Source organism: Morganella sp. GD04133 (assembly GCF_029835375.1).
In the GTDB taxonomy this organism is placed as follows: Bacteria; Pseudomonadota; Gammaproteobacteria; order Enterobacterales; family Enterobacteriaceae; genus Morganella; species Morganella morganii_B.
Genome location: NZ_JAODZS010000006.1, coordinates 1 through 115,343, shown reverse-complemented (window position 1 = coordinate 115,343; position 115,343 = coordinate 1). Strand labels below are relative to the sequence as shown.

At 51.6% G+C, this 115,343-nt stretch carries 98 protein-coding genes, 1 tRNA gene and 1 pseudogene; 49 read left to right on the top strand and 51 right to left on the bottom strand.

Annotated elements, in window-relative coordinates; all coding sequences use genetic code 11:
- Positions 1-58: 58 nt before the first annotated feature.
- From envZ to greB, 3 genes are read right to left on the bottom strand one after another with little or no spacing between them, the layout of a single operon-like run.
- The gene (gene envZ, locus N7387_RS04225) at positions 59-1,393 is read right to left on the bottom strand and encodes a two-component system sensor histidine kinase EnvZ (RefSeq protein WP_262859609.1); all 1,335 of its coding nucleotides are present in this window, start codon (positions 1,391-1,393) and stop codon (positions 59-61) included.
- Positions 1,390-2,109, bottom strand: coding sequence for a two-component system response regulator OmpR (gene ompR / locus N7387_RS04220; protein ID WP_025151548.1), 720 nt, complete (start codon positions 2,107-2,109; stop codon positions 1,390-1,392). Before ompR ends, envZ begins: the two co-directional genes overlap by 4 nt.
- A gap of 50 nt (positions 2,110-2,159) precedes the next feature.
- Positions 2,160-2,645: a transcription elongation factor GreB gene (gene greB / locus N7387_RS04215; RefSeq protein WP_262859610.1), complete on the bottom strand. Its 486-nt coding sequence runs from the start codon at positions 2,643-2,645 to the stop codon at positions 2,160-2,162.
- A gap of 185 nt (positions 2,646-2,830) precedes the next feature.
- On the opposite strand from greB, the gene N7387_RS04210 reads away from it, so the two are divergent.
- The 5 genes from N7387_RS04210 (at position 2,831) to N7387_RS04190 (ending at position 8,569) form a co-directional block, all read left to right on the top strand.
- Positions 2,831-5,161: a Tex family protein gene (locus tag N7387_RS04210; RefSeq protein ID WP_262859611.1), complete on the top strand. Its 2,331-nt coding sequence runs from the start codon at positions 2,831-2,833 to the stop codon at positions 5,159-5,161.
- A gap of 325 nt (positions 5,162-5,486) precedes the next feature.
- Entirely contained in the window at positions 5,487-5,714 is a 228-nt protein-coding gene (gene feoA / locus N7387_RS04205; RefSeq protein ID WP_025151551.1) for a ferrous iron transporter A, read from the top strand.
- Between the two features lie 84 nt (positions 5,715-5,798).
- Positions 5,799-8,117 carry a Fe(2+) transporter permease subunit FeoB gene (gene feoB, locus N7387_RS04200; protein WP_279797135.1) on the top strand — a complete coding sequence of 773 codons (2,319 nt, stop codon included), beginning with the start codon at positions 5,799-5,801 and terminating at the stop codon, positions 8,115-8,117.
- Between the two features lie 15 nt (positions 8,118-8,132).
- Positions 8,133-8,366 carry a FeoC-like transcriptional regulator gene (locus N7387_RS04195; RefSeq protein WP_262859613.1) on the top strand — a complete coding sequence of 78 codons (234 nt, stop codon included), beginning with the start codon at positions 8,133-8,135 and terminating at the stop codon, positions 8,364-8,366.
- Between the two features lie 74 nt (positions 8,367-8,440).
- Positions 8,441-8,569, top strand: coding sequence for a hypothetical protein (locus N7387_RS04190; protein WP_279797132.1), 129 nt, complete (start codon positions 8,441-8,443; stop codon positions 8,567-8,569).
- Between the two features lie 60 nt (positions 8,570-8,629).
- On the opposite strand, the gene bioH is transcribed toward N7387_RS04190, so the two are convergent.
- The gene (gene bioH / locus N7387_RS04185) at positions 8,630-9,403 is read right to left on the bottom strand and encodes a pimeloyl-ACP methyl ester esterase BioH (RefSeq protein ID WP_279797130.1); all 774 of its coding nucleotides are present in this window, start codon (positions 9,401-9,403) and stop codon (positions 8,630-8,632) included.
- A gap of 36 nt (positions 9,404-9,439) precedes the next feature.
- Here bioH and N7387_RS04180 point away from each other — a divergent pair, with 36 nt between their 5' ends.
- A complete protein-coding gene (locus N7387_RS04180; RefSeq protein ID WP_262883501.1) occupies positions 9,440-10,123 on the top strand; it encodes a double zinc ribbon domain-containing protein in 684 nt (227 codons plus the stop codon).
- A 61-nt stretch (positions 10,124-10,184) separates the two neighbouring features.
- Entirely contained in the window at positions 10,185-10,763 is a 579-nt protein-coding gene (gene nfuA, locus N7387_RS04175) for a Fe-S biogenesis protein NfuA (RefSeq protein ID WP_004237958.1), read from the top strand.
- Here the strand turns inward: nfuA and N7387_RS04170 are convergent.
- Entirely contained in the window at positions 10,757-10,897 is a 141-nt protein-coding gene (locus tag N7387_RS04170) for a hypothetical protein (RefSeq protein ID WP_279797127.1), read from the bottom strand. The two genes, nfuA and N7387_RS04170, sit on opposite strands and share 7 nt — an antisense overlap.
- 1 nt (position 10,898) lies before the next feature.
- Here N7387_RS04170 and glpE point away from each other — a divergent pair, with 1 nt between their 5' ends.
- The 9 genes from glpE (at position 10,899) to N7387_RS04125 (ending at position 24,023) form a co-directional block, all read left to right on the top strand.
- The gene (glpE, locus tag N7387_RS04165) at positions 10,899-11,225 is read left to right on the top strand and encodes a thiosulfate sulfurtransferase GlpE (protein WP_004237957.1); all 327 of its coding nucleotides are present in this window, start codon (positions 10,899-10,901) and stop codon (positions 11,223-11,225) included.
- 14 nt (positions 11,226-11,239) lie between these two features.
- Positions 11,240-12,073, top strand: a complete 834-nt coding sequence (gene glpG, locus N7387_RS04160) for a rhomboid family intramembrane serine protease GlpG (protein ID WP_262859619.1) — start codon at positions 11,240-11,242, stop codon at positions 12,071-12,073.
- A gap of 84 nt (positions 12,074-12,157) precedes the next feature.
- Positions 12,158-12,916, top strand: a complete 759-nt coding sequence (locus N7387_RS04155) for a DeoR/GlpR family transcriptional regulator (protein WP_274371029.1) — start codon at positions 12,158-12,160, stop codon at positions 12,914-12,916.
- 214 nt (positions 12,917-13,130) lie between these two features.
- The gene (glpD, locus tag N7387_RS04150) at positions 13,131-14,618 is read left to right on the top strand and encodes a glycerol-3-phosphate dehydrogenase (protein WP_279797121.1); all 1,488 of its coding nucleotides are present in this window, start codon (positions 13,131-13,133) and stop codon (positions 14,616-14,618) included.
- A gap of 757 nt (positions 14,619-15,375) precedes the next feature.
- Positions 15,376-15,894, top strand: coding sequence for an Hcp family type VI secretion system effector (locus N7387_RS04145; RefSeq protein ID WP_262859621.1), 519 nt, complete (start codon positions 15,376-15,378; stop codon positions 15,892-15,894).
- A 108-nt stretch (positions 15,895-16,002) separates the two neighbouring features.
- Complete coding sequence (gene tssI, locus N7387_RS04140) at positions 16,003-18,180, top strand: type VI secretion system tip protein TssI/VgrG (protein ID WP_279797118.1); 2,178 nt, start codon at positions 16,003-16,005, stop codon at positions 18,178-18,180.
- Between the two features lie 9 nt (positions 18,181-18,189).
- Positions 18,190-18,612, top strand: coding sequence for a DUF1795 domain-containing protein (locus N7387_RS04135; protein WP_262862818.1), 423 nt, complete (start codon positions 18,190-18,192; stop codon positions 18,610-18,612).
- Positions 18,613-18,642: 30 nt separating this feature from the next.
- Positions 18,643-23,397 (top strand): RHS repeat-associated core domain-containing protein, encoded by a 4,755-nt coding sequence (locus N7387_RS04130; protein WP_279797114.1) that lies wholly within the window; start codon positions 18,643-18,645, stop codon positions 23,395-23,397.
- 11 nt (positions 23,398-23,408) lie between these two features.
- Entirely contained in the window at positions 23,409-24,023 is a 615-nt protein-coding gene (locus N7387_RS04125; RefSeq protein ID WP_262864154.1) for a YwqG family protein, read from the top strand.
- Between the two features lie 114 nt (positions 24,024-24,137).
- Here the strand turns inward: N7387_RS04125 and N7387_RS04120 are convergent, their stop codons facing one another.
- Positions 24,138-24,272 carry a hypothetical protein gene (locus N7387_RS04120; RefSeq protein WP_279797160.1) on the bottom strand — a complete coding sequence of 45 codons (135 nt, stop codon included), beginning with the start codon at positions 24,270-24,272 and terminating at the stop codon, positions 24,138-24,140.
- Here N7387_RS04120 and N7387_RS04115 point away from each other — a divergent pair.
- Positions 24,241-24,519: a hypothetical protein gene (locus N7387_RS04115; protein WP_279797112.1), complete on the top strand. Its 279-nt coding sequence runs from the start codon at positions 24,241-24,243 to the stop codon at positions 24,517-24,519. The two genes, N7387_RS04120 and N7387_RS04115, sit on opposite strands and share 32 nt — an antisense overlap.
- A 190-nt stretch (positions 24,520-24,709) precedes the next feature.
- Here the strand turns inward: N7387_RS04115 and N7387_RS04110 are convergent, their stop codons facing one another.
- A complete protein-coding gene (locus N7387_RS04110) occupies positions 24,710-26,140 on the bottom strand; it encodes a DUF4026 domain-containing protein (protein WP_262861540.1) in 1,431 nt (476 codons plus the stop codon).
- A gap of 346 nt (positions 26,141-26,486) precedes the next feature.
- Here N7387_RS04110 and N7387_RS04105 point away from each other — a divergent pair, with 346 nt between their 5' ends.
- On the top strand, positions 26,487-27,398 hold the full coding sequence (locus N7387_RS04105) for a 3-methyladenine DNA glycosylase 2 (RefSeq protein ID WP_279797109.1): 912 nt from the start codon (positions 26,487-26,489) through the stop codon (positions 27,396-27,398).
- 43 nt (positions 27,399-27,441) lie between these two features.
- Here the strand turns inward: N7387_RS04105 and poxB are convergent, their stop codons facing one another.
- A complete protein-coding gene (gene poxB / locus N7387_RS04100; RefSeq protein WP_279797107.1) occupies positions 27,442-29,163 on the bottom strand; it encodes a ubiquinone-dependent pyruvate dehydrogenase in 1,722 nt (573 codons plus the stop codon).
- A gap of 675 nt (positions 29,164-29,838) precedes the next feature.
- Between poxB and N7387_RS04095 the strand changes: the two genes are divergently transcribed.
- Positions 29,839-31,017 (top strand): M20 family metallopeptidase, encoded by a 1,179-nt coding sequence (locus N7387_RS04095; protein ID WP_262861543.1) that lies wholly within the window; start codon positions 29,839-29,841, stop codon positions 31,015-31,017.
- Positions 31,018-31,093: 76 nt separating this feature from the next.
- On the opposite strand, the gene N7387_RS04090 is transcribed toward N7387_RS04095, so the two are convergent.
- Positions 31,094-32,071, bottom strand: coding sequence for a LysR substrate-binding domain-containing protein (locus N7387_RS04090; RefSeq protein ID WP_025151566.1), 978 nt, complete (start codon positions 32,069-32,071; stop codon positions 31,094-31,096).
- 210 nt (positions 32,072-32,281) lie between these two features.
- Positions 32,282-32,593, bottom strand: coding sequence for a helix-turn-helix transcriptional regulator (locus N7387_RS04085; protein WP_262861544.1), 312 nt, complete (start codon positions 32,591-32,593; stop codon positions 32,282-32,284).
- Positions 32,594-33,824: 1,231 nt separating this feature from the next.
- On the opposite strand from N7387_RS04085, the gene proP reads away from it, so the two are divergent.
- Together proP and phrB are read left to right on the top strand one after the other, a co-directional pair.
- Positions 33,825-35,327 (top strand): glycine betaine/L-proline transporter ProP, encoded by a 1,503-nt coding sequence (gene proP / locus N7387_RS04080; protein WP_262883706.1) that lies wholly within the window; start codon positions 33,825-33,827, stop codon positions 35,325-35,327.
- Between the two features lie 64 nt (positions 35,328-35,391).
- Positions 35,392-36,831: a deoxyribodipyrimidine photo-lyase gene (gene phrB, locus N7387_RS04075; RefSeq protein WP_279797105.1), complete on the top strand. Its 1,440-nt coding sequence runs from the start codon at positions 35,392-35,394 to the stop codon at positions 36,829-36,831.
- Here the strand turns inward: phrB and N7387_RS04070 are convergent.
- Entirely contained in the window at positions 36,828-38,474 is a 1,647-nt protein-coding gene (locus N7387_RS04070; RefSeq protein WP_279797102.1) for a sigma 54-interacting transcriptional regulator, read from the bottom strand. The two genes, phrB and N7387_RS04070, sit on opposite strands and share 4 nt — an antisense overlap.
- A gap of 704 nt (positions 38,475-39,178) precedes the next feature.
- Here N7387_RS04070 and megL point away from each other — a divergent pair.
- The 3 genes from megL to N7387_RS04055 all read left to right on the top strand — a co-directional run bounded on the left by megL (position 39,179) and on the right by N7387_RS04055 (position 42,751).
- Positions 39,179-40,375 carry a methionine gamma-lyase gene (megL, locus tag N7387_RS04065; RefSeq protein ID WP_262883709.1) on the top strand — a complete coding sequence of 399 codons (1,197 nt, stop codon included), beginning with the start codon at positions 39,179-39,181 and terminating at the stop codon, positions 40,373-40,375.
- Positions 40,376-40,617: 242 nt separating this feature from the next.
- Positions 40,618-41,901, top strand: coding sequence for an amino acid permease (locus N7387_RS04060; protein WP_262861548.1), 1,284 nt, complete (start codon positions 40,618-40,620; stop codon positions 41,899-41,901).
- Between the two features lie 445 nt (positions 41,902-42,346).
- On the top strand, positions 42,347-42,751 hold the full coding sequence (locus N7387_RS04055; protein ID WP_279797098.1) for a hypothetical protein: 405 nt from the start codon (positions 42,347-42,349) through the stop codon (positions 42,749-42,751).
- Positions 42,752-43,067: 316 nt separating this feature from the next.
- On the opposite strand, the gene N7387_RS04050 is transcribed toward N7387_RS04055, so the two are convergent.
- Positions 43,068-43,568: a hypothetical protein gene (locus N7387_RS04050; protein ID WP_279797096.1), complete on the bottom strand. Its 501-nt coding sequence runs from the start codon at positions 43,566-43,568 to the stop codon at positions 43,068-43,070.
- Between the two features lie 64 nt (positions 43,569-43,632).
- Here N7387_RS04050 and N7387_RS04045 point away from each other — a divergent pair, with 64 nt between their 5' ends.
- On the top strand, positions 43,633-44,370 hold the full coding sequence (locus N7387_RS04045) for a hypothetical protein (RefSeq protein WP_279797094.1): 738 nt from the start codon (positions 43,633-43,635) through the stop codon (positions 44,368-44,370).
- A 25-nt stretch (positions 44,371-44,395) separates the two neighbouring features.
- Here the strand turns inward: N7387_RS04045 and N7387_RS04040 are convergent, their stop codons facing one another.
- The gene (locus tag N7387_RS04040) at positions 44,396-44,869 is read right to left on the bottom strand and encodes an Hcp family type VI secretion system effector (RefSeq protein ID WP_279797092.1); all 474 of its coding nucleotides are present in this window, start codon (positions 44,867-44,869) and stop codon (positions 44,396-44,398) included.
- Positions 44,870-44,874: 5 nt separating this feature from the next.
- The gene (gene tssD / locus N7387_RS04035) at positions 44,875-45,282 is read right to left on the bottom strand and encodes a type VI secretion system tube protein TssD (protein ID WP_279797090.1); all 408 of its coding nucleotides are present in this window, start codon (positions 45,280-45,282) and stop codon (positions 44,875-44,877) included.
- Positions 45,283-45,442: 160 nt separating this feature from the next.
- Between tssD and N7387_RS04030 the strand changes: the two are divergent.
- Positions 45,443-45,598, top strand: a pseudogene (locus tag N7387_RS04030) (autotransporter outer membrane beta-barrel domain-containing protein); the annotation flags it as partial.
- A gap of 158 nt (positions 45,599-45,756) precedes the next feature.
- Here the strand turns inward: N7387_RS04030 and N7387_RS04025 are convergent.
- From N7387_RS04025 to uxuA, 12 genes are all read right to left on the bottom strand, one after another.
- On the bottom strand, positions 45,757-46,089 hold the full coding sequence (locus N7387_RS04025) for a helix-turn-helix transcriptional regulator (protein WP_279797088.1): 333 nt from the start codon (positions 46,087-46,089) through the stop codon (positions 45,757-45,759).
- Positions 46,090-46,646: 557 nt separating this feature from the next.
- On the bottom strand, positions 46,647-47,828 hold the full coding sequence (locus N7387_RS04020; RefSeq protein WP_279797086.1) for an acetyl-CoA C-acetyltransferase: 1,182 nt from the start codon (positions 47,826-47,828) through the stop codon (positions 46,647-46,649).
- Positions 47,829-47,855: 27 nt separating this feature from the next.
- Positions 47,856-49,178: a TIGR00366 family protein gene (locus N7387_RS04015; protein ID WP_046895044.1), complete on the bottom strand. Its 1,323-nt coding sequence runs from the start codon at positions 49,176-49,178 to the stop codon at positions 47,856-47,858.
- Positions 49,175-49,840, bottom strand: coding sequence for a 3-oxoacid CoA-transferase subunit B (locus N7387_RS04010; RefSeq protein ID WP_262860870.1), 666 nt, complete (start codon positions 49,838-49,840; stop codon positions 49,175-49,177). Before N7387_RS04010 ends, N7387_RS04015 begins: the two co-directional genes overlap by 4 nt.
- A 10-nt stretch (positions 49,841-49,850) precedes the next feature.
- Entirely contained in the window at positions 49,851-50,501 is a 651-nt protein-coding gene (gene atoD / locus N7387_RS04005; RefSeq protein ID WP_279797085.1) for an acetate CoA-transferase subunit alpha, read from the bottom strand.
- Positions 50,502-50,796: 295 nt separating this feature from the next.
- On the bottom strand, positions 50,797-52,182 hold the full coding sequence (atoC, locus tag N7387_RS04000) for an acetoacetate metabolism transcriptional regulator AtoC (RefSeq protein ID WP_262860872.1): 1,386 nt from the start codon (positions 52,180-52,182) through the stop codon (positions 50,797-50,799).
- A complete protein-coding gene (atoS, locus tag N7387_RS03995) occupies positions 52,169-53,989 on the bottom strand; it encodes a two-component system sensor histidine kinase AtoS (protein ID WP_279797158.1) in 1,821 nt (606 codons plus the stop codon). Before atoS ends, atoC begins: the two co-directional genes overlap by 14 nt.
- Before the next feature lie 196 nt (positions 53,990-54,185).
- Positions 54,186-54,821, bottom strand: a complete 636-nt coding sequence (locus N7387_RS03990) for a bifunctional 4-hydroxy-2-oxoglutarate aldolase/2-dehydro-3-deoxy-phosphogluconate aldolase (protein WP_004237933.1) — start codon at positions 54,819-54,821, stop codon at positions 54,186-54,188.
- A 20-nt stretch (positions 54,822-54,841) separates the two neighbouring features.
- Positions 54,842-55,804: a sugar kinase gene (locus N7387_RS03985; protein ID WP_279797083.1), complete on the bottom strand. Its 963-nt coding sequence runs from the start codon at positions 55,802-55,804 to the stop codon at positions 54,842-54,844.
- Positions 55,804-57,225, bottom strand: a complete 1,422-nt coding sequence (gene uxaC / locus N7387_RS03980; RefSeq protein WP_279797082.1) for a glucuronate isomerase — start codon at positions 57,223-57,225, stop codon at positions 55,804-55,806. The genes N7387_RS03985 and uxaC overlap by 1 nt, the downstream gene beginning before the upstream one ends.
- Positions 57,226-57,238: 13 nt before the next feature.
- Entirely contained in the window at positions 57,239-58,705 is a 1,467-nt protein-coding gene (locus N7387_RS03975; protein ID WP_279797081.1) for a fructuronate reductase, read from the bottom strand.
- 67 nt (positions 58,706-58,772) lie between these two features.
- Entirely contained in the window at positions 58,773-59,957 is a 1,185-nt protein-coding gene (gene uxuA / locus N7387_RS03970) for a mannonate dehydratase (protein ID WP_279797080.1), read from the bottom strand.
- Positions 59,958-60,296: 339 nt separating this feature from the next.
- Between uxuA and N7387_RS03965 the strand changes: the two genes are divergently transcribed.
- The 9 genes from N7387_RS03965 (at position 60,297) to N7387_RS03925 (ending at position 72,126) form a co-directional block, all read left to right on the top strand.
- Positions 60,297-61,595, top strand: a complete 1,299-nt coding sequence (locus tag N7387_RS03965) for an MFS transporter (protein ID WP_025151583.1) — start codon at positions 60,297-60,299, stop codon at positions 61,593-61,595.
- 173 nt (positions 61,596-61,768) lie between these two features.
- Positions 61,769-62,533 (top strand): FCD domain-containing protein, encoded by a 765-nt coding sequence (locus N7387_RS03960; protein ID WP_279797077.1) that lies wholly within the window; start codon positions 61,769-61,771, stop codon positions 62,531-62,533.
- Positions 62,534-62,828: 295 nt separating this feature from the next.
- A complete protein-coding gene (locus N7387_RS03955; protein ID WP_279797075.1) occupies positions 62,829-63,974 on the top strand; it encodes an aminotransferase class I/II-fold pyridoxal phosphate-dependent enzyme in 1,146 nt (381 codons plus the stop codon).
- A gap of 37 nt (positions 63,975-64,011) precedes the next feature.
- Positions 64,012-65,457, top strand: coding sequence for a Na+/H+ antiporter NhaC family protein (locus tag N7387_RS03950; protein ID WP_262860879.1), 1,446 nt, complete (start codon positions 64,012-64,014; stop codon positions 65,455-65,457).
- Between the two features lie 30 nt (positions 65,458-65,487).
- The gene (locus tag N7387_RS03945; protein WP_279797072.1) at positions 65,488-66,507 is read left to right on the top strand and encodes a D-cysteine desulfhydrase; all 1,020 of its coding nucleotides are present in this window, start codon (positions 65,488-65,490) and stop codon (positions 66,505-66,507) included.
- Positions 66,508-67,260: 753 nt separating this feature from the next.
- Positions 67,261-67,779 carry a fimbrial protein gene (locus tag N7387_RS03940; RefSeq protein WP_279797070.1) on the top strand — a complete coding sequence of 173 codons (519 nt, stop codon included), beginning with the start codon at positions 67,261-67,263 and terminating at the stop codon, positions 67,777-67,779.
- A 61-nt stretch (positions 67,780-67,840) separates the two neighbouring features.
- Positions 67,841-68,524, top strand: coding sequence for a molecular chaperone (locus N7387_RS03935; RefSeq protein WP_279797068.1), 684 nt, complete (start codon positions 67,841-67,843; stop codon positions 68,522-68,524).
- Between the two features lie 15 nt (positions 68,525-68,539).
- Positions 68,540-71,062 carry a fimbrial biogenesis outer membrane usher protein gene (locus N7387_RS03930; RefSeq protein ID WP_279797067.1) on the top strand — a complete coding sequence of 841 codons (2,523 nt, stop codon included), beginning with the start codon at positions 68,540-68,542 and terminating at the stop codon, positions 71,060-71,062.
- 11 nt (positions 71,063-71,073) lie between these two features.
- Entirely contained in the window at positions 71,074-72,126 is a 1,053-nt protein-coding gene (locus N7387_RS03925; protein WP_279797066.1) for a fimbrial protein, read from the top strand.
- Between the two features lie 40 nt (positions 72,127-72,166).
- On the opposite strand, the gene N7387_RS03920 is transcribed toward N7387_RS03925, so the two are convergent.
- The 4 genes from N7387_RS03920 to acs all read right to left on the bottom strand — a co-directional run bounded on the left by N7387_RS03920 (position 72,167) and on the right by acs (position 76,860).
- A complete protein-coding gene (locus N7387_RS03920) occupies positions 72,167-72,745 on the bottom strand; it encodes a hypothetical protein (RefSeq protein ID WP_279797064.1) in 579 nt (192 codons plus the stop codon).
- A 122-nt stretch (positions 72,746-72,867) separates the two neighbouring features.
- Positions 72,868-74,523, bottom strand: a complete 1,656-nt coding sequence (locus N7387_RS03915) for a cation acetate symporter (RefSeq protein ID WP_262882734.1) — start codon at positions 74,521-74,523, stop codon at positions 72,868-72,870.
- Complete coding sequence (locus tag N7387_RS03910; RefSeq protein WP_004237915.1) at positions 74,520-74,831, bottom strand: DUF485 domain-containing protein; 312 nt, start codon at positions 74,829-74,831, stop codon at positions 74,520-74,522. The genes N7387_RS03915 and N7387_RS03910 overlap by 4 nt, the downstream gene beginning before the upstream one ends.
- Positions 74,832-74,904: 73 nt before the next feature.
- On the bottom strand, positions 74,905-76,860 hold the full coding sequence (gene acs / locus N7387_RS03905) for an acetate--CoA ligase (protein WP_279797061.1): 1,956 nt from the start codon (positions 76,858-76,860) through the stop codon (positions 74,905-74,907).
- 369 nt (positions 76,861-77,229) lie between these two features.
- On the opposite strand from acs, the gene sodA reads away from it, so the two are divergent.
- The 3 genes from sodA to N7387_RS03890 all read left to right on the top strand — a co-directional run bounded on the left by sodA (position 77,230) and on the right by N7387_RS03890 (position 79,040).
- Entirely contained in the window at positions 77,230-77,850 is a 621-nt protein-coding gene (gene sodA / locus N7387_RS03900) for a superoxide dismutase [Mn] (protein ID WP_004237912.1), read from the top strand.
- A gap of 88 nt (positions 77,851-77,938) precedes the next feature.
- Entirely contained in the window at positions 77,939-78,622 is a 684-nt protein-coding gene (gene yiiM / locus N7387_RS03895; RefSeq protein ID WP_262882736.1) for a 6-hydroxyaminopurine reductase, read from the top strand.
- Positions 78,623-78,749: 127 nt separating this feature from the next.
- Positions 78,750-79,040 (top strand): hypothetical protein, encoded by a 291-nt coding sequence (locus N7387_RS03890; protein WP_072872377.1) that lies wholly within the window; start codon positions 78,750-78,752, stop codon positions 79,038-79,040.
- A 67-nt stretch (positions 79,041-79,107) separates the two neighbouring features.
- Here N7387_RS03890 and dmsD read toward each other — a convergent pair whose 3' ends face one another.
- The 4 genes from dmsD to dmsA are packed head-to-tail and all read right to left on the bottom strand — an operon-like array spanning position 79,108 to position 83,697.
- The gene (gene dmsD, locus N7387_RS03885; protein WP_279797056.1) at positions 79,108-79,719 is read right to left on the bottom strand and encodes a Tat proofreading chaperone DmsD; all 612 of its coding nucleotides are present in this window, start codon (positions 79,717-79,719) and stop codon (positions 79,108-79,110) included.
- 33 nt (positions 79,720-79,752) lie between these two features.
- Positions 79,753-80,613 carry a DmsC/YnfH family molybdoenzyme membrane anchor subunit gene (locus N7387_RS03880; RefSeq protein ID WP_279797054.1) on the bottom strand — a complete coding sequence of 287 codons (861 nt, stop codon included), beginning with the start codon at positions 80,611-80,613 and terminating at the stop codon, positions 79,753-79,755.
- 1 nt (position 80,614) lies between these two features.
- A complete protein-coding gene (locus tag N7387_RS03875; protein ID WP_262882739.1) occupies positions 80,615-81,232 on the bottom strand; it encodes a DMSO/selenate family reductase complex B subunit in 618 nt (205 codons plus the stop codon).
- An 11-nt stretch (positions 81,233-81,243) separates the two neighbouring features.
- Positions 81,244-83,697, bottom strand: coding sequence for a dimethylsulfoxide reductase subunit A (gene dmsA, locus N7387_RS03870; RefSeq protein WP_279797049.1), 2,454 nt, complete (start codon positions 83,695-83,697; stop codon positions 81,244-81,246).
- Positions 83,698-84,047: 350 nt separating this feature from the next.
- Here dmsA and N7387_RS03865 point away from each other — a divergent pair, with 350 nt between their 5' ends.
- On the top strand, positions 84,048-84,893 hold the full coding sequence (locus tag N7387_RS03865; RefSeq protein ID WP_279797048.1) for a 4Fe-4S binding protein: 846 nt from the start codon (positions 84,048-84,050) through the stop codon (positions 84,891-84,893).
- A 55-nt stretch (positions 84,894-84,948) separates the two neighbouring features.
- Here the strand turns inward: N7387_RS03865 and trpS are convergent, their stop codons facing one another.
- The 11 genes from trpS to N7387_RS03810 form a co-directional block, all read right to left on the bottom strand.
- Positions 84,949-85,977, bottom strand: a complete 1,029-nt coding sequence (trpS, locus tag N7387_RS03860) for a tryptophan--tRNA ligase (RefSeq protein ID WP_219697545.1) — start codon at positions 85,975-85,977, stop codon at positions 84,949-84,951.
- 2 nt (positions 85,978-85,979) lie between these two features.
- A complete protein-coding gene (locus tag N7387_RS03855) occupies positions 85,980-86,699 on the bottom strand; it encodes a phosphoglycolate phosphatase (protein WP_279797044.1) in 720 nt (239 codons plus the stop codon).
- Positions 86,696-87,370 carry a ribulose-phosphate 3-epimerase gene (rpe, locus tag N7387_RS03850; protein WP_262860894.1) on the bottom strand — a complete coding sequence of 225 codons (675 nt, stop codon included), beginning with the start codon at positions 87,368-87,370 and terminating at the stop codon, positions 86,696-86,698. Before rpe ends, N7387_RS03855 begins: the two co-directional genes overlap by 4 nt.
- Before the next feature lie 40 nt (positions 87,371-87,410).
- Entirely contained in the window at positions 87,411-88,229 is an 819-nt protein-coding gene (gene dam, locus N7387_RS03845) for an adenine-specific DNA-methyltransferase (protein ID WP_025151607.1), read from the bottom strand.
- 90 nt (positions 88,230-88,319) lie between these two features.
- On the bottom strand, positions 88,320-89,267 hold the full coding sequence (locus N7387_RS03840; protein WP_279797042.1) for an SPOR domain-containing protein: 948 nt from the start codon (positions 89,265-89,267) through the stop codon (positions 88,320-88,322).
- A 145-nt stretch (positions 89,268-89,412) separates the two neighbouring features.
- Positions 89,413-90,495 carry a 3-dehydroquinate synthase gene (gene aroB / locus N7387_RS03835; protein ID WP_274371094.1) on the bottom strand — a complete coding sequence of 361 codons (1,083 nt, stop codon included), beginning with the start codon at positions 90,493-90,495 and terminating at the stop codon, positions 89,413-89,415.
- A gap of 31 nt (positions 90,496-90,526) precedes the next feature.
- Positions 90,527-91,051, bottom strand: coding sequence for a shikimate kinase AroK (aroK, locus tag N7387_RS03830; RefSeq protein ID WP_004237896.1), 525 nt, complete (start codon positions 91,049-91,051; stop codon positions 90,527-90,529).
- A 515-nt stretch (positions 91,052-91,566) separates the two neighbouring features.
- Positions 91,567-92,628, bottom strand: a complete 1,062-nt coding sequence (locus tag N7387_RS03825) for a secretin N-terminal domain-containing protein (RefSeq protein ID WP_279797040.1) — start codon at positions 92,626-92,628, stop codon at positions 91,567-91,569.
- Positions 92,615-93,130, bottom strand: coding sequence for a hypothetical protein (locus tag N7387_RS03820; RefSeq protein ID WP_279797039.1), 516 nt, complete (start codon positions 93,128-93,130; stop codon positions 92,615-92,617). The genes N7387_RS03825 and N7387_RS03820 overlap by 14 nt, the downstream gene beginning before the upstream one ends.
- Positions 93,127-93,687, bottom strand: coding sequence for a hypothetical protein (locus N7387_RS03815; RefSeq protein ID WP_279797037.1), 561 nt, complete (start codon positions 93,685-93,687; stop codon positions 93,127-93,129). The genes N7387_RS03820 and N7387_RS03815 overlap by 4 nt, the downstream gene beginning before the upstream one ends.
- Complete coding sequence (locus tag N7387_RS03810) at positions 93,684-94,493, bottom strand: hypothetical protein (RefSeq protein ID WP_279797035.1); 810 nt, start codon at positions 94,491-94,493, stop codon at positions 93,684-93,686. The genes N7387_RS03815 and N7387_RS03810 overlap by 4 nt, the downstream gene beginning before the upstream one ends.
- 151 nt (positions 94,494-94,644) lie before the next feature.
- Here N7387_RS03810 and mrcA point away from each other — a divergent pair, with 151 nt between their 5' ends.
- Positions 94,645-97,170, top strand: coding sequence for a peptidoglycan glycosyltransferase/peptidoglycan DD-transpeptidase MrcA (mrcA, locus tag N7387_RS03805; RefSeq protein ID WP_274371089.1), 2,526 nt, complete (start codon positions 94,645-94,647; stop codon positions 97,168-97,170).
- A gap of 121 nt (positions 97,171-97,291) precedes the next feature.
- Here the strand turns inward: mrcA and nudE are convergent, their stop codons facing one another.
- The gene (gene nudE, locus N7387_RS03800) at positions 97,292-97,846 is read right to left on the bottom strand and encodes an ADP compounds hydrolase NudE (protein WP_262861093.1); all 555 of its coding nucleotides are present in this window, start codon (positions 97,844-97,846) and stop codon (positions 97,292-97,294) included.
- Positions 97,847-98,187: 341 nt separating this feature from the next.
- Between nudE and N7387_RS03795 the strand changes: the two genes are divergently transcribed.
- The 4 genes from N7387_RS03795 to pckA all read left to right on the top strand — a co-directional run bounded on the left by N7387_RS03795 (position 98,188) and on the right by pckA (position 103,494).
- On the top strand, positions 98,188-100,311 hold the full coding sequence (locus tag N7387_RS03795) for an IgaA/UmoB family intracellular growth attenuator (protein WP_279797030.1): 2,124 nt from the start codon (positions 98,188-98,190) through the stop codon (positions 100,309-100,311).
- A gap of 28 nt (positions 100,312-100,339) precedes the next feature.
- Positions 100,340-100,756 carry a ribosome-associated heat shock protein Hsp15 gene (gene hslR / locus N7387_RS03790; RefSeq protein WP_004238575.1) on the top strand — a complete coding sequence of 139 codons (417 nt, stop codon included), beginning with the start codon at positions 100,340-100,342 and terminating at the stop codon, positions 100,754-100,756.
- 25 nt (positions 100,757-100,781) lie between these two features.
- Positions 100,782-101,672 carry an Hsp33 family molecular chaperone HslO gene (hslO, locus tag N7387_RS03785; RefSeq protein ID WP_279797026.1) on the top strand — a complete coding sequence of 297 codons (891 nt, stop codon included), beginning with the start codon at positions 100,782-100,784 and terminating at the stop codon, positions 101,670-101,672.
- Between the two features lie 202 nt (positions 101,673-101,874).
- Positions 101,875-103,494 (top strand): phosphoenolpyruvate carboxykinase (ATP), encoded by a 1,620-nt coding sequence (gene pckA / locus N7387_RS03780; protein WP_279797024.1) that lies wholly within the window; start codon positions 101,875-101,877, stop codon positions 103,492-103,494.
- Positions 103,495-103,562: 68 nt separating this feature from the next.
- Here the strand turns inward: pckA and N7387_RS03775 are convergent, their stop codons facing one another.
- Both N7387_RS03775 and N7387_RS03770 read right to left on the bottom strand, forming a co-directional pair.
- On the bottom strand, positions 103,563-104,261 hold the full coding sequence (locus N7387_RS03775; RefSeq protein ID WP_279797023.1) for a pirin family protein: 699 nt from the start codon (positions 104,259-104,261) through the stop codon (positions 103,563-103,565).
- A 701-nt stretch (positions 104,262-104,962) separates the two neighbouring features.
- Positions 104,963-106,165: an NAD(P)/FAD-dependent oxidoreductase gene (locus N7387_RS03770; RefSeq protein WP_108655823.1), complete on the bottom strand. Its 1,203-nt coding sequence runs from the start codon at positions 106,163-106,165 to the stop codon at positions 104,963-104,965.
- A gap of 253 nt (positions 106,166-106,418) precedes the next feature.
- Here N7387_RS03770 and pitA point away from each other — a divergent pair, with 253 nt between their 5' ends.
- The gene (gene pitA / locus N7387_RS03765) at positions 106,419-107,909 is read left to right on the top strand and encodes an inorganic phosphate transporter PitA (protein ID WP_025154892.1); all 1,491 of its coding nucleotides are present in this window, start codon (positions 106,419-106,421) and stop codon (positions 107,907-107,909) included.
- A gap of 73 nt (positions 107,910-107,982) precedes the next feature.
- Here pitA and uspB read toward each other — a convergent pair whose 3' ends face one another.
- Positions 107,983-108,318: a universal stress protein UspB gene (gene uspB, locus N7387_RS03760; protein WP_025154893.1), complete on the bottom strand. Its 336-nt coding sequence runs from the start codon at positions 108,316-108,318 to the stop codon at positions 107,983-107,985.
- Positions 108,319-108,666: 348 nt separating this feature from the next.
- Between uspB and uspA the strand changes: the two genes are divergently transcribed.
- Together uspA and gdhA are read left to right on the top strand one after the other, a co-directional pair.
- A complete protein-coding gene (gene uspA, locus N7387_RS03755; protein ID WP_004904570.1) occupies positions 108,667-109,104 on the top strand; it encodes a universal stress protein UspA in 438 nt (145 codons plus the stop codon).
- A 367-nt stretch (positions 109,105-109,471) separates the two neighbouring features.
- Positions 109,472-110,812: an NADP-specific glutamate dehydrogenase gene (gene gdhA, locus N7387_RS03750; RefSeq protein ID WP_262861100.1), complete on the top strand. Its 1,341-nt coding sequence runs from the start codon at positions 109,472-109,474 to the stop codon at positions 110,810-110,812.
- A 123-nt stretch (positions 110,813-110,935) separates the two neighbouring features.
- On the opposite strand, the gene rsmJ is transcribed toward gdhA, so the two are convergent.
- Positions 110,936-111,694 carry a 16S rRNA (guanine(1516)-N(2))-methyltransferase RsmJ gene (gene rsmJ / locus N7387_RS03745; protein ID WP_279797014.1) on the bottom strand — a complete coding sequence of 253 codons (759 nt, stop codon included), beginning with the start codon at positions 111,692-111,694 and terminating at the stop codon, positions 110,936-110,938.
- A 3-nt stretch (positions 111,695-111,697) separates the two neighbouring features.
- Positions 111,698-113,746 carry an oligopeptidase A gene (gene prlC, locus N7387_RS03740; protein WP_046895319.1) on the bottom strand — a complete coding sequence of 683 codons (2,049 nt, stop codon included), beginning with the start codon at positions 113,744-113,746 and terminating at the stop codon, positions 111,698-111,700.
- Between the two features lie 241 nt (positions 113,747-113,987).
- On the opposite strand from prlC, the gene N7387_RS03735 reads away from it, so the two are divergent.
- Together N7387_RS03735 and N7387_RS03730 are read left to right on the top strand one after the other, a co-directional pair.
- Positions 113,988-114,082, top strand: a tRNA-Sec gene (locus N7387_RS03735).
- A 164-nt stretch (positions 114,083-114,246) separates the two neighbouring features.
- The coding region (locus N7387_RS03730) for an integrase arm-type DNA-binding domain-containing protein (RefSeq protein ID WP_279797012.1) at positions 114,247-115,343 on the top strand (1,097 nt) is incomplete at its 3' end.

Below are 115,343 nucleotides of genomic sequence, written 5' to 3'. Positions count from 1 at the left end.
GATGTCCTGCGGGGAATTATGACAGCCATATGACGATGACATGCGGCTGTCATAATTATTAATCGTCTCTGTCATCCGGCAGCGGCAGCATCACGCGGATACGGAACCCGCCGCGCTGACTGCGGCCGACCTCGATTTTACCGTCATGCGCATCCACAATCCGGCGCAGAATCGCCAGCCCCAGCCCGGTGCCTTTATTACTGCGCGCTTTTTCACCCTGCACAAACGGCTGGAACAGGTCCGGAATATCCGCCTCATCAATACCGTTGCCGTCATCTTCCACCTGAAACCAGGCGAAATGCCCGTCTTCGCCGCTGCTGACACGGATCCAGCCGTTACCGTAGCGGGTGGCATTGACCAGCATGTTGCCCAGTGCACGTTTAATCGCAATCGGGTTACCGGTGAGATAAACCGGTGCCTGAATAACATCATTCTGAAGTGTGACATCCGAGTGGATGTGCGCTTCAATCACCTCATTGAGGACAGATGTCAGTTCCAGATGCACCATCTCCATCTCACGGCCGGTGCGCAGATACGCCATAAACTGTTCAATGATGCCGTCACACTCTTCAATATCATTGTTGATGGATTCCGCCAGATAGTCATCGTCCGGGTTCATCATTTCTGTTGCCAGGCGGATTCGGGTCAGCGGTGTACGTAAATCATGGCTGACACCAGCCATCAGCACAGTGCGATCCTGCTCCAGCGTTTTGATATCCCTGGACATCTGGTTAAACGAACGGATAACCGAACGCACTTCTGCCGCCCCGGCTTCCCGTACCGGAACCAGCGGGCCGCCGGTACCGATTTGCCGGGCTGCGGATTCCAGCTCGGTCAGCGGACGGTTCTGATAGCGGATAAACACCCAGACCCCGGCAAAGACAATCAGCAGAAAAGCAAAAATATAACGGAAGATCGGGGAGAACTGATCCTGACCGATTTCGGTCAGCGGCACTCTCACCCAGACATCCGGGGCGATATAGGAGTTCAGCCACAGCACGGGATAATCGCGGCCGACTTCCAGCCGGACATCCGCATAACCTTCCAGATAATGACTCATCTGTTTACTGAGGGACTCAAAATGACGCGCCCAGCGCAATCCGCCCTCATCGGCTGTTTTTTCGGTAAAAAAGGTAATCCCCAGCTCTTCATAAATTTTCTTACGCAGCGCCGGCGAAACACGCACTGCGGTTCCGTCCTTCAGCACCATCTCTTCACTCATCAGTGTGCGTACTTCATAGGCCAGCACCCGGTTAAACTGCTGCAGGCTGGGCATGACAATAAAGTTCACAACGGCCAGATAACTTGTTGTTATGGTTGCAAACAACAGGAAAATGACCAGAAATAACGAGCGTGAAAAGGTGCTCCTCGGCGAGAACCGCAGCCGCTTCATGCCTTGTTGCCGTCCGGAACGAAGACGTAACCCAGTCCCCAGACGGTCTGGATATAACGCGGATGTGTCGGATCTTCCTCAATCATGCGGCGCAGACGGGAAATCTGCACGTCGATTGAACGTTCCATTGCGCTGTACTCACGACCGCGTGCCAGACTCATCAGCTTATCGCGGGACAGCGGTTCACGCGGGTGAGACACCAGCACTTTCAGCACCGCGAACTCACCGCTGGTCAGCGGCATATTTTCATCTTCGTGGAACATCTCACGGGTGCCGAGGTTCAGTCTGAATTTACCGAACTGAATCACCGCATCATCCTGAGACGGCGCACCCGGCAGTTCATTCGCCTGACGGCGCAGCACCGCGCGGATACGTGCCAGCAGTTCACGCGGGTTAAACGGCTTCGGAATATAATCATCCGCACCGATTTCCAGCCCGACAATGCGATCCACTTCTTCCCCTTTCGCCGTCACCATAATGATCGGAATCGGGTTATTCTGACTTCTCAGACGGCGGCAGATAGACAGCCCGTCCTCGCCCGGTAACATCAGATCCAGGACAATAAGATGAATTGATTCACGCGTCAGCAGGCGATCCATTTGTTCCGCATTCGCGGCGGTACGGACCTGGAAACCCTGCTCACTCAGATAGCGCTCAAGCAGCGCACGCAGACGCATGTCATCATCAACGACAAGGACCTTATAACTTTCCTGCATGTTTGACTCCCGGGTTCATTTTTTCATGCAACTCTTCAGATTAATGGTGCCTACTCAGCAATCGGATGATAGCGGATAGACAAAATGACATAATTCACTTCACCGTTAGGTGTTATTACCATTACTTCATCATCCGCCTGTTTTCCGATTAATGCCCGGGCCACAGGGGAATCGACTGAAATCCATTTCTTTGCCGGGGAAAACTCATCAGGTCCGACGATGCGAAAAGTCTGAATTTCTTCATCGTCATTTTCCAGTTCCACCCACGCCCCGAAAAATACTTTTCCTTCCTGGCGGGGATCCGGCTCAACTATCTTTACGTCATCCAGACGTTTTGAAAGAAACCGGACACGCCGGTCTATTTCACGCAGACGTTTCTTCCCGTATATATACTCGGCATTTTCCGAGCGATCTCCCTGTGCAGCGGCTTCTGACACTGCCTGAGTGACCTGAGGACGCTCTGTTTTCCAGAGATATTTTAACTCCTGATCCAGCGCATCCCACCCTTCACGGGTAATCAGGTTACTTTTTGCCATATGTTACCTAAACAAAAAATAAATTATTTAAATAAATTGTAATACTAAATGCATTTTCCGGAAGATAACAGCTATGAATAATTCATTTATATTACTTTATCCCGGCTGGTAATTCCCGTTTTGAACACGTATAACTGTCCCCTGAAATTTTTTTACATCAATTTATCGCAGCCGGAAAGAATATCATGATGAATGAATCTCTGAGCCAGATTATTGCCGGTGAACTGAAGGCGCAAACCCGCCAGGTCACCGCCGCGATTACCCTGCTGGATGAGGGAAATACGGTCCCTTTTATCGCCCGCTACCGGAAAGAAGTCACCGGCGGCCTGGATGATACTCAGCTGCGTCAGCTGGAAACCCGCCTCAGCTACCTGCGCGAACTGAACGACCGCCGTCAGACCATCCTCAAATCCATTGAGGATCAGGGCAAACTGACCCCGGAACTGGCGGGGGCGATTAACGGCACGCTCAGCAAAACGGAGCTGGAAGACCTCTACCTGCCTTACAAACCCAAGCGCCGCACACGCGGACAGATTGCGGCGGAAGCCGGTCTGGAACCGCTGGCAGACACGCTGTGGCAGGACCCGTCACAGGATCCGGAAACCCTCGCCGCCACCTATACTGACAGCGAAAAAGGGGTTGCCGACACCAAAGCCGCCCTCGACGGTGCCCGCTATATCCTGATGGAACGTTTTGCGGAAGATGCCGGTCTGCTGGGGAAAGTCCGTGATTATCTGTGGCGTAATGCGCACCTGGTTTCCGTTGTGGTCAGCGGCAAAGAAGCCGAAGGCGCAAAATTCAGTGATTATTTCGATCACCATGAACCGATTGCCAATGTCCCGTCACACCGTGCTCTGGCCATGTTCCGCGGTCGCAATGAAGGCATTCTGCAACTCTCCCTCAATGCTGATCCGCAGTGTGAGGAGCCGCCGAAAGAGAGCTATTGTGAAGAATTAATCCGCGATTATCTCGGCGTCCGCTTTAACAATGCCCCGGCGGACAGCTGGCGCAAAGCGGTGGTGAGCTGGACATGGCGGGTCAAGGTGCTGCTGCACCTGGAAACTGAGCTGATGGCTGCGCTGCGTGAAAAAGCGGAAGATGAAGCTATCAATGTCTTCGCCCGCAACCTCAGTGATTTGCTGATGGCGGCACCAGCCGGGATGCGCGCCACCATGGGACTGGATCCGGGTCTGCGGACCGGGGTGAAAGTCGCGGTGGTGGATGCCACCGGTAAAGTGCTGGCGACGGATACTATTTATCCGCACACCGGTCAGACCGCCAAAGCAGCGGCATCCGTTGCGGCACTCTGCCTGAAATACCATGTTGAACTGGTGGCGATCGGTAACGGAACGGCGTCCCGCGAAACCGAACGTTTCTTTGCCGATGTGCAGAAACAGTTCCCGGATATCAAAGCCCAGAAAGTGATTGTCAGCGAAGCCGGTGCTTCGGTTTATTCTGCGTCAGAACTGGCGGCGGCAGAGTTTCCGGATCTGGATGTCTCGCTGCGCGGTGCCGTTTCTATCGCCCGCCGGTTACAGGATCCGCTGGCCGAACTGGTGAAAATCGACCCGAAATCCATCGGTGTCGGCCAGTATCAGCATGATGTCAGCCAGACACAGCTTGCCCGTAAACTGGATGCGGTGGTGGAAGACTGCGTCAACGCCGTTGGTGTTGACCTCAACACCGCGTCTGTTGCCCTGCTGACCCGTGTTGCCGGACTAAGCAAAGTCATTGCGCAGAATATCGTTGACTGGCGTGATGAGAACGGGCGTTTTGCTGACCGCAAACAACTGCTGAAAGTCGCGCGTCTCGGCCCGAAAGCCTTTGAGCAGTGCGCCGGGTTCCTGCGTATCGCAGGCGGTAAAAATGCGCTGGATGCCTCCACCGTTCACCCGGAAGCCTATCCGGTGGTGGAAAAAATCCTGCAGGCCACACAAAAAACCCTCAGTGATCTGATGGGTAACGGTGATGTGCTGCGCAATCTGAAAGCACAGGATTTTGTCACTGAACAATTCGGTGTGCCGACGGTTTCCGATATCCTCAAAGAGCTGCAAAAACCCGGCCGTGACCCGCGTCCGGAGTTTAAAACCGCCACCTTTGCCGATGGTATTGAAACCATGAATGATCTGCGTCCGGGCATGGTGCTGGAAGGTGCGGTCACCAACGTCACCAATTTCGGTGCTTTTGTCGATATTGGTGTTCATCAGGACGGACTGGTGCATATCTCCTCGCTGGCCAACCGCTATGTGGAAGATCCGCATACTGTGGTCAAAGCCGGGGATATTGTCAGCGTCAAAGTGCTGGATGTGGATATCGCCCGTAAGCGTATCGCGCTGACCATGCGAATGGACGAAGAACCGGAAACGGCGGCCCGCCGTGGTGGTGGCGGCAGCGATAAACCACGGGCGGAAAAACGTCAGAACAACCGCCCTGCCCGTAACAGTAAAAATGACAGCGCTGCCGGTAACAGTGCGATGGGTGATGCCCTCGCCGCGGCATTCGGCAAGCGCAAGTAATACCCCTGCTATCATGTACGCGGCAGCCCCGGCTGCCCGTACATTTCCCTCCTGTCAGTCGCATATTGCGTTAACCAGTCGTAAAAATTGTTATTAACGTAAATCAAGACGTGAAATATCTGCTCTCAATTGTTTTATACGCCGGATATCTTGACGCACATCAAACTTTGCTGGTTAATTTTCGGGCTAAATAGGTAAAATATTGTTGGTTATGATTTGCATTTACAGTATCAATTAAATTTGTACGGGATATTTTTCTGCCAAACTGTTCGTGCGATAATCATTTGCAATATCATTCCTGTTTGCATGGTTAACCGGAGCCTTTATGACACTTCAGCCACAACACAGTTATAAAATTCTGGGCTTTTCCGGGGAAATCAGCCCGGCATACCGTCAGAAATTATTGTCTCTGGGCATGCTGCCCGGCTCTGTTTTCCGGGTGATCCGCAGCGCTCCGCTGGGCGATCCGATCCAAATCGAAACCCGGCACGTCAACCTGATGCTCAGAAAAAAAGACCTAGCGCTGCTGATGCTTGATGACGTGCAGGCGTAATCCGCCGCACCTCCCGCGCTGACTCACTCTTTTCCCTCTGCCGCCGGCAGAGGGGGTTGTATTTATTGATTGGCATAAGACACTATGAAAGCACTCACCCTGGGACTCATCGGTAATCCCAATTCAGGGAAGACCACGCTGTTTAACCAGTTAACCGGATCCAAACAACGCGTCGGCAACTGGGCCGGTGTGACCGTGGAACGGAAAATCGGTTATTTCACCACACCGGAACACAAAATTGAGCTGGTGGATTTACCCGGCACCTACTCACTGACCACCATCTCCGAACAGACTTCCTTAGACGAACAGATTGCCTGCCACTTTATCCTCAGCGGTGAAGCGGACATGCTGATTAACGTTGTCGATGCATCCAATCTGGAACGCAACCTCTATCTGACGCTGCAACTGCTGGAACTGGGTGTTCCCTGCATTATCGCCCTCAATATGTTGGATATCGCCGATAAAGCGAACATCAATATTGATGTCAACGCCCTGTCAGAGCGCCTCGGCTGCCCGGTGATCCCGCTGGTTTCCACCCGCGCGTCCGGTATCTGTGAGCTGAAAGCCGCGATCGACAAACACACAATGACACCGCATGACGTGCTGGTGAACTATCCGGCGGCTCTGCTCGACAGCATGAACACGCTTGCGCAGTCGATTCCTGCGGAAGAATTCAGCGCCACACAGCGCCGCTGGCTGGCACTGCAAAGCCTGGAAGGGGATATCTACAGCCAGGCGCGCGCCGGTTTCACCCCGGAGCATGTGCAGTCTGTCCGTGACGCCATGCAGGCACAGCAGCAGGAAGAGCCGGAACTGGTGATTGCGGATGCCCGTTATCAGACTATCGCGGATATCTGCGAAACAACGATTGATAACAGCCATTCCGAGCCGAATAAGCTGACCGCCGCGATGGACAGCATTGTCCTCAACCGCTGGCTGGGCGTTCCGGTATTCCTGTTTGTGATGTACCTGATGTTCGTACTCGCCATCAATATCGGCGGGGCATTACAGCCGCTGTTTGAAGGCGGTTCGGAAGCCATTTTCATTAACGGGACACAATGGCTGGGAATGACGCTCGGCTTCCCGGACTGGCTGACCATTTTCCTCGCCCAGGGGGTCGGCGGCGGTATCAACACCGTGCTGCCGCTGGTGCCGCAAATCGGGATGATGTACCTGTTCCTCTCCTTCCTGGAGGATTCCGGTTATATGGCCCGTGCCGCGTTCGTGATGGACAGACTGATGCAGGCACTCGGACTGCCGGGCAAATCCTTTGTGCCGCTGATTGTCGGTTTCGGCTGTAACGTGCCGTCCATTATGGGTGCCAGAACCCTGGATGCGCCGCGCGAGCGACTGATCACCGTCCTGATGGCACCGTTTATGTCCTGCGGGGCGCGGCTGGCTATCTTCGCGGTTTTCGCTGCCGCCTTCTTCGGCAAAAACGGCGCAAGCATTGTCTTCTCCCTGTATATCCTCGGGATTGTGGTGGCTATCCTCACCGGCCTGCTGCTCAAACACACCATTATGCGCGGCGAAGCCTCACCGTTTGTGATGGAACTGCCGGTGTATCACGTACCGCATATGAAAACCCTGTTTATGCAGACCTGGCAGCGTCTGAAAGGCTTTGTGGTACGTGCGGGTAAAGTGATTATTGTCGCCAGTATGGTAATCGGCGCACTGAACAGCTTCAGCTTCTCCGGCAAACCGGCGGACAGCATTAATGATTCTGCACTGGCCTCAGTCAGTAAAGTGGTCACGCCGCTGCTCAGCCCGATTGGTGTCACCAATGATAACTGGCAGGCGACTGTCGGTCTGATCACCGGTGCCATGGCGAAAGAAGTGGTGGTCGGGACACTGAACACACTCTATACCGCCGAAAGTATCACCAACGAACCGTTTGATCCGGAAGCCTTTGATTTATGGGGTGAACTGGGTGATGCGGTCAATGAAACCCTGGATTCCCTGGCAGAGACCTTCACGTTCGCAGCCTTATCCAACCCGATTGAAGCCAGCAAGGGTGACGGCGAGATGGACGGCGGTACCATGGGCACCATGGCCGCGAAATTCGGCTCTGATGTTGCTGCTTACAGCTATCTGATCTTTGTGCTGCTGTATGTACCGTGTGTGTCAGTAATGGGGGCTATCGCCCGTGAAACCAGCCGCGGCTGGATGACCTTCTCCATCCTGTGGGGTCTGAACGTGGCTTACTCACTGGCGGCCCTGTTCTACCAGGCCGCCACATTCAGTGCGCATCCGGGCAGCAGTTCAGTGATTATCGGCGTGGTGGTGATTTTCAACCTGATCCTGTTTTCATTGCTGCGCCGCACACGCAGCCGGGTGAATCTCAGCTTCCGCCGTGATGCACACAGCCGCTGCGGTGGTTGCTCCGGCAATGAGTGTCACTGATAAAAGGACACGGACATGATCAGCCTGATCGCAGTACGTGACGCCATTGCACTGAATGGCCGGGCAGACGCCCGGCTGCTCAGCCACCAGCTGAAAGCCCCGGAAGCCCTGGTACAGGCCATGATGGAAAAGCTGGCTGCCATGGGCAAAATCGAAGCGGTGGATGTCAGCAGCTGCCTGAGCAGCAGCTGCAAACAGTGCCCGGAAAGTCAGGGCTGTGACACGAAGGTGTATCAGATCCGTTCATAATGATTATTTTTGACGATAATTCTGCCCCGCGCTATAGTGCAAAAAACAATCAGGCTGCCAAAGGAAGATACTCCATGAATCAAACCGCCAATGCAACACCGGGAGTCGCCGTTAAAACATCAGGCTCTTCTGAGGGCAAAGTCTTCAGTGCCGCATCACTTAAAGCACGCCTGGTGCAGCGTAAAGCAGAAGGCCGCAGCTGAGTCCTTCATCTTAATCAGGCAAAAGCCGGTTGGTGATTAAACCGGCCGGCTTTTTTCTGATTATCGGCCTGCAAACCCCGTCAGCACCTCACAAAACGCATCCGGATGTGAAATAAACGGCGCATGGGCGCTGTTTCGCATAATTACGGACGGAGAGGACGGCAGTTGCTCATCCAGCAGTGATGCCACTTTGCGCGGCACCAGGCCGTCGAGATAACCGTAGATTCGCAGGAACGGCATTGTCAGGGATGGCAGCCCGCTGCGCAGATCGGCGGTTCTCAGAATTTCCAGTCCGGCATTCAGTACTGCCACATCCGGCATAGGCTGTTCCAGTACCACTGATTTCAGTATGCGGGCATCCTGACGGGCACTGGCGGTTCCCAGTGTCTGCAATGCCAGAAAACGCTCGACAGTGCGCTGAAAATCAGTCGCCAGCTGATGCTGAAAGCCGCTCAGCACTGTCGGTTTGATCCCCGGCCAGCCCTCTTCTTCCTGCGCACTAAAACAGGGCGACGAACAGATTGTCACCAGATGGCTCACGGCCTGCGGGTAACGCAGTGCAATATCCGCAGCCACCAGTCCGCCCAGTGACCAGCCCGCCAGCACCGCATTTTCCGGCATCTGCGCGAAAACGGTATCCGACATCTCCGTCAGTGACATTTCACCAAATTCCTGACTGCGCCCGTAACCCGGTAAGTCAACCTTATGAATACGGAAGTGCGGTGCGAGCCGCAATTCAATGCTGTTCCACACTTCGCTGTTCAGTCCCCAGCCGTGTAACAGCACAAGATCGCGCGAACCCTGTCCGCTCTGCTGCCAAAAAAGCGTTGCCATCGTTATTGTTTCCTTATTTATCCGGAGGGAAGACGGATGGTTATTATTGAGAATTACTGCCTGCTGTGCAATCAGCCGCTGGCCATTGCCGCACACGGTATCTGCGGATTCTGCGAACGGGGGTTGCCGGAGATGCCGCCGGTCTGCCGGCGCTGCGGCCTGCCGCTGGTGACACCGGAGCCGGCATGCGGTCACTGTCTGCAATCCCCGCCGCCGTGGCAGAGCCTGCTGGCCGTAACCGGTTATCAGCCGCCGCTGGCCGCCCTGGTTCACCGCCTCAAATACAGCGGACAGACCCACATTGCCCGTGCGCTGGCACGGCTGCTGCTGCGCCGGGTGCTGGCAGCTTACCGCGCGGGGGAGTGTCCGAAGCCGGATCTGCTGCTCAGTGTGCCGCTTTACCGCTACCGCCAGTGGCGGCGCGGGTTTAATCAGAGCGATCTTATCACCCGCCCGCTGGCAAAATGGCTGCGCTGCCCTTATGACAGTTCCGGCCTTATCCGCACCCGTGCTACACTGAGCCAGCGGATGCTGTCCCGCACACAGCGCCTGACAAACCTGTCCTCTGCATTTGCCGTCACCCGTGATGTCCGCGGACTGCATATTGCGCTGACCGATGATGTCATCACAACAGGGGCGACCATGACAGCGCTGTCTGAATTGCTCATTCGTGCGGGTGCGGCGGCAGTCCGGGTGTGGTGCCTTTGCCGCACCTTGTAGTGAACCCGCAAATGGGCGTATTATAACCAACCGGAACAGTCAACTATTTTTGGGCAATGTTATGATTACTATTACTGACGCTGCGCAGGCACATTTTTCCAAACTGCTTGCCAACCAGGAACCCGGCACACAAATCCGTGTTTTTGTTATTAACCCGGGCACTCCCAATGCAGAATGCGGAGTCTCTTATTGTCCGCCTGATGCTGTGGAAGCGACCGATACCGCGCTGCCGTTTGAGCAGCTGACCGCCTATGTTGATGAACTGAGCGCGCCGTTCCTTGACGAAGCCGTGATCGACTTCGTAACCGATCAGCTCGGCTCTCAGCTCACCTTAAAAGCCCCGAACGCCAAAATGCGCAAAGTGGCGGATGATGCCCCGCTGATCGAGCGTGTCGAGTATGTTCTGCAATCCCAGATCAACCCGCAGCTGGCCGGACACGGCGGCCGTGTTTCCCTGATGGAAATCACGGATGAAGGCTATGCCATCCTCCAGTTCGGCGGCGGCTGTAACGGCTGCTCCATGGTGGATGTCACCCTGAAAGAAGGGATCGAAAAAGAGTTACTGAATATGTTTGCCGGTGAACTGAAAGGCGTTAAAGACCTGACTGAACATCAGCGCGGTGAACACTCTTATTACTGACAGCGCTGTTTACTGACAGTGCTGCAGCGGCCGGCTATCGCACGGTCGTGATAATACACCGCCCGGTGTACTGCCGGGCGGGTTTCCGGCGGTGCTCTGTCACCGCTGATATTCATCTGCATACGAAAAATCATTATGGAACAAATCCGCTTAATCACACCGGATACGGCGTATGAACTCTGGCAGCAGAACGGGGCTGTCCTGGTTGATATCCGTGATCCGCAAAGCTTCCGTGCCGGTCACACTGACGGTGCATTTCATCTGACAAACGACACTGTGAATACCTTCATGGATCAGACAGATTATGAGCAGCCGGTTATGGTCATGTGTTACCATGGACACAGCAGTCAGGGCGCGGCTCAGTATCTGCTTAATGTCGGCTATGAAACGGTATACAGCATCAACGGCGGTTTTGAAGCCTGGTTGCGTAACTACCCGGACACAGTCAGGTCACTCGCTTAACAACGGACAGCTATATGGTTTATCTGATCACCATCGCCAACCCGCGCATTGCCCAGTCATTTATTGATTATATGGCCTCACGGGATATTGAGCTCACCATGCGTGCCACCCGCGAAGGGCGCGGCGCGGAATTGTGGCTCGATGACGAAAGCAAGCTGGCACAGACACAGGCTGAGCTGGACACCTTTATGCGTGATCCGATGAACAAACGCTATCTCGCGGCCAGCTGGGAATCCGGCGAAACCGATTCCCCGTTCCGCTATCCGGCCTCTCATGTTTTCAGTAATCTGGTGACCCCTGCCGGACCGCTGACCATCACCATCACCGTGCTGTGTGTTCTGGTCTATATCTGGATGCAGATAAGCGGTACTGATGAGGTCATGGCATACCTGGCATGGCCGCAGCCTGATCAGCAGGGTGAATTATGGCGGTGGGTAAGCCCGGTTTTCCTGCATTTCGGTCTGACCCATATTCTGATGAACCTGGCGCTGTGGTGGTATCTCGGCGGTCAGGTGGAAAAACAACTCGGCAGCGGACGGCTGCTGGTCATCACCATTATCTCTGCCCTGGTCAGTTGCTGGTCACAATCCTTTTTCAGCGGGTCCTCCTTCGGCGGCCTGTCCGGCGTGGTGTTCGCGCTGATCAGTTATGTCTGGTACACCGGCGCGCGCAATCCGTCAGCCGGTATTTACCTGCCTGCCGCCATGATGGTGTTCTCGGTATTATGGCTGGTTATCGGTTACTTTGATTTATTTGGTACAATGCCGATTGCAAACATGGCCCATGCATCCGGTCTCGCGACCGGCCTGCTGATGGCGGTATGGGATAACCGCCGCCGGACGGCCTGAATAGTAATGAAAATATGACACCACCGCTGCATATCACGGCACCATTCTGACTATGCGGCGGTACTGATCTGACCGGGAGATTTTGTGAAACAAACACAGCGTCATGATGCTATCGTTGAATTAGTCAGTAAACAGGGCTATGTCAGCACAGAAGAGCTGGTCGAGCACTTTAAGGTCAGTCCGCAGACTATCCGCCGTGATCTCAATGAACTGGCGGAACAGAATAAAATCCACCGTCACCACGGCGGGGCGGCACAGCCGTCCAGCTCAGTGAATGCCGCCTATCATGAACGTAAAAGCATGTGGTCGGATGAAAAACGCCGGATCGCCCGCCGTGTTGCGGCGCTGATCCCGGATGGTGCCACACTGTTTATCGATATCGGCACCACACCGGAAGCTGTCGCGCATGAACTGCTGGAGCACAAAAATCTGCGCATCGTCACCAATAACCTCAATGTCGCCACCCTGCTGATGGCGAAAGACGATTTCCGGCTGATCCTGGCCGGTGGAGAAGTCCGTTCCCGTGACGGCGGGATTGTCGGCGAGGCCACTCTCGATTTCATCTCTCAGTTTCGTCTGGATTTCGGTATTCTCGGGATCAGCGGCATTGATAATGACGGCTCCCTGCTGGAATTTGATTATCATGAAGTCCGCACCAAACGGGCGATTATTGAAAACTCACGCTGTGTGATGCTCGTTACCGACCATTCAAAGTTCGGTCGCAATGCCATGGTCAATCTCGGTAATATGGGGCTGATTAATTGCCTGTTTACCGACAAACGCCCGCCGGAAAACATCATCAAAATCCTGGATGAACAACAGGTTCAGCTCGAAGTCTGCTGATTTTCTCTGCCCGCGTCACCGTCCGGTGGCGCGGCTGCTTTGCCTTTTTTCCCCTCTTTTAATTCACTATTCTTTGTGTGGATATGCTAACAAATTGTTATCCATGTCACGGAGAACGTTTTTTTATGTCCGGAATGTTGGAATATCATTCACATTGCACTATTATGAGCGATAACGAACATTAAAGAACAAATGTGGTCATGCGGGAGTGAGGATGGAAACAAAAGATTTGATCGTTATCGGAGGCGGAATCAACGGCGCGGGTATTGCCACTGATGCCGCCGGACGCGGGCTGTCTGTGCTGATGCTGGAAGCCCGGGATCTCGCCTGTGCCACCTCATCGGCCAGCTCAAAACTGATCCACGGCGGATTGCGCTATCTCGAACATTATGAGTTTCGTTTGGTGAGCGAAGCGCTGGCTGAACGCGAAGTATTGTTAAAAATGGCCCCGCATATCGCGTTCCCGATGCGTTTCCGTCTGCCGCATCAGCCGCATCTGCGCCCGGCGTGGATGATCCGCGCGGGGCTGTTTCTGTATGACCATCTCGGTAAACGCACCACACTGCCGGGCAGCCGCGGCCTGACCTTCAGCAGCGCTTCCCCGCTGAAAGCGGAGTTTAAAAAAGGCTTTGAATATTCCGACTGCTGGGTGGACGATGCCCGCCTGGTGGTACTGAATGCACAGGAAGTCGTACGGCAGGGCGGCGAAGTCCGCACACGGACAAAAGTCACCCGTGCATGGCGCGAAAACGGCTTATGGCAGGTGGAAGCGGAAAATACCCTGACCGGTGAAACCCTGCGCTGGCAGGCAAAGGGGCTGGTCAATGCCGCCGGACCGTGGGTGAAAACCTTCTTTGATGACGGGTTACAGCTCAAATCCCCTTACGGTATCCGCCTGATCAAAGGCAGCCATATTGTGGTACCGCGTGCCCACGACGAGCCGCAGGCCTATATCCTGCAAAATGAAGATCACCGTATTGTGTTTGTCATCCCGTGGATGGATGAATTTTCGATTATCGGCACAACGGATGTGGAATATCACGGCGATCCGGCAGACGTTAAAATCGATGATAACGAAATTAATTATCTGCTGGATGTCTATAACGACTACTTCCGCAAAACCCTGACCCGCGACGATATCCGCTGGACATACTCCGGCGTGCGTCCGCTGTGTGATGATGAATCGGACTCGCCACAAGCCATCACCCGCGATTACACACTTGATTTGCATGATGATAACGGACAGGCACCGCTGTTGTCAGTCTTCGGCGGCAAACTCACCACTTACCGCAAACTGGGTGAGCACGCGCTGGATAAACTGGCGGCCTACTATCCGCACGCCGGGAAAGCATGGACAAAACAGGCGGTACTGACCGGCGGTGAGCTGAACGGCCGGAGCCGTGACGGCTATGCCCGCGTGCTGACAGAACGCTGGTCATGGCTGCCGAACGGACTGGCACTGCGCCTGGCCCGCACCTACGGCAGTCAGACAGAAAAAATTATCGGTGATGCGCAATCCCTCAGCGACCTCGGGCAGTTATTCGGCCATAACCTCTATGAGGCCGAGCTGCGCTATCTGGTACAGCACGAGTGGGTGATCACCGCAGAAGATGCGCTCTGGCGCAGAACCAAACTGGGGATGTGGCTCACTCAGGAAGAACAGCTTCAGGTGGAGCAGTGGCTCCGCCAGGAAGCGCAGTAACAATACCCGAACAGACCGGCTCGCAAGGCCGGTCATAAAGACAGAAACCGCTCCTGCCATCCGAATAATCTGGCGTGCTGCAAAAATTGAGTTGATGATAAACACTGAAGCCGGCACTGCCTCCGAATCACGGCTACGGTATCGAAAGATTACAGTGCGTACCTGATTAGCGTTTCCGGTTGTTTCCGGTAAAGCTCAGGCGGAATGTAATTCAGAGTGACCCCATTTTTTGTACAAAACTGAACCCGTTTATACATGGCTGCGTAACACACCAATAACACAAATCAGTGAAATATTCTGATTTCGTCTATTTATGACCCCCCACTCAGAGAGGAAGTTAAGCAGATTTTACCGTTTCAGTTTTGATTGGAATTTTTATTGTTATTATTCATTTAGTTACATTACTTTTGTACTTTGTTACATATTTTATTTTGTGATCTGAAAAAAAATGCCTTTTTTCTTATTGTTTACAGCACGTTAGATGATTTTGTTAAAAAACATAGTGGTTTGTTTCTTTTATGATCTGAATTATTCCGCCACACCACTCTCAACCGACCTTCTTTAGCAGTCAATTATCCTGCTTTTGCAACGATTTTAACTTAAGTGACTGATCCTGAGAGATGCAGACCTTTCTCCGGTCTTTACAGAGTGGTAAGTGAAACTTATGATTCAGCATTATCACCATGCGCACTGGCTGATGACGAAGTTACTCGTCAGGTAATCACCTGTTACCCGCTAATAAATAAGGAATTTGATCATGCCAACTCCATGTTATATCTCCATCGAAGGCAAAACTCAGGGCAATATCACTGCCGGCGCCTTTACCGCTGAATCTGTCGGCAATATCTACGTGCAGGGTCATGAAGATGAAATGCTGGTGCAGCAGTTTGACCATGTTGTGACGGTCCCGACTGATCCGCAGTCCGGTCAGCCGTCCGGCCAGCGTGCACATCGTCCGTTTAAATTCACGGTCGCGCTAAACAAAGCGGTTCCGCTTCTGTACAACGCCCTGGCAGCCGGTGAAATGCTGCCTAAGGTACAACTGAAATGGTACCGCACCTCCGTTGAAGGTAAGCAGGAGCACTTCTTCACCACCTCGCTGGAAGATGCCACTATCGTCAATATCGACTGCAAAATGCCACACTGTCAGGATCCGCAAAAAACGGATTACACGCAGCTGATTGAAGTCTCAATGTCCTACCGCAAAATCAGCTGGGATCACACGGTTGCAGGCACCTCCGGAGCTGATGACTGGCGCGCGCCAATCGAAGCGTAATGTGCTCACTGACACCACACATTCCCCCGGAATGTGTGGTGTTCCTGCCTGACCGTGGTGCCCCCCGTTTCACGGCGGGTCACCTGCCTGATCAGTTCCGGAGCCGGTATGTTTGCTGAAGATCCCCAAAAAAAGGTCATTGACCCTGCGGCGCTGAAAGACAGTGCCGCGAAATACGCTGAGGATGCTGCGGTATCCGAAATCAGCAAAAAAATGTCAGAACCGGCGCAAAACGCTGTCTCCGCCGCACAACAGGCACAAAAAATAGCAGCGCAGATCCCTGCTGCGGCTGACCTTATTCCCGGTGGCGGTATTGCCGGTGGTCTCAGTGGCGGCCTCAGCAGCGGCGCAACACTTCCCGGCGCGGCAGGCACTCTGGCAGACGCACTGACCGGGCGTTCACCATCCGGTCTTGTTTTTACCTGTAAAATCGGCGGATTGCCGGATCAGACGTTTCAGGTCGCCGAATTCTCACTCAGCGAAGGGCTTTCTTCCCTGTTTTCGCTGTCAGTCAGTGCCGTCAGCGTGCTGCCGTCAATCACATTTGATGAACATCTGGGCAAAGCGTCTTCTCTGACTGTGACCCGTGATGGCGTCAAAGTCCGCACAGTGCAGGGGTTGCTGGCCTCTGCGGAACAGGGCAATACCGATGGCAACAAAACCTGGTATCACTTTCTGATCCGCCCGGAAATGTGGATCATGACGCTCAACCAGGACAGCCGCATCTTCCAGAAACAATCTGTACCGGAAGTGCTGGCGACATTACTTAAAGAAGCCCATGTCAAAAATGACCTGAAATTCTACCAGGACGAACTGCATCAGAAACGGGATTACATCACCCAGAAGCGGGAATCTGCCTATGATTTCTGGTGTCGCCTGGCCGCCGAAGAGGGGATTAATTTCTGGTTCGAGGAAGGCCCGAAACTGTTTTACAGTGACAATCACCTTGGTATGACCGCCGGTATTCACCTGACCTATAACCCGCAGGCAGATACCGATACCCGTGACAGCACCGCATTCTCCTGGCGTTACGCCGAAAAATTATGCAGTGATGTCATTATCCAGAAAGATTACAACCCGGACAGCCCCTCCTACCCGTTTCAGCATCAAGTGACCGGTGAGGTGCATAAACAGCATCCGGTATATGAAAGTTACGGTCGTTACCGTGATGATGCAACCGGTAAACCGTTCACCCGGCTGCGTTACGAACAGTCACAGAATGAGCGTCAGACCGGCACGGCGGGCACCAACTGTTTTGCCCTGATGCCGGGTAAAATTTTTACCCTGAGCAACCACCCGTCGGCGGTGATGAATCAGCCGTGGCAGGTGATTACGGTTAATCATCGTGGTACCCAGCCGCTGGCGGATAACAGCGGCGGTGAGGGGACAACGTTCAGCAATACCGTGAAGTTTATCCCCGGCACCCGCGAATGGCGGCCGCCGTTCCGTTTCCGCCCGCAGGCGGACGGCGACGAGCTGGCAACGGTGGTCGGCCCGGAAGGGGAGGAAATCTACACCAACGAACAGGGCGCGGTGAAAGTCTATTTTCACTGGGATCGTTACGGCAGACCGGATCACAGCGCTTCCTGCTGGGTGCGGGTGGCCATGGGCTGGAACGGCAGCGGTTATGGTTTTTCCGCTGTGCCGAGAATCGGGCAGGAAATTATTGTCTCTTACCTTAACGGGGATATCGACCGCCCGATTGTCACCGGCTGTACCTATAACGGCCGCAACGGCCCGCCGTCGGCATTCCCCGGCAGTAAAACCCAGACCGCATTCCGCACACAAACCCACAAGGGTGAGGGATTCAACGAGCTGCGCTTTGAGGATGAAAACGGGAAGCAGGAAGTCTTTATACACGCCCAGAAAGACATGAACACCGTGGTGCTGAATGACCGCAGTACAGCGGTGGCGGCCGGTCACACTGAAACGATTGGGCAGAACCAGAACGTGACCGTCGGCGGCGCACAGATGACGGCGGTTCAGATGGATCAGCTGAATTATATTTTCGGCAGCCATCTGACGGAAGTGGCCGGTGTCAGTATTCTGGCATCCGCTGCCGGTATCAAATTTGTCACCGGAAAATCCGCGATAGAAATGACGTCTGACGGCGCTGTCAATATCACCTGTGAAAATTTCAATTTTTCCGCGTCCGGAGCCGGACAGATTAATACCGGGCAGATGCTGGATCTGAATATGGATGGCGGTGGTAAGGCCGGTACGGATATGTCGCCGTCTCCCGGTGATATTGCCAATGATAAACGTCAGTTATTTCCCGGAAAATAAGGAATTACCATGAAGTATCTCTGTCAGGAAGGGGCTGTCATTTTACCGTCAGCGCAGTATGAGGACAGCAGCATCAATATCCTGAAATTTCCGGAGCACGGCGCCAGTATGACCCTGACCCGGGATCGCCTGGCTGAAGGGCAGAGTGCGGGGCAGTATCTGGCGGCACAAACCGCCATGCTGCAGAAAGGAATGAAAATATACACGATCACGGAGCCTGCCGTATTTGAAACACATGCCGGAACAACGGGAACGGAGTTCTATTGTGAGTCGGACCGGCAGGGGCATCACCTCCGGCAGTATATTGCCGCGTATGAGCTCAGCGGTCATATTTTTGTGATCACGTACTGCCTGACCCGTCCGTTCAGTGAGGCAGACCTGCAGGACTGGCAACATATCAAACTGGGTTTTACACCGTCATCACCGGCATGATTTCACCGGCGTTTATAAGGATATTGCATTATGGGAAATGAATTTCTGGCCGCTAAAGAAGGTGACCCGCTGGTCCATTCCTCCCTGTTTGCCGATATTGTCTGCGGGGTGGTGTCCGGAGCGATTTATGCCGGTATCGGGATTGCGGCCGTTGCGGTCATCGGTGCCACCGGCGGGGCGGCACTGGCCGCCGGTGCGGTGGTCGGAGCCGCGACCGGTTTTGCGCTGGGCGGAATGATCGATTTTGTCTCTGAGGGCGTTGCTGACGGCGTGGATGCGGTTCTTGATTTCTTCGGCATGCGCGGTGATCCGGACGGAATGATCATACACGGTTCCGGTAATGTGAACATCAAAGGAAAACCGGCGGCCAGAGCCGCCGGAAAAATTCCGGGGGAAAAATTAACTGAACTCATCCTGGCTGACACAAAAAATCCGCCGGAGAGTAAAGGCAGACAGATTGCCGGAGAGACGCTGAAGAAGGCGTTTATGCTTACCCCGCAGGGGATGGGGATAGCGGTCAGTGATTTTGTGTCCGCACAATTTAATCCGGCGGCACCGGTGGCGGAAGATCCTTACCCGACATACCCGTCACCCGAAAGAGGGTTCTGGGAAGGGATAGCCTCACCGGCAGTCGCGGAGAAAAATATCTATGCCGAACCGATGCCTCATGATGAAATTTCCTGTCAGAAATGGCATATCGCCTCAGATCCTTATTATCTGGCGGAAGGTTCAAAAAAAGTACAGATAAACAGCCAGCCTGCCTGCCGGAATGGTGACAGAAGCACCTGCGAGGCAAAAATTGACCATGAACAGACCGCCCCGGCCGTCAGGATCGGTGGCGGCACTGTTGTTGTGCGGGATATTATCAGCGGGCGTAACCCGTTTGCGAAATTTGGCGGTGAGGTGCTGGGCGGATTATTTGCCGGTGTCGCGGCGGCCGTTATCAAAAATTTTGCAAAAAACGGCGTAAAAACTACGGTGAATGCCGGGTTCAGGACACTGAGAAATTGTCTGAATAAGGTCGGGTGCCGGCTTGTCAGTGAAACGATCGGGGCGGCCACCGGTGCGGTTGTCGGGGGGGCACTGGCTAAAGCGTTCAGTGCCGTGATGAACCCGGTCCATGCCGCCACCGGCAGTAAAATCCTCAGTAGTGAGGACGAACTGGATTTTGTGCTGGAAGGCCGTTACCCGCTTGCCTGGCAGCGTATCTATGCCAGCAGTAATACCCGTGAAAGCCGTCTGGGCGCAGGCTGGTCGCTGCCGTTTGATGTCAGTATTGAAATCGCTTACACCGGCGGCCCCATCGGGGATGCACCGCTGTATTATCATGATATGTCCGGCCGCCGTCTGTCCCTGGGGGAACTGGCTCCCGGGCAGGATGCGTTCTATGTGGATGAGGGTTTCCGGGTCTACCGCAGCCTGCAGAATATCTTTTTGCTCGAGTCTGATACCGGCGATTATCAGCTGTTTGAGACTGACCCGCAGCGCAACGGCTGGTTACGCCTTGCACAGTCACACGATCGTCACGGAAACACCCTGTTTTACCGTTACAGTCCGGAAGGGCTGCTCTGCACCATTCAGGATAACAGCGGGCTGATTAACGTTCAGCTGCATTATACGGATGACGGGCAGCGCCTGCGCTCGGTATCACAATCTGATCCTGACGGTGAGCGGACACTGGTCAGCTATCAGTATGATGACCATCAGTTTCTTGTTGCCGTCACCGGTGCTGACGGCAGCGTGACCCGCCGTTTTGCCCGCGATGAAGAGACCGGGCTGATGGACATGCATATCAATGCCGCCGGGTTACAGAGCCATTACCGCTGGGCACAGTTTGAAAATGAAACCGGAGATAACGGACAGCCGGTATACCGCGTGGCGGAGCACTGGTTACAAACCCCGGATGGCGGGCGGCCTGAGCATACCCTGCTGCATTATTTCCCGGAAGAGAGATCGCTGCGTACTGAGCTGATCGGACTGGGTGAAACCTTCCGCCGCTGGAATGAACAACATCAGATCACCGAATTTACCGATGAAAGCGGTGCCACCTGGCTTTTTGACTGGGATCAGCACCGTAAACTGAAAAAAGCCACTGATCCTCTCGGTCATACCTCGCAGTACACGTATGATGAACGCGGCAACCTGACCGCTGAAACGGATCCGAACGGCGACTGTATCACCATTGAGTGGGATAAAGACTTTGCGTTTCCGCTGATTCAGGTAATGCCGGATGGCGCGGCGCATCACTGGTTTTACACCGCCAGAGGGGATATCCACCTGTATATGGATCCGCTGGGGCATACTACCCGGCGGGTGTGGGATGAACAGGGGGATTGTCTTCAGCAGACTGACCCGGGCGGCAGTGTCACCCGTTACCGCTACAATGCCCGCGGGCAACTGACCCGCTACACTGACTGCTCCGGTTATCACACCTCGCTGGCCTATGATGATCGCGGGCAACTGCTCACCATCACCGATGCACTGAGTCAGACCACCCGCTATCACTGGTCGGAGAGCGGACAACTGCTGCGTGAGGAATTACCTGACGGCAGGGATAACTGCTATTCCTATGACGATGCCGGGCGTGTCACCGGCTTTACCGACAGCGGCGGCAAAAAAATCACCGTCGCCCGTAATATCTTCGGACAAATCACTGAGCGTACCGACCCGGCGGGACACCGTCTCGGGTTCCGTTATGATCGGTTCGGACGGCTGAAAGCGCTGGTCAATGAAAAAGAGGAATCCTACCGCTTTGAGTATGACACGCTGCACCGCCTGACCCGTGAGCAGGATCTGATCGGCCGGCAAAAACAGTATCAGTATGATGCGGCCGGTAATCTGATCCGCCGGGAGGAGCTCCCCGCACAACCGGGTGAAGCGCCGGTTATCACACAGTATCACTATGATCCGGCCGGCCGTCTGACCGTCCGGGAAAACCGCGATTACCGCACCGAGTATCAGTACGGCAAAACGGCCCTGACACTGCGGCGTGCGCCGCTGACCGCCTGGTCAGCAGCACAGCTCAGCGGGGAAGCGGTGCCGTGGCAGGATATTCTGGAATTTGAGTATGATCTGAACGGACAGATGCTGTCCGAGCGGAACAGCGCCGGGGTATACCGTCACCGTTACGATGACAACGGCAACCTCAGCAGCACAGAGCTGCCGGACGGACAGTCACTGAGTTATCTGTATTACGGTTCCGGCCATCTTCAGCAGATGAACTGGCGGGAGCGCGGAAAACAGACGGTACTGGCGGAATACAGCCGCGACCGGCTGCACCGGGAAAGCAACCGGCTCTCCGGCGGGCTTGATCAGCGGACGGAGTATGACAGCAGCGGGCGTATCACCGCGCAGATAGCACGGCGGGCGAACAGTTCGCGGGTCACGGCGGCCACCATTGATAAACGTTATACCTGGGACAAACACAATAACCTGACGGAGCGCAGTGTCAGTTACGGGCAGGCGGATTCGCCGTTAACACAGGGTCACTGGCAGTATGAAACGTACCGTTATGACCCGCTGGGGCAGCTGACCCGGCGTCTGAACGGGTTCAGTGAAGAGCTGTTTCTGTATGATGAAGCGGCGAACTTACTGGGGCATCAGCGGCAGGTGGCGTTTAATAACCAGGTGACCACCAGTGAGGAGTACGACTACACGTATGACGGTTTCGGGCGCATGGCACAGCGCCGGGTGCGGGACAGTGCGGAGTGTCAGCATTATCACTATGACGCGGAGCACCGCATCACCGCAGTGACCTTTGCGCATGACCCGCAGGGGAACCAGCGGGCGGAATATGATTACGACATCCTCGGGCGCCGGATCGCCAAACGGGTCTGGCAGTCGGTACAGGCACAGCGGCTGAACCAGCCGCCGGAAAACCGGGAGCCGGAAGAAACGGTGCAGTTCTGCTGGAACGGCCTGCGGCTGGCAGCGGAGAAGAGCAGTAAATCCGCACATCTGACTCTGCATTACGTTTATAACAGCGGCAGCTATAACCCGCTGGCACGGATAGAAAGCTTTGACCATCCGGAAAAACAGACAACGGATATTGCGTATTACCACGTTGCCCTGAACGGATTACCGGAAGAACTGACGGACAGTCAGGGGCGCATAATCTGGCACGGCGACTACAGCCTGTGGGGAAAATTACGGCGTGAAACCCGCCCGGTGCCGGGCTTCCGGGGGCTGCAGAATTTACGTTTTCAGGGTCAATATTTCGACAGAGAAACCGGACTGCACTATAATACCTTCAGATTTTATTCTGCTGACACGGGAAGATTCACCCAACAGGACCCTATCGGCCTGGCGGGCGGGTTAAATCTGTATCAGTATGCGCCGAATCCGGTGACGTGGGTTGATCCGTGGGGTTGGGCTAAGCTATTTGCATTAGGCACTTATGGTGAGTTAAATGGCCCTTCACATGTGCGTGATCAATTGCAAGCTCACGAATTATTGAGACACGAATATTTAAAACAGCAAGGTCTTGCAAACACATCACGTTTATCTGGAAATCCATCTATAGCTTTAGATTTGGATCATCATACCAGAGGCCCGTTGAAGGATACTCGAGGTATTGGCGGTGCTCATTGGCATGAGGCTGAAATTAGAGCGAATCAAGGTCTGGGTAGAAATGAGTTTGCATCAACATTAAAACGTGAATTAGATATAACATCAGGTGGTTTAAGAAAAGCTGGTGTTCCTGCTAGTAGAGTTAAACAATTAAGACGAGATGCATTGAAATTTTATAAACAACAAGCTGCTGCAAAAGCAAAAGGTTGTAAATAGGAATATATATCATGTATGAAATTACTCAATTTATTGTAAGTGATAACAAAGATATAGACTCAGGCTTAATTATAGGGGGCAATAAAGGATATGTGTCTGAATGGCCTGTTAATCCAAACGGAAAGGAGCTATTGCATCTTTTTTCTATAGATTGTGAAAAGGTAGCTCCTCAGGTCGCTGATGGTGTTTTGCCAAAAACCGGTTATTTGTCTATATTTTCAACATATTCTAGCAGTGATTACTTTCTTGATGAAATAACATACTTTGGTGATGAAGATGATTTGAATTTGATTCGGTCAGGCTTCACTTTTGTATCTTATTCATTGACTGGTAGTTTAAGTGAAAGTAATGAAGATTTTATACCTGAAACTAAAGTTGATTTATTAAATACGAGAATTGATAGTGAAGAGTATCCAATGATATCATTTTTCTCAAAACATATTCCCAATGGTTTAACCTGTGTGGATGAGGTTTTTAATAATTATCATTTTGTCTGCCAGGTCTATTCCGCTGACTTTCCTTCTCCCTTTAAAGATGTATTGGGATTGTCTGATGCCATAGGATACTTATTTATTAAAAATGAAGGAAATAATATAGAAGGTCTTTTCTTCGTGCAAACGGCATAAAAATCCTAATAGCCATCCTTATAACTCAAATTATATAATCACCTGCTTTGGCTACAACAGTACACCAAAGCAGGTAAATCACTACCACATCACTCCCCGATCAGCGCCTTAACCTTAAATCTGGGCTTGTTGCTGCTGATTTTGCTGCTTAATCGTCCGGATATCTTCGCTGTCCGGGATTAATACCAAACAGTCGTTTAAAATCTTCACCGTAAATGTGAAACCGGTCTCAAATCCTGCCGCTTTCAGCCAGTGTCCTTTTAGGGTAATGGCGGGCGGCTGGCTGCTGTTTTTGCCCCTGGGGGTGTCAGTATCCAGGAAAAAATTTGTTGGCTATTATCCAACAAATCCGCTTTCAGAATGTTTTGACAGAAAAAATCTGTTTATTATTGATGAAGATATTAGCCGGATTTTTGTGACGGATAAATTTAAACAAAGAGTAGAAGATGCAGGTTTAACTGCTTTCGATTTTTCAGTAGAAATAGAATTATCGTAACGATATTGGTGAACTGATAATTTAAATTACAGACTCGTGTAATTACCTGCTTTAGCTATAACGGCCTTGTTGCGAATAATCAGCCCGTTCGCTGTCAGACTGCTCATAGGTACAAAAAACCCCCGATAATTGGGTGTCCGACTATCGGGGGCGACTTCCGTTTCAGCGCTTTTTACAGAACAATCCGTTCTCAGTGAACCTGTGACGGGCTGAGCAGCTGATAGATGGTATCCGGGGTGTATTTTTCACCGGAAAAATAGATATTCCAGTCGGTGAGCATTTCTGTATTCAGCGGATAGACACCGCCTTCCTGCATCTCTTCAACATAAAAAGGCTGGTTGATGAGTTTGCCGGTAAACACGTCATTATCCAGTGTTTCCGGGATAAACCACATGTGTTCCAGGTCATCATCATCCCCGTAAGGAATGCCGCATTTGACCATAAACGCCCATGGATGCTCACCCTCCTCCTCACCGGCTTTTTTACCGAATAACCCCCCGAGCAGACCTTTTTTCGTTTTAACCACCGGCTGCCCGTATTCCGTAAACATCTGGGCAAAATAGTGCCAGCGCAGCCGTGCTTTTACGGCCATTTCATGAGTTTCACTGTTCGGGCGGTAAAACATAATGGCCGCATCGTCGTCGAAACCACGGAAAAATGTCTGTAACACCGGCGAACTTTCATTTACCCGGAACAGCATACAGGACGGATGGTCATGCTGATCATCGCGATCACCGCGATCACCGAGAAATTCATTTTCCGGCATATTATCGTGAGAGTAATCGATCGCTTCCAGAGGCTTCAGCTGGTCGATCGGGGTGTTTTTGTTGATCTGACGGATCCCTTCCTGATACGGCAGTGCCACAATATATTCCAGCTGTTTTTCAGTCTGACCGCACAACATCGGCTCATTGAACAGCACTTTGCCTTCATTAAGACTCTGCCCGATAAAACTGCGCAGCAGATCAGGAATGCCGTAGTAGGCATTAATGGTATGCGGCAACAGCAGTTCCACTTCCGGGATCCCGCAGCGCAGCAGGCCGTGTGTGTGGAACCAGTACATGGTCGGCGGGGAATTTTCCGTGTCATAAATTGCATGAATGGTATAAAGGGATTCAATGTTCAGCTGCACGTCATTCTCCAGCTGAAAATTAAGCCACTCACGGGTAAACCCGCGCCCGGCTGCCGAAATATCAATCCCCAGCAGCAAATCCGGCACCAGAATCTGCACCATTTTCAGCTGATACCGGTAACTTCGCAGTACATCATTCTGCAGAAGACATTCAACATAAATGTCCTGCCCGGTCTGGTTGACTTCGGCCAGTAATCCGGGGGAAAGCGGATCGGTTGAATAATAAGGATTAATTTCCAGTTCCGGTGCCCGCGGTGCCAGTGACACCAGAAACAGCAGCTCTTCATCACCGTAATGACAGGTGTAATAAAAGCTGTTCTCATCATGCTCCGCGTATTCAATATCACCCTGTGTGAAAAAGGTTTGTGATGCCAAACGCTCTTCTAACTCTGCCAGGTTGAGCCGCGAGGGAGGGAATGCCACTACCTCCGACGTCATCCTCTTACCTTTACCTTCCGCAACCTCAAGGTAATATTGCTTTATATCCATCGGTAATGCCTTTATCCGCTCTGAGTTGTGCTGCTGTGCTGTAACTATCTCCGGCTGAATTATTCCTCCGGGGAACATGAAACACCGGGCGTCAATTATATGCATTGTGACAACAATAACCTCTGCTTTTGTCCCGGTTATGCCACACAGACAACGGCAAAAAATGAATATGCTGAAATAAAACTCATTTGTTCATACGTATAAGTACCACACTTTATATCCGGAGTTCATTCAGAATAATCCACCTATTATTATGTAAATAAACATTTCAGCCGAAATGACACACCCGGACATAAAAACGACTATAATCCGGTCAGTTACCCGCCCTGTTCTGAGGTATGAAAAGTTGAATAATGACAAAAATCTGACGATTGCCGTTCCGTTACCCGAGCCTTATCATACAGCGGATTTTCTCGCATTTCATTTACGTGATAACCACCATGTGGCTGAAGACGTCACAGGGAACCGGGTGATGAAAGGGATTTGTCTGCATGGTCATCCCGCCCTGCTGACCGTGGAAATCCGCGCCGGGGAAGCCCGTGTCACCCTCACGACAGACGGCCCCGGGCCCCTGCCGGAAGACGAAGCCCGTATGCAGCATCTCGCCCGGCATATGCTCGGCCTGGTCCAGCCGGTAGAGGTATTCGAAGAACAGTATCAGGATCACCCGCTGGCCGGGCCGCTGATCAGGCAGCAGAAAGGATTACGGATCTACCAGTCCGCTACGCCGTTTGAAGCCATTAACTGGGCGATTATCGGGCAGCAGATCAGTGTTCAGGCAGCGATTTCTATCCGCCGCCGCCTGATTCAGCATATCGGCCTGCGTCACTCCTCCGGGTTGTGGTGCTATCCGGACGCAGCGCATATTTTACAGACCGATTTTGACGGTTTGCGCAGCTGCGGTTTTTCCGTCGGTAAAGCTAATGCCCTGCTGGCGCTGAGCGAACAACTGGAAAGCGGGGTGCTGGTGCTGCCGGATGTGGTTACACCGGATAATGCGGATGCGGTTTCCGCCTCACTGACGGCGATAAAGGGTATCGGTACCTGGACAGTCAGCTATGCGCTGCTGCGCGGCTTTAACTATCTGAACGGCTCACTGCACGGCGATGTTGCGGTACGGCGTAATCTGCAGCGCCTGCTGGCGCGGGATGAAAAAATAACAGCGGATGAAACACAGGAATGGCTGGCGGATTTCGCGCCCTGGCGGGCTCTGATGGCCGCCCACCTGTGGCGGCTGGAGTCCGCCGCCGGGTACTGAGCAAAAAAATGCCGCATTCGCGGCATTTTTTCTCTCTGCGGATTCAGCGCAGCCAGTTGGTTTTTGCCAGCTCCACAATCTCATCACCACGCCCGTTGATAATCGCACGCAGCATATACAGACTGAAGCCTTTGGCCTGCTCAAACTTAATTTCCGGCGGCATGGCCAGTTCCTGTTTGGCGGTCACCACATCCACTAAAACCGGACCGTCATGGGCAAATGCCGTTTTCAGTGCATCATCCAGTGATTCGCTGTCTTCAACGCGGATCCCTTTAATTCCCATGGCATTGGCCATGGCGGCAAAATCCGGATTGTGGAGATCGGTGCCGTCAGTCAGATAACCGCCCGCTTTCATCTCCATGGCCACAAAGCCCAGCACACTGTTGTTAAAGATGACGATTTTCACCGGCAGCTGCATCTGTGCCAGGGAAATGAAGTCCCCCATCAGCATACTGAACCCGCCGTCACCGCACATCGCCACCACCTGGCGTTTGCGGTCGAGTGCCTGAGCACCGATAGCCTGCGCCATGGCGTTTGCCATCGAACCATGGTTAAAGGAGCCTACCAGCCGCCGTTTGCCGTTCATGGTGAGATAACGCGCCGCCCAGACAGTCGGGGTGCCCACATCACAGGTAAACACAGTGTCATCATCTGCCAGTTCACTGATTTTTTTCGCCAGGTACTGCGGGTGGATCAGCTCCCGTTTGCTTGCGGTTGCCAGCGCGTCGAGGTCACTGCGGGCGGTCTGATAATGCTTCAGCGCCGCATCGAGATGGGTGTGATCCTCTTTGGCCTGCAGGCGTGGCTGAATGGCGTTGAGTGTGGCTTTGATATCCCCGATGACCGCCATATCCACCGCGCAGTGCGCGCCGAGGCTGCCGGGATTGATATCCACCTGAATAATCTTTGCTTTGGCCGGGTAAAACGCGCGGTACGGGAAGTGTGTGCCGAGCAGCACCAGGGTATCTGCATTTTCCATGGCATAATAGCCGGAAGAGAAACCGATAAGCCCGGTCATCCCGACACTATACGGGTTATCATACTCAATATGCTCTTTGCCGCGCAGCGCATGCACCACCGGTGCTTTCAGGGTTTCCGCCAGTTTGATGACTTCATCATGCGCCCCGGCACACCCGGCGCCGCACATCAGTGTGATATTTTTCGCGCCGTTAAGGGCATCCGCCAGTTTCACCAGCTCGTCCCGCTGCGGCATGACCAGCGGCAGAGACGGCTCATACCAGACATTGCGGGCCGATTCCGGTGCCGGTCTTAATGCCACATCCCCCGGAATGACCACCACGGCCACGCCGCGCTCCAGAATCGCCTTGCGCATGGCAATACCCAGCACCTGCTGGATCTGTTCGGGGTTGGACACCAGCTCACAATAAACGCTGCATTCACGGAACAGCTCCTGCGGATGAGTTTCCTGGAAATAGTGGCTGCCGATTTCGCCGGAAGGAATATGTGCGGCAATTGCCAGTACCGGCACGCGGTTGCGCTGACAATCAAATAATCCGTTGATCAGGTGAAGGTTACCCGGCCCGCAGGAACCGGCGCACACCGCCAGTTTACCGGTCAGATGCGCCTCTGCTCCGGCGGCAAACGCCGCCACTTCCTCATGCCGGGTACCCATCCATTCAATGCTGCCCAGTTTGCGTAAACTGTCACTCAACCCGTTCAGTGAGTCTCCGGTGACACCCCAGATACGGTTGATTCCTGCATCCGCTAACATTTTGGCGATATAACCCGCTACAGTCTGCTTCATCGTAAATCTTCCCTCTTACTGGTGATAAATCTGATTCGCAATAAGATGCCGCACAGAACAATACCGGTCTGCTCTGTGTGTTTATCCTGTCAATTCAGTGTAGCCCGGGCTCGCCGCAGATAAAACCACCAGTAATAAGGGAAATTTACAGCACTAATTCAGGGTATTTCCGGAGAACCGGCTGAATAATACAAAAATGGCTGCAAGGATATATAAATACACTTATCTTAACTTCTGTTTAAGAATATTAATGTTATCGTCATTCCGGAGGGTGATTTATATTTCACACAAAATAAGCATAAAAAACAAGAAAATGAAAATAAATTCAATTGATTGATATTAAAGACAAATATAATATAAATCGTCGCATTTATATTATTTGCCACAGAGATCATCCTTATTATTCATGCACCATGAAATACTGATATGATATAAACACGATCTCTGTCACGCTCACTTTTTTAATACTGACGTTAAAATCCCTCCTGCAAATAATAACGAAAACAGCTGCTGACAGAAACCCGCCGGTTCCGGAAAGCAGACTTTTTTTCGTAAAAATAAAATGTACTCATGTTGCGCCGGCGCTGTGGTATGACCGGTTTCCGGTCATACCCGCGCTTACATCAGGGATTCTTTATCAGCACACCAACCGGTTTCAGTTACGGGGTAAATGTAATGACCAATAAATACAATATCAGTGAAAAACTCTTTGCGCTTGAGGCGTTCAGCAAAAAAACGCGCCAGGATTTACATAAAATCCCTGAGCTGTCCGGTGAAGAATATAAAACCTCAAAATACTGCCGTGAACTGATGGAAAGCTTCGGCTATACCCTCCGTCAGTTCGAGGGATACACCGGCTTTACCGCCGAACTGACTGTCAATCCGGCATACCGGCTGATTGCTTACCGTACCGACATCGACGGCCTGGAAATGCCGGATATGACCTGCAACGAGCACAGTTCGGTACACGAAGGCTGCGCCCACAACTGTGGTCACGACACCCATATGACCATCGCACTGACTGCGGCAAAATACCTGAGCGAACATCGTGATGAACTGACACATAACGTCCGTTTTGTCTTCCAGATGGCGGAAGAAGATATGCGCGTGCCGGGTGCGGATAAAATGGTGGAAATGGGCTGCATGGACGGCGTGGATGAAGTCTACGGGCTCCACAACGATGCCGCGATTGAAACCGGCTGCATCCGTTTTAACGCGGGTGTGATGTCCTCTTACGGCTCTGCCTGGACGCTGGACGTACACGGTGTTTCCGCGCACGGTTCCACCCCGCACAAAGGGCTGGATGCTATCCGCGAAGCCACCCGCATCATTGATTACATGGATTATATCGTCGCCAAAAAAACCGATCCTTTCAGCCCGGCCGTTTTCGGCTGCGGTATGATCAACGGCGGTACTATTCCGAATGCGCTGGCTGATTATGTACAGGCGCGCGGTACCATCCGTTCTATGGATGAAGAAACCGATAAGATCTTAAAAGCCAGCTTTAAAGAGATTGTGGCCCGCAGTGAAGCCGGTGGTTTCAAAACCACCCTGGAAGCCTGCGGTTACCCGGCGGTGATTAACCATCCGAAAGCAGCGGAAGTGATTAAAAACGCGGCAGCGGCCTTCTTACCGGCTGAAAATATTGATTCAAACGGTAAGCCGATGACCGGCAGTGAAGATTTCAGCTATATGATTAATGCCACCAAAGACAGATTAGGTGCCATGTATTTCCTTGGCAGCGGTAACAAAGCCAAAGGAATTAATAACTATCTGCATGCCAATCCGTATTTTGTTGATGACGATTGCCTGCTGATTGGTGCGCAAATCTTTATTAATATTGCCACCCGATAAAAAAGATAACACACAGCAAACACCAAGCCCGGTAACCGACGTTACCGGGCTTTTTTTATCCGGAATACCGGATGAATCAGAGCTCAGGTAATGCGCGGTAAAGCCGGTCACGGGCTTTCGGATCAACCGGCAGCCACTGTTCCGGCTGGTGAATATAATTCAGGTCAAGATGCGGCGCATAACAGGAAATAAAGTCATACATATAATCCTTCAGATGTGTATGACGGCTGATACAAATATGGGTATAGCTCGGCTTCACCAGATTCCCGATATTAATACAGCGCAGTGAATCACTGTCTTCCGCCGGATCAAACGCCACGGAGGAAATAACACCGACACCGGCACCGCGCTTCACATAGAATTTAATAATTTCCGTATCAACTGCGGTTAATACCACATTCGGCGTCAGGTGGTTCTGGTAAAAAACCTGATCCAGCTTGGAACGGCCGGTAAATCCGAATACATAGGTGATCAGCGGATAATGAGCCAGCTCCTGAATCGTCAGCTGCTCATTCTGTGCCAGCGGGTGATCGTGCGGCACAATCGCACTGCGCGACCACTGATAGCACGGCAGGGTCAGTAAATCGTCATACAGATGCAGGGATTCGGTCGCGATCGCAAAATCCACATCCCCGTTTTTCACCATTTCCGCCAGCTGTGCCGGGGCACCCTGGTGAAAATGCAGCGAAATATTCGGGTAACGCGCATTAAAACGTTCAATCACTTTCGGTAATTTATAACGGATTTGCGTGTGGGTGGTGGCAATACGGAGATTCTGTTTTGTCGTGGTATCTTCATGTGAAACCAGACTTTTAATTTTATCAAACTGCGCGAGAATATCGCAGGCAACGCGATGAACTTCTTCACCAATCGGACTGAGTGATAATAAATTATTATTTTTCCGGTTGAATAAAGAAACGTTCAGTTCATCTTCAAGAATTTTAAGCTGTTTGCTCACTGTCGGCTGCGAGGTGTACAGCTTCTCGGCGGCATTCGTGATATTAAAGTCACTCCTGACCACCTCAACAAAACTTTTGAGCTGATTAATGTTCATTGCTTATTTATCCAGTTATAAAACGGATTCAAAATATTAAAATGATTAATAAACAGGGTTATAAGAGTAATACAACATGCTGTGTGTCAGAATGATAGCACAAGGCGGGTGATGAAGAAATAAACACGTCCCGTAAAAAACGGTATCCGTTATTAGCGGACTAATAACGGATTTTTGAGATGAAACTCAGTATCACTCAAGATCACGAAATTACATCAGCTCAGATTCGACCGGCAAAATAACGGTTTCTGCTTTCCAGGATTCCCGTTCATTTCCGCTGTCGCGTTTACTCCGGCCTTCAATCCCGGTGAAGAACCAGCCAACCGGTACTTCAAAGAGATCCGCAATACGGACTAAACAGTCCACATCAACACGGTTTACACCACGTTCATAACGTGACATCTGCTGCTGGCTGATTTCGATCATTTCAGCCAGTCTTGCGGCAGTAATACCGTGATCTTTCCGTAACACCTGAATTTTTTGCCCGACAGCACGCGCTATCGAGTTTTTTGCTTTGGTCATGTCGCTATCCCTCACATATGGCTGTGATAATCATCAGATTCCCCTCTGATAACTAACAAAATATGCGTTTATTAAAGAAAGTGGACCAATTGATATTCACAAAGTTTTACTCTTTGTTGTTGTTTTAACTTCCGCATGAATGTACTGATGCAAACCAGCCCCGTACACATGTTGAAACACATATTACATATTCATTTACCAAATTGAAACCTGCCGTTCCTGCACTTAACGGATTGTAAAAAAAAAGAATTATTCGGTGTGCGAAAGAGTGATAACCCTCTGTATTATAGTATATTTACCTTTTCTCCCGCCCCGGCACTAGGTATAAACCACTAAAAATAAAATGACACATTCGTGGTATAAAATAGCAATTATTTGGCTTTAATGGAGTAAGAAACCCCAATTAAATGGAAAAAAAACGATATATCTTGAAACATTTATGTATTTCTTAAATTGCTATTAACAGATATCACTGCACAATTTGTATATTCAGCATATAACACCAAAGTTTATCTTATTATTACGTAAAGAAATCATTAAGGTCAGTGATTATCTATTAATTACAATAGACGTAATTATCGGGAAAATGCATACAGAAAATTGAGAAACCAGGTGAAACATACTGATAACATTGTCAGTTTTGCGGAACAGCCCTATATTTCGCTCACCGTTCAATCATTATCATGATAATTTCACTTATAATTTAAAATACATCCGATTTTGACGTTGCTTATTCCCCATTTTACGAAATAAAACCGCTGTAAAAATAACAAGTAAAACGATACTGCTTTCAGAACAGACTGTATTTTCACTGATTTTTAAGAAAAAAAACAGCACTGAACATATTGTATTCACGGGAGTTAAATGCCAAATACAGGGTATTAATCAGTACAAAAGACCACTGGTTTTACAAAAAATATGATTTATGCTAAATTAGGTGACCTCATTTAAAAAGAAAGGGGCTTTTTTTGGTTATTACAACACACTACTTTCCTATTCTTCCTGTCCTGTCTGCGGTTTCCTGTACCGTCTGCCGTTAGCGGCGTTATATCCGATAATCAATCTATTTAACGGGAAACATGAATACAGGAAAAAGTACGTATTTATACTTATCAATTTAATATTAAACATCTCCTGCTACCGATGAATTCACTATCATATAAAGAGTCGTTGTGGGTTTGAGTGAATCTCAGTCACGTGAATCCCCGTCATAAAACAAAAGGATACAACGATGAGACGCAAGAAAACAAAACAAAAACCTTTAAATATCAATGATATTACTATTATTGATGATGGAAAATTAAAGAAAGCCATTACCGCTGCCTCACTGGGTAATGCCATGGAGTGGTTTGACTTCGGGGTCTACGGCTTCCTGGCGTATGTACTGGGTCAGGTCTTCTTCCCTTCCGCCTCTCCGGGCATACAGATGATCGCGGCGTTAGCCACGTTCTCCGTACCGTTTCTGGTACGTCCGCTGGGTGGGGTCTTTTTCGGCATTATGGGCGATAAGTTCGGCCGTCAGAAAGTCCTTTCCGTCACCATCATTATTATGGCCGTCAGTACCTTCTGTATCGGTCTGATCCCATCTTATGCAAGTATCGGGATCTGGGCACCGGTTCTGTTACTGCTGGCAAAACTGGCTCAGGGTTTCTCCGTGGGCGGTGAGTATTCCGGTGCAGCTATCTTTGTAGCGGAATATTCACCGGATCGTAAACGCGGATTTATGGGCAGCTGGCTGGACTTCGGCTCCATCGCCGGTTTCGTCTGTGGTGCCGGTGTGGTGGTTCTGATCTCCAGTATTCTCGGCGAAGAAACCTTCCGCGAATGGGGCTGGCGTATCCCGTTCTTCCTGGCGCTGCCGCTGGGCGTGATCGGTCTGTATCTGCGTCATGCCCTGGAGGAAACCCCGGCTTTCCAGCAGCATGTTGAGGATATGAAAAATGCCAACCCTGAAACCGGCGAAGATAAGCCCCGCGTTTCACTGCGCAGCATTGCCTCACAATACGGTAAGGGTCTGATGATTTGTGTCGGGCTGGTGATTGCCACCAACGTCACCTATTACATGCTGCTGACCTACATGCCGAGTTATCTGTCGCATAACCTGAACTACAGTGCGGATCACGGTGTGCTGATTATTATCGCGATTATGATTGGTATGCTGTTTGTACAGCCGCTGATTGGGATGATGAGTGACCGCATCGGCCGTAAACCGTTTGTTCTCGCCGGTAGTATCGGGTTATTTGTGCTGGCGATTCCGGCATTTATGCTGATTAACAGTGGTGTCATCGGCCTGATTTTCTTAGGCTTACTGATCCTGGCGGTGCTGCTGAACTGCTTTACCGGTGTGATGGCCTCTATTTTGCCGGCCATTTTCCCGACAAAAATCCGCTACAGTGCGCTGGCTATCTCGTTCAATATCTCCGTGCTGATTGCCGGTGCCACCCCGACAGCCGCCGCCTGGCTGGTCGAGGTAACCAATAACCTGTATATGCCGGCCTATTATCTGATGGTCATTGCCGTTATCGGGGCCGTTACCGCGATTGTGATGAAAGAAACTGCCAATAAGCCGTTACGCGGAGCCACACCGGCGGCATCTGACCGCGCGGAAGCCAAAGAGATTTTGCTTGAGCATTACGATAATATCGAACACAAGATTGAGGCGATTGATGAGGAGATTACCGCGTTGCAGAAACGCCGCCAGTCACTGATTGATCAGCACCCTAAACTGGACTGATGTCCTGCTCAGGCCCGCCTCTCCGGACGCGGGCCTTTTTATTATTTATGCGGGAGGTAACGTTATGACAGATTCAGCACCAGCCGTTGTCTGGCTGCGGCACGATCTGCGGCTGACAGATAACACGGCGCTTTACGCCGCCTGTCAGGCACACCGGCAGGTAAAACTGATTTTTACCCTCACGCCGGGACAGTGGGAGCAGCACGCTATGTCGCCGTCACAGCAGGCGCTGATTTTCTGTCAGCTGCACGCGCTGAACACATCCGCAGCCGCACTCGGGATCACCCTGCACGTACAGCCGTGTGATACGTTTGAAGATGCCGCTGACTGGCTGGCTGCGTGGTGTCGTGAGCATCACATTCCCGCCGTGTATGTTAATAAACAGTACGGGCTGAATGAACAGCGCCGTGATGCCCGCTTTACTGTCCGTCTGCCGGATACCTGCCGTTTTTATGCCTTTGATGACAGTGTTCTGCTGCCGCCGGGCAGTGTGAGCACACAACAGGGCGGCCTCTACAAAGTGTTCACCCCGTTCCGGCGCGCGTTTCTCACCGCACTGATGCAAACCACCATCCGCGTGCTGCCGGTGCCGGAGGCCAAAGGCCCGCCGGTTTCCCCGGTACCGCTTAACCTGCCGCAGCAGGAGCATGCCCTTTTCCCTTCCGGGGAAGACGCCGCGCTGCAGCGGCTGGCGGATTTTTGTCAGAAGCACGCGGCGGATTACAAAACAGAGCGGGATTTCCCGGCGATTGACGGCACCAGCCGCATCTCCGCGTATCTCGCCACCGGGATATTGTCCCCGCGCCAGTGTCTGAGCCGCCTGCGCCTGCATTTCCCGATGGTCGCCGATGAGCCGGAAAGCGGCGCTTATACCTGGCTAAGTGAGCTGATCTGGCGGGAATTCTATCTGCATCAGCTGGCACAGCACCCGGATATCAGCCGTCACCGCCCGATGCAACGCTGGACAGAGGCCATTGTCTGGTCACCGGATAACAGCGGGCTGCTTGCCTGGCAGCAGGGAAAAACCGGGTTTCCGCTGGTCGATGCCGCCATGCGTCAGCTGAATGAAACCGGCTGGATGCATAACCGCCTGCGGATGATCACGGCAAGTTTTCTGGTCAAGGATTTACTGACTGACTGGCGGCGCGGTGAGCACTACTTTATGTCACAACTGATTGACGGTGAATTTGCCGCCAACAACGGCGGCTGGCAGTGGGCGGCCTCCACCGGTCATGATTCAGTACCGTATTTCCGGATTTTCAACCCGGTCACCCAGGGTAAACGGTTTGACGCGGACGGCAGTTTTATCCGCCGCTGGCTGCCGGAACTGGCAGACGTGCCGGCGAAATACATTCACACCCCCCATGAATGGGCGGAGAAAAACCGGCGGGAGATTGATTATCCGAAACCGGTGGTAGATCACCGGATGGCGAGGATCCGTGCTATCGATGCTTACGAAACCGCCCGCCGGACCGCTGCCGGCGGGGATGACAATCCGTATTAATCGGTTTTGTCTGCTGACCGGCGCACCGTGCTGTAGGTCAGCAGATGCTCCAGATTATAATAACGGGCTTTATTCAGTACGGTGGTGTGGGACATCCCGATTTCGCGGGACACTTTACGGGCCGAACCATAGCGGCGCAGATAATCTTCCAGCAGGCTTTTTTCCTGCCGCGCAAGGGACTCTTTCAGATTGATCTCTTCCGTAAGCGGTTGCACCACAGGCAGCACATCTGTTTTCTGTATCGCCTGAGGCCGCTGTACCGGAGAGGCCATCACTTCCTCATGGGGCAGCCACAGGTCGCCGACGGTAATTTCCCGCCCGGAAGCCAGATGAATAGCCCGCAGAATCACGTTTTGCAGTTCCCGCACGTTGCCCGGCCATGAATAGGCCATTAACTGGTGATATGCATCCTGGGACAAACTGAGCTGTTTATTCAGTTCCGTTGTGTATTTACTGATAAAACGCTGCAGTAACAGCGGGATATCGGTTTTCCGCTCTTTCAGCGGCGGGATATTAATCGGGATCACATTGATCCGGTAATAGAGATCTTCACGGAACGATTTGTTCTCGATCATCTCTTCCAGATTCCGGTTGGTCGCCACAATGATCCGCACATCCACCGGGATCTCTTTATGCCCGCCGACCCGGCGGATCACCCCCTCCTGTAATACCCGCAATAATTTACTTTGCAGGATAAGAGAAAGCTCACCGAATTCATCCAGAAACACCGTACCGTGGTTGGCGGATTCAAACAGCCCCATCTTTCCGCCCTTGCTGGCACCGCTGAACGCACCACCCTCATAACCGAACAGCTCACTCTCAATCAGGTTTTCCGGCAATGCCGCACAGTTAATCGGTGCAAACGGATGCGCACTGCGGTCGCTGGCGTTATGAATGGCGCGGGCAAACAGCTCTTTCCCGGTGCCGGTCTCACCGCGGATCAGCACGGTATACGGGCTTATTGCGATTTTTTTAGCAAAATCAATCAGGTTCATCATGACTTCGCTTTCACAGATAATGTCATCAAAGCTGAACGGCAGGCTTTTATTCACCGACGATGCCATTTGCTGCACTGAACGCAGACTTTTAAAGGTGATCACCGCGCCCATTACCTGGGACTCTTCACTCAGAATCGGACGACCGGAGCAGATATAGTACAACTCCCCTTTCGGGGTACCGGTAACCATCTGATAGTGATCAAAACTGTTGCCGCCGAGCAGTTTGGTGAGCACGGTCTGGTTTTTGCCGCTGAGAATTTTGCTGATATTGACGCCGACAATATTTTCCCGTGAGATCGAGAAAAAATCCTCCGCCACTTTATTGAAGTAGTTGATATTACCCTGATTATTGATACCGATAATGCCATCCGTGGTGGATTCCAGAATTGCCTGTAATTCTTTTTCTTTACGCTCGTAGGGCTGTAATTTGGAACGGGTGACACTGATAACATCAGGATTAAGCAGGAGTTTGCTCAGCAGCAGCTTAACATCCCGCTCGCACTCCGTATTGAATTTGACATAAATTTTGCACGGAAAAACTTCCATGGAATTAATGCTGATTTCGGAGGCCGAAAACTCATTGATGACTTCTTCCACCATGGCAACGCGGTCAATGGTATTAATTAACCATCTATATGCAGACATGTGTTTAGTCACTCCCGGTTAGTGTATGTAGTGCTCATTCTTCACCTACCTTGCCAGAGTTAACCTATTTAAGGTACCCATGAAGAGGTGAACAAAGGGCGAAACACAACAAAATAGTGCGCAATAAAAAAACCATATAATAAGCGGGCTTATCATACAGAGTATAATTGTTATTTTTGGGTTCTGTTACATTCTGTACTATAAACAAGTTCAACTGCCTTGTACCCGCCAGATATCTCAATTCTATGAAAAAAAGTCCGCAGGTTATCCGGTTTACACCTGCTTTTATTGGAGTGGTAAATCATTAAAAATGCGGTCATTAATGGAATTGATTATTCCTGACGTTGATCATTATCAACCGCCGGACGTATCGATTCAGGGAAAAATTTAAAAAGAGATCTGGATCACTCTTCCCTTTTGGGGCTATAATGTGACGCAAGTCCGGTTTTATCCTCCAATGTGATTAACCTCACTATCAGAAAGTGGCAACCCACTGTCAATTTTCTTTACACCTTGTCATTTTTACTTACACTCTACTTTCCACTTCTTTTGCTCTTACTTCATCTAAGCTATGTCTTAAAATTATTTATATCATTTAATTCAATGTGTTATAAAAATAACTCCTGAGTTGGCACGGCTATTGCTTTTATTACTGCAACAACAACACATGTTGGCATAATAAAAAATTATTCTTTGGAGGATTTATGCACGATTATACGAATAAAGGTTATGACACTAAGATTGTTCACGCCGGCCAGCAGGCTGATCCACTGACTGGTGCGTTATCAACCCCAATCTATCAGACCTCTACATTCGTCTTCGACAGCGCAGCACAAGGGGCAGCACGTTTCGCATTAGAAGAAGAAGGTTATATCTACTCACGTTTAGGTAACCCGACTAACGCAGCATTAGAAGAAAAAATGCGTGTACTGGAAAACGGCGAAGCCGCTCTGGCAACGTCTTCCGGTATCGCCGCTATCTCTACCACTATCCTGACGATGTGCGGCCAGGGCGACCATATCGTTGCTTCTGACACGCTGTACGGCTGTACTTATGCTCTGCTGTCTCACACCCTGCCTAAATTCGGTATCGAAGTCACTTTCGTTCGCGCAAATGACCCTGCGAACATCAAAGCGGCTATGAAACCAAACACCAAAATGGTTTACGTCGAAACCCCGGCTAACCCGACTCTGGCAATGATCGACCTCGAAGCAGCGGCAAATGTTGCTCACGAAGGCGGCGCAATGCTGGTTGTGGATAACACCTTCATGTCTCCGTACTGCCAGCGTCCTCTGGAATTAGGTGCAGACATCGTGGTTCACAGTGTGACCAAATACATCAACGGTCACGGCGACGTTATCGGTGGTGTGATTGTCGGTCCTGCTGACTTCCTGACCCAGGCGCGTCTGGTCGGTGTTAAAGACATCACCGGTGGTGTCATGAGCCCGTTCAACGCATGGTTAACCCTGCGCGGTCTGAAAACACTGCACGTCCGTATGGAACGTCACTGCGCTAACGCAATGAAAGTTGCTAAGTATCTGGAATCTAACCCGAATGTAGAAGCGGTATTCTACCCGGGTCTGCCGTCTCACCCGCAGCACGAGTTAGCGAAAAAACAGATGAGTAACTTCGGCGGTATGATCAGCTTTGAAATCAAAGGCGGTATCGAAGCAGGCCGTAAAGTGATGGATGCTGTTGAGTTATGCATGCTGGCAGTGAGCCTGGGCGATACTGAAACCCTGATTCAGCACCCTGCATCAATGACTCACTCTCCGGTTCCGGCTGAAGAGCGTCTGAAAGCAGGTATCACCGATGGTCTGATTCGTATCTCTGTCGGTCTGGAAACACCTGAAGACATCATTGCTGACCTGGAACAGGCTATTGCGAAAGCAGTTGCATAAGATCAGCGCGGAAAATTAAGTCTTGCAGTATGTACTCACCTCATTTGCCGTTAACACACAGACGGGGTGAGTACACGAAGCACGCGGAAAAATTCATTGAGAGCCACTCTGAATTCTCTCCGGCGTGCTTTTTAAGTATTTAACAGGTTATTTTTAGCGGTAATAAAAAGAACAATGCAGTGCTGAAATTTTTTAGAAACCATAATCACAATAAATTATTATGAAAACCAAGGGGGCTTAGTATGGCGGACATGACCTCAACCGAGAATTCCGCGAAAGCGCTGGGCAAAATACCATTTACAATGTATGACGCCGGCTGGGTAGTGCTTTGTATTGGTATGGCGATCGGTGCCGGTACCGTTGTAATGCCGATTCAGATCGGTCTGAAAGGTATTTGGGTATTTATTTTAGCTTTCATGATTGCGTATCCGGCAACCTATATGTTGCAGAAGCTGTACATGAATACGCTGTCTGAAAGTGAAGAATGTGAAGACTACACAAACATAATCACACAGTATCTGGGCAGTAACTGGGGTGTGGCTCTGGGGGTTATTTACTTCCTGATGCTTATCCACGGTATCTTTATTTACTCTCTCTCTGTTATTTTCGACAGTGCCTCTTATCTCCATACGTTCGGTGTGACAGAGGGCGTGCTTTCAAGCTCACTGATCTATCGTGTGGCTGTCTTTGCCGCGCTGATTTTCATTGCCTCCAAGGGCGAGAAACTGCTGTTTAAAATCTCCGGTCCGATGGTTATCGTGAAAGTCGGTATCATTGTATCGCTGGGTCTGGTGATGATCCCTCACTGGGATTTCAATAACATCACTGCGTTCCCGCCGATTGGTGACTTTACCCGTGACGTGCTGCTGACTGTACCGTTTGCGTTCTTCTCTGCGGTCTTCGTTCAGATCCTGAACCCGATGAACATCGCATACCGCAAACTGGAATCAGACAAACGTGTTGCCACCTACCGTGCTATCCGCGCCCACCGCGTGGCCTATATCACCCTGGTAACTATCATCCTGTTCTTCTCATTCTCCTTTACGTTCTCTATCAGTCATGAGCAGGCCGTATCCGCGTTTGAACAGAACATCTCTGCACTGGCTATTGCTGCTCAGGTTATCCCCGGCGCGGTCGTGAGTGTGATGACCACCGTTCTGAACATCTTTGCGGTTCTGACAGCATTCTTCGGTATCTATCTGGGCTTCCAGGAATCCGTGAAAGGGCTTGCGGTTAACATCCTTTCCCGCTTCATAGATAAAGAGAAAATCAACCATACGGTATTAAACATCTGTATCTCTGTCTTCATCGTTGCATTACTGACTGCATGGGTGTCAACAGGGTTCTCCGTGGTTGTCTTCTTCCAGATTGGCAGCCCGTTATACGCTATCGTTTCCTGCTTAATTCCTGTTTACCTGGTATTCCGTGTCGCGAAACTGAAAAAATTCAAAGACTGGAAAGCCTGGTGTGTTATGGGCTTCGGTATCCTGCTGCTCATCGCACCGTTCTTCAAATACCTTGAGTGACGGGTAAGAGAAAACAGGCCATCCGTCGGTGCCCCGCACTGACTGAAATAAAGTAACACCCCGGAACCGGTCACAGCACCGGTTCCGGAAAGTTAAAAAACTCAGCACCGCAGTCTGAATAAAAAAACCTCTGTCCTTCTGACCACAATATTATTACGTTCCTTAATTGGTCAGCATATTGCGGGAGATACCCTCTCCCGCTTTTTTTCGCCTCTCCCCTGCAATATCGCATTCTCCGTAAATATTCCGCGATTCAGTTATTCTTATGTATTGACTCCGTATACCGGATATCCGCTGAAATCAGTGAAACTGAAGCCGGAATAAGAAAATGAGATAGTCATAAAAAGCTTACTTAAATGAAATAAGCTCGCTGATAAATAATTATTTCACTATTAAAAACTTGGCTAATAAAATTTATTTTCACTATAGTTTTTTCGTATAAAAAATGACAACATTCTTCCCTGACGTTCTTCAGTCCGGGAAATTTACATTTCAGGGGTTTTTATATGAAAAAGAAAAAGAGTCACCATACCGCTCCTTATTTTTTTTACTTATCATCACGTCATCTGCGCAGGCCATAACGATAAACAAAGGTGTAATCAAAGAACTGGATGATAAATCCGCAATAGTGGATTTCGGTAATCTTTTGGTTCAGAACGGCGGTATCAATGTTAAGAACGGTACGCTTGAAACGCAGGGAGCAACCATTACAGAAAAAGCCGGAGAAACAGGGTATGTCACGCTTTCGGGCAGTGACTCATTGTGGAAAAATACCGGAACGCTCAGACTGGATATCATCGACAGACCTCTTGATTTTGATCATATCGCAGGCCAGCCTGGAAATTACTGATGGCGCTAATGTGATAGCTGATGATTTCGTGATGGGAAATTATAACGAGGCCCGGATAAATGAAAGTGGATTTCATAAATATTAGTACGCCATAGGCGTAAGCATCGCGGTAAAGTCGCTCTATTTCCAGGCAACTCCCTTCTCGTCTTTTATACTTTTCGTTATGTATAATCCCGGGCCTGTGAAACTATAAATAACATATGGTTAACTTACACAAAATTATTTACAGGGTCTGTAAAATCCGGGAAAATAATCCAGAAACATTGATTTAATAAACTAAAACGATATTTTTATAAGGGGTCTGCACCCCCTTTTTTCAATTTTTATACTTACGGAAAACCTCACCATAAAAATAATTAAAATTAATAATATCTGAATCAGATATAAAAACTATCTCTCCATCTATATTAATGGTATCTCTTGTATAATTATCATCCCAATCATTTGCTATGATATATTTTGACTCTTGGTCTATTTTCATTATTTTAACTTTATTATTGCCAGAGTTAACTCTGTTTGCATCATTTATAATTTCATTCAATGTTTTTATTTCTGTTTTTGATGTCACGTAACTATAATACTTTACATCACTATTAAATAAGTCCTCATCGTAAATGTATATTTTTTTATTTTTTATATCATATAACTTAGCGCTATTTAAATTAACATCAACCACATCACCACAAATTATATTCTCATTTTCAATAGTGCATAGCACCGGTAATTTATTCTTAAAAAAGAATACTGACATAATTATAATTAAAACAACTAAAATTAAAAATACAAAAAAAATATTACGCTTAGAATTATCTTTCATTTCATTCACCATGTAGTTATAATACTAGCTCATCATATTAATATTAGTATAAGGATATGTAAATATGGGGATGTATCAGGTCGGAGGAATGGTAGGGCGAAGTGTCTATACTATTGATGCTTCAAATAAGCTTGGCGTCAGCCATGAAGCCTTTATTAAGGCAACAAAAATGAGCAATACATTCAATGACTCTGGTTATGTGGGGTCCATTTTAGATGGTTCACTTGAAGCAGTTAGTTCTTTAGTTACAGGGGTAGGCTATGCTTCCTATGATTTTTTAGATCAAGGTGATGTCGCCTGGAAGCGAGAAGCGCTTGATCGACTCATTGTTATGATAGTTGATGGCCGGGTAAATATTAATAACCTGAAAAAAATAATACATATAACCTACGCATTTTATTTCAAATTAATAGGTGAAGAAGCAAGGAAAAAATTAGCAGCCAAGCTATTAAGCAAAAAAGCGACAGAGATGGCGCTATCCTTAATAATAGCAGAGAAGTTTGGGATAAACGCACTAATAAGGGTAGAGAGTTTTTGGGCTAAATTCGCCTTAAAAAAAGGTGTAATGACGGCAATGACATTACCAGCCATAAAAGCAAAATCAGCTTATAAATCAAGGGAATTGAGTGACAAGTCCCTTGATTTATATTGGGAGCTAAGAAAAAATGGCGGTCTGGATCTTCTATATTTTATGATGGAGCCATATATTGGTGTTTATGTTGACGCTATATATTTATATCGAACAAACAAACCCCTTTTCGATGAAATTGTAATGTTATATATTGATATGATAAAAGTATAATTGATAGCATCATCACTTATACTTTTTATACGTTGCTAGCAATACTATACCCTGACGTCCCTGCAATCAAATGATTGCAAGTTATACTTTCATATGAAAGTAATATTATCTCACTAGGTAAAACTTCATTTTCCGTTATAGAGTGAGCATTAACCTGAGAGTAATTAATGATCGATGCGTTTGTTAATTTAATCTCCATGTATTTTTCTTGTGAACCTTCACTAGAAGTTCTGAAGTAGGATATGCTGCAGTCGATCATTTCATTGTTTGTTATTGCCACCATTAATAATGGTGTTGATTTATCAATATATTTTGTTATAGATATAGGGTGATGGCTCAAATTTTGAGATCTTGAAATATCAAACGATAAAGAAATAACCAATATTTCATCACGATGATTAGTCTGATATTTATTTCCAATGGAATCGTATGTTGAACAACCAGATGAAATACTTCCCTGATTTTTACCATGTACTTTAAGGTATATGTTATTAGCCAAATCACCTACTCCACATTAAAATAATCAACTTTATATTCGTAAAGATCAACAAAAACAGTTTCCATACCATTCTTGTCTGAAATATCTTCATCAATAGATTTAATAAATCCTTTCCTTGATGTTGACTTTTTAATAGAGCCATTCTCCATGAAATTAAAGTGCATTTTTAATTCTTCATTGTTCTGAATAGCTTCAAATAATAACGGTGATGCTGAATCAATTAATTTGGTAAATATAACGTTCCTATTGACGCTCTCGTCACGTCTGGATGTCCGCTGCTCCAGGCTTGTGATGTAAATTTCATCCTCATGCCCGGGTTGATAATAACAACCCAGTGACTCTCCGGAAGATGCTCCCTGTGAGATCAATCCCTGGTTCTCGCCGGTTACTGACAGGTAGATAGCACGTGACATTACCGATCCTCATAATGCATATGTTAAATATAGCTTAAGTTCATCACATTATTCATATTGATGCAATTGCGTTATCGTAAGTAAAAATTGCAGTTACAAACGAGGTGCGTGCAAGACCCATTATGTAAAATGGGGGAGTTTTAGTTGACCACTACAATTTGATGTAGCCGGTACCCGGAATATCGGGGAAATAAAAGCAGGGGTTGAGGGGCAGATTAATACCAACCTGAATCTCCGGGGTAACATCGCTCAGCAGATCGGCGATGCCGGATACCGTGATACGCAGGCTATGCCGGGTGTTAAATACCTTTTTTAAACCGTTACCGTCTCCGGCAGACTCATCCCGGATAATATATCCGGGACTGAGCAGCACAGCCTGTTCAGCCATGTACCGGACACGGCAAACCCGTACAGTAATCCGTAAATAAACTGTACCGGTCTGTCTTTTTTATTTAAAAGCGGAAATAATCGTAATTAAAAATCACGCGGCGAAATAATGCTGTCCGCAATAAGGCTCATCCGGATTTCCTGAATATTCCCGTCTTCATTTTCATACATAATGTCATCCAGCCCGGTGCCGGTTGCATTCATTTCCTCAAAAAAACGCCCCGGAGTGAGTCTGAACGCCAGACTGATACGTAACAACGTGTCCACATCGATACGATTTACCCCCCGCTCATAACGCGAAAGCTGCTGCTGGCTGATCCCTATTCTGTGTGCCAGCTGCTTTGTGGTCAGACCTGCATTGGTCCGGTATTGTCTGATAACCTGTCCGATAGCTTCGGATACTGCATATTTCTTCATCATTAATCAATAACCCTATAAAGACCATCACTAAAATTCCTTGTTTAGCTCACTGATCCCGGAGAAAACACTTAAAACTATAAGTAGTTTATCGCAGATAGGGGCATTTTTGAAAAACCAAAGGTTATACTGTTTGTGAGTACATGAAAGGGAAAATGAGACCGGATGTTTCTATATGTTTCACCTTTAAAATCATAGTGTAACGAGATAATATCACAAAATATAAATCGATCGAAAGAACAATGAATTAGTAAAATAAGTGTTATATACCAAATAATTAGAAAAAAAACATGTTTTCACTTCATTCGAATAAAAATTCCGAGCTTTTACAGGATGTGAAAAGGTGTGTTTGATCCCACACCTCGGATTTCAGCATAACAGAATGAAAACTCATCCTAATATGACTATCAAACCACATTTAATAAATTAAATTAATGTAAATATTTTACCCGGGAAATTAACTTACTTCAGATTTTGTCAAAAAGACCGAAAACGGCGCAAAAAAAGCCGGTGACCGTTATCCTGCCACCGGCTGAACAGACAGCTTTTATGCCACCGGATTACAGACGTTCAATCACCATCGCAATCCCCTGCCCGCCACCGATACACAGTGTCGCCAGTCCGGTGGTTTTATTCTGAGCCTGTAATGCATGCAGCAGTGTCACCAGGATACGGGCACCACTTGCACCAATCGGGTGACCCAGGGCAATCGCCCCGCCGTTGATGTTCACTTTTTCAGGGTCAAACCCCAGGTCACGGCCGACCGCGAGGAACTGGGAGGCAAATGCTTCGTTGGCTTCGATAAGATCGATATCCTTCAGTGACAGCCCCGTTTTTTCCAGCACTTTCCGCGTGGCCGGAACCGGCCCCAGACCCATCATTGACGGCGAAACCCCGCCGGAAGCATAACCGCGGATACGGGCAAGCGGTGTCAGTCCCAGTGATTTGGCACGGGTTTCCGTCATCAGCATCAGTGCTGCCGCACCGTCATTGATACCGGAGGCATTACCGGCAGTGACGGTTCCCGCTTTATCAAAAGCCGGACGCAGTTTCGCCAGCCCTTCTGCCGTTGATCCGGCTTTCGGGAACTCATCGGTATCCACCACGATATCCCCTTTACGGCTTTTCACCGTCACCGGCACGATTTCCGCCTTAAAGGCACCACGCTCAATCGCGCTGACGGCTTTCTGCTGTGAGGACAGTGCCAGTGCATCCTGCTCTTCGCGGGTCAGATGATAAGCGTTGGCGATGTTCTCCGCAGTGATCCCCATATGATAATTATTTTCAGCACACAGCAGGCCGTCACGCAGGATCACATCATGCACCACACCGTCACCCAGCCGGTAACCCCGGCGGGCCCGGCTGTCGAGCAGATACGGCGCCTGACTCATATTTTCCGTACCGCCCGCAATAATAATGTCCGCGTTACCGCTGCTGATCGCCTGTGCGCCCAGTGCGACACTCTTCAGGCCGGAGCCGCATACTTTATTGACAGTGAAGGCACAGGCGCTTTCAGGTATGCCGCTGCGCAGCAGGATCTGGCGCGCCGGGTTCTGTCCGAGCCCCGCCTGTAATACGTTCCCCATAATCACTTCATCCACCAGCCCCGGTTCCAGCTGCGTTTTTTTCAGTAATGCGCTGACCACTGCCGAGCCGAGTTCCACGGCACTGACACCCGCCAGTGCGCCGTTAAAGTTGCCGATTGCGGTACGCACGGCACTGACAATAACGATATTTTCCATTGCGAAATCCTTACTGTTTAGTATCTGTCAGAAGAAAACGAGGCCAAGAATGAAAATCGGTGCCGAGAGCAGCAGGGCGGTGATGCAGTACCCCATAATGTCCCTGACCCCCAGCCCGGCGATCGCCAGTGCCGGAAGTGCCCAGAACGGCTGTGCCATGTTCATCCACTGCTCTCCGTAGGCAATCGCCATTACGGATTTACCGAGATCAGCCCCCAGCGCCTGGGCCGCCGGAATAACAAACGGCCCCTGAATCACCCAGTGACCGCCGCCTGACGGCACGGCAAAGTTGATCAGCGCAGAGCTGAAGAACGTCATCAGCGGGAAGGTTTCTTTGTTGGCGACATTGATAAAGAATTCAGTGATAAGCCCGCCCAGTCCGGAGCCTTCCATCATGAGCTGGATACCGGCATAGAACGGGAACTGCACGAGGATCCCGGCGGTACTGCGGGCGGCGGCACTGACGGCACGCATGTACGCCATCGGGGTTTTATGCAGCAGCAGGCCGGTCAGCAGAAAAATCATATTCACGGTGTTAATGGTGATATTGAAACCGTTTTTGATGAAGTACATGCCGAGGAACGTGAAGCCCAGAATCCCGATAATCCACGCGATAAGGCGGCTCTCTTCCATCCGGAGAGAAACCGGTGCGTCTTCCGGTAATTTTTTCTGGAAATCCGGCTCTTCTTCGAGCAGCGCCGGGTCAATCATCATGATGTCGTCTTTGCGCGGCATCATCATGCGGGTGACAAACGGCATCACCAGAATCAGTGTCAGGGTGATAAACAGGTTATACCCGGTGAACATGGTCTGGCTGACAGGGATAAGCCCGGCGATATGCTCGACAGGGTTACCCGGTGTGGCGGCCAGTAACGGCATGGAGCCGGAGAAGCCGCCGCCCCAGGTCATAAACCCGATATAGGCACAGGCGATCAGCAGCGGGTAGTCAGAGCCCGGCACACGGCGGGCCACTTCGCGGGCAAACATCGCCCCGACCACCAGCCCGAAACCCCAGTTAATCACACAGGCCACCGAGCCGAAAAACGTCACCAGCATCACCCCCTGAACCGGGGTTTTTGCCAGCGAGGCGGTCAGCCGCAGAATGCGTTTAACCGGCGGGGAGCTGGCCAGCGCGTGACCGGTCACGATGATCAGCGCCATCTGCATCCCGAACGCCAGCAGATTCCAGAATCCGTTCCCCCATAAATTCACCAGATCCATCGGTGTGCTTGGTGTGAGTGCCAGCGCGATAACAAACGTCAGCATGGTCAGCAGCATTGCGAAGATCAGCGGATCCGGCAGATAGCGGCTCACCACACGGGTCATGACTCGTGAGATGCGTCCTATCATACGGTTTCCCCCGCCGTCACCAGCGGCATTTCACAGACAGCCGGTGACACAATAAAATGCGCAGCGGTTTTTTCGCGGATAGTATCGATATCCGTCCCCGGCGCGTATTCACACAACACCATCTGATCGTTTTCAAAGCGGAATAACGCCAGTTCCGTTACCAGCACATCCACCGCTTTCACGGCGGTCAGCGGCATGGTGCATTCCGGCAGGATTTTAGCGGAACCGTCTTTTGCACAGTGTTCCATGGCAATGATCACTTTGCGTGCGCCGGTCACAAGATCCATTGCGCCGCCCATACCCGGCACCATTTTGCCCGGTACCACCCAGTTGGCGAGGTTGGCCTGTTCATCCACCTGTAAGCCGCCCAGTACGCTGGCATCCACATGACCGCCGCGGATCAGGGCGAAAGAGAAGGCGCTGTCAAACATCGACGCCCCCGGCAGGATGCCGCACGGCTGACCGCCTGCGTTCACCAGATTCTTATCCGGCGTGGTTACCGGCCCGAGGCCGAGAAAACCGTTTTCTGACTGCAGGGTGATATGCACGCCTTCCGGCAGATAGTTCGCCACCTGCGTCGGCAGCCCGATCCCGAGATTCACCACATCACCGTCATTCAGTTCCAGTGCCACACGGCGGGCGATTAATTCTTTTGCATTCATGATGTTTTCCTTATTCTGAAATCAGCCAGTCAATAATTGCCCCGGGTGTGGCAACACAATCCGGGTCGATATCCCCCACCGCGACTATTTCGTCCGGCTCGGCAAGGGTGATATCCGCCGCCAGCGCCATCAGCGGGTTAAAGTTGCGGGCACTGAGGTCATACGTGAGGTTGCCGAGCGGGTCAGCTTTTTGTGCCTGAATCAGCGCCAGGTCAGCGCGCAGGGGGAGTTCGAGGAGATAATCGCGACCATCAAGGGTAATTTTTTGTTTGCCTTCTTCCACGACCGTACCGACACCGGTGGGGGTGAGGAATCCGCCCAGCCCGGCACCGCCGCAGCGGATTTGCTCTGCCAGCGTGCCCTGCGGGATCAGTTGTACATCCATTTCACCGGCGATCATCCGCCGCCCGGTTTCCGGGTTTGTCCCGATATGGGAAGCAATCACTTTTTTTACCCGGCCATTGACAATCAGCGGGCCAAGGCCGGTATCCACAAATGCCGTGTCGTTGGCGATAATGGTTAACTCTTTGACGCCGGATTCTAATAATTCAGTCATTAAACGCGGCGGCGTACCGACACCCATAAATCCGCCGACCATAATTGTCATGCCGTCACGAAAAAATTCACCGGCTTTTTTCACCGTTATTTGTTTATTCTTCATAGCACTTCCCTTTTATAAAAAAATATAGACACAAGGGTAATAGCAAGCGCTATGCCAATAATAAAACCTGTTTTTTATTATATTGATACTATTTTAACTTACTGATATTTATTGACTTGATTGAAATGAAAATAAATCTATTAACATATAATAAATAAATTATTCATTTATAACAGTGAAATAAAATGCACAGTGTGAAAAATTATTCACAACAAAAAAAGCACGGTGAATTTATTTTCACTGTGCTTTTCATAATAATTTTTAATTATCGATATAAAATTATTATTGATACCGATTATTCAATATCGTATTCCTGCAATTTATACATTAATGCCCGGCGGCTGATCCCCAGCGCAGAGGCGGTATGGGTTTTGTTATTCTGAAATTCCGCCAGGGCGGAAATAATCAGCTCTTTCTCGTAAGCTTTAATATTCTCTTTCAGATTCAGTCCCGGCTCCTGCGTGACCGGAATCAGTGCCACCGGCTGGCTGCGGACCTGAGCCAATAGCGGCTCCGGCAGATCTTCCGGGAAAATCACATAACCGGTGCTCATAATCACTGCCCGTTCAATCACGTTGGAAATCTCCCGCACATTGCCCGGCCACGGATAATTCATCAGCAATGCCAGAGTTTCCGGTGCCAGTTCGACAATATCGCGGTTATTTTCCTGACTGAATTTCTGCAGAAAATGGGAGGCCAGCAAACCCACATCCTCCGGTCGCTCACGCAGCGGCGGCAAATTCAGGTGAATCACATTGAGGCGGTAAAACAGATCCTGACGGAAATGCCCTTCCCGCACCCGTTCATGCATGTCGCGGTTAGTCGCGGCAATAATGCGGATATCCACGCGGATGGTTTTACTGCCGCCGACCCGCTCGAATTCTTTTTCCTGCACCACCCGCAGCAGTTTCACCTGTAAATCCGCCGGCATTTCACCAACCTCATCGAGCAGCAGAGTGCCGCCGCCGGCACGTTCAAACAATCCCTGACGCTGTACCTGCGCCCCGGTAAATGCGCCCTTTTCATGACCGAACAGCTCACTTTCCAGCAGCGAGCCGGGCAGCGCCCCGCAGTTCACTTTAATAAAGGGGCCGTTGGCTCTTTCGCTGTTGTAATGGATCGCCCGTGCCACCACTTCCTTCCCGGTGCCGCTTTCTCCGGTGATAAGCACCGTCGCCTGGCTGCGTGAGACTTTGGCGATATCACGGCAGATTTCCATCATTTTCGGGTTACGGGTCAGCACCCGTCCCCACTGGTAGCTGTCGCTCAGTTCACGGTGCAGCAGATTGATTTCCTGTTTCATCTCCTGCAGCTGTAATGCACGGGAGATAAGCAGTTTCAGCTCCGTCAGGTCGAAGGGCTTGATGACATAATCAAACGCCCCGAGACGCAGCGCGTCCACGGCGGTTTCCACCGCGGCATAAGCAGTCATCAGAATGACCGGGACTTCCGGGTTCAGCTCCCGCATCCGTTTGAGGGCCTCAATGCCGTCCAGTTTCGGCATGCGGATATCCATCAGCACCACATCCGGTTTGTCCTGCACAAAGCTTATCAGTGCTGCCTCACCGTCCTCCGCCACCCGGGTTTCATGACCATCAATAGAAAAGGCGGTCTGTAGCATCCGGCTGAGATTTTTTTCATCATCAACGATCAGAAGCCGGTACGGTTTATGTGTAATCATTTTTCTTACCCTGCGTTATCGGCAACGTTATGGTGAACGTCGTTCCGTGATGTTCCTGACTTTCAAGGAAAATATCACCGCCGTGACCGGCAATGATCCGCTGGCTGATAGCCAGTCCCAGCCCGGTTCCCGAGGCTTTGGTGGTAAAGAACGGGTCAAAAATTTTCTTTTGCAGCGCCGCCGGGATACCGGTGCCGTCATCACGGATCACCATCATGACCCGCTGCTCCTCCATGTAACAGGTGGAGATAAAGAGATTGCCTCTGGCCGGAATCGACTGCACCGCGTTTATCATGATATTGAGCAGCACCTGACGCAGCAGTTCGCTGTTGGCCTCAATCAGCGGCAGTGTGTCATCCGGCTCCCAGGTAAAGGTGACCCGCGCTTCCACCCCTTTGGTTTTGACCAGCACCAGCGCCTCTTCAATCAGCCGGTTGACGCTGATCGGGCGGAATGTGCCGGTCTGCGGCCGGGAGAAATCAAGCAGCTGGCGGATGATCCGGTCAATGGAATCCACTTCCTTGAGAATAATACTGATGTATTCCAGTTTATCCGGGTGATGTTCCAGTTCTTTGAGGATCTGCACGAAACCGCTGATCGCCGTCAGCGGGTTGCGCACCTCATGGGCCACACCTGCCATCAGCTCGCCGAGTGTCGCGAGTTTTTCCGCCTGCTGCATACGGCGCTGAACCTCTTTCTGCGCGGTGAGATCTTTAAATATCACCAGTGCGCCGATAAGCTCCCCGCCCGCATTACGGATGCGGCTGGTGCTGACGTTTATCTGAATGGTGCGGTCACGGGCGGGATATTCAATTTCGAGGCTGACGTGCTCAATACCGCGCTTCAGGGTATCAAGAACCGGGCTGGAGAAACTCCGCCCCTCAAAAACATCACCGTAATATTTGCCGTGCAGATCCCGCTCCAGATAGCCGGTTATCTCTTCCGCCGCCGGGTTAATCATGGTGACGCAGCCGTTGATATCCACCGCGATCACGCCGTCCGCCGCACTTTCAATAATCAGTTCGTTGAGGGTTTTCATCTCCCGCAGTGCCTGTGCCAGCGCGTTGACGCTGTCACTGATCTCCCCCATTTCCCCTTTCATCATCGGCAGATGGGTATTGAGGTCATGAGAGAGATCACTGAGGCCGCTTTTAATCGCCCCGATATCCCGGCTGAAATGACGGGAGAAGACGATAATAATCAGCAGACTGAACAGGATCCCGAGTGCAATAACCGCGATAATTTTGATATCCATCTCCAGCGCCTGACGGTCAATATCATCCGTCAGTTCGTTCGCCCAGATATAACCGATCACCTCACCATTTCGTCTGACCGGAATCATGGCGTTCATAATATTGCCGCGCACCTGGGTTCCCCAGCCGACTTCCGGCTCTCCCGTTGCCATCACATGACGGCCGGGGTGATCCTCACTGATGCGGGTGCCGGTTTTATTACCGTAACGGGCGCGCGGGGAATAGGTCACAATACCGTCAAGTTCGCGGTGGTAATACCCGGCACCGACCCCCGGGAAGGTGGAAGTGATAATCTCCGCCGCCGGATACAGCTTTTCGCTGATCAGCGCCAGGCGCTGGTCACGCGGCAGGGATGCGGCAAGGTCATATTCATCATTCAGTGCCTGTTCCAGCAGACCGGCAACGGAATAGAGTTTGTTTCGTTTCTCCTGCAACAGTGCGGAACGCCCCTCTGTTTCCACAAAATAACCGATGATAAGTGTCGGCACGGTGACCAGCAGAATGGCCATCAATATGAGTTTGTCACGCAGACTGAAGGGATAATATTTATGCAACACAGAAGGCCCGTCTGAAAAGCAGTATGATTCACCAGCATATACAACTGATTAAAAAATATCTTTGCGAACGGTCATAGTTCCGGAATCTCTGTAAAAACAACAGGATAATTGATGATTCAGAATGTTACAGGCAGGAGAAAACCGGTAATACGGCAGCAGAGAGGGGGTCTGCTGCCGGAACAGTAAAAAATCCTTACTTCACAAACTCACTGGCTTCACGCGCCAGTTTGCCGATGGCGGCCCAATCTTTTGCTTTGATTAGCGAAGCCGGCACCATCCACGATCCGCCGCAGGCCACAATCTGCGGGATAGCCAGATAGTCGCGGATATTGTTCAGCCCGATACCGCCGGTCGGCATCACCTGTAACTGGTGATACGGCGCCAGCATGGCTTTGATCATCGGAATGCCGCCTGACGGCTCTGCCGGGAAGAATTTTACGAAATCGATGCCCAGCTCCAGTGCCTGCTCAACCGCGCTGGGGTTGTTGATCCCCGGCACAATCGGGATATCAATCTGCTGACACGCCTGGACAGTGTTCGGGTTCAGACCGGGAGAGACGACAAACTGTGCCCCGGCGGCTTTCGCCTGGCGCACCTGCTCGCGGTTAATCACGGTTCCTGCGCCCACCAGCATATCCGGGCGGGCTTCGCGCAGCAGTTTGATCGCTTCCGCCGCACACTCAGTACGGAAAGTGATTTCCGCCACCGGCAGACCGTTGTCCGCCAGCGCATTGCCTAACGGGATAATATCTTCCGCGTTATCCACGGCGATCACCGGCACAATTTTCAGCTGCCGGAAACGGGTAATCATTGCCTGTAATTCGGACATCTCGTTCTCCTCTTTTCCCGTTAAAACGTGTTATTCAGTAAAGTATCAGTGACCGGGCGGGTTGCCGCCTGCGGGATAATCGCCCCTTTGTGCTGAATCACCACACCTGCAAGCCGGTGGCCCATCCGGGCAGCGCGTTCAATATCCGCACCGGTCAGCCAGCCCGCCAGGAACCCGGCGTTAAAGGCATCACCGGCAGAGGTGGTATCAACCACCTGTTCCGCCGGAATGGTGGCAATATTGATAGCCGGTGCATCAGTGCGCAGATCACGGTAGTCACACCCCTGAGCACCCGCTTTGATAATCGCCTGCTTCACCCCGGCTTTTGCCAGACGGGCAAAGGTCGCGTTGCGGTCGCTGTCGCCCCACAGCCGCGCTTCGTCATCATCAGTGACCAGTGCCATATCGGTCAGTGCATACATCGCCTGATAACAATCGCGGGTTTCATTTTCATTCGCCCACAGTGCCGGGCGGTAGTTACTGTCAAACAGAATGGTTTTTCCCTGCTGTGACAGTGTTTTCAGGTCATCCAGCAGCCGCAGCCGGTCCTGCGGCGGCAGAATGGCGAGGCTGATCCCGCTGAGATAAATGGCATCCATCTGCGCAAGTTGTGCCAGCAGTGCCGGGTAATCCGGATGACGGACAAGATAGCGCGCTGCGGAATCATTGCGCCAGTAAAGGAACGTGCGCTCGCCCTGCTCATCCAGCTGGATAAGGTATAACCCCGGCTGATGATGCGGGTCGATCAGCACATGCGCGGTATTAACACCTTCCGCCTGCCAGCGGCTGATCATCCCTTTACTGAGCGGATCGGTTCCCATCGCGGAGATGAAATTCACCTCAACGGCGTCTCCTGCCGCGCGGGCCAGATAAACCGCACTGTTCAGGGCATCACCGCCGTAGCGCTGAACCATTTCCCCGAACGGCGCACCGTTGAGTTCTATCATGCACTCGCCGATCAGACCAATGCGTTTCACTGTCATTATTCACCTTTTGCAGCGGAAAAATAACACTGTGCATTATTGAAACAGATATCACGTACCATCTGCCCCAGCATGGTTTCATCTGCCGGAATTTCGCCGTTTACCGCCAGTGTGCCAAGCATATTACACAGAATGCGGCGGAAGTATTCATGACGAGTATAGGACAGGAAACTGCGGGAATCTGTCAGCATGCCGACAAACTGGCTTAACAGCCCCAGCTGTGACAACTGCTCGAGCTGACGCTGCATGCCGTCTTTCTGGTCGTTGAACCACCAGCCGGAACCGAACTGAATTTTGCCCGCAATACCGCCGCCCTGGAAGTTGCCGATCATGGTCGCCAGCACTTCGTTATCACGCGGGTTCAGGCAGTAAAGGATAGTGCGCGGCAGCTCATCGGTTTTATCCATTTCATCAAGCAGACGTGAAAGCGGATACGCCACCGGCGCGTCACCGATGGAATCAAAACCGCTGTCGGCACCGAGCAGCTTAAACATGCGCGTGTTGTTGTTACGCAGCGCACCGATGTGCAACTGCATCACCCAGCCGCGTTTCGCATACTGCTTTCCGAGCCAGACCAGCACCGCCGTTGCAAACTGCGCGGTGGCGGTTTCATCCGGGATTTCCCCGGCAAGACGTTTCTGCAGAATCGCATCCAGCACCGATTCATCCGGCACCGGCGCATAGCGCAGAATTTCAATACCGTGGTCTGAGGCAACACAGCCGTGCTGTGCAAAGTGTACCAGACGGCGTTCCAGCGCGGTCAGCAGATCGCTGAAACGACGGATATCCACATCGGCACTCTGTCCGAGCTTCGCGATATAATCCGTAAAGCCGTCCAGTTCAATTTTAAACGCGCGATCCGGACGCCAGCTCGGACGCACCTCAATATCAAAGCTGTCATCCTGCGCAATCTGCCGGTGGTATTCCAGCGAATCTGCCGGGTCATCGGTGGTACCGACCATATGCACGTTCATCTGCTGCATAATGCCGCGTGCGGAAAATGCCGGCTGTGCCAGTTTTTCATTGGCCTCATCCCAGATGCTTTGTGCCGTTTCCGGCCCGAACACGTTGCCGGTGATACCGAACGGGCGGCGCAGTTCCAGATGCGTCCAGTGATAAAGCGGGTTACCGAGGGTCATCGGTACGGTTTTTGCCCACGCCTGATATTTTTCATAATCACTGCTGTCGCGCCCGGTGATAAGCGATTCCGGAATTCCTGCCGAACGCATGCCGCGCCATTTGTAGTGATCCCCCTCCAGCCAGATCTGACCTAGGTTATCAAAACGGCGGTTTTCCGCGATTTCACGCGGGTTCAGGTGACAGTGATAGTCATAGATTGGCATGTCCGCCGCGTAGTCATGATAAAGACGGCGGGCAATGTCGCTGTGCAGTAAAAAGTCTTCGCAAAGAAACTGTTTCATAAACTCTCCGGGATTACAGTGCGGCAACGGCCTGACGGGCACCGACATCAAGTAACTGCTGATACGCGCGTTTCACCGCATCAACAAAGCCCTGCTGTTTCGGCAGGTCGTTACCGAAAATAGATTCAATCGCCAGCAGCTCATCCACCACCGCAACGGACAAACCGTGTTTTGCATAGATTGCCGCGAAGGTTTCTGCCAGCGGGTCACGCACATCGATTTTGTTACCCTGTTCATCGGTGCCGCTGACATAACGCATCCAGCCCGCCACACCCAGCACCAAATGACGATAATCGCTGCCGTCCGCAATATGCTGTGCGACCGGGTCCAGCAGACGCTGCGGGAGCTTCTGGCTGCCGTCCATCGCAATCTGCCATGTCTGGTGTTTCAGGGACGGGTTGGTAAAGCGGTCAATCAGGTTATCCGCATAGGCAACCAGGTCGGTTTCTTCCGGCATGGTGAGAGTCGGCGCCTGCTCATCCAGCATCAGCGCGCGTGCAGCTTTGCGGTAATCCGGATTGGTCATGGTATCGGAAATATGCGCATAACCGCCGAGATAACCGAGATACGCCAGGAAGGAGTGGCTGCCGTTGAGCATCCGCAGCTTCATTAATTCAAACGGCACCACATCCTGCACAAACTGCGCACCGGCACAGTCCCATTCAGGACGACCGTTCACAAAATTGTCTTCAATCACCCACTGACGGAATGGCTCACAGGCGATAGCACAGTGATCTTCCGTTCCCAGCAGTTGTGCGATTTCCGCCAGCGTTTCCGGGGTGGCGGCCGGGACAATGCGGTCAACCATGGTACACGGGAACGTCACATTGGCTTCAATCCACTCCGCCAGCGCCGGATCCTGTAACCGCGCCAGGCCGAGTACGGCTTCACGGGCAACATGACCATTCTCACGAACGTTGTCACAGGAGAGCACCGTAAACGGCGGCAGGCCGCGCTCATGACGGCGTTTCAGTGCCGCTGTGATATAGCCGATCGCAGAGCGCGGGGTCTCCGGTGTCGCCAGATCCTGTTTAATCAGCGCATTTTCCGGGTCGAGCTGCCCGGTCGCCGGATCGGTGCAATAGCCTTTTTCCGTCACGGTCAGGGAAACAATACTGACATCCGGAGAAGCCATTTTCTCAATCACCGCATCAATACCGTCGATCAGCGGGTGCATCGCTTCTTTCATCGAGCCGATAATTTTCAGCTCTGTGTTATCCGCCCCTTTCTCCGCCACGGTATACAGCATGGACTGGGCTTTCAGCCCTTCGATCAGCGCCGCATCCTGTGCCGACATCAGGTTAACTTCGCAGTAACCCCAGTCGCTGTCTGTTTTTTCTAATACGTGATGGGTGTACAGCGCCTGATGTGCGCGGTGAAACGCGCCGCAGCCGAGGTGAACAATACGGGTGGTGAGACGATCAGTCGTCCAGTCAGGACGCGTTGCGGTGATGTCCGCAGTGACAAGATTCTTTTCCATTACAGGCTCCCGGGGAGCAGGCTGCGGGAGAGATCCCGCAGCCCGGCAGGTACAAAGGTATGAGATATTATTTTGTATAGAATGCGCGGTGAATACCCATTTCCAGACCGCGGATTTCAGCCAGCCCTTTCAGACGACCGATGGCGGAATAGCCCGGATTGGTTTTCTTCTTCAGATCATCCAGCATCTGATGGCCGTGATCCGGACGCATCGGGATCAGGGACTCAGACCCGCTCTCACGGCGGCGGTTCTCTTCGGCGGCAACCGCGCTGATCACATTATACATATCCACATCACCGGCCAGATGTGCCGCTTCGTGGAAGGTATTCGGATTTTCTTCACGCATCGTTGAACGCAGATGTAGGAAGTAAATCCGCGGACCAAAGGTCTTAATCATATTGACCAGGTCGTTATCAGCACGCACGCCGTAAGAGCCGGTACACATGGTGTAACCGTTGGCATCACTGTTGACGGTATCCGCCATCCACTGCATATCTTCAATCGTGGAGACAATGCGCGGCAAGCCGAGGATAGGACGCGGAGGATCATCAGGATGCACCGCCATTTTCAGGCCGCACTCTTCAGCAACCGGAATAATTTTATTCAGGAAATACGCAAAGTGCTCACGTAATTTCGCTTTATCGATACCGGCGTAACGTTTCAGGTGCTGGCGGAATTGTTCAAGAGTATAGCCTTCTTCCGCCCCCGGAAGACCGGCAATAATATTGTTTATCAGTTTTTGTTTTTCGTCATCCCGCATGGTTTCAAAGCGGGTTTTGGCCTGCGCCAGTTCTTCTGCGGTGTAGTCCTGCTCAGCCCCTTCGCGCTGTAAGAGATAAATCTCGAACACCGCAAATTCAATCTGATCAAAACGCAATGCTTTTGAGCCGTCCGGCAGCTCATATTCCAGGTCAGTACGGGTCCAGTCGAGAACCGGCATGAAGTTGTAACAGACAGTATAAATCCCGCAGGCGGCGAGGTTGCGCAGGGATTGCTGATAGTTGGCAATCCATTTTTCATACTCACCGGTCTGTGTTTTGATATCTTCGTGGATAGGCACACTTTCAACCACGGTCCATTCCAGATGATTGGCTTCAATCAGCGCCTTGCGCTTCTGAATTTCATCGGTGGTCCAGATTTCACCGTTCGGGATATGGTGCAGCGCTGTCACGATACCGGTAGCGCCCGCCTGACGAATATCAGATAAAGTAACCGGATCTGCCGGTCCGTACCAACGCCAAGTTTGTTTCATACTAAACCTCGTTTATGCTCCGTAAAGATAACCGGAAAACGCATCAGCAGGTTTCCGGAACGGTATAGTGACATACAACATCATAGCAAACCATTCTGGTCAACCAATTTGGTTAACCAGATCACAATAAGGTGATCATTTTGGGCGACCAATATAAAACCACGAGTTTGATCACATAATAATGCCTACCTTTTATGCAGAATCCCGTTGAATCAGTAAGAAAATAAGTGAACAGCAACGGATTGCCCCTCTATTTGGTTAACCAATACCACATGCCGGTTTAACCATTCCGAAAGACAGGGTTGACAGAAAAACAGCATAAAATTCAAAAGGCTGACTATGAAAACAATTAAACATTACAGATGGCATATGATTCTGCTGGTATGCTTCATAACCATCATTAACTACCTTGACCGTACCGCATTAGGTGTCGCAGCACCGACCATTATGAATGACCTGGGGATCACCAAAGAGCAGTATTCCTGGGTTGTCAGCGCATTTCAGCTGGCATATACCATCGGTCAGCCAATCATGGGCTTCTTTATTGATACGATTGGCCTGAAACTCGGCTTCTTTATCTGTGCCATCATCTGGGGTCTTGCCACTATGGCTCATGCCCTGACCGGCTCCTGGCAGGGGCTGGCCTTTATGCGCGGGATCATGGGTTTCAGTGAAGCTTCCGCCATTCCGGCCGGTGTGAAAACCGCCACCACCTGGTTCCCGGCAAAAGAGCGCGGGATAGCCACCGGTGTGTTTAATATGGGAACCTCTTTCGGTGCAATGCTGGCTCCGCCGCTGATCGCCTGGTGTATCATGTTCCACAGCTGGCAGTTCGCCTTTATTGTCGCCGGTGCACTGGCGATTATCGCCGCCTTCGTCTGGTTCTTCTTCTATAAAGATCCGAAAGATGCAAAACGTCTGTCTGATGAAGAACGTGCCTATATTGAAAACGGCCAGGAAAAACATCTCAAATCCGCAAAGAAAGAGAAAACCTCAGTTATCAATATTCTGAAGCAGCGTAACTTCTGGGGTATCGGCCTCTCCCGTTTCCTCGCGGACCCGGCATGGGGAACGATTAACTTCTGGGTACCGATTTTCTTCGTGGAAACCCTGCACTTCAGCCTGAAAGAAATCGCGATGTTTGTCTGGCTGCCGTTCCTGATGGCTGACCTGGGCTGTCTGGCCAGCGGATTTGTGGCGAAATACTTTAACGACCGCGGTGTTTCCCTGATCAACTCTCGCCGTATCACCTTCACCATCGGTGCGGTTCTGATGACCACTATCGGTCTGGTCAGTATTGTTGAGAACCCGTACGTCGCAGTGCTGTTAATCAGTATCGGTGGTTTCTCTCACCAGCTGTTATCCACCGTTGCCGCCACCCTCGGCGGGGATCTGTTCAAGAAAGACGAAGTGGCAACCGCTGTGGGTATGGCCGGTGCATGTGCATGGTCCGGTCAGTTAATCTTTAACTTATTTATCGGTGCGTTCGTCGGTATCATCGGCTTCGGTCCGTTCTTTATTGCGCTGGCTGTCTTCGACCTTATCGGTGCTGCCGCGCTGTGGATTCTGATCAAAGAGAAAAAAGAACCGCAGGATCCCGCACAGGATAGTGATGAAACGTTAATCGTCTCTCACTGACCCGCTGAAATCCGTACCGGAGAGATACACAGGGAACCCGCTGTGTATCTCTTTTTTTGCGCTGTCTCCCGGATTCCGCCGCTTTTTTGACAAACACCGGCGTAAAATCATTTTTGGTCGACCAATTTCTGATAAACTCTCCGGGTAAGAATTCCCATTTTACGGCCATGATAATGACACAGTTGACTGAACCCAAACGCCCTTATCAGGAAGTCGGCCATGCGTTGCGCCAGATGATCACCAATATGGATTATGTCATCGGTGACAAACTGCCGCCTGAACGCGAAATCGCTGAAATGCTGGATGTCTCCCGGGCAGTTGTCCGCGAGGCACTGATTATGCTGGAACTGGAAAACCTGATTGAAGTCCGCAAAGGTTCCGGTATCTATGTTGTTGCCCTCCCTCACCTGAGAGAAAGTGCGGTAACTGACCCGTGTGCGCTCAATGCCGCCGGTCCGTTTGAACTGTTACAGGCCCGCCAGCTGCTGGAAAGCAATATTGCAGAATTTGCAGCCACTCAGGCCACGCCGGTGGATATTGCGAATATGCGCAGCGCCCTGCAGCGGGAACGCGACGAACTGAAAACTGGGGAAGATGAAACCGGTGACCGCGAATTTCACCTGGCCATCGCGCAGGCGACACATAACAGCATGCTGGTGGAATTACTGAAGCAATCCTGGGCATGGCGGGAGAATAACCCGATGTGGCTGAAGCTGCACACGCGGATCACCAATAAAGATTACCGCAAAGAGTGGATGACCGATCACCAGGCTATCCTCGCGGCAATGATTAAAAAAGATCCGGCAGCGGCCAAAGAAGCCATGTGGCAGCACCTGGAAAATGTGAAACAGCGCCTGCTGGAGCTGTCGGATGTCGATGACCCGAATTTTGATGGTTATCTGTTCAATTCCTACCCTGTTGACCTAGTCCGGAACTGATCCCCCCGCGCACCTTTTTTACTCTCAGACACCAAAAACCGGGCAAAATCAGCCCGGTTTTTTTGACCGTAAAATAAAAATAATACCCTTATTATTCATAGTGTGATTCATCTCTCATTCATAAAAATGATTCAATTTACTGATATATAACACTTATTTTATAACAGAGAAATTTATTCTCTGCCGTCTGCGGCTGCGGAATTTTTTTAGAAAATTTTTTCTGACTACCTGTGCCACTATCCGGCCATTACAATAACTATTAAATATTCATCGCATATTTTACAGGACACCAACTATGAGTAAGAAAATTGCCACTGTGCTGATCCATGGCGGACAGCAGCAGGATAACGTCAACCATGCTATTTTCCCGGCGATCACCACCGCCAGTACGTTTGTACAGACCAGCCTGAGCGAACACGGCGAATACGCCTATTCCCGCGTCAGTAACCCGACCCGTCACGCCTATGAAACACTGCTGGCCGATGTCGAGGAAGGCACTTACGCCACCGCAACGGCTTCCGGTGTGGCGGCTGCGGCACTGGTGCTGAATATCTTCCCGCAGGGCTCCCATATTATTGCGATGAAAGGCGTGTACGGCGGGACATTCCGTCTGTTTGAACGCGTGGCAAAAGAGAACTGCGGCCACGCGTTCGATTATGTTGACCTTAATGATTTAGCCGCAGTGCGCAGCAAAATCAAAGACAATACCCGCATGATCTGGATAGAAAGCCCGACCAACCCGTTACTGGAACTGGTTGATATTGAAGCCATCTGCGGACTGGCCAAAGAACACAATATCGTAACCTGTATCGATAATACCTTCGCGACACCGTGGAACCAGAAGCCTCTGACGATGGGTGCGGATCTGATCATGGTCTCCTCCAGCAAATATATCGGCGGTCACTCTGATTTAATCGGCGGTGCGGTGATCACCAACCGTGACGATCTCGCGGAAAGACTGAATTTCCTGAAAACCACCACCGGCGCGATTGCCTCACCCTTTGATGCTTATCTCGCCCTGCGCGGCCTGAAAACCCTGGCACTGCGGATGGCGGCACAATGCAGCAATGCGCAAGCCGTGGCGGAGTTCCTGTCCGGTCACGACAACATTGAGAAGGTGTTTTATCCGGGCCTGAAAGATCATCCGCACTATGCGTTATGTAAAAAACAGATGCGCACCGGCGGTGCTGTGGTCACTATTCAGCTGAAAGGCGGCCTCGCAGAAACCGAAGCCTTTGTGAAAAAACTGCGCTATTTTGTGCTCGCGGAATCGCTGGGCGGCGTGGAAAGCATGGTAAATCACTCCGCGACCATGTCCCATGGCTCCATGACCCGCGAAGAGCGCGAATCCATCGGTGTTTTTGACAGCACGCTGCGTTTGTCTGTCGGTATCGAAGATATCAGCGATTTACTGGCTGATTTACAGCAGGCTCTGGCCTGACACAGCATCACTACCACAATAATAAAAGAGAAAGCGTATGCAGGACTATGGTATCTGGACGGTCATTACCCCGGTCGTCACAATTATTCTGGCCATCTGTACCCGTCAGGTGATTTTATCACTGCTGATCGGGATACTGGTCGGCTTTACTGTTATTCATGATCACAACCTCTTACTGGGGATCCGCGCAACCCTCGAAGGGATTATTGATGTCTTTAAATCATCAGGCAACGCCAAAACCATCATCTTTATGCTGATGATTGGCGGGATTATGCGCCTGGTCGTGGTGACCGGCGGTGTACGGGCACTTGTCCGCCTGCTGACCAACAAAACGCAGATCATCAAAGGCCGCAAAGGTGTGCAACTGCTGGCGGTGATTATCACGTCGCTGATTTTTATCGAAAGCTCGATTAACCAGCTGGTTTCCGGTGCTTCCACCAAAGCGCTGGCGAAAAAATACGGCGTGCCGCCGGAGAAAATGTCTTACATCATTCAGACCGCCTGTGTGTCTGTCTGTTCTTCCGCCATGATCAACGGCTGGGGTGCGGCAATGATGGGCGTTATCGGTGTGCAGATCTCTCAGGGGCTGATCACCGGCGAGCCGTTTGATATCCTGGCACATTCCATGGTTTACAACATCATGGCCTGGTTCTCACTCGCCAGCATTCTGTTCTATATCTTCAGTAATGTCTCCTGGGGACCAATGCGCAAAGCAGAAATGCGTGCGCAGGCACTCATCAGCTCTGCGGATGTGATCACCGCTACGCCGGAAGAAACACACGACGAGCCGGAAGATGATAAAGACATTATCGATCATCCGAACTGCCACACCTCACTGAACTTCTTTATCCCGATCCTCTCCACCATTCTGATGGTGCCGGTCGCGCTGTATATCACCGGTGACGGCGAGTTCAGCAAAGGCAGCGGCTCCACCTCGGTTTACTGGGGCGTAATGTTCGGGACGGCGGTGTCATTTGTCTGGTTCCTGGCGCGTCGCGTGATGAATGTCGATACCTTCTTTAAAGAGCTCTATATCGGCTATGCCAATATGATTAAAATCAGTTCGGTGATGATCCTCGCCTTCCTGATGGGCTCTGTCTCTTCTGACCTCAATACCGGTGCCTATATTGCCCAGGTGACATCCGGGGTTATCGCGCCGGGCTTCTCTGTCGGCTTTATCTTCCTGATCAGTGCCATTATGTCACTGGCGACCGGCACCTCCTGGGGTACATTCGCCATCATGATCCCGATTGGTGTGCAGTTAGGTCTGTCCGTTGGTATGCCGCCGGAATATATGATTGGTGCCGCTATCGCCGGGTCTATCTTTGGTGATATGACCTCCCCTATCTCCAGTGATGCGATCGTGGCATCGATGGCGACAGACTGTGACCATATTGAGCATATCCGTACCCAGATGCCGTATGCGGTATTAACCGCAAGTTTTGCGCTGGCCGTCTACCTCTGGCTAGGATTCACCTACTGAGTATGACCGCGAATTCAATAAGGAAATGATATGTCTTCTTCTGTAAATACCGCCGGGGCAACCCGGCTGCAACAGACACTGGCGCAGTTCAGTAAGCTTAATCTGCTCAGCGGTGTTACACCGCTGAATAAACTGAATAATCTCTCCCGCCTGCTGGGACGGGAGATTTACATCAAGCGTGATGATCTGACACCGCTGGCAGCGGGCGGCAACAAGCTGCGCAAGCTGGAATTCCTGATGGCGGATGCCCTGGAAAAAGGCGCACAGTTTATTGTCACCGCCGGAGCTATTCAGTCTAACCACGTCCGTCAGACAGCAGCTGTCGCGGCAATGTACGGCCTGAAATGCGTGGCACTGCTGGAAAACCCGATCGGCAGTCAGGATGCGGATTTCCTGAATAACGGTAACAAGCTGCTGACGGATTTATTCGGTGCGCACTGCGTGATGTGTGATGCGCTGACTGACCCGGATGCGCAGATGCAGGCGCTGATCAACCATATGCAGCTCAGTGATGCCTATATCGTGCCGGTCGGCGGCTCCAATATGCTCGGCTCTCTCGGCTATGTGCAGTGCGCCCTGGAAATCGCGCAGCAGACACCGGAAGGCACCGAATTCGGTGCCGTTGTGGTCGCTTCCGGCAGCGCCGGGACACACGCCGGGCTGTCTGCCGGATTGCAGCTGGTGATGCCGCAGACCCCGGTTATCGGTGTCACCGTATCGCGGGTATATGCCGATCAGGCACCGAAAGTGGTGAAACTGCAAAATGAACTGGCACCGCTGTTTGGTATTGAAACCCCGGCACCGGTCGCGCTGTGGGATAATTATTTTGCCCCGGAATACGGCATGCCGAATGCCGGCGGGCTGGAAGCCATTGAACTGCTGGCGCGTCACGAAGGCATTTTGCTCGACCCGGTTTACACCGGCAAAGCGATGGCCGGACTGATTGACCAGGTTCGCCGGCATCCGCAAGATACCTCGCCGCTGCTGTTTGTACACACCGGCGGTGCTGCCGGGCTGTTCGCCTATCAGGAAGTGAGCCGTTCTCTGTAACAAAACCGGGCGGATACGGGACACACATTCCCATATCCGCCTGGATTATTCATATTATCCTCTGTTTTAACGCCTTTCATTTGTCATTTTATGACGACAAATCCCGCCTTTCTCCCGGAAAAAAATAGAATTAACGCCTTTTTTGTCCGGTAATCTGCCGATGATATGTAAAAAAATAATACTCACCATATGCGTTTCATTTTCATTTAATAAACGCAACATACTGATAATAAATGATTTTTTGTTTTCTCTTATTTTTCACGTCATCATAAAATGACTATTACTCCCATTGGTTGTATTAAAAAACTTAATAAAATCAATAAATAAGAAAAAAATTAATGCTGAATTATTATGTCATCCGGGGAAACATTCTGACACATCGATTCATATCCCAGCGAAATATTACGGATATAATTATTTCCGTGGATAACGATTCACTTTTTATTATTAACTGGATTATGGATTAGTCACCGGGGAACATCATTCAGATGAAAATTGTATTATTTATCTATTTCGTCAATCATACTTAATAATGAACATATACATACCCGAAATTACGCCATAGCATCACGCTTCGGAAACAAATACAGAGTTATTCTCATTCTGTTTTATAACCGAATAATATCCCATCCGGAAATAACGGATATTTCACATATTCAATATATTGAATAGTATTAATTTACACAAGGTTTTTAAATGAAAAATGTATTAACGGGCAAGGCATTATTATCACTCTTATTAGCCGGTTCAGTAATGAGTGCATCTGCAGAAGAAACACAGGATGGCACCATTACATTCTCCGGGTTTATTTACAACTCAACCTGTACTATCGACCTGAATGGTGATAATTCACCGGATGCACATGTCCAGATGGGCCGTTACCCGACAAGTGCCTTCGGTAAAAAATATGATACCGCAGGCGGTGAAGGTGTCTACGGTAAAATCGATATTTCCTTAATCGATTGCCCGGATCAGGGGAATGTGACATTAAAACTTAACGGAAAACCAAAAAATGGCGAAAGTGATATTTTAGAACTGGATAATCCGGGAGATGACAGTACCGCAAAAAATATCGGTATTATTATCTATGACCGTGATGGTGACCATAGTGGTGACGGTATTGATATCGATGGTTCATTTGAAAAAGAATATCACGTTGAAAACAGCGCCAGCTGGGAAGCCAGCTATGTCGCAAAATATATCAGCATGGCTGATGATGTTGAAGCTGGTCAGGCAAATGCAACATTAAACTACACCCTGACATATAACTAATATTCATTGCGCAGATTATTTAATCTGCGCACCCTTTTTTCGGTTATTTTCCGGAGATACTATGTTCGCTAAAAAAAATATTCTCTCTGCTTCTCTGTTTTTTTTATTCACCGTTAACAGCTATGCCGGATTTGGTCTGGAAACAACACGGCTGGTTTATAACGAAAAAAATAAAAGCGAAGGTGTTGTTGCTTTTAATACTGATAAGAACCGGAATTATTTACTGCAATCCTGGATTGAAGATGCAAACGGCAATGTCAGCCCTGACTTTGTCACCACGCCACCTTTACTGAAGCTCCGGGCTGAACAAAAAAACACCTTGCAGGTCACAAAAGTCACCGGAATGCCGGCAGACAGAGAAACACTTTACTGGCTGAATGTGAAATTTGTCGCTCCCAGCAGTGAAGACCAGGAAAACGTTCTTCGTTATTCCATGACCAATAAAATCAAAGTGATATATCGTCCTGACTCTCTGCCGAGTAAAAACCTCGATCCTGCGGCAGAAAAACTGGTCTGGAAAGCCGGTGGCCGGACTGTCACGGTGAAAAACCCGACACCGTATTACATCAATATTTCCGGTATCAGCATTAACCAGCGTGATGTGCCGTTCACACAGGGTTATTTTGCCCCATTTTCTGATACCGCGGTTGCACTGCCGTCACCGGCAGTCCGGAACGCACCTGTTTCGGTAATGTATATCAACGACTACGGAAAAAGCATCGAAAAACAATTTTTACTCCAATAAGTGACGGTCAATATCATGAAAAATAACCGCGCTGAAATCCGCACACATCTGCTGCCGCTTCTGATGATCCCGGTATGCGCGGCGGTACTTCCCCGTCATGTGACAGCCGCTGACTATTATCCGCCCGGCCTGCTGAATATTGCCGGCAGCGGACAAACGGTGACAAATGAAGAGCTGAGTGTATTCCGTGACAACGATGTGGCGGAAGGAAACTACGATGTCACCCTGTTTATCAATAAAGTAAAAATTACCCGGATGGCTGTTCCGTTTGTGCTGATGACCGGCAAAGAGGATAAAGAAACCCTGCAGCCCTGTTTTACTGAAGCACAGTGGCATGCGTTCGGCATTATTTTTCCGGATAACACCGCTGTTCAGACCACACAGGACGGATGCGTTAATCTCAGCGGAATGGATTTTATCAGCGGCGATCTGGACTTAAACAACCAGATTTACTCCCTGACAGTGCCGCAGTCTCAGCTTAATCAGGACAAAATCCGCAGCCTGGAAGAAAAAAACTGGGATAACGGCATTCCGGCCGCGTTTGTGAATTACAATTTTTCCGCATTTAATCAGCGTAATCGTGGCAACACGCAGGACAGTTATTACGGAAATATCCGGACCCGGGTGAATATCGGCGCCTGGCGCTATAAAAATTATACCGTCTGGACACATAACCAAAGCGGCGGTGATAAATGGAATACCATCAGTAATACAATCTCACGCAATATTAATCCGATAAAAAGTGAGATTGCGGCCGGTAATCTGTATACCTCATCACAATTGTTTGACGGCGTGAAAATCCGCGGCGTTAATCTGAAAACCGATCGCATTATGGAGCCTGCCGACAACCGCAGCTATGTGCCGGTCATCAGCGGTATGGCAAATTCAGAAGCGGTAGTGTCCATTGTCCAGAATGGCGAAACCATTTTCCGCCAGACGGTACCGGCAGGCCCGTTTTCCATTACACAATATTACCCGATGAGTAACGGCGGTAACCTCTATGTCACCGTCAAAGAAACTGACGGGGCGGAAAACCAGTTTATTGTGCCTTTCTCGACAATCGCCAACCTTGAACGCAAAGGCGGTTTCCGTTATGCCGTTTCTGCCGGGCAATACGACAGCAGTAATGAAGGTGACGGGAAATTCCTCAGCCAGGCTGAAGCCTTTTATGGCGCGACCGATTACATCACCCTATACGGCGGAACATTTATTGCTGCTGACTATCATTCTGCCGGACTCGGTACCGCGCTGAATATGGGAACCGCAGGTGCTGTCACCACGGATATCCTGCATGCCCGCACCCGGCTGAATGATGAAAAAACCATCAGCGGTAATGCATTTCGTATCAATTACGCCAAACGGATTGAATCCACCAATACCAGCCTGACGCTGGCAGGTTATCGTCACTTTGATACCGGTTTCTACCGGTTTGAGGATGCCGCCGCCCGTAAGGAATATCAGCCGGATCAGCAACTGAAATTAAAAAATGAGTACACACTGACACTGAACCAGCCGGTATTTTCTGACCGTGCCACACTCAACCTGACGTCAGTGATTTATCAGTACGGTAACGGGCAGACCAGCCGCTCCTATAACGCCGGTTTTAACAGTGATTTCAGCGGTATCAGTTACGGTGTGTATTACACCTATTCACAGGGTAATCAGTTTCAGGAACAGACAAAAAACAATCAGAGCCTGAGCATTAACCTGTCCGTACCTCTGAGCTTCGGTGATTATCCGGTACGCGCGGCTTACAACCTGTCAACTGACAACAATCACCAGACCCAGCAGACCGCCCGCCTGAACGGTAATTTCGGTGAACATAGTCAGGGCAGCTGGGATGTTTATCAGGGGTATACCAATCAGGGTTCCGGCTATTCCGGCGGTATCAGCTCCTCATATCAGTCATCGTATGCGGTGATGAATGCCGGTTACTCTTACAGTCAGGATAATAAAAACCTGAGTTACGGCATCAGCGGCGCACTGGTCGCCACACAGTACGGCATGCTCGCGGCACCAGACTTACAGGAAACCAATGCCCTTGTTCTGACCAAAGATGCCGCCGGTGTCGGTGTGATCAACGGCCGGGCAATAAAGACCAATCATGCCGGTCTGGCACTGGTATCCGGCATGACACCGTACCGGAAAAACAATATCAGCATTGATACCCGGACACTGCCGGATGATGTGGAAATCGAAAATAATATTTCCGACAACATGATCCCGACCAAAGGGGCATTAATTCTGGCCGATTTTAATACCAAAAAAGGCTATAAGCTGCTGCTGCGCCTGAAAACAGCAGACGACCGGGAAATTCCGCTGGGTGCAGAGGCGGTCATGACCGGTGCGGAAACACAGTTAGTCTCCGGATTTAACAACCTCTATTTTCTGACCGCACAACCGGCAGGTGAAATCCGGATTAACTGGAAACAGGATGGTGCCGCTCACACATGCAGCATTCATTATGATACCGCCCACACTGTACCGGTAAACGGACTCTATATTGCAGATGCAGACTGCCGCACAGGCTCACAATGAGAAATAACATCATGATAATATCAAAGAAAATAAGAAAAATTGCGGCTGTATCCGCCTTGCTGGCAGCCGGATACCTGAGTGTACTCCCGGCGCAGGCTGCGCAGGAATGCACACCGGGCGGCTCCAATGCACATATGCCGATGACGGCCCGGGTTGATCTTTCCCTGAGCGGAACGGTTAAGAAGAATGACAAAGTCGGAGAATTTCTTTTTAACGGGCCGGGTTACGGAACACATATTGCCAACTGCGGCCCGGATTCCGAGGTCTATGGCTATGCCACCTATGGCGAAGGCAGCGGAACTATCGCAAAATACTACGGCGATATTGACGGCAATCCCGCCTATCACGTTTCCCCTTCCGGTGTGCAAAGACCCAGCTATGTTTATGTGCTGACTGATACCAGTACAGGCACCGTACTCCGTACCCAGCCCGGCGCCCGTATTACTGTCCCGGAAGGCCGGCTGGAACCGCTGAAACTGAAAATTGAAATCTATGCGGCGGTTGATAATCCTCCGACACTGTCACTGCATGATATGACTATCGGTGCCATCCTGCTCTCGCCGTTTGATAAGAACGGCGGAACAACCCGGTACACCTATTCCTATCTGCTGAGAGGAACACTCCAGCAGGCACCGGTTTCCTGCAATGCAGAGAGTACCAATCTGGAATTTCGCCTGCCCCGTGCGCCGGTTTCTGCATTCCGTGAAAAAGGATTTCCTGACGCGGAATACAGCGCAGAAGATAATCTGACACTAACCTGTACCGGCGATGTCTCAGCAAAAATCAAATTACTCTCTGATAATACAGCCGATTACAACGGGAAACCGTCGGTGGTCAGGGTGGATAATGAAGGCAGAAATAATAATTCATCCGGTATCGGCTTTGTGGTCACGTCTCCCCTCAGCGATGAAACACCGCTGATCAGTCAGGAGTTTGTCAAACTGGCCGATTTGAATGAAGGCACCACGACAGTCCCGCTGAAAGCACACTATTACCGCTACGGAAATGATGTATCAGCGGGCAAAGCAGAAGCCACCGCTCAGTTTGTTTTACAGTTTAACTGATGTCAGAGCCGTCCGGGTCGTTCCGGGCGGCTGCCGGCACTCAGCTGATGCCGGTGCATCCCCGCCATGCCATCGGTACAGCAGCAAGATGATAAAATGGCGTACCCAGCAGATAATGGTCATACACCGTCAGCCCCGGTGTTTTGTTTTTTTCCATCGCGTAATATTCAACAGGCAGAATAAACGACAGTAATAACAGCGAGATACCGGCATTCCGGACAGCACGGCGCGGCAGTGCGCGGCTCAGCAGGTGAACCACCGTAAAATATCCCCCGGAAACCACGATAAAAAACAGTACGATACCACTGTTTTCAGCCGGGGAATCACCCGCTGATAACGCGTATTTCTGATGAAGCAGATCAGGAAGCATTGTCCGGTACTCAGCCCCCGCTCCGTGGCAGAAAAAAGCAGATGCGGATAAGTTCAGCCCCCATAAAACTGTCAGCAGGGCGACAACAACTTTGCCTGCGGTATAGCGGAAGAGATACACATTTGCCAGCAGCAGTAATGTCCCCATCACCGTAATTTTTACATTGTACTCCGCACCCGGCCCGCCGGCTAACACCGCCGGTGCCAGAGCAACCGGTACAATCAGTAAAACAGAAGAAAAAAGACGCATAAATTAACTTTTGAGTAACATAAACGATCAGGCTGAAGTAAACCATTAACAACCTGATAAAACAAGTGGCGGAGAGAAAGAAAAACGCGGCCTCCGGAACGGAGACCGCGCTGCGGCATCTGTCAGTGAGATTTGCCCTCTTCAATTCCCAGCCCAATCTGAGAGCGGATAAACTGCGCCTCAAAGCGGCTGCGTTCTTCCTGACCCTGTGCGGAGTTATCCGTCACAGACACCAGCCAGGCCGCAATAAAGGCGGCAAACATCGAGAAAAGCGCCGGATATTCATACGGATAAATCGCTTTTTCATGCCCGAGAATACTGACCCAGATAGTCGGCCCCAGGATCATCAGGATCACGGCGGTTAACAATCCCAGCCAGCCCCCGGCCAGTGCGCCCCGTGTGGTCAGGCGTTTCCAGTACATGGAGAGCAAAATGATCGGGAAGTTACAGCTCGCCGCGATAGAGAAAGCCAGTCCCACCATAAAGGCAATGTTTTGTTTTTCAAACAGAACCCCCAGCCCGATGGCAACAATCCCGAGAATAATTACGGTGATTTTGGAGACTTTTAATTCATCCCGCTCGTTGGCTTTGCCGTCTTTGATAGCACAGGCGTACAGGTCGTGGGAAACCGCAGAAGCGCCCGCCAGGGTCAGCCCGGCAACAACCGCCAGAATAGTCGCGAATGCCACAGCAGAAATAAAACCGAGGAACAGATTACCGCCGACCGCATCCGCCAGATGCACCGCCGCCATGTTGGTGCCGCCGATCAGTGCCCCGGCCGCATCTTTAAATACCGGGTTCGGGCTGACCAGCAGAATGGCACCGAAGCCGATAATAAAAGTCAGGATATAAAAATAGCCAATGAATCCGGTGGCATAAAACACACTCTTACGCGCCTCTTTGGCATCACTGACCGTGAAAAAACGCATGATAATATGCGGCAACCCGGCAGTACCGAACATCAGTGCCAGCCCCAGCGATAATGCAGAAATCGGATCCGATACCAGCCCGCCCGGGCTCATAATCGCCAACCCGTTTTTATGTACCGCAACCGCGTCTTTAAACAGGGTGTTAAAGTTGAAATCCACGGCTTTCATCACCATCAGTGCCATAAAGCTGGCACCGGCAAGTAACAGAACCGCCTTGATAATCTGCACCCAGGTCGTTGCCAGCATGCCGCCGAACAGGACATAAAACACCATCAGGATGCCGACCAGCACAACCGCCACGATATAGTTGAGTCCGAATAACAGCTCAATCAGTTTACCGGCTCCGACCATCTGGGCTATCAGATACAGCGCCACCACCACCAGCGAGCCACTGGCAGACAGCACGCGAATCGGCCTGGCTTTCAGACGGTAAGAGACCACATCCGCAAAGGTGTAGCGCCCGAGATTGCGCAGACGCTCCGCAATCAGGAACAGGATCACCGGCCAGCCGATCAGGAAGCCGATAGAGTAAATCAGGCCGTCATAACCGGAGGTGTAAACCAGCGCGGAGATCCCGAGGAAGGATGCGGCGGACATAAAGTCACCGGCGATCGCCAGCCCGTTCTGAAACCCGGTAATTTTCCCCCCTGCGGTGTAGTATTCCGCGCGGGAACGTGTCCGTTTTGCCGCCCAGTAAGTGATGTACAGTGTCAGGCCGACAAAAATCAGGAACATAATAATGGCCTGATAGTTTACCGGCTGGCGCTCCACCGGCCCGCTGATGGCATCGGCGTGGCTGAACAGCGGACACAGCAGGGATAACAGAAGAGCAGAAAGGCGCGTTTTCATTGTTTCACCCCGCTGATGATTTCGGCGGTCAGACGATCAAATTCCCCGTTGGCACGGATGGTATAAATACCGGTCAGGACAAACGCACTGACAATCAGTCCGACCCCGACAGGGATCCCGCGGGTAATCGTCAGACCTTCGCCGAGTGGTGTGCCCAGCCATTGCGGGTCAAAGGCAATCAGAATAATAAAGCTGACATACAGCACAAGTGTAATCGCGGACAATGTCCATGAGAACCGGCTGCGCTTTCTGACCAGTTCCTGAAAGCGAGGGTCATTCTCCACCTGTTGATAAATGGATGCGCTCATTGAGGATACTCCTCTGTTTTTGTTATCCGGAGTGTCAGTGCCGCATAACACGGCACTGACTGAGGTTAGCGTGCTAGTTCATGTTGATGGCCTGCTTTTCTTCGAGCAGTTTTTCGACCACACCCGGGTCAGCTAATGTTGATACATCACCCAGATTACCGGTATCACCGGTGGCGATTTTACGGAGGATACGGCGCATAATTTTACCGGATCGCGTTTTCGGCAGAGAATCGGTCCAGTGAAGAATATCCGGAGTGGCAATCGGGCCGATTTCTTTACGGACCCAGTTCCTCACTTCCGCATACAGTTCCGGAGTCGGCTCCTCGCCGTGATTGAGTGTGACATAGGCATAAATAGCCTGCCCTTTGATACTGTGCGGGATCCCGACCACTGCAGCTTCGGCAATTTTCGGGTGTGAAACCAGCGCGGATTCCACTTCGGCAGTGCCGAGGCGGTGCCCGGAGATATTCAGCACATCATCCACCCGGCCGGTGATCCAGTAGTAGCCGTCTTCATCACGGCGGGTACCGTCCCCGGCAAAATACATACCTTTAAAGGCGGAAAAATACGTCTGTTCAAAGCGTTCATGATCACCGAACAGGGTGCGGGCCTGACCCGGCCAGGAATCGAGGATCACCAGATTCCCCTCGGTTTCACCGTCGAGGATTTCGCCCTGGTTATCCACCAGCGCTGGCTGAACACCAAAGAACGGCACGGTCGCGGACCCCGGTTTCAGTTCAATCGCCCCCGGCATTGCGCCGATCATGCAGGCACCGGTTTCGGTCTGCCACCAGGTATCAACAATCGGGCAGCGGCTGTCACCGATGGTTTTGTAATACCACTCCCAGGCTTCCGGGTTAATCGGCTCGCCGACCGACCCCATAATACGCAGTGATTTGCGGGAGGTGCCCTCAATCGCACTGAGACCTTCCGCCATCAGGGCGCGGATAGCGGTCGGCGCGGTATACAGGATATTGACCTGATGTTTATCGACAATCTGACACATCCGGTTGACCTTCGGATGGTTCGGTACGCCTTCAAACATCAGCGTGACAGCCCCGTTGGAGAGCGGGCCGTAAACCAGGTAGGTGTGTCCGGTTACCCAGCCGACATCCGCTGTACACCAGAACACCTCATCACCATGATAATCAAAGATATATTTAAATGTCAGCGTGGCATAAACCAGATAACCGCCGGTCGTGTGCAGCACCCCTTTCGGTTTACCGGTCGATCCGGAGGTATAGAGGATAAACAGCGGATCTTCCGCATTCATTTCTTCCGGCGGGCAGTCAGCGCTGACACCGCTGACAGCATCATGCCACCAGATATCACGCCCTTCCTGCCACTCCACCGGATTGCCGGTGCGGCGGAAAACAATCACACTGCTGACTGTGGTCACGCCCGGGTTTTTCAGGCCGTCATCCACATTTTTCTTCAGCGGGATAGTACGCCCGGCGCGCAGACCTTCATCTGCGGTGATCACCATTTTTGCCCCGGAATCAATGACACGGCCGGAGACCGCCTCAGGCGAGAACCCGGCAAAAATCACCGAGTGCACCGCACCGATACGGGCACAGGCCAGCATGGCAACCATCGCTTCCGGTACCATCGGCATATAAATCGCAACCACATCGCCTTTGCGGATCCCCTGCTGTTTCAGGACATTGGCAAACTGGCAGACATCATGATGCAGTTCACGGTAAGTGAGTGTGCGGGACTCATCCGGGCTGTCACCTTCCCAGATCACCGCCGGTTTATCACCACGCTCCGCCAGATGCCGGTCAAGACAGTTGGCACTGAGGTTCAGTGTGCCGTCCTCAAACCATTTAATACTGACATGGCCCGGATCAAAGGAGGTGTTTTTCACCCGCGTATAGGGCTTTATCCAGTCTACAATCTGGCCTTTCTCACGCCAGTAGCTGTCGGGATCTTTAACAGACCGCTGATACTCGTCCAGATACTGCTGATGATTGATTAGCGCGTTTTCTGCAATTGCTTCGGGTACAGGATATTTCGTTATTTTTGTCATGATGCATCTCCTTTCAATTGTTAATGCTATGTCAAAATCACGTTAAATAAAGTTACCTTTCCGCCTTTGTTTCTTTTTTGCGCTAAAGATCACGGATTGAAAAAGGGGGTATTCACAGCGTTATCATTTGATGCAAAAAGCCAGAGCAACACAAAACATCATCTTTTATGTGAAAAACAGTGCATAACATCACCCGATAAACACCAGCTAAAATATTTAACCAAAATAAGACAGTAAACTAACAAATAAAAAGAATCCGCACAGATCGCACAGATCTGATAATCATTTTCATTATCATCTGTTTCATTATAATGTTTCTCCTGTTCACACCCGGTGTGAGCGGTTCGGTCAATTACTGGAGTTATAATTATGAGCTATGTATTACCTGCATTACCGTACGCTTATGATGCGTTAGAACCGCATTTCGATAAAATGACAATGGAAATTCACCATACCAAACATCATCAGACGTATGTAAATAACACCAACACCGCGCTGGAAGCCTTCCCTGAGATGGCAAATCTGGATATCGACGATCTGATCGCACAGCTCGATAAATTCCCGGCGGACAAACGTACCTTTATCCGTAACAACGCCGGTGGTCATTCCAACCACAGCATGTTCTGGAAAGGCCTGAAAACCGGCACCACATTACAGGGCGACCTGAAAGCGGCGATTGAGCGCGATTTCGGCAGCGTTGAGGCGTTTCAGGCTGAGTTTGAAAAAGCCGCCGCAACCCGTTTCGGTTCCGGCTGGGCGTGGCTGGTACTGAAAGACGGCAAACTGGCTGTGGTCTCCACCGCCAACCAGGACAGCCCGCTGATGGGTGAAGCGATTTCCGGCACCTCCGGCTATCCGATCATCGGCCTGGATGTGTGGGAACACGCCTATTACCTGAAGTTCCAGAACCGCCGTCCGGATTACATCAAAGCATTCTGGTCTGTGGTGAACTGGGATGAGGCAGCAGCGCGTTTCGCTTCTGCAAAATAAACCCTGAACTATGTGCGGGCGCTGTCCGCACATATTCTTCTTCCCCGCTTTCGATTATGATATCCGTCTCACTCAATACGGAGGCGGCATGGCATACATACCTTTAGTTTTCACCGGTCCCGTCAGGGATACCGTCCGCTGCGGGCGCAGTGCGATTGAAAAGCGTCAGACCGACGGCGTGATTGCCCTCAGTGCCACCGGACTCGCCGGTGATGAACAGGCGGAAAAAGCCTTTCACGGCGGCCCTGACCGTGCGTTGTGTCACTATCCCCGCGAACACTACGACTACTGGAAAATGATGTATCCGGAGATTGAGGATCGCTTTGTCGCGCCGTTCTTCGGGGAAAATATATCCACCCTCGGTATGACAGAAGACACCGTATTCATCGGGGATATTTACCAGTGGGGCAGCGCCGTGATTCAGGTCACCCAGCCGCGCTCACCGTGTTACAAACTGAATCCGCTGACGGATGTGTCTGATTTTGCACAGGTGATGCAGGACTGCGGCCGTACCGGCTGGCTGTATCGTGTCGTCGGGAAAGGGGATGTCAGCAGTGATCAGCCGCTGAAACTGCTGACCCGCACCAGCGCGGTGTCTGTCAGGGAAGCCGCCGCCATCGCGTTTCATCTGCCGTTTGATGAAACCGAATACCGTTATTTATTACAGGCATCCGGGCTTTCCGCCAGCTGGACACTGACCATGCAGCGCCGCCTGATAACCGGAAAAATCGAGGATTTTAACCGCCGGTTATTCGGTTCCGCCGCCGTGTAAGAATATGTAATCCCGGGTTCTCCCTGCTTTAAACCGGTTCCGGAATGTGTGATTATCATACCCGTTTCACGATGACCGCTGCTGACGCGGCAATACACACAGACGACCTTCTAAACAGGAGACACGGATGAAATACCTGATAATGCTGCTGAGCCTGGCAGCGCTTTCACTGCCTGCCGCTGCAGCAGATCAGAACAGTGCGGATGAACTGGAAATCTTTACGGATAATGCCGAAAACTGTATCCATTTTGCCGGTGAATGGGATGTGTCCCTGCCGGCAGATCAGAAAAAAGATATCAAAAAAGCACTGGATGAAACCTGTCCTCCGGCCAAAGAGCAGCAAAAAGTCTTGCGCGAAAAGTACCGCAATGACCCGGACATGCTCGCAAAAATTAATGAATTTGACCTCGGTCAGTAACATCCGCCGTAAAAAAAGCCCTTCCGGTCTGCACCGGAAGGGCTTTTTGATCTGATAGTGTGATGCCTCAGGCGAAAATCGTTTTCTCTGCCGGGATCACCGGCAGTGCATCCTGCCAGCCCCTGAGTGTCAGAGCCGTCAGGGCAGATAACCCTTCATAGAACGGACTGCCGCATTTTTCCTGCATCCGCGCCAGATAGAAGCGGGCCCACGGCAGAAGGTGTTCCGCCAGCAGTGAATTCAGGGCATCCGGACGATTTTCCGCCGTCCAGGCCGCCATCATCAGTAACAGACCGATGAGATCTTCCGGCTCATTCTGCGACAGCGCAATATCCACCTCATGCACACGCATCCACTCACGCAGGGCAACCGTGGAATCTCCGAACAGCACCTGCTCTTTATCCAGCCAGACAGAACCCCACGGTGACGCGGGCAGCGCCTGCGGCCCGATAAACAGCCGCTGATAAGCCTGCGCTAAGGTTTCCTCACCGGCGACCATCAGATTCAGCTTCTGCGCGGCAGTCTGCTTTTGTGCATCATCGCCGTACGGCCATTCCGCCACCCACTCCCCGGAAGAGAGCAGTTCTGTTATCTGCGCGATCTCTGACGGCGGATAGTAAAATGCCGCCCCGAGAATACGGGCCGTTAAAGCAACATCACTGACAGCTTGCTCACTCATCACTCAGGATCCCCGCCATAAAATACCCGCGTATCAGGACAGATAGGCCATACCCACTGTCATATGCAGCCCGTAGAAAATACCGCGGCCGATGATCTCCCCGGACAGCACCAGGACAAAACCGATCAGCATCATAATCACCGGCGGATTCGCCCGTTTCACCAGCGGCAGGATCCAGCAGGTCAGACCCAGCACCAGCAGAACCAGACGCCAGCCCATATACAGACCGAACTCCGGTACCAGCGAGGAAGCGCTCTGTACGGAACTGCGGATAAAGGCCAGATCAAACGCCTGAGACGTCACTGCGACCGCACTCGCCACCAGCGCAACGATACTGACCAGCGGCAGCCAGCTGATACAGCGCAGGTCAAACCCGGCAATCCGCAGCAGCAGAGCAGCCAGCACCGGCCCGCCCAGCAGAGCCGTCAGCACAAAGTGAACTGTCGTGTACGGGGTATACCAGGTCGGTACCGTGGCAATCTGGTAAACCTGCGGAATGGCGTAAATAAAGACCACCGCCAGCACCATGACCACGATCAGCCAGAGCTTACCAAGCGCCGCCGGCATTTTGTTCAGCACCGCCAGCAGCCAGTAAAAACCACCGGCAGCGAAGAAGACCGAACCGGCCGCAATTTCATTACTGAGCGACGAACTGCCGAGACGGTTAAACGCGTTAAACGCACGCAGCGGTGTACCCATGTGCATCATAGAGAGCAGGAAACCCACCCCCATCAGTACCCACAGGCCGAACATGCTGTAATGCACTTTACGGTTCATTTCCGGTGACAGTTTTCCGGACAGCAGGACTGCCGCCATGACAATAAATGCCCCTGCCACACTCTGCCCGATGGTGGTAAAAAACATCAGCGGCCATTCATGAATTCCCGATCCCATGTTATACCTCCTCCGGGTTCGCCAGATGGCCTGTGGTATCCCCGACAGGACGGCTGTTGGCATTCAGTTTTAAAACGATATTCGGGTGTGTGTATTCCGCAGACGGCAGCGGCGCGATCTCCGCCAGTGTGCCGTATTTGGCCCGCAGCTCCTCAATCGGCCCCAAATCCAGTGCCCGCAGCGGACAGGATTCAACACAGATCGGCTTTTTGCCTTCCGCGACGCGCTCATAGCAGCCGTCACATTTGGTCATATGGCCTTTGACCTCATCAAACTGCGGTGCGCCGTACGGGCACGCCATATGACAGTAGCGGCAGCCGATACACACTTCTTCATTCACCACCACAAAACCGTCTTCCCGCTTGTGCATTGCACCACTCGGGCAGACTTTGGCACAGGCCGGGTCATCACAGTGGTTACAGGAGATGGAGAGGTAGTAAGCAAACACATTCTGCTGATACACACCATCCTGCTCTGTCCAGTCGCCGCCCGCATATTCATAAATACGGCGGAAATTCACGTCCGGAGATAAGTTTTTAAAGTCTTTACAGGCCAGCTCGCAGGTTTTGCAGCCGGTGCAGCGACTTGAATCAATGTAGAAACCATATTGCGTTGACATAAATCGCTTCCTCAGGCCTTAACGACTTCAACCAGGTTGGAATGGGACGGATTCCCTTTCGCCAGCGGCGACGGGCGCTGAGTGGTTAACACGTTAATGCTGCCAGCGTGATCGATGCGATCGCCGTCCGGGCTGTACCATGCACCTTCACCCAGACCGACAACGCCCGGCAGAATACGCGGTGTGACTTTCACATTGACGCGCACTTCCCCGCGGTCGTTGAAGACCTTCACGTTATCACCGTGCGCAATCCCGCGTTTCGCGGCATCAACAGGGTTAATCCACAGTTCCTGCGGACAGGCGGCTTTCAGCACATCAACGTTGCCGTAAGTGGAGTGAGTCCGGGATTTGTAGTGGAAACCGGTCATCTGTAACGGGTATTTTTCCTGAAGCGGGTCACCGGCATGCTCAAAGCCTGCGGAATACACCGGCAGCGGATGGATTTCATCCCCTTCATTCAGTTCCCAGGTGTCACGGAGTTCCGCCAGCTGTGCGGAATAGATCTCGATTTTACCTGACGGCGTGGTCAGCGGGTTTGCCTGCGGGTCGTTGCGGAAATCGCGGTACGCCACATGGTGTCCCTGCGGGTCACGTTTTTTGAAAATACCCTGTTTGCGGAATTCATCAAACTCCGGCAGTTCCGGCAGCGCGGCGCGGGACTGTTCATACAGGTGACGCAGCCACTCTTCCTGGGTACGGCCTTCGGTAAACTGATCACCGACACCCATCCGTTTGGCGATTTCGCTGGTCATGTCATAAATATTGCGGCTTTCAAAGCGCGGTTCGATTGCCTGATCGGCAAAAATCACGTACCCCATGTTGCCCGCAGAGGCATCCATGCAGAAATCCATCTGTTCGGAAGCGGTGCAGTCCGGCAGCAGGATATCCGCATATTTGGCGGAGGAGGTCAGGTGGTTATCGATCACCACAATCATTTCGCACTTGCTCTCATCCTGAAGGATGTCATGAGTGCGGTTAATTTCGGAATGCTGGTTCACCAGACAGTTACCGGCATAGTTCCAGACCATTTTGATCGGCACATCCAGCTTATCTTTACCACGCACACCATCACGGGTGGCGGTCATCTCTTCGCCGCGCAGAATGGCATCGGTCCACATAAACATGGAGATACTGGTTTGCACCGGGTTGGTCAGGGTCGGCATGCGGACAAACGGGATTGCGTAAGAGCCTTCACGCGCACCGGTGTTACCGCCGTTAATCCCCACGTTTCCGGTCAGAATTGAGAGCATGGCAATGGCACGGGATGCGGTTTCGCCGTTTGAGCGGCGCTGCGGGCCCCAACCCTGGGTGATATACGCCGGTTTGGCAGTACCGATTTCCCGCGCCAGTTTCACAATCCGCGCGGCAGGAATACCGGTAATTTTGGCTGCCCATTCCGGGGTTTTCGCCACACCGTCCGGCCCCTCACCTAAAATATACGCTTTATAGTGACCGTTGGCCGGGGCGCCGGCAGGCAGGGTGGTTTCGTCATAACCGACGCAATATTTGTCGAGGAACGGCTTATCCACCAGGTCTTCGTTGATCATCACATACGCCAGCGCGCTGACCAGTGCGGCATCTGTTCCCGGGCGGATCGGGATCCATTCATCCTCACGCCCTGCCCCGGTATCGGTATAACGCGGATCGATGATAATCATACGGGCATTTGATTTCTCGCGTGCCTGCTCAACATAATAGGTCACGCCGCCGCCGCTCATGCGGGTTTCGCCCGGGTTGTTGCCGAACAGCACCACCAGCTTGCTGTTTTCAATATCTGACGGGCTGTTACCGTCCGCCCAGCCGCCGTAGGTGTAATTCAGACCGGCTGCAATCTGTGCGGTACTGTAGTCACCGTAATGATTCAGATAACCGCCGCAGCAGTTCATCAGACGGGCAATCAGTGTTGCTCCCGGCGGCCAGGATTTGGTCATGGTGCCGCCGAGGGTGCCGGTGCCGTAGTTAAGATAGATAGATTCGTTGCCGTAATCGCGGATCAGGCGTTTCATGGTACCGGCGATAGTATCAAACGCCTCTTCCCAGGTGATGCGCTCGAATTTGTTCTCACCACGTTTACCCACACGTTTCATCGGGTATTTCAGGCGATCCGGGTTGTACACCCGGCGGCGCATGGAACGGCCGCGCAGACAGGCGCGAACCTGATGCAGGTCTTCGTAGACATCATCACCGGTATTGTCGGTTTCAACATATCTGATTTCGCCGTCAACTACATGCATCCGTAACGGACAGCGGCTGCCGCAGTTAACCGTACAGGCGCTCCAGACCACTTTCTCATCAGAAGCCGCCGCAGGTGCCGGGGTAGTTTCAGCGGCAGACGCCGCATGGCTGAACGGGAGGGATAACCCGCCCGCTGCAACTGCCAGTCCGCCAGCCGCACCGGAGGCTTTGACAAACCCGCGCCGCGTCAGCGGCGCAGTGAACAACGCCGTTTCTTTCATCTTTGTCATATACATTGCTCGCTTAATTAATTTTGTAATCGTTATTATTATTGTTGTTGCCGGATAACGGCTTATTGTCAGATTGCGACTGGTAACCATTCGCAATAAATTATTTGTAATACAATAACCTGCGGATATTAACCTGTCGTTATTTTACGGTTTTACGATTCAGCCGGGTTGTTTTGCATCAAAAAATGAGTGTATGAAAAGCAGATTATTGATCCCGTCAGTGGCAGACGGCATCGGCTCATGGGAAAATAGTGACCAGCTCAATATTATGATCAGGAAAAGGGGTTAACGTTATCAGACGCAGCGCATTCAACTACCTGATAAACGGCGAAAAAACCACACCGCCGTCAGTGAATGATCACTGTGTCAGGAAGAAACTCAAAAACAGTCAGTGTGATAACTGCGCCGCCTGCTGCCCGGCAGATGCGGTAACGTTCGGCTATCTCGACGTCAATATTGATAATGACCGCTGTTTTCAGTGCGGAAACTGCCTGTTTGTCTGCCCGTCTGATGCCATTGAACACATCCCTGTCCGTGAGCGCAGTTACAACAATAACGGGCAACTGATGATTGAGAAGAAAGAAACCCCGGCCAGCGCGGAAGAGTTACTGGTCTGGCACCGGCAATACCATATCCGCGGGATGCAGATCGCCGAACCGGAAGTTGATAACTGGCTGCCGGTACTGGCAGAGCTCAATCTGCGCCTGAAAGCCCTCGGGGAACCCATCTGGCAGCTGGCCATTATTCCGCCGCCGCCGGTGGATACCGGAAAACGTTTTGCATTGTTCCGGCAGAAAACCGTCAGTACGGGGCTGAATACCGGTCGCGCCAAAACCGGCCTGAATGAGCGCAAAAAACTCTGGCCGGATGACAGCTGGTTCGATGTGCTGCCGGATACGGAAAAGTGTATTTTATGTACCGCCTGCGCGGCAGTGTGTCAGGAAGGGGCGATCACCATTGCGGATAATCAGTTTACCGTGGATAAGACAAAATGCAGCGGCTGTATGAGCTGCCGCGATGTCTGTTTCCCGAAAGCGATCGATGTCATAACGCGGGCAGAAAAAAACAGTCAGCCGGTCCGCTATGCGTATTTCGATGCTCACTGCAGCAGTTGTCATCTGCCTTTTATGAGCTGGCAGCCGGGACAGACATTATGTCCGGTATGCCGTTCACGGAAGGAAAAAGGCTGGCTGTAACGACAGAGATAAAAAAAGCGCCAAAAGGCGCTATTTTTATCTGTATATCATATAATTACAGCGGACGGCGCACAAAACCGATGGCGTCGTGTACTTTATCCAGGGTGACCTGTGCGCGGGCAGAGGCTTTCTCAGCACCTTCTTTCATTACACGGTTCAGTAACACATCATCGTTACGGATTTCGTGATAACGGGTCTGTAACTCTGTCAGCATACCGGAAACCGCATCCGCCACCGCACCTTTCAGGTGACCGTACATCTGGCCTTCAAATTCCGCTTCCAGCGCAGCAACCGGTTTGCCGGTCACACCAGAGAGAATATCCAGCAGGTTGGAAACACCCGGTTTGTTTTCCAAATCATAAATCACGCGTGGCGGCTCCTCGGAGTCTGTCACCGCGCGTTTGATTTTCTTCGCTGCTGATTTCGGATCTTCCAGCAGGGCGATCAGGTTGTTACGGTTGTCATCAGACTTCGACATTTTTTTCGCCGGATCCTGCAACGCCATCACACGGGAGCCGCCCGCCGGGATAAACGGATCCGGCACCACAAACACATCACCGTAAATGGCATTGAAGCGCTGTGCGATATCACGGCTCAGCTCCAGATGCTGTTTCTGGTCGATACCGACCGGCACCTGGTTAGTCTGATACAGCAGGATATCGGCGGCCATCAGCACCGGATAGTCAAACAGACCGGCGTTGATGTTTTCGGCATGACGGGCAGATTTATCTTTAAACTGTGTCATGCGGCTCAGTTCGCCGAAATAGGTGTAGCAGTTCAGCGCCCAGCCCAGCTGTGCATGCTGCGGCACATGGGACTGTACAAACAGCGTATTTTTTGCCGGTTCCAGACCACAGGCCATATAGAGCGACAGTGTATCCAGTGTGCGTTTGCGCAGCTCCGCCGGATCCTGACGGACCGTGATCGCATGCTGGTCAACGATGCAGTAAATGCAGTCAAAATCATCCTGCATCTTCACCCACTGGCGCAGTGCGCCCATGTAGTTACCGATGGTCAGTTCACCGGAAGGCTGTGCGCCGCTGAATACAACGGGTTTGTGTGCTTTGGTGTTAGTTCCGCTCATGATTATCCTTCCTGATGAGTTAACGGAGGCAGCCCGAGTGCAGGCAGCAGACCCGCGAAGTCGGACAGTACGCAATCCGGATTGCTGTCCGCAATCGGAATACCGTAGTTGTAGCCGTAGGTCATGCCGACACAGGGACATTCCGCTGCCCGTGCCGCCAGGATGTCATTGCGGGAATCCCCGACAAACAGCATCTCTTCCTTACGCAGCCCGAACTCACCCAGCGTCAGGTAGAGCGGCGCCGGATGCGGCTTCTTATTTTTCACATCATCCCCGCCGAGCACGACAGAGAAAAATTTATCCAGACCGGTTTCAGCCAGCAGCGGCGGAATAAACTGAGACGGTTTGTTGGTCACGATCGCCAGATCCAGCCCTGCGTCTGCCATCACCTGCAATGTCTCTGCCACATGCGGAAACGCCGGACTGCCGGTTTTAACCGTCTCAGCATAAAAATCATCAAACAACTGACGGCATTTTGCGTGCAGTGCAGCATCAGGTTTTTCACCGGTTGCATGAATCAGGGCACGTTCCAGTAACATATCAACACCGTTACCGACCCAGACAGAGGCCATTTCCCGGCCCGCTTTCCGGTAGCCCAGTGCTTCCAGTGCGCGATCAGTCGCTTCCGCCAGTCCCTGAATACTGTCAGTCAGTGTGCCGTCCAGGTCAAATGCAACGGCTTTAATCCCAGTGAATTGCTGTACTGCTGTTTTGTCTGTCATGCTGAAACCTTTGTTAATTCTTTACGCATATCATCAATCACGGCTTTGTAATCCGGTTTGCCGAAAATCGCAGAGCCGGCCACAAACATATCCGCACCGGCCTGCGCCACTGCCGCGATATTTTCAGTCTTAATGCCGCCGTCAACTTCGAGGCGGATGTCACGGCCGCTGGCATCAATGCGGCGGCGGACTTCTTCCACTTTTTTCAGTGTTTCCGGAATAAAGGACTGACCACCGAAGCCCGGGTTGACCGACATCAGCAGGATCAGATCCAGTTTATCAATCACATAATCGAGGTAACTGAGCGGCGTGGCCGGGTTGAATACCAGGCCCGGTTTGCAGCCGCATTCGCGGATAAGCTGAATGGTGCGATCAATGTGCTCGCTCGCTTCCGCGTGGAATGAAATGTAGGTTGCGCCCGCTTTAGCGAAGTCCGGCACAATGCTGTCCACCGGTTTTACCATCAGATGCACATCGATCGGCGCAGTAATACCGTAATCACGCAGCGCCTTACACACCATCGGCCCGATAGTCAGGTTCGGGACATAATGGTTATCCATCACGTCGAAGTGAACCACATCGCCGCCTGCGGCGAGAACCTTCGCGGTGTCTTCCCCCAGACGGGCAAAGTCAGCAGATAAAATGGACGGAGCAATCAAAAACTCTTTCATTCCTGTTTCCTCTTAATAAGACGCCGCCGGGTTCAACGGCTTACTGTCCGCGGTAAAGCGCCAGTAATTCATTCACTTTCTGGCGGTTAAGTGTATTGCGGCTGATAGTGCGGCGCACTTTGACAATATGCAGTTGCGCCTGATGATACCACTCCCGCGTCAGCGGGGTATCATGATTCGAGATCAGAACCGGAACTTTGCGATCCGACGAAAGCATTTGTGCCAGCTGTGCCAGATTCTGCTGCTCCGGTAACCCGAATCCGCTGGTGTGATACGCCGTAAAATTGGCCGTCAGTGATAACGGCGCATAAGGCGGATCACAATAGACAATATCCCCGGTACCTGCATTCTCCATGCTGGTCACATAAGACTGGCAGACAAACACGGCGTTACGGGCTTTTTCCGCGAACCACAGCAGTTCGGCTTCCGGGAAATAGGGTTTGCGGTAGCGCCCGAAGGGCACATTAAACCGGCCTTTGGAATTATAACGGCACAAACCGTTATAACAATGGCGGTTCAGATAGAGAAACAGAATGCTGCGCTCGAAATGATCCGTGCTCTGATTAAACCGTTCCCGCAGCGCATAGTACTGTAATTCATCATTAAACTGCGGCGTGAACAGTTTGCGGGATTCATCGATAAATTCCTGAGTCCGCTGCTTTACCATGGTGTAGAGGTGGATCAGGTCACTGTTGATATCCGCCAGCACATAGCGCGGATAATCTGTATTGAGAAAAACCGACCCCGCGCCGACAAAGGGCTCAATAAGACAATCACCCTCCGGCAGATGCCGTTTTATTTCATCTGCCAGAGTGTATTTTCCGCCGGCCCACTTCAAAAATGCGCGTTGTTTCTTCATGCTGTCTGTAATCATTGCTCAAAAAGGCCAGAGCCGCCGATTCTACTCTGTTTCAGACAGCAAATCAGCACCTGACGGAATCCGTGTTTATTATTTCATGTCCTGATGCACTTGCTGCATCTTTCTGACCCACGGTTTTTTCCCCTGAATTTCGGCAGGCAGACGCTCAACTTCCCGTTTTGCATCCCCGACTGTCGGGAAATTACCGTATACCAGGACATACCACGATTTTCCGTTACGTGTTGTCTCATAAACCTGATAGTTGGATAATCCGTGCTTCTGTGCAAAGGCTTTCAGCGTATCCGCACGGCTCGCGCTGCTCAGCTGCAGGGTATAGTTCCCGGCAGGCGCTTTGGCGATCGCAGTACTGCTTTTTGACGGAGCCGGTGCCGCTGTGGCCGGTTTGGTGGTTTCACGCGGTTTGGCCGGTGTTGCCGTGGTGGTTTTCACCGGCTGTGGTTTCACCTGCTGTACCGGTTTCTTCGGCTCTTCCTGCGGGGTGACCACCGGCGGCAGATTATTCATATTCTGCTGCGCCGCATTATTGATACCCGCCTGCGTATTTCCCTGATTCAGGGCATCGTTAATATCCCCCGGGATATCCACGCGCTGACCGGTACCGGTTGTCTGTGACGGCGGCTGTGCCTGTGTCGGCAGATTATTGATAGCCGGGAGATTCACGCCGGTCTGTGACGGTACCGGTTCGGCTGGCTGTAACTGTGTTGCACCGTCATTGCTGCCGGTACCAAGGGTAATCGGGCGTTCGCCGTTTTGTGCCTGCTGTGGTGCTTCCGGTTCTGACGGCGATTTCAGCGCAGAGCTTATCGCGATAATCAGTAACACCAGGACCACAACCGCCACGCCGATCATCATCTGCTGGCGGGAGACGGCAAACTTAGGCCGTGACTGCTGCGGGCGCGGACGCGGGTTACGGCGTTCAGGGCGCTCCGGTCTGTCAGATGCATCCGGACGGATAGCGTCATCATCCGGCTGGCTGAAAATCTGTGGTTCTTGCTTTTCGGGTTTAAAGCCGTCCATTTTGCCCTCCCATCAGAGCAGAAACTGTGTCTTTGGATATAACAGAAGAGAACTGACGCCCGGTGTGTGCGTCACATGCGTAGTGTAACCATTTTCCCGGCACTCAGCGAGACAGATATCAAAAAACTTCTGTCCGCCGCTTCCGTTATACGGACTGAATGGCAGCCAGCACCTTGTCATGCGGGATATCCGCACGGACAACCGACCGGCCGATCGTTTCCGGAACAATCAGATGCAGTTTACCGCCCTGCACTTTTTTATCCCGCATCATGTGCGGCAGATAGGCATCCGCCGCCATGGATTCCGGTCCGCGCACCGGCAGCCCGGCGCGGGTAAGCAGTGCAATAACCCGCTCAGTTTCTTCCGGGCGGAAGGTCCCGAGCAGTTCAGCCGTGCGTGCAGCCATCACCATCCCTGCGGCGACTGCCTCGCCGTGCAGCCAGACACCGTAGCCCATTTCCGCCTCAATGGCGTGGCCGAATGTATGACCGAGATTCAGCAGTGCGCGCAGCCCGCTGGTCTCTTTTTCATCCGCAGCCACCACCTGTGCTTTCAGCTCACAGCAGCGGCGGATGCAGTACGCCATCGCCTGCGGCTCAGGGGCCAGCAGACGGTCGATATTGTTTTCCAGCCAGATAAAGAAATCGTGATCCAGAATAATGCCGTATTTAATGACTTCCGCCAGCCCCGAGGCCAGTTCACGGCGCGGCAGGGTGTTCAGGCAGTCGAGATCAATCACCACACTGACCGGCTGCCAGAAGGCACCGATCATATTTTTACCCAGCGGATGGTTCACGCCGGTTTTACCGCCGACAGACGAATCCACCTGAGACAGCAGCGTGGTCGGCACCTGGATAAAACGGACACCGCGCTGATAGCTCGCTGCCGCAAATCCGGTCAGATCACCGATAACACCGCCGCCCAGCGCAATCAGCGTGGTATCACGCCCGTGATTGTTTTCCAGCAGTGCGGTAAAAATACGGTCAAGGGTGGTCAGGGATTTATACTGCTCGCCGTCCGGCAGGATCACGGAATCCGCCTGCACACCGGCGTGCGCAAGATTATCGGTCAGTGTCTGAAGATACAGCGGGGCAAGGGTTTCGTTGGTAACGATCATTGCACGCTGACCGGCGGTCAGCGGCGCAAAGGTGCCGGAGAGGGAAAAGAGACCCGGAGCAATTGAAATAGGATAAGCACGCTCACCCAGAGTCACAGTCACTTTTTCCATGGCACCTCCGCATGTTGCCGGTAAAATGAAATTAACTGTTGGTTTCTAACAGTTCAATGATTTGGTTTGCAACCACTTTTGCACTCTGATCATCGGTATGGATAGTGATATCCGCGATCTCTTCATACATCGGATTGCGTTCATCGGCCAGTTTGACCAGGACTTCCCGGACCGGCTCATCGACCTGTAACAACGGACGCTTTTTATCGCGCTGTGTCCGGGCCAGTTGTTTTTCAATATTGGTCTCAAGGTACACAACCACACCCCGCGCAGACAGGCGGTTGCGGGTCTCCCGTGACTTGACGGAACCCCCGCCGGTAGCCAGGACGATACCCTGCTTTTCAGTCAGTTCATTGATGATTTTTTCTTCACGCAGTCGAAAACCTTCTTCACCTTCGACATCAAACACCCAGCCCACATCGGCTCCGGTGCGGCGTTCAATTTCCTGGTCGGAATCAAAGAATTCCATATTTAATTGCTGAGCCAGCTGACGACCAATAGTACTTTTGCCGGCACCCATCGGGCCGACAAGAAAGATATTGCGTTTCTCTGCCATGTTTTTGGTATAACTAAGAATATTCGTTAATGATAACCCGCCCCGCTCACCCGATCAGCGGCGGGACCTCAAATGAAACCTCATGAGTGAATCTGCGTGAGTAACCTGAAATTATCTCAGCACATTCTGCCCGATTGCAACCATACCGGCACGAAACCGGAAAGATATCTCAGGTGCTGCTGTGTGACGCCTGTCGCAATCCGGCCTCTGAACATCCGCACATACTATCATAACGCCTGCGAAAAACCGCGCCTTATATTTCCGTGAATCCTCCTGAAAACAGGAGCTGTGCAGAAACATAAGGCGCGATCTGAGAATCAGGACGTTGTCCGTCAACGGATTAACGGCATATTTTACGGCGGCAGTGATTTCATACCTGCTAAATTTGCTAACTCTTGTATGCTAAATCGTTGCAATCGTCAAATGTATAACACCGCAGAGCCGGTAAAAAAATCCGTTATTCTGCGCATATTTCCCGTAAATAATGATACAACCCACTGATACTTATACAATTACTAAATATCGATCAACTGCGGTGTAATGAATATCACTAATTCACGGCGGCTGAGTTTATCGTATTGATGGGTAAAAAGCTTTCCCATCAATGGGATCGACGATAAATACGGCACTCCGGTTACCTGTCTGCCTTTATCCTGCTGAAAAATCCCCCCGAGGATCAGCGTTTCCCCGCTGCGGACAATCACCTGTGTGCTGATTTCCTGCTTATCAATGGAATACTGCTCACTGCCGTTCTGCATCAGCGCCACCCCGGGGGCATTGCGGCTGATATGCAGTGTCAGACGCACTTTATTATCCCGCAGAATCTGTGGTGTCACCTCCATGCCCAGCACCGCCTCACGGAACTGCACCTGTGAACCGGACTCATGGTTTTGTGTGGTGTACGGAATTTCCGCCCCCTGTTTGATACTGGCGGGATGTTCATGCGCCGTGGTCAGGCGCGGGCTGGCGACAATATCCAGCTGCTGTTCCTGCTCCAGCGCACTCAGTTCCATCTCCAGCAGATGCCCGCCGAGACGGGCGATATTGAAGGTGAACGTGTTGTTCCCCCGTGCCTGATGCAGCTGCAGGCGGTTGCCGGACTCCGGTGACGGCAGTACCGTTCCCCATTGCAGCCCCAGCTCATGCAGCCCCTCCCGCGAGCCGGACACAATATGTGCCGTAATCTGTACCTGCTGCTGCGGCTGATCCATCTGTGCCAGCCAGGCTTCCGTCCGCGACAGCACATCCGCCTGTGCTTCTATAAAGAGGGAATTTGTCAGCGCATCGGCCTCCGGCATTTTATTATCCGCAAACCATTCCCCGTGATGCTGTTTCAGCAGAGCCAGCATGTCCGCCGCATCCGCATATTGCAGGGGAAATGTGCGGCTCTGACTGCTTTCCGGTATCAGCGGCGGATCGTACATCACGGGGAATTCTGTCAGCGCAGCCGGTTCCTCATTAATAATGACAGGCTGAAAAAGATCCCGCGGATGCTGCCCGCCAAAAGCAGCCGCTGCCAGCAACAGGCTGCAGCCGGTGATCAGCCGGGCCGCTGACGTTGCATTATTCATCATCATGCCATTCCTTTTCCGGATCCGGTGAATCCGCGCCCGGTAATGCCAGATGCAGTGTCATCTGCAATAACGGCGGGGATGAGGAGATTCCGGGTGTCAGCGGGTGCAGCGAGAGCCGGGTGATCGGCAACGGAGTCAGCGCTCCGCTGAGGGTATCGAGCAGCGCCGCCAGCTCCGGGTAATGCGCCTCAAAGGTCAGCACCCAGCGTTCCGGCTGTTCCGGCGGCTCCTGCTGCCAGCCGGTCAGCAGCGGCAGCACATCTTCGGGCAGCAGGGCAAACAGCGGCGGGATATCCGGGGGCGGCAGAACCACCGTTTCCGGCACCTGCTGTTCTGACAATGCTGCCAGCCTCTGCAACTGCCGGCGCTGTATTTCCGTTTCTCCGGCTGCCGGCTGCAGATAAAAACACCAGAACACCACGCCGGCTGATAACCAGATCCCGGTCATCACTCCCCACTGCACGCGCCGGTACTGCGCACAGCGCCATATTGTGTTCAGATTCATGACCGGCTCCTCCCGGTCACCAATATAAACTGCCGGATACCGGCTGTTTTGTGATGTTGCAGATTGATCAGCCTGAGCGGCATCAGCCCCGGTACAACCTGGTGTAATAAAGGATGCGAAGGCGCGATCACCTGATGGCGGTTCACCGACAGGACATGGCGCACACTGTTTTCTGTATCATACTTTTGCCGCTCTGCCTGATAACGCGCCAGCCAGGCATCTTCCGGCAATTGCGCCTGCAAAAAAACCAGCAAATCCCGGAAACGACGGTTTTCCTGTGCGGTTTGCTGCTGCCGCAGATTTTCCGCTTCCGCCTGCCACTGTACCGCGCGCTGACGGGCAAATTCAGCCCGTTGCGGCTCAAGACGGATTTCCCGCTCATCAAATGCGGCCTGTAACACCACCAGATGCTGCACATTCAGTGAATGAAGCAGATAAACCGGCAGCAGTGCGAATAACAGCACACTTCCTGCTATCAGAAACCGGGCAGCCATCCGGCGGCAGATTTGCCGTTTCAGCCGGGAGCGCCAGGCGGTCAGGTTCACTCGGTGTGTCATAACCTATCCTCCCCGCAGAGCACCATCCCTGCCGCCGCCGCATAACCCGGCGGGACATCATCTGCCTCCGCATTGCGGTAACGCAGGCATTCCGGCTGCCATGCCTGCGGCAGCAGTGCAGTATCATGCAGGCAGCGCAGCTCCGCCTGTGAATCATCAAAACCCTGTGTTTTCAGCTCCGTCAGCAATGACGGCAGAGTCAGATCAGCCCGTCCGCTCAGTACCGGCTGCATTTCACCGGCTGTCCAGCAAATACTGTTCCCCTGGCGGAAAACCAGCCAGTCCTGTGCAGCCACACCCCGGGTACGGGCAAAACAGCGCAGCGCACAGGGAATAATGCCGAGCACCGTCAGATCCGCACGGAGTTCCGCCGCCAGCGACAGCCACTGTTCACGGACAGTGCGGTGCAGCGCCGTCAGAATAATATCGCCGGAAAACCGCCGGTAATCATAGATAAGATCCTGATGACGTGCCGGAAATGTGCGCGCCAGCCAGGCTTCAATCAGCGGCACTACGGCAGACTGCGCCACACGGCTCTCCGGCAGGCGGATCTGCTGCTGAAGACAGAGTGATACAGGCAGTGCCGCCCGGCAAACCGGCCGCCCGCAGATCCGCCGCCGCCATGGCGCCAGTGCAGCCGCAACCGCAGACAGACCGGGCACACCGTTTTCGGTTGATTCCGTTTCCGGCAGTATCAGCGTGATAAAATCCTCAAAACACCACCTCCGGCGTGCGCGCCGCGCCAGTGCTATCCTGATTTCCCCGTCCTGAAGCGAAATTCCCGCCATCCGTGAAATAATCCGCATAAATCATCCCTGTATTATTGATATGAGAAATACCTTTTTTCTCTTAATTTTCTGCTGGTTATAAAATACGTATTCAAGAAACGCATGAACCTTTATACTACAGGGTCGCTGTTTATAAACTGTCCACCACACGGCTAACGGAAATTTTCAGGTGAAGTTCTTAAAGTATTTATTGATCTTTGTTGTCTGTTGCATTTTTCTTGGAGCAGCATCGATATACGGCATGTACAAATATGTCGAGGCAGATCTGCCCGATGTGGCTACGCTGAAAGATGTCAAATTACAGACCCCAATGCAGATCTACAGTGCGGACGGCGAACTGATTGCCCAGTTCGGTGAAAAACGCCGGATTCCGCTGACACTCAGCCAGATCCCGCCGATGGTAAGGAATGCCTTTATCGCGACGGAAGACAGCCGTTTCTATGACCACCACGGAATCGACCCGATCGGGATTTTCCGTGCCGCCTCTGTTGCCATGACCTCCGGACGGGCATCACAGGGCGCGAGTACTATCACACAGCAGCTTGCCCGTAACTTCTTCCTGAGCCCGGAAAAAACCGTTATCCGTAAAGTAAAGGAAGCGTTCCTGGCCATCCGTATCGAGCAGATGCTGACCAAAGATGAAATTCTCGAGCTGTATCTGAACAAAATTTACCTCGGTCAGCGCGCTTACGGCGTGGGGGCTGCGGCCTATGTCTATTTCGGTAAAAGCCTTGATCAGCTGACACTCAGTGAGATTGCCGTGATCGCCGGGCTGCCGAAGGCACCGTCCACCTTTAACCCGCTTTACTCCAAATCCCGTGCTCTGGCCCGCCGTAATGTGGTGCTGACGCGGATGCTGGAAGAGAATTACATTACCCGCGCACAGTATGATGAAGCACGCAATGAGCCGATCGACGCCCGTTATCACGCCCCGGAAATTGATTTTTCCGCGCCGTATCTGGCGGAAATGGTACGGATGGCCATGATTGAAAAGTACGGTGAAAATGCCTATACCGATGGCTATAAGGTCTACACCACCGTTAAACGCAAAGATCAGCTCAGTGCTGAAGATGCGGTTCATACCGGTATCATCGACTACGACATGCGCCACGGTTACCGGGGCGCTCAGCAGGTATTGTGGCCGCAGAACAGCGCGGCATGGGATACAGAGCAGATCCTGAGCAAACTGAAAACATTACAGGTCTACGGTCCGCTCAATCCGGGTGTTGTGCTGAGTGCGGATGCTAACCGCGCACAGGTGATGCTCAAAGACGGCTCCACCATCGATCTGACCATGGACAGCATGCGCTGGGCGCGTAAGTTTATCTCTGATCGCGCTATGGGCCCGGCACCGCGTGCGGTAAACGGTGTGGTGCATGCCGGTGAGCAGATCTGGGTGCGTCAGAATAAAGACCGCTGGATGCTGGCACAGATACCGGATGTCAACTCTGCCCTGGTAGCGCTTAATCCGACAGATGGTGCGGTGATCGCACTGGTCGGCGGCTTTGATTTCGAACTGAGCAAATTCAACCGTGTCACCCAGTCTCTGCGCCAGGTGGGCTCCAGCATCAAACCATTGCTGTACACCGCCGCGCTGGATAAAGGTCTGACACTCGCTTCCCTGCTCAATGACCTGCCGATTGTCCGTGCCGACGGCGCAGGCCCGGACTGGCGGCCGAAAAACTCACCACCGCGTTATGACGGCCCGATCCGTCTGCGCCAGGGGCTGGGACAATCGAAAAACGTGGTGATGGTGCGGGCCATGCGGGCAATGGGCGTGAATTATGCCGCCGATTATCTGCTGCGCTTCGGCTTCCCGGACAGCAACATTGTCCGGACAGAATCCATGGCGCTCGGCTCATCCTCCTTCACCCCGATGCAGATGGTGCGCGGCTACGCCGTGATGACCAACGGCGGCTATCTGATCGACCCGTATTTTATCAGCCGGATTGATAACACTGAAGGCAAAGCCCTGTTTACCGCAGAGCCGAAAATTGCCTGTCCGCAGTGTACCAACATCCCGGTCATTTACGGTGAAGGCTCACATGACCTGGAAAGCAGTCTGAATAAAGATGCGCTGGAAAACGACGTAGCCAAATCAGACAGCCAGCCGCAGGAAAATGACCAGCCTGCCGCGCCGGAAGCCGACCTGGAAAAAGCACCGCTGGCAGGAAGTGATTCTCCGTATGCACCGCATGTGGTCAGCACTCAGGTGGCCTTCCTGATCAAAGACGCCATGAACTCCAATATCTATGGCGAACCGGGCTGGAGCGGAACCGGCTGGCGGGCAATGCGGGATATCAAACGCCGCGATCTCGGCGGCAAAACCGGAACCACCAACAGTTCAAAAGATGCCTGGTTTGTCGGCTACGGCCCGGACATTGTGGCGGCAGTCTGGATTGGTTTTGATGAAAACGCCCGTGACCTTGGTCGTGGTGAGGCCGGTGCGAAAAGCGCTCAGCCAATCTGGAACGACTTTATGAAAGTCGCACTGGAAGGTGTGCCGGAGCGTAAAGACCCGCCACCGCCGGGAATTATCTCCGTTCAGATCAACCGCAGCACCGGTAAACTGGGCTCCGGCGCCAATTCCCGTTCCGAATACTTTATCAAAGGCACCGAGCCGACAGATTACGGCGTGTCGGAAGTGGGAACGACGATTATTCAGCAGGACGGCGGTTCGGAAGAACTGTTCTGATTAAGCGGATAAAGACAGAAGGGCTGCCTGCGGGCAGCCCTTTTTTTCAATCGCTGTTACTTAACACAAATGCATGTCTTTTTTCGATGATTAACGCTGACCGATTTGTGTTAAAAATAGCTTAGTGGCCGGTACGCTGTAAAAATTGCTGCGCCAGGAACAGCGCGGTAATATTACGCGCTTCGTTAAAATCCGGATGCGCCAGCAGATCCATCATCTTACTGACCGGCCAGCGCTCCTGAACCAGCGGTTCCGGCTCATCGCCCTCCAGCTTTTCAGGATACAGCCCTTCCGCCAGCAGGATATTCATCTGCCCGGAAAAATAGGACGGAGACATGGTAACGCGGCGCAGTGGTGTCAATGTGCGGGCACCAAACCCGATTTCTTCTTTCAGCTCACGGTTAGCGGCAGTCAGCATATCCTCACCGGGGTCGATCGCACCTTTCGGGAATCCCAGCTCATAGCTGTCCACACCCGCCGCGTATTCCCGGATCAGGATAAGCTCGTTATTTATCACAGGGACAATCAGGACAGATTCACGGGTTGCAGGGCGCATACGCTCATAAATCCGTTCCGCACCATTACTGAATTTCAGTGCAACAGACTGGACAGTAAACAAACGGGATTGGGCAACAGTCTCGATGCGGATAATTTTCGGTTTTTGTAATTCTGCCATGTATGCCTCTGTACGTAATATAAAAACGCAGTACAACCATACAGCGTAAAACTGTACAGGGTGAAACAGTACCGCTTTGCGAATAAGTAAAAACCGGGGTAAATTCCCGGCTCACTCACTTATTGCTCTGCTTCATATTACCCGTTCCTGAGACAAAGAAAAGCACCGGGCGGGATGACTAAATAACGGTGACACACAGCATAATCAGCAGGTAAAAGTGAAAATAATCAGTTATAACAGACTGTTATTTAAAATAATTCTTTTTGCATAATCAGAAAAGGCCGATTTTTTAACGGCTTCCTTCACTGTTATGCTGCACAGGCAATTACAACGGGGAAAAAATGACTATCACCCTCATTATAACAACCGCTCTGGTGATCGGTTGTCTTATAATGGTTTCGGTTATCAGCCGCCGGCGGAAACAGCGCCGGGCGGGTTATGTGTTACCTTCACTGGCCAGTCTGACACACCACCGCCCGGGTGCCTGTGAAATTCAGGCCATTGAGCACCATCTGACCCGCGCTGCCCGGCAGGCGGTCAGTAATGACCTGCATTTTACATTACCGGCTTTCCCCAAAAAAAGTGATCACGTCTATCGTCTGTGCAACCGCATCACCCGGTATGCCATCCCGGAGAAAAACGGACAGCAGTGGCATTACTACATTGAAGGCAATGAAGTTTATCTGCCTGCGGTTCTGGATGAATTTATTCAGACCACAAATGTCATTGATGTGATGTTTACTGCCGGAATACCGATGATTGTCGGGCTGAACGGTCATGATTTACGTGAGTTTACTGACGACTATGCGCTGGCAGAGCCAATGACAAAAAATAATGACGTACCGGTACAGGCCGCGATACTGACTAACAGCAATGCTGATATTCAGTTTCTCGGCACACGCAGAGAGAGCCGGCAGGAATATAACCTGCAACACAGTCACGGGTTTATCAGCGGTACGCTGATTATCTGCGGCGTGCTGACGGCACTCACTGCGGTCTTTATGCCGCCGTTTTTATTTTACTGGATGATCGCCGCCGGTGCCGGACTGCTGTTGCCGGGTATCATATTATCCCTGATCCCGATCAGTAACCGCCGCCGTCTGCGGGATATTCAGTGCTACCGGGGGATCCCGAAACGCTGGGGTCTGTTCGGTGATTTTGACCACAGCCAGAAGCACAGCATTTCACTCGGCGGTATCGACCTGATTTACCCGCGCCACTGGGAACCCTGGCTGCATCAGGATCTGGGCACGGTCACACAGATTGAAATGTATGAAGACCAGCAGGTTGTCCGCCAGGGGAAATATCTCTCCCTGCGCGAGGAAGCCACCCGCTTCCCGTATCGCCGTTACGGAAAAAATCTGCTGATCGCCCTGACCAGTGCCGTAGCCCTGCTGGTTCTGGCCTGTAATCAGCCGGTCAACCTGCCGGTGAAACTGGCACTGAACTGGCTGACCGGTACAGAAACCAAGGTCTCCACGAATTTCAGCGAACTCCAGAATATGCCGCTTTATGTGGGGGATTTTCTGGAAGCCAAAGGCGTGGGGATGTGTTACATGCCGCCGAACCTCTCCGCGCAGGACAAACCTAATTTCCGCGCGTTTGACTGCTCCGGTATCTACTGGAACAACGCCTCTCCGCTCCCGGTTCCCGAGTCCGAACAGGTTGATCGCGCCGCCGCACTGCTTGCCGAACTGAGTAACCAGCTGCATCCTGATGCCGGGGCCCGTAAGGTGAACGACAGTCTGCGCAATGTTATCACCCGCTCCGGGATGAGCCTGCTGGACGACTTTTCCTCACTGGTACTGAAAACCCAGGCGTTATGTGAATTTGAAAACAGTGACTGTGTGCGGCTGAAAAACGCCCTCGTCAATCTGGGAAATTCCCCGAACTGGGAAAATTTATTAGCCCGCGCCAAAGCCGGTAAACTGGAGCAATCGAATGTTTTATTGCGTCCGGCAAGTGCCGAGGCCTTGGAAAAGCTGGTTATCGCCACCACATCTACAGCTATAAACAAAGAAGTGGAAAATGCGGCAATGCGGCTGAACAGTCCGCCGCCGGGTGGGGTGCTGCTGATCAGTGATGAAGGCAAATCCCTGGTGGAGAACGCCCCTGTCAATGAACAGACTGAGGAAATGCCACCGCTGGCGCACTGGCAGTCCCTGCAGAAGCTCTCCAATATGCTGCTGCACACCCCGTTTGAGGTTCAGGGCATTGTCACGGGTGTGTCTGTGGATGCCAACGGCACCCGTCATATCCTGCTGCACTTTCAGCCGGATAGTCTCATGCTGGCGCGGTTTATCGGCAGCTGTATTTTACTGGCCGTCTTTTCCCTTCTTGCCATTATCAACGGCATCTATACGTTTATCCGCTGGCGTCAGCGCCGCCGCCGGATGACGGATATCCGCCGTTATTACGACAACTGCTTCCGGCACGACTACCCTTCTTCTGAGGTGCAGCCGTAACGGCTGCACTGTCTGTCACGGAGTAACCATGCAACAGGCTTCACAGGTCACAGAGCCTGTCCGCCTTGATAAATGGCTCTGGGCGGCCCGGTTTTATAAAACCCGCTCTATCGCCAGAACCATGATTGACGGCGGCAAGGTTCATTATAACGGGCAGCGGACCAAGCCCGGAAAACTGGTCGAAAACGGCGCGGTTATCGTCCTGCGTCAGGGAAATGATGAACGGACAATCCGCGTGCTGGGGATCACAGACAAGCGCCTGAGCGCGCCGCTGGCACAGACACTCTGGGAAGAAACCCCGGAGAGCATTGAAAAACGTGAAAAAACCGCACTTGCACGTAAAATGAATGCCCTGACGATGCCGCACCCGGAACGACGTCCTGATAAAAAGGAACGACGGACATTGTTGAAATTTAAACACAGTAATTCAGATACCGCTGAATAACCGGCGGTTAAGACGAGAGAAAATTATGTCTGCACGACAAGATACATTACACCGGTTCCTGTTTAACAAAAGTGATGTCCGGGGAGAACTGGTCAATGCTTCCGGCACATTACAGCAGATTCTGGATAATCATCATTATCCGGAGCCTGTCCGCCGCCTGCTCGGTGAACTGCTGGTCTGCACCAGCCTGCTGACCGCGACCCTGAAATTTGAAGGGGATATCACCGTTCAGATCCAGGGGGACGGGCCGGTCCGTCTGGCCGTCATCAACGGCAACGACCGCCAGCAGATGCGCGGTATCGCCCGTATGAACGGAGATGTCCCTGCCGGTGCCGGTTTCCACGACATGATCGGCAAAGGTTTTATGGTCATCACGATTACGCCGCGTCAGGGTGAGCGTTATCAGGGTATTGTGGCGCTGGAAGGGGATACCCTCGAAGCATGCCTGGATGCCTATTTCCGTCAGTCTGAACAACTGCCGACCAGCCTGTTTGTCCGCGTTGCGGAACACGACGGTAAAATGCAGGCTGCCGGGATGCTGTTACAGGCCCTGCCGGCATCGGCAGAAGCCCGTACGCAGGAAGAAACACAGAACATGTTCAGCCACCTGATGCAGCTGACCGCCACCATTTCGTCTGATGAACTCTTTACCCTGGATGCCGAAACCATCCTGTACCGTCTCTATCACGAAGAAGACGTTATGCTGTATGAACCGGCACCGGTAGCGTTTCATTGCGGTTGTTCCCGCGAACGCTGCGCAGATACGCTGGTCACTCTGCCGGAAGACGATGTTACTCATATTTTGCAGGAAGATGGCAAAATTGATATGGAGTGTGAATATTGCGGCGCTCATCATATCTTTGATGAACAGGATATTCATGAAATCCGCACTCAGAAAAACGCTTCTCTGCACTGATTCGTTTTAGCTGACGCAACACCAGGCCGCACCGGGCTCCCCGGATGCGGCCTTTTTGTTTATTTTTTCTTATGGTATCGAGCCAGCTCACAAAATAAAGCCAAATAAACTCCGGATTTTCATTTATTTGATAGCAATCGCTGTTAACCAGTCGTAAACAATTATGATATGCGGAGATATTCCGACAACCCGGAGGCTTTGGATGAGCGTAAAAACGATGGCTGTGAATGAACTGGAGCAGTATGGTATCCGTGATGCCGCAGAAATAATTTATAACCCGAGTTATGACTTACTTTTCGATGAAGAAACCCGCCCCGGCCTGACCGGTTATGAACACGGTGTCGTCACCGCCAGCGGCGCGGTCGCGGTGGACACCGGCATTTTTACCGGCCGCTCACCGAAAGACAAATATCTGGTCAGAGATGATCTCACCCGCGACACCGTCTGGTGGGCGGATCAGGGAAAAGGCAAAAATGACAACAAACCGCTGTCACAGGACACCTGGAATTCCCTGAAACACCTGATCACCAACCAGTTATCCGGCAAACGCCTGTTTGTGGTGGATGCCTTCTGCGGCGCCAATGCCGATACCCGCCTGAAAGTCCGCTTTATTACCGAGGTTGCCTGGCAGGCACACTTCGTCAAAAACATGTTTATCCGCCCGGATGAAAACGAACTGCATGATTTTGAACCGGACTTCATTGTGATGAACGGCGCGAAATGCGTGAATCCGGACTGGCAGGCACAGGGACTGAACTCTGAAAACTTTGTGGCGTTCAATCTGAGTGAGCGCATCCAGCTTATCGGCGGCACCTGGTACGGCGGTGAGATGAAGAAAGGTATGTTCTCCATCATGAACTATCTGCTGCCGTTACAGGGCATTGCCTCCATGCACTGCTCGGCAAACGTGGGTGAAAAAGGGGATGTGGCAATTTTCTTCGGCCTGTCCGGCACCGGTAAAACCACCCTCTCCACCGACCCGAAACGCAAACTGATCGGTGATGATGAACACGGCTGGGATGATGACGGTGTCTTTAACTTTGAAGGTGGCTGCTACGCCAAAACCATCAATTTATCTGCGGAAGCGGAGCCGGATATCTATCACGCCATCAGCCGCGACGCGCTGCTGGAAAACGTGGTTGTCCGTCCGGACGGCAGTGTGGATTTTAACGACGGCAGCAAAACCGAAAACACACGGGTTTCTTACCCTATCTATCATATTGAAAATATTGTTAAACCGGTCTCCAAAGCGGGTCACGCCAGCAATGTGATTTTCCTGACCGCCGATGCCTTCGGCGTATTACCGCCGGTGGCGGAACTGACACCGGAACAGATGCAGTATCATTTCTTATCCGGTTTCACGGCTAAGCTGGCAGGTACGGAACGCGGCGTCACAGAGCCGACACCGACGTTCTCAGCCTGCTTCGGTGCGGCATTCCTGACACTGCACCCGACACAGTATGCAGATGTGCTGGTTAAACGGATGAAAGCCGCCGGGGCAAAAGCGTATTTAGTGAACACCGGGTGGAACGGAACCGGAAAACGTATTTCAATTAAGAATACTCGTGCTATCATAGACGCCATTCTTAGTGGGGATATTGATAAAGCGGCGAAACATACGCTGCCGGTCTTTAATCTGGCCATTCCTCACGAACTGCCGGGTGTTGACAGTCATATACTCGACCCGCGCAACACGTATGATAATGTGGCGCAGTGGCAGGAAAAAGCGGAAGACCTTGCAGGGCGGTTTATAAATAACTTTGATAAATATACCGACACGCCGGCAGGTCAGGCTCTGATTAGTGCAGGGCCTTCGCTGTAACCGGATAACAAGAAAAGTAGTGTGAGCAACACAGTAGCCCCGGGTCAGATGATCCGGGGCTTTCTGTTTTATTGTGCAGGCGGCAGGTCAAACAGCAGGATTTCACTGTCTTGCGCGGCGTTCAGGCTGATTAACGATTCATCCCATACCGCCACACCATCACTGGTTTTCACTGTCTGGTCATTAACGGTCAGTTCACCTTTCACCACCTGGATCCAGATCATCCGTCCGCTCTGAGGCTGATATTCCCCCCCTTCACCGGCAGCCAGTGTCCAGCGCCACAGAGTCATGTCCTGAAAGACTTTCAGCGAACCGTCACGGGCATCCGGGGACAACACCAGCTGGCGTCCGTTCGCCGCATCAAACCGGCGCTGCTCATAGCGCGGGGTCAGACCGGTTTTTTCCGGGATAATCCAGATCTGATACAGATGCAGCGGATTGTCATTATCCGGATTATATTCCGAGTGGCGGATCCCGGTTCCGGCGCTCATGATCTGGAACTCACCGGCAGGCACCTGTTCTTTATTCCCCATGCTGTCCTGATGCTCCACCGCACCACCCAGCACATAGGTCAGAATTTCCATGTCTTTATGCGGATGGGTGCCGAACCCCTGGCCTTCCGCAATAAAGTCTTCGTTAATGACCCGCAGGGCAGAAAAACCCATAAAATCCCGGTCATAGTAATCGGCAAACGAAAAGGTGTGCCAGCTGTCGAGCCAGCCGTGGTTGGCATGGCCCCGTTCATTTGCAGGGCGTACATAGATCATTATTTTTCTCCTCAATCTGATGAGGATAAGTTTACGTCCTGCCGCTAATTTCACCAGTAGCCGGGTTTAACGCAAGGATTCAAAAAATTTGAATAAGTAGAGAGAGGGGGATACGGAGATAACCATTAAAACCATCTTCTTTCAGACCCGGGCTGCGGGATAACCGGCAAAGCGGAAAGTCGCTGACACATCCCTGCCGCTTCACGCTTTCCTTTTTTTGCCGGTTAACCCCTCATGTACTTAAACTCAGAAAAAACAGAAAAACAGAAAAACAGAAAAACAGAAAAATTAATCTGCTAAATCATCCGGTTTGTGGCAAGGCGGCGAAGTGAGGATATCCCCGGGAGCATACATCAGTATGTGACCGGGGTAGCCGAACAAAGCCAACACAGCCACAGGCCGGAGGATGACGCAGAAAAGCCAACGCACCTGCGGCGCGAATGGATAAGGGGAAAAAAGGGGAAAAAAAAGCCAGCACGTGGCTGGCTAAATAAACACTGGAAGCAATGTGAGCAATGTCGTTCTTTCATCTGAACCCTGAAGGTGGTCATCTGAAAGTGATTTGATGATAATAGTTCTCAGTATCATTTGTAAAGCACTTTTTGCTCAATATTTCATATAATCACTGCTGTTTTCTGTTAACTCACTGATACGGTGATTTATTTTAATAAAATTAAATAATTCCATAGCGTTATCAGGGATTAAACATCCGGTGAAAACGGCAGAGCCTGCGCACATGCCCACGCTGAACTCCACGCCCACTGGAAGTTATAGCCGCCGAGCCAGCCGGTAACATCGGTCACTTCGCCGATAAAATAAAGTCCCGGCACATCACGGGCTTCCATGGTTTTGGAGGAAAGCGCCTGCGTGTCCACGCCACCGAGTGTGACTTCGGCGGTCCGGTAACCTTCTGTGCCGTTCGGCTGCACCTGCCAGTTTTGTAACTTCTCCGTGATTTCCTGCTGTGCGGCTTTGGATAACTGGTTCAGCGCAGTATCCGGCAGGTCACCGGTTGCCTGCAAACACTCCACCAGCCGTTTTGGTAACAGCTTTGCCAGTGCATTACGCAGGCTCAGATTCGGGTGTTTTTCCCGCTGCACGGTGAAAAACTCCGCCAGATCGGTGCCCGGAAGTAAGTTAATGCTCACATACTCACCGGGGTGCCAGTAGCTGGAGATTTGCAGAACCGCAGGGCCGGACAGGCCACGATGGGTAAATAAGATATTTTCCGCGAAGCGGGTGCCATCCTGTGCGGTGACTGTGGCAGGCACTGCCACGCCGGACAGCGTCTGTAAGGCTTCCAGCAGCGGTTTATGCAGCGTGAAAGGGACCAGCGCGGCACGGGTCGGCAATACCGGCAGGCCAAACTGCTCCGCGAGGCGGTAACCCAGCGGTGTCGCACCCAGCCCCGGCATCGATAATCCGCCGCTGGCCACCACAAGTGAGTGAGCGCTCACAACCTTTCCGTTTACCGTCACACAGAAATCATCTCCCTGTTTCTGTACCTCCGTCACTTCGCTGCGCAGGCGGATAACCACATTTCCCTGCTCACACTCCGCCAGCAGCAAATCAACTATCTGTTGTGCGGAATCATCACAGAAAAGCTGGCCGAGGGTTTTTTCGTGATACGCAATCTGATATTTCTGCACCAGGGCAATAAAATCCCACTGTGTGTAACGGGCAAGTGCCGACTTACAAAAATGCGGGTTTTTACTCAGGTACGCCGCCGGTTCGGTATACAGGTTAGTAAAATTACAACGCCCGCCGCCGGACATCAGAATTTTCCGTCCGGCTTTTTTGCCGTTATCCAGCACCAGTACACGCAGCCCGCGCTGCCCTGCCTGTGCGGCGCAAAACAGTCCGGCGGCACCGGCGCCGATTACAATCGCGTCAAACTTTTCCAAAATAGTGTTCTCTGTGTCTTAAAATGTGGAGAAATTCCGATAAATGTCTTAAATTTGTCATAATGATTAAATAAGGCCAAAAATTTATTCTTTTCAAAAAAGGAGTCTAATCCGATGATATACAAGGATTAATAATTTCTTAAGCTGATTTGATAAAGGTATCAAATCAAAAAAAGGCCATATTTCACTTCCCCGGGACGCATTTGTCGCTGATAATGCGCCGCGTTCATGTCCAACAACTGGCTTAACGTCTATGCTACATCTATTTACAGGCCTGGAATTTCACACCGGCCTTTTGTTAGTACTGGCACTGATCTTTGTGCTGTTTTACGAAGCCATCAACGGCTTCCATGATACCGCAAACGCGGTAGCAACTGTTATCTATACCCGTGCAATGCGCGCACAGCTTGCTGTCGTCATGGCGGGTGTGTTTAACTTCCTCGGGGTACTGCTCGGCGGTCTGAGCGTGGCGTATGCGATCGTGCATCTTCTGCCCACGGACTTACTGCTGAATGTCAGTTCGGCCCATGGTCTTGCCATGGTCTTTTCCCTGCTTCTCGCCGCTATCATCTGGAATCTGGGCACCTGGTACTTCGGTATCCCGGCCTCAAGTTCTCATACCCTGATCGGCGCCATTATCGGGATCGGCCTGACCAACGCAATTGTGACCAACAGTTCCGTGGTTGATGCGCTGAATATTCCGAAAATGATCAGCATTTTCCTTTCTCTGATTCTGTCACCGCTGGTCGGCCTGGTGATCGCCGGATTAATGATCTGGTTCCTGCGCCGCTACTGGAGCGGCACGAAGAAACGCCGCCGTATCCACTTAACACCGGCAGAACGTGAGAAAAAAGACGGCAAACGCAAACCGCCATTCTGGACGCGTACCGCCCTTATCCTTTCCGCAGTCGGCGTCAGTTTCTCACACGGCGCAAACGACGGGCAGAAAGGTATCGGTCTGATTATGCTGGTTCTGATTGGTGTCGCCCCTGCCGGCTTTATGGTGAATATGAATTCCAGTGATTACGAAATCGCCCGTACGCGCGATGCGGTGGTCAACCTGGAGCAGTATTACACCACGCATAAGGATGCACTGGCACACGCCATTGAGCTGACACCGGCACTGAACACGGAGAATACCGTTCTCAATGAACAGTTCCACTGTGACAGCTCGCGTACCGGTATCGTATTGAGACAGGCTCAGGATCTGCTCGGTAATATTCATACCTATGATGATTTATTACCGGAACAGCGCAGCCATATGCGCCGTCTGCTGATGTGTATTTCGGATACCGCCGCAGAAGTGGCGAAATTACCGGAAACCAAACCGGAAGATGCGCGTTTCCTGAAACGTCTGTCCAATGACCTGCTGAATACCGTTGAGTATGCCCCTATCTGGATCATCATTTCTGTCGCGCTGGCGCTCTCTCTGGGTACCATGTTCGGCTGGAAACGTGTTGCAGTGACTATCGGTGAGAAAATCGGTAAGAAAGGCATGACATACGCCCAGGGCGTGTCTGCGCAGGTCACCGCGGCGGTCTCCATTGGTGTGGCAAGTTATACCGGGATGCCGGTGTCCACCACCCAGGTGCTCTCCTCTGCGGTGGCAGGTACGATGATTGTTGACGGTGGTGGTGTTCAGACCAAAACCATCAAAAACATCATGCTGGCCTGGATCCTGACACTGCCGGTATCCATTATCCTGTCCGGCACACTCTACTGGATCTCCCTGCAGATTATCTGACAGCAGGTTGCCATCCTCTGAAACTGAAAAGCCTGACACGTGTGTCAGGCTTTTTTTTGCATCCGGTTACCGCTTACGGCCAGATAATCATCATCAGCAAAGAGGCAATCACAATCCCGCATATCGCACTGATCATGGTGAACTGACGGCGGATACGTCCGCAGCGTAAAATCACTTCAGGATCATGATGAGTGAGATATTCCCGCTGATTGATATAGCGGATAAGGCGCAGCTGTTTCTGCCACTGGGTGTGGTCAGTAAACGCATTATTGCCGCCGACAGCGTGGTAAAGCAGCGGGTCGCTGTCACGCAGGACGAAGAGTAATGCCCGGGTGGATGAATAAAACCGGATCATGTTAATCAGACAAAGAAAACATAACGCCCAGAACAGTGTAAGTATACTGAACATAATCCACTCCTTAGACTATCTGCGGAGAAGGAACCGGTGATATCAGTGTCTATCACATCATACTGACAGTATTTTATGTATTCAGTATGGACAATGCTGTGAAGTTCCACAAACTCTCGCATTCTTTCACGATAATCTTCTGAAAATATCCGTTTTGCCACACTCCGCCTTGTGAGAAGTGCGCAGACTGGTATATCTTATAAATCAGATATTCTCTGCTGCTGATAAAAGCATTGAGTTGTGATCAGCATTACACTCTTTAATGATATTAAGCAGTTATAGTATTCATAAAGGATAGCGGCGCAAGCCCTGCCAACCCCTTAACCTTTTGAACGGAAGGAGTTTCTTATGGCATATAAACATATTCTGGTCGCAGTCGATCTTTCGCCTGAAAGTGAAGTGCTGGTAAGCAAAGCAGTTTCTATGGCAAAACCTTACAACGCCAAAGTTTCTCTGATCCACGTTGATGTCAATTACTCTGACTTATACACCGGACTTATCGATGTAAACCTGGGTGATATGCAGCAGCGTATTACTGAAGAAACCAGTAATTCACTGAAAAACCTGGCGAAGAACTCCGGTTATGAGATTCAGGAAATGCTCAGCGGCAGCGGTGATCTCGGTCAGGTATTAGTCGATGCCATCAGAAAATATGATATGGACCTGGTTGTCTGCGGACACCACCAGGATTTCTGGAGCAAACTGATGTCTTCCGCCCGCCAGCTGATTAACACCGTTCATGTCGATATGTTAATTGTTCCGCTGCGGGATGATGATAACGCATAATCCTCTGCTGAAAAATTATTCATATAAAATGCCTACTTATGCAGGCATTTTTTTTGGCTGAAAATGCGGCTGCCGGATCCGCCAAAAAGGCCGTCAACGAATTTTTTTTGTTATATATGAAAAAAACAGCTTGAAAACAGGATATAAACAAGAGATAAATTCAAGTGGTAAATGCAAACACATCTCACATTATTAGAAAAATAAAACAAAAATGTCCGGGATACCTCACAAAGTAACGTAACCCGATATCATTTGTGTCACAGATATGACGTACGCGAAAATGTTCCGGAGAACCTGCCCCGGGAGATAAGTGCGGCCTGCATAACTATTGCATGAATGAGAAGGGCATGACAGACAGGAAATCAACATGAGTAACTTTATCTCTTTGGAAACGTTTCTGGAAAATGTTCAGCGCCGTGACCCGTCACAGCCGGAATTCCTCCAGGCGGTGCGCGAAGTTTTCTCCACACTATGGCCGTTCCTTGAAAAAAATCCGCAGTACCGCGATCAGAACCTGCTCGCCCGCTTTGTTGAGCCGGAGCGTGTGATTCAGTTCCGCGTGACCTGGGTTGATGATCAGGGTCAGGTGCAGGTAAACCGCGCATGGCGTGTGCAGTTCAGCTCCGCTATCGGCCCGTTCAAAGGTGGTATGCGCTTCCATCCGTCCGTAAACCTCTCCATCCTCAAATTCCTCGGCTTTGAGCAGACACTGAAAAATGCCCTGACCACACTGCCGATGGGCGGCGGGAAAGGCGGCTCTGACTTTGATCCGAAAGGCAAAAGCCAGGGCGAAGTGATGCGTTTCTGCCAGGCGCTGATGACCGAGCTGTACCGTCATCTGGGTGCGGATACGGATGTCCCTGCGGGTGATATCGGTGTCGGCGGCCGTGAAGTCGGCTATATGGCGGGAATGATGAAAAAACTGTCCAATAACACCGCCTGTGTGTTTACCGGCAAAGGCCTCTCCTTCGGCGGCAGTCTGATCCGTCCGGAAGCCACCGGTTACGGGCTGGTTTACTTCACTCAGGCCATGCTGGAACGCCACGGAATGAGCTTCGACGGTATGCGTGTTGCGGTTTCCGGCTCCGGTAACGTGGCGCAGTACACCATCGAAAAATGCCTGTCACTGGGTGCGAAAGTGGTCACCGCATCTGACTCCTCCGGTACCGTGGTTGACGAAGATGGTTTCACCGCCGAAAAACTGGCGCGTCTGACTGAAATCAAAGACCGTTACGGTCGTGTGGAAGAGTATGCGAAAGAGTTCGGCCTGGTGTATCTGAAAGATCAGACTCCGTGGGCTGTTCCGGTGGATATCGCTCTGCCGTGCGCCACTCAGAATGAACTGGATCTGGCAGATGCGGAAGTGCTGATCAAAAACGGCGTTAAAGCGGTGGCGGAAGGCGCAAACATGCCGACGACTATCCCGGCAACCGATGCCTTCCTGGCCGCAAATGTCCTGTTTGCACCGGGCAAAGCCGCGAATGCAGGCGGCGTGGCAACATCCGGCCTGGAGATGTCACAGAACGCTGTCCGTCTCGGCTGGAAACGTGAAGTGGTGGATGAGCGTCTGCATCACATCATGCTGGATATCCACAATGCATGCGTTGAGTACGGTAGTGAGGAAAAACAGACCAACTATGTGCAGGGTGCGAATATCGCCGGCTTCGTGAAAGTCGCTGATGCCATGCTGGCGCAGGGTGTGCTGTAAGTCTGTAAACTGTTACTGAAAAACGTCACAGTGCCGAAGGGGGTATGACAAGCGGGAAGTCTCACTTGTTGCCCCTTCGCGAAACGGGAACTGCCCTGTCCCCTTTTCAGATGTTATTCAGTGTTATCCCTCTGCTTTCACGCAGGGATAAATATCAAAACGATGATTTTTGGTTTCAATCGCTGCAGCAGCTTTCTGCCCGGCTAACGGCTCTGCATAATCCGGACGTTTCACCACCACACGACGGGTTGCCAGCGCCAGCGCAGGTGCCAGCAGACGATCGGCATCCTCATCCGCGCCCACCAGCGACTGAAACACCCGCATTTCTTTCTTCACCAGCGCGCTTTTCTGCCGGTGCGGATACATCGGGTCAAGATAGACCACGTCCGGCGGTGGTGTGATGTCCGCCAGTGCCTCAATCCCGGACGCATGGATAAGGATCATCCTCTCCTGCATCCATTCCCCGATTTCACTGTCCCGGTAAGCCCGCTGCAAACCATCATCCAGCAGTGCCGCAACGACCGGATGACGCTCAATCATCCGCACATGGCAGCCCAGCGAGGCCAGCACAAAAGCATCACGCCCGAGACCGGCTGTCGCGTCCACCACTGACGGCAGATAGGATTTTTTTATCCCGGCAGCCTTTGCCACCGCTTCACCGCGTCCGCCACCGAAACGGCGGCGGTGAGCCATCGTCCCTCCGGCAAAATCCACACGGATCCCGCCGAGTTTCGGTTCATCACACTTGCGCAGTTCCAGCCCTTCCGCCGTCAGCACCAGCGCCATCGGCGCGGTATCATCATGCTCCAGACCCCACCGCACCGCCAATACATCAAGGGCGCAGCTGTCTGCGCCCTGTTCACACTGTAAACGAATCTTCACGTATTACCCGTTGATTCCGTAGCCTTTTAACATCGCATCCAGTTCCGGCTTACGGCCGCGGAAGCGCTCAAACAGGACCATCGGCTCTTCCGAGCCACCCCGGCTGAGAATATTATCCAGGAAGGACTGACCGGTGACCGGGTTGAAGATACCTTCCTCGCTGAAGCGGGAGAATGCATCCGCCGCCAGCACATCGGCCCACAGATAGCTGTAGTAACCGGCTGCATAACCACCGGCAAAGATATGACTGAACGCATGCGGGAAGCGGTTCCACGGCGCGGCAGGCACCACAGAGACTTTCTCTTTCACAGACAGTAAGGTCGGCATGACCTGCGCGCCGGTTGCCGGGTCATATTCCGCATGCAGGCGGAAATCAAACAGCCCGAACTCCAGCTGACGCAGAATAAACATCGCAGACTGATAATTCTTCGCCGCCAGCATATTGTCGAGCAGTGACTGCGGCAACGGCTCGCCGGTTTCATAATGACCGGAGATAAAGGCCAGTGCCTCAGGCTCCCAGCACCAGTTTTCCATAAACTGGCTCGGCAGTTCGACCGCATCCCACGGTACACCATTGATGCCGGAAACATCCGCCACATCAATCTGTGTCAGCATATGATGCAGACCGTGCCCAAACTCATGGAACAGTGTCAGCACTTCATCATGGGTAAACAGCGCCGGTTTGCCGCCGACCGGTTTGTTAAAGTTACAGGTCAGATACGCGACCGGTTTTTGCAGGGAATTATCTTTGTGGCGCATACGGCCGATGCAGTCATCCATCCACGCCCCGCCGCGTTTATGCTCACGGGCATACAGATCCAGATAGAAACTGCCGCGTAACTCACCGTTCTTATCAAATAAATCAAAGAAACGAACATCCGGATGCCAGGTTTCCACCCCGAAACGCTCTTTGGCGGTGATCCCGTAGATCCGGCGGATAACTTCAAACAACCCGCTGATCGCTTTTTCTTCCGGGAAGTACGGGCGCAGCTGCTCATCACTGACCGAGAACAGATGCTGTTTTTGCTTATCCGCAAAATAGGCCATATCCCACGGCTCGAGTTTATCAACGCCGTAATGTTCTTTGGCAAACGCTGCCAGCTGAGCCACTTCCTGCTCACCCTGATGATGGGCGCGCTCCGCCAGATCATTCAGGAAATCCAGCACCTGCTGCGGGTTTTCCGCCATTTTGGTGGCGAGGGATTTTTCCGCGTAGTTTTTAAAGCCGAGTAACTGTGCCAGTTCATGACGCAGCGCTAAAATCTCTGCCATCACACTGCTGTTATCCCACTTACCGCCGTTCGGCCCCAGCTCGGAAGCGCGGGTGCCGTAGGCTTCGCTCATTTCTTTGCGCAGCTCGCGGTTATCGGCGTAAGTCATTACCGGCAGATAGCTCGGCATATCCAGGGTAAACAGCCAGCCCTTCTCACCTTTGGACTCCGCCAGTGCCTGTGCAGCCGCAACCGCACTCTCCGGCAGACCGGCCAGCATGCTTTCATCGGTAATCAGTTTGCTCCAGCCCATGGTGGCATCCAGCACATTATTGCCGAACAGCGACCCCAGCTCAGACAGACGGGCTGAAATCTCGCCGTAGCGTTTTTGTTTCTCCGGTGGCAGACCAATACCGGATAACTCAAAATCACGCAGTGAATTTTCCACGGATTTACGCTGTGCCTGAGACAGTGACGCAAACGCCGGGCTGTTTTTCAGTGATTTATAGGCGTTATACAGCCCTTCATGCTGCCCCATCCAGGTGCTGAATTCAGACAGCAGCGGCAGACACTGCTCATAAGCTTCGCGCAGTTCAGGGCTGTTTTTGACAGAATTCAGATGACCGACCGGCGACCAGACACGGGATAATTTATCCCCGGCTTCCGCCAGCGGGACACACACATTTTCCCATGTAAAATCAGGTGCATGACTCACCACCTGCTCTACCGTCTGACGATAATTATCCAGCGTTTCTTTCACCGCAGGCACAATACATTCCGGATTGATGGCAGAAAATGCCGGTAACTGATTCTGGGTCGGGGTAAGCAAAGGGTTCATCATAAACCATCCTGTTGGCTGCTGGTGCACGTCCGCCACGGCGCACATACACATGAAAAATGAAAATCGAAACTCTCTATAAGATGGGGATACACTGCGGCAAGTTCAATGATTTTTAGTGTTATTATGCTGATTAAAAATCATTCCCATAAAAAATCGCATGATACTGATGTACCTCAAAGGAAAAAACACAAGAGAACTTTTGAATCCCTGCCGGAAAGCGTATACTGTGCAACCTCAAAACGGAAGATCATCGTCCCCGGTGGGGCGGCCGGACTTCAAATCCGGTTGGGGCCGCCAGCGGTCCCGGGCAGGTTCGACTCCTGTGATCTTCCGCCACTCAAGTTCAACACACCTCCACAAAATTCAACTAATCCCTTATAATACCTGCTATTAATGCATTTTCCAGTCTCCTGATGTCAACCAAGGTCAACCTACATCAATAGGTTTTTGGGGGCATATGAGGGGGCATTAAAAATTCACCCCAAAATGAGGTGCCCCCAATGACATTAACAGCCCGTCAGGTAGAGACTGCAAAGCCTAAAGAGAAGTCATATAAACTCTTTGATGGTGGTGGTTTATACCTTGAAGTTACCGCTAAAGGCTCACGCTACTGGAGAATGAAGTATCGCTTTGGTGGTAAAGAAAAAAGATTAGCTTTTGGTGTTTTCCCTGCCGTGACACTTGCTGAAGCGCGTGAAATGAGAAACCAAGCAAAAAAGGTACTCGCTGCTGGTGGAGATCCGGGAGAAGTCAAAAAAGAAGAGAAGGCGATTCAAAAGCTCAGTACAGGGAATACGTTTGAAGCTATTGCTCGCGAATGGCATAGATCTAAAGCAGATCGCTGGTCACTGCGTTATCGTGATGAAATTATTGATACCTTTGAAAAGGATATCTTTCCTTATATCGGTAAACGCCCAATAGCAGAAATCAAGCCATTAGAGCTGCTGGAAACGCTGCGTAAGATGGAGAAACGCGGAGCCTTAGAGAAGATGCGCAAAGTCCGCCAGCGCTGCGGTGAAGTTTACAGATATGCAATCATCACTGGTAGAGCGGAATACAATCCCGCCCCTGATCTGGCAACAGCACTAACTCCACCGAAGAAACAACATTTTCCATTCTTAACCACTGAAGAGTTACCTTATTTTCTGAAGGATTTAGCAGGATATACAGGTAGTGTGATCACTAAAACAGCGACTAAAATTATTTTGCTTACAGCGGTTAGAACACAGGAGCTACGTTTTGCTCGTTGGCAGGATATTGATTTAGAAAAAGGGATTTGGGAGATACCTGCTGAAGTAATGAAAATGAAGCGACCGCATGTTGTGCCATTATCAAAACAAGTGATCGAGCTATTTAATTCACTCAAACCACTATCAGGGCATTATGAGCTTGTCTTTATAGGCCGTAACGACCACAGAAAGCCGATCAGTAAAGAAAGCGTGAATCAGGTTATTGAGTTGTTGGGGTACAAAGGAAGGCTAACAGGACATGGCTTCCGCCATGCGATGAGCACGATTTTGCATGAGAAAGGATTTAACTCAGCATGGATTGAAACCCAGCTCGCGCATATCGATAAGAACGCGATCCGTGGTACTTA

Coding starts and splice junctions, on each gene's coding strand:
- envZ (WP_262859609.1), bottom strand. CDS start 1,393: ATGAAGCGGCTGCGGTTCTCGCCGAGGAGCACCTTTTCACGCTCGTTA.
- ompR (WP_025151548.1), bottom strand. CDS start 2,109: ATGCAGGAAAGTTATAAGGTCCTTGTCGTTGATGATGACATGCGTCTG.
- greB (WP_262859610.1), bottom strand. CDS start 2,645: ATGGCAAAAAGTAACCTGATTACCCGTGAAGGGTGGGATGCGCTGGAT.
- N7387_RS04210 (WP_262859611.1), top strand. CDS start 2,831: ATGATGAATGAATCTCTGAGCCAGATTATTGCCGGTGAACTGAAGGCG.
- feoA (WP_025151551.1), top strand. CDS start 5,487: ATGACACTTCAGCCACAACACAGTTATAAAATTCTGGGCTTTTCCGGG.
- feoB (WP_279797135.1), top strand. CDS start 5,799: ATGAAAGCACTCACCCTGGGACTCATCGGTAATCCCAATTCAGGGAAG.
- N7387_RS04195 (WP_262859613.1), top strand. CDS start 8,133: ATGATCAGCCTGATCGCAGTACGTGACGCCATTGCACTGAATGGCCGG.
- N7387_RS04190 (WP_279797132.1), top strand. CDS start 8,441: ATGAATCAAACCGCCAATGCAACACCGGGAGTCGCCGTTAAAACATCA.
- bioH (WP_279797130.1), bottom strand. CDS start 9,403: ATGGCAACGCTTTTTTGGCAGCAGAGCGGACAGGGTTCGCGCGATCTT.
- N7387_RS04180 (WP_262883501.1), top strand. CDS start 9,440: ATGGTTATTATTGAGAATTACTGCCTGCTGTGCAATCAGCCGCTGGCC.
- nfuA (WP_004237958.1), top strand. CDS start 10,185: ATGATTACTATTACTGACGCTGCGCAGGCACATTTTTCCAAACTGCTT.
- N7387_RS04170 (WP_279797127.1), bottom strand. CDS start 10,897: ATGATTTTTCGTATGCAGATGAATATCAGCGGTGACAGAGCACCGCCG.
- glpE (WP_004237957.1), top strand. CDS start 10,899: ATGGAACAAATCCGCTTAATCACACCGGATACGGCGTATGAACTCTGG.
- glpG (WP_262859619.1), top strand. CDS start 11,240: ATGGTTTATCTGATCACCATCGCCAACCCGCGCATTGCCCAGTCATTT.
- glpD (WP_279797121.1), top strand. CDS start 13,131: ATGGAAACAAAAGATTTGATCGTTATCGGAGGCGGAATCAACGGCGCG.
- N7387_RS04145 (WP_262859621.1), top strand. CDS start 15,376: ATGCCAACTCCATGTTATATCTCCATCGAAGGCAAAACTCAGGGCAAT.
- tssI (WP_279797118.1), top strand. CDS start 16,003: ATGTTTGCTGAAGATCCCCAAAAAAAGGTCATTGACCCTGCGGCGCTG.
- N7387_RS04135 (WP_262862818.1), top strand. CDS start 18,190: ATGAAGTATCTCTGTCAGGAAGGGGCTGTCATTTTACCGTCAGCGCAG.
- N7387_RS04130 (WP_279797114.1), top strand. CDS start 18,643: ATGGGAAATGAATTTCTGGCCGCTAAAGAAGGTGACCCGCTGGTCCAT.
- N7387_RS04125 (WP_262864154.1), top strand. CDS start 23,409: ATGTATGAAATTACTCAATTTATTGTAAGTGATAACAAAGATATAGAC.
- N7387_RS04110 (WP_262861540.1), bottom strand. CDS start 26,140: ATGGATATAAAGCAATATTACCTTGAGGTTGCGGAAGGTAAAGGTAAG.
- poxB (WP_279797107.1), bottom strand. CDS start 29,163: ATGAAGCAGACTGTAGCGGGTTATATCGCCAAAATGTTAGCGGATGCA.
- N7387_RS04095 (WP_262861543.1), top strand. CDS start 29,839: ATGACCAATAAATACAATATCAGTGAAAAACTCTTTGCGCTTGAGGCG.
- N7387_RS04090 (WP_025151566.1), bottom strand. CDS start 32,071: ATGAACATTAATCAGCTCAAAAGTTTTGTTGAGGTGGTCAGGAGTGAC.
- N7387_RS04085 (WP_262861544.1), bottom strand. CDS start 32,593: ATGACCAAAGCAAAAAACTCGATAGCGCGTGCTGTCGGGCAAAAAATT.
- proP (WP_262883706.1), top strand. CDS start 33,825: ATGAGACGCAAGAAAACAAAACAAAAACCTTTAAATATCAATGATATT.
- phrB (WP_279797105.1), top strand. CDS start 35,392: ATGACAGATTCAGCACCAGCCGTTGTCTGGCTGCGGCACGATCTGCGG.
- N7387_RS04070 (WP_279797102.1), bottom strand. CDS start 38,474: ATGTCTGCATATAGATGGTTAATTAATACCATTGACCGCGTTGCCATG.
- megL (WP_262883709.1), top strand. CDS start 39,179: ATGCACGATTATACGAATAAAGGTTATGACACTAAGATTGTTCACGCC.
- N7387_RS04060 (WP_262861548.1), top strand. CDS start 40,618: ATGGCGGACATGACCTCAACCGAGAATTCCGCGAAAGCGCTGGGCAAA.
- N7387_RS04055 (WP_279797098.1), top strand. CDS start 42,347: ATGACAACATTCTTCCCTGACGTTCTTCAGTCCGGGAAATTTACATTT.
- N7387_RS04050 (WP_279797096.1), bottom strand. CDS start 43,568: ATGAAAGATAATTCTAAGCGTAATATTTTTTTTGTATTTTTAATTTTA.
- N7387_RS04045 (WP_279797094.1), top strand. CDS start 43,633: ATGGGGATGTATCAGGTCGGAGGAATGGTAGGGCGAAGTGTCTATACT.
- tssD (WP_279797090.1), bottom strand. CDS start 45,282: ATGTCACGTGCTATCTACCTGTCAGTAACCGGCGAGAACCAGGGATTG.
- N7387_RS04025 (WP_279797088.1), bottom strand. CDS start 46,089: ATGATGAAGAAATATGCAGTATCCGAAGCTATCGGACAGGTTATCAGA.
- N7387_RS04020 (WP_279797086.1), bottom strand. CDS start 47,828: ATGGAAAATATCGTTATTGTCAGTGCCGTGCGTACCGCAATCGGCAAC.
- N7387_RS04015 (WP_046895044.1), bottom strand. CDS start 49,178: ATGATAGGACGCATCTCACGAGTCATGACCCGTGTGGTGAGCCGCTAT.
- N7387_RS04010 (WP_262860870.1), bottom strand. CDS start 49,840: ATGAATGCAAAAGAATTAATCGCCCGCCGTGTGGCACTGGAACTGAAT.
- atoD (WP_279797085.1), bottom strand. CDS start 50,501: ATGAAGAATAAACAAATAACGGTGAAAAAAGCCGGTGAATTTTTTCGT.
- atoC (WP_262860872.1), bottom strand. CDS start 52,182: ATGATTACACATAAACCGTACCGGCTTCTGATCGTTGATGATGAAAAA.
- N7387_RS03990 (WP_004237933.1), bottom strand. CDS start 54,821: ATGTCCGAATTACAGGCAATGATTACCCGTTTCCGGCAGCTGAAAATT.
- N7387_RS03985 (WP_279797083.1), bottom strand. CDS start 55,804: ATGACAGTGAAACGCATTGGTCTGATCGGCGAGTGCATGATAGAACTC.
- uxaC (WP_279797082.1), bottom strand. CDS start 57,225: ATGAAACAGTTTCTTTGCGAAGACTTTTTACTGCACAGCGACATTGCC.
- N7387_RS03975 (WP_279797081.1), bottom strand. CDS start 58,705: ATGGAAAAGAATCTTGTCACTGCGGACATCACCGCAACGCGTCCTGAC.
- uxuA (WP_279797080.1), bottom strand. CDS start 59,957: ATGAAACAAACTTGGCGTTGGTACGGACCGGCAGATCCGGTTACTTTA.
- N7387_RS03965 (WP_025151583.1), top strand. CDS start 60,297: ATGAAAACAATTAAACATTACAGATGGCATATGATTCTGCTGGTATGC.
- N7387_RS03960 (WP_279797077.1), top strand. CDS start 61,769: ATGACACAGTTGACTGAACCCAAACGCCCTTATCAGGAAGTCGGCCAT.
- N7387_RS03955 (WP_279797075.1), top strand. CDS start 62,829: ATGAGTAAGAAAATTGCCACTGTGCTGATCCATGGCGGACAGCAGCAG.
- N7387_RS03950 (WP_262860879.1), top strand. CDS start 64,012: ATGCAGGACTATGGTATCTGGACGGTCATTACCCCGGTCGTCACAATT.
- N7387_RS03945 (WP_279797072.1), top strand. CDS start 65,488: ATGTCTTCTTCTGTAAATACCGCCGGGGCAACCCGGCTGCAACAGACA.
- N7387_RS03940 (WP_279797070.1), top strand. CDS start 67,261: ATGAGTGCATCTGCAGAAGAAACACAGGATGGCACCATTACATTCTCC.
- N7387_RS03935 (WP_279797068.1), top strand. CDS start 67,841: ATGTTCGCTAAAAAAAATATTCTCTCTGCTTCTCTGTTTTTTTTATTC.
- N7387_RS03930 (WP_279797067.1), top strand. CDS start 68,540: ATGAAAAATAACCGCGCTGAAATCCGCACACATCTGCTGCCGCTTCTG.
- N7387_RS03925 (WP_279797066.1), top strand. CDS start 71,074: ATGATAATATCAAAGAAAATAAGAAAAATTGCGGCTGTATCCGCCTTG.
- N7387_RS03920 (WP_279797064.1), bottom strand. CDS start 72,745: ATGCGTCTTTTTTCTTCTGTTTTACTGATTGTACCGGTTGCTCTGGCA.
- N7387_RS03915 (WP_262882734.1), bottom strand. CDS start 74,523: ATGAAAACGCGCCTTTCTGCTCTTCTGTTATCCCTGCTGTGTCCGCTG.
- N7387_RS03910 (WP_004237915.1), bottom strand. CDS start 74,831: ATGAGCGCATCCATTTATCAACAGGTGGAGAATGACCCTCGCTTTCAG.
- acs (WP_279797061.1), bottom strand. CDS start 76,860: ATGACAAAAATAACGAAATATCCTGTACCCGAAGCAATTGCAGAAAAC.
- sodA (WP_004237912.1), top strand. CDS start 77,230: ATGAGCTATGTATTACCTGCATTACCGTACGCTTATGATGCGTTAGAA.
- yiiM (WP_262882736.1), top strand. CDS start 77,939: ATGGCATACATACCTTTAGTTTTCACCGGTCCCGTCAGGGATACCGTC.
- N7387_RS03890 (WP_072872377.1), top strand. CDS start 78,750: ATGAAATACCTGATAATGCTGCTGAGCCTGGCAGCGCTTTCACTGCCT.
- dmsD (WP_279797056.1), bottom strand. CDS start 79,719: ATGAGTGAGCAAGCTGTCAGTGATGTTGCTTTAACGGCCCGTATTCTC.
- N7387_RS03880 (WP_279797054.1), bottom strand. CDS start 80,613: ATGGGATCGGGAATTCATGAATGGCCGCTGATGTTTTTTACCACCATC.
- N7387_RS03875 (WP_262882739.1), bottom strand. CDS start 81,232: ATGTCAACGCAATATGGTTTCTACATTGATTCAAGTCGCTGCACCGGC.
- dmsA (WP_279797049.1), bottom strand. CDS start 83,697: ATGACAAAGATGAAAGAAACGGCGTTGTTCACTGCGCCGCTGACGCGG.
- trpS (WP_219697545.1), bottom strand. CDS start 85,977: ATGAGCGGAACTAACACCAAAGCACACAAACCCGTTGTATTCAGCGGC.
- N7387_RS03855 (WP_279797044.1), bottom strand. CDS start 86,699: ATGACAGACAAAACAGCAGTACAGCAATTCACTGGGATTAAAGCCGTT.
- rpe (WP_262860894.1), bottom strand. CDS start 87,370: ATGAAAGAGTTTTTGATTGCTCCGTCCATTTTATCTGCTGACTTTGCC.
- dam (WP_025151607.1), bottom strand. CDS start 88,229: ATGAAGAAACAACGCGCATTTTTGAAGTGGGCCGGCGGAAAATACACT.
- N7387_RS03840 (WP_279797042.1), bottom strand. CDS start 89,267: ATGGACGGCTTTAAACCCGAAAAGCAAGAACCACAGATTTTCAGCCAG.
- aroB (WP_274371094.1), bottom strand. CDS start 90,495: ATGGAAAAAGTGACTGTGACTCTGGGTGAGCGTGCTTATCCTATTTCA.
- aroK (WP_004237896.1), bottom strand. CDS start 91,051: ATGGCAGAGAAACGCAATATCTTTCTTGTCGGCCCGATGGGTGCCGGC.
- N7387_RS03825 (WP_279797040.1), bottom strand. CDS start 92,628: ATGATGATGAATAATGCAACGTCAGCGGCCCGGCTGATCACCGGCTGC.
- N7387_RS03820 (WP_279797039.1), bottom strand. CDS start 93,130: ATGAATCTGAACACAATATGGCGCTGTGCGCAGTACCGGCGCGTGCAG.
- N7387_RS03815 (WP_279797037.1), bottom strand. CDS start 93,687: ATGACACACCGAGTGAACCTGACCGCCTGGCGCTCCCGGCTGAAACGG.
- N7387_RS03810 (WP_279797035.1), bottom strand. CDS start 94,493: ATGCGGATTATTTCACGGATGGCGGGAATTTCGCTTCAGGACGGGGAA.
- nudE (WP_262861093.1), bottom strand. CDS start 97,846: ATGGCAGAATTACAAAAACCGAAAATTATCCGCATCGAGACTGTTGCC.
- N7387_RS03795 (WP_279797030.1), top strand. CDS start 98,188: ATGACTATCACCCTCATTATAACAACCGCTCTGGTGATCGGTTGTCTT.
- hslR (WP_004238575.1), top strand. CDS start 100,340: ATGCAACAGGCTTCACAGGTCACAGAGCCTGTCCGCCTTGATAAATGG.
- hslO (WP_279797026.1), top strand. CDS start 100,782: ATGTCTGCACGACAAGATACATTACACCGGTTCCTGTTTAACAAAAGT.
- pckA (WP_279797024.1), top strand. CDS start 101,875: ATGAGCGTAAAAACGATGGCTGTGAATGAACTGGAGCAGTATGGTATC.
- N7387_RS03775 (WP_279797023.1), bottom strand. CDS start 104,261: ATGATCTATGTACGCCCTGCAAATGAACGGGGCCATGCCAACCACGGC.
- pitA (WP_025154892.1), top strand. CDS start 106,419: ATGCTACATCTATTTACAGGCCTGGAATTTCACACCGGCCTTTTGTTA.
- uspB (WP_025154893.1), bottom strand. CDS start 108,318: ATGTTCAGTATACTTACACTGTTCTGGGCGTTATGTTTTCTTTGTCTG.
- uspA (WP_004904570.1), top strand. CDS start 108,667: ATGGCATATAAACATATTCTGGTCGCAGTCGATCTTTCGCCTGAAAGT.
- gdhA (WP_262861100.1), top strand. CDS start 109,472: ATGAGTAACTTTATCTCTTTGGAAACGTTTCTGGAAAATGTTCAGCGC.
- prlC (WP_046895319.1), bottom strand. CDS start 113,746: ATGATGAACCCTTTGCTTACCCCGACCCAGAATCAGTTACCGGCATTT.